This window comes from Shewanella sp. 10N.261.52.F9 (genome assembly GCF_041471165.1).
Taxonomy (GTDB): domain Bacteria; phylum Pseudomonadota; class Gammaproteobacteria; order Enterobacterales; family Shewanellaceae; genus Shewanella; species Shewanella marinintestina.
Genome location: NZ_JBFRNX010000028.1, coordinates 115,343 through 230,685 on the forward strand (window position 1 = coordinate 115,343; position 115,343 = coordinate 230,685).

Sequence of the window (115,343 nt, forward strand, 5' to 3'; positions counted from 1 at the left end):
TGTTCAATATCGCTACAATAGTCGTGTCACAGCTCATGATATGTATAAGCATGTAGAGTTAAACGACATTCGAATTGATTTGAAAAATGAGCAAATTAACTTCTGGAGCGGTCATCAAATAGCCACACCAGACGGTATAAGCGTAAACCGAATTCAAGGTACCAGCGACTCTTATATCGAAACCGGTGGCATACAAGGCTTTATCAGTCGCACAGACAGAAAGTTTCAACAGCAAAGAGACACTGAATACGTGTTAACTCACACCTCAGAATTCAGTTACAAAAACCAAGATCTAAAAAAAGCCATTGAAGCAATAAAACATTACCAAAAAATGGTTAGCGACAATGACTATGTTGCAGCCTACAAAGAAGATCAGGCTATTGAGCCTGTAGAAATTATGCAAGGCGCTAGCTTTACGTTTCCCATGAGCGAGCCACTGAGACAGCGACTTGAAGATGTAATACAACAAAGCGCAAAATAACCCTACCAGCTATAGAAAAGAAGCTTCCTTCAGAAGGATAATTGTAACCATAAAATAAAAAAGGAACCCTAAGGTTCCTTTTAAAAGTCATTCGACTATTTCAAACAACAAAAGAATTAATCTTTGTTCTTATCGCGAATATGACCAACCATACGCTTACGGCGGCGCTCTTGGCTCACAGTAAGTTTCTTGCTGTTCATGCCTTCAAACGGGTTACCGCCCTCTTGGAAGCGCAACTGAATTGGCGTACCAATCACTTTTAATGAACGACGGAAGTAGTTCATCATATAACGCTTGTAAGAGTCTGGAAGCTTCTTAACCTGGTTACCGTGTACAACCACGATTGGTGGGTTGTAACCACCGGCGTGAGCGTACTTAAGCTTAACACGACGACCATTAACCAATGGTGGCTGGTGATCGTCTTGTGACATCTGCATGATACGCGTCAGCATAGAAGTACTTACGCGGCGCGTCGCACTGTCATACGCTTCTTCGATAGACTCAAACAAGTGACCCACACCAGTACCGTGAAGTGCTGAAATAAAGTGGATACGGGCGAAATCGATAAAGCCTAAACGACGGTCAAGCTCGCTCTTAACGCGATCTTTAACGTTTTGGTCAATACCATCCCACTTGTTTACTGCAATCACTAATGCACGGCCAGCGTTAAGCACAAAGCCTAATAGGCCTAAGTCTTGCTCAGCAATACCTTCACGGGCGTCAATAACGAGCAACACTACGTTACTATCTTCAACCGCTTTCAACGTCTTAATTACTGAGAATTTCTCAACAGTTTCATGCACCTTACTACGACGACGCACACCTGCAGTGTCAATCAGTACATATTCACGGCCTTGACGCTCCATTGGAATATAAATACTGTCGCGAGTGGTGCCTGGCTCGTCATAAACAACAACGCGTTCTTCACCTAAAATACGGTTAGTTAGCGTTGATTTACCGACGTTTGGCTTACCGATAATCGCAAGCTTAATTGGCAAGTCTTGTAGACGTTTTTGCTCAGCTTCTGCTTGTTCTTCGGTGTATTCACGCTCTTCTTCGTCATCATCACCGTCTTCTTCTTTAGTTATGCCCATTGCTTCTGCATATGGCGCTAAAGAATATTCGATCATGTTCGTCACACCGCGACCTTGCGCAGCAGCCATTTGGTAAACCTCACCTAGGCCTAGTGACCAGAACTCAGCACAAGCAGAGTCTGCATCGATACCGTCAACTTTGTTAGCAACAACGAAAGTTGTTTTTTCGCGGCTACGTAAATGTTGAGCAATCGCAAGATCGGCAGCAGTTAGACCAGCGCGCGCGTCAGTCATAAACAGCACTACATCTGCTTCTTCAATCGCAGCAAGAGATTGCTCGGCCATGCGAGTTTCAATCCCTTCTTCAGTGCCGTCAATACCGCCAGTATCGACTACGATGAACTCATAACCTGCAAGATGTGCTCGGCCGTATTTACGATCCCGAGTTAGCCCAGGAAAGTCAGCGACAAGCGCATCTCTGGTACGGGTAAGTCGGTTAAAAAGGGTCGACTTACCAACGTTTGGTCGCCCAACTAGGGCCACAACAGGAATCATTTAATTGCCTCTATTACTCATTTTCTAATAACTAAAAAGCCCCCAGATACACATCCAGGGGCCTTATCATCTCTTACGACTTGGCTTACGGAAGTGTTACTCGAACCACTTTTCCACCACGAGTCTGCACATATAAATTGTCATTAACAACTAATGGCTGACTATATAAACCAGAGCTATCCACTTCTACGCGTCCAACGATTTGACCGTCTGACTTGTTTAAAAAGTGAAGGTAGCCTTCAAAATCACCCACTACCACGTAATCTTTAAAAGATACTGGTGCAGTCAAACTACGATTAGCTAACTCTGCATTATTCCATAACTCTAGACCATTACGTCTATCAACCGCATAAACACGGCTGTGATCATCAACCACAAATAGGTTTAGACCTGAGTATGCTAGCTCGTTAAAGCTAGAATAACTGCGTGTCCATACGATACGACCAGTGCGCATCTCCATCGACACTAAATTACCATTATAGCTAACTGCATATAGGTTTTCGCCTACTAGCAATGGCTTCATATCCACATCAGCCATACGTGAGAACTCATTGCCTCCAGTAGGGGTGTAGATTGCTTGTTCCCAAGCTGCCTGCCCATTGTTTTTAATCACCACTGCAATTTTACCATCTGCAGTGCCAACAAAGAATCCACCTGCTTCATATGAAGCGGCACCTGTACCACGAAGGGTTAAGGTAGGCAGTTGGTTTTCATAAACCCATTGTAGGCTGCCGTCATCAACATCGAACGCCTCTAACGTACCAGCGCCGGTATTAACAACAACAACATCTTCACCCACAGTTGGTGCAGATAATAACTCGCCACCGGCAACCACATGCCAAATAGCTTCGCCTGTTGCTTCATCAAATGCTGCTAACAGTCCGCTTTCACCGCCCACAAAAATCTTGTTACGCGCAGCAGTTACACCACCAGCTAAACGTGCACCTTTGTTTTTAGCTAACGCATTATCTCTAAATGCTGAGCTAAAGTCATTTTCCCAAACGCGTTCGCCAGTGACTTCGTCAAATGCTTCAACCTTACCGTAACGATCTGCTACAAACAGTTTGTCGTAGCGTGCAGCAGGACGTAAACGTGAATAGTAGTCACCTACACCATCACCAACATTTGCGCTCCAACTTACTTCTGGAAACACACTTGCTTCGATTTCGCTAAGTGGCGTTATCGGTTCTTCTTCTACATCGCTAGATGAACATGCTGACAACATACCTAAACTCATGCCACATACGAGCAGTGTTTTGCACCAAGACTTCATGGGCAGATTCCTTATGCCTTGTTCAGATTATCAAGCTTCATTTGTAATGTTGGACTAGTCATAGTGCCACCATTGTCTACTGCTGTTTGATAGGCAATCTTTGCCTTCTCTGTTTCGCCTTGGCGTACTAAGAAATCACCTTTTAGCTCATCTCTTTGAGCTGCAGAAGCAACATCCGTTACTTGGTCTAGCGTTGCAATCGCAGTAGCAAATTGGCCTTGTTCTGCTTGTACACGTGCTAGACGCATAGTAGCAATAAGAACAATGCTGCTATCTGCATTAGTCGCAATAATAGTTTTAAGCGTTGCTTCAGCTTTAGCAAGGTCGCCAGTTTCAACCGCTGATTTGGCCACTAGTAGCTCAAGTAGCGATTGATAACCTTTTTGGCCGTGCTCTTTAGCAAAGCTTTCTGCTGCACTTAACATTGCAGCATCAGCAGTGTTTTGACTGCTCAAAGCTTGGAATGACTCAGAAGCAGCTTCTGCTTGAGCTACTTGGTAGTCAGAGTAATAGTTCCAACCGAATAATCCACCTAAACCGACAACAGCACCAATTACTACTGATGTGCCGTAATCTTTCCAGAACTGTTTGATAGCATCTACTTGTTGCTCTTCTGTGCTATAGATTTCCACTTAAGTCTTCCCCTTTTAAATCAGTTCTGCAATATAAGCCGCCAATGCATCACGGGCAACCAATTCTTGTGCTTTATCTTCGCGAAGGTGTTTCACTGCTACTTGGTTGTTGGCCACTTCATCTTCACCAATAACTAATGCAACAGTGGCACCACTCTTATCGGCTCGCTTCATCTGCTTCTTAAAGTTACCGCCACCACAATGGCTCATCACTTTTGCTGCAGGCAAGCTTGCTCTTAGTTCTTGGGCGATTTTAAATGCCTCAATCCGACAGCTTTCGCCCATCGCTGTAACGTATACGTCAACAGCTGGACCAATGTCCTTATCTAGCTCAAGAGTTTGCAGTAGTAATACAATGCGCTCAATACCCATTGCGAAGCCTACAGCAGGTGTTGGCTTACCACCAAGTTGCCCCACAAGACCATCATATCGTCCACCAGCTAAAACTGTGCCCTGTGAACCTAAGCTTGAAGTCACCCACTCAAAAACTGTGCGATTATAATAATCTAAACCACGCACTAGGCGAGGATTGATTGTGTATTGGATGCCGACAGCCTCTAAGAGTTCACATAAATGTGAAAAATGTGAACGTGTATCTTCACCGAAGTAATCCATTAAGACAGGTGCATCAGCCAAAAGCGCCTGTACATCAGCATTTTTAGAATCCAGAACGCGCAGCGGGTTACTGTACATGCGGCGTTGACTATCTTCATCTAATACATCTTTATGTTGCTCTAAGAAAGCAATTAATGCATCGCGGTATGCCGCACGCTCTTCTGTATCACCTAAAGTATTTAGCTCTAGTGTTACATGTTCAGAAATACCAAGCTTTTCCCACAACTTTGCAGATAACATCAATACTTCAGCATCGATATCAGCGCTTGGAATTCCGTAAACTTCAACGCCAAACTGGTGGAATTGACGGTAACGACCTTTTTGTGGACGCTCATGACGGAACATTGGACCCATATACCACAAGCGTTGCTCTTGGTTATATAGCAAACCATGTTCGTTACCCGCACGTACTGTAGAGGCCGTGCCTTCAGGACGCAGCGTTAAACTGTCACCGTTTCTATCTTCAAAGGTATACATCTCTTTTTCAACGATATCAGTCACTTCACCGATAGAGCGCTTAAAGAGATCTGTACTTTCAACGATAGGAGTACGAATTTCGCTGTAACCATATGACCCAACGGTGTCACGTAATACGGTTTCAAGTTTTTGCCATAAAGGACTTTGGGTAGGCAGAATGTCGTTCATTCCGCGAATCGCTTGGATCTGTTTTGCCACTATTCGACTCGTCAAATTTGCTATATAAAAATTAAAAAACGCCTCGCATTATAGGCGTTTCGGGACTAAACGTACAACAGCTGGATTCAGCCATAAAAAATCACAAGCCTGCAGAGCAGGCTTGTGATGGCATTGTACTTACTTATTTAAATCTTGAGCCGGAATTCGGCCTGCTACGATTGCTGCTTTCGCGCGGATCTTAGCTTCTAACGAATCAACAATATTGTTATTGTCAAAACGTTCTTTCTGGCGCACACCGTCATCGTAATAACCACTCATACGGTTACCACCGGTAAGACCGATATCAGAGACTAGTGCTTCACCTGGGCCATTAACGACGCAACCAATAATTGATACGTCCATTGGCGTGACGATATCTTCAAGGCGCTGTTCAAGCTCGTTAACCGTTGAAATCACATCAAACTCTTGGCGTGAACATGACGGGCAAGCAATAAAGTTAATACCGCGAGAACGAATACGTAGCGATTTTAAGATGTCAAAACCGACTTTAATTTCTTCTACCGGATCAGCTGCAAGCGAAATACGTAACGTATCACCAATGCCGTCAGCTAGTAGCATCCCTAAACCCACTGCAGACTTAACTGAACCGGCACGTGCACCGCCAGCCTCGGTAATACCTAAGTGTAGCGGTTGTATGATTTGCTTCGCTAACAAACGGTATGACTCAACCGCTAAGAATACATCTGACGCTTTAACACTTACTTTAAACTGGTCGAAGTTCAAACGATCAAGAATATCCACGTGACGCATCGCTGACTCAAGCAAGGCTTCTGGTGTCGGCTCTTTGTATTTATCCATTAGATCTTTTTCTAATGAACCGCCGTTAACCCCGATACGAATAGGAATATTTTTGTCGCGCGCGCACTCAACTACGCTACGAATACGCTCTTCGTTACCGATATTACCAGGATTAATGCGTAAACAATCCACACCGTACTCAGCTACTTTAAGCGCGATACGGTAATCAAAATGAATATCCGCAACCAAAGGCACTGTGGTTTGCTGCTTGATCAGTTTAAAGGCTTCAGCCGCGTCCATTGTAGGTACTGAAACTCGCACAATGTCAGCACCGACATTTTCTAACGCTCTAATTTGAGCAACAGTCGCTTCGACATCTGTAGTACGTGTATTGGTCATCGACTGCACCGCTATTGGTGCACCATCACCAATAGCGACATTACCAACATAAATACGGCTCGATTTGCGTCTAATAATAGGAGATTCGTTATACATCGTCTTTGTGCTCTGTGATCTGTTATTGTCCAGCGAATGGTAGAGTCATTCTTGCCACTTTACCGCTAGGATACTGCTCCAAACTAATCGCTTGGCCATTAAGTTTAATATTGACTACTTGCGGGGCGCCCAAAGTGACCGCAAACGGCTCTGGCCCAACAAGATTGATTTGGTTACCTGACTTTTTAAGATCGCTCACTAATACTTTACCAGCGCCATCGGTCACTTTAATCCAGCAGTCACCTGTTAAGTTTAGCGTTAATGTCGAGCCATTGATGGCATTCAATGTCGATTGAGTGTCAGAAGGTGTTTCTGCAGCAACATTTTCACTGCTCTGCTGTCCTGCTGTGTTAGCGGCATCAATGCTTGCTTCGGTAGCAAGCTCTGCATTATCGATAACAATAGCAGCTGGCGCATCATTTAAAGCGCTTTCTGCCGACAAGTCATCAGCTTCTGCAGCAGGCTCAATTCCTGAGTCGCTATTATCGAACAACACTTCAACAGGGCTTGGTAAGCCAACTTCAACCGATGCGGCAACTTCTTCAACGGTTGGCTGTGAATAATCAACTGCCGTTTCCATTGATGACTTTTGAAACCACCACAACACCATCAGTGCTAACAGTACAAATACGATAACGTAAGTAAGTACCATTAAGCGACCATCGCGAGCTTGATGGGTCGTCTTACGAGAAAAGCTTTGCATTGACGGTTTTTCGTCATCTTCAAGCTGCTTATCTAAGCACTCTTGCACAGTAAAAGGGTCTGCTTGAACTGCCCGAGCATAGTTTTTTACATAACCGCGCACATAAGTTGCTGCGCCGACTTCTTGTAAATTATCGGCTTCGATTTCTTCAATGATTGCTGGACGCAAATGCAGTTGTGAAGCAACAGCTTCAATAGACAGCCCTTTACTTTCTCTGGCTGTTTTTAGCAAAACGCCCAGTGTGAGCGTAGGCTCATCCACTAGGCTTTCATTATCTACATTGGGCGCTTGATTCTGTTCATTTTTCATTAATGCATACTAGCCCGATATTCTTTGGCTTGAACTGACTGTGGAAACTTTGCCAGTAGTAAGATACCAAATCGTCTTACTGCGTCATCGTCACTCAAACCTTGTTCAATTTTAATCCCAAGTGCCAGACTGGTGGCTGACTCTGCCGCAACTCGGTGGTAACGAGATAGCTGTTCTTGTGCTTCAGCATATCTCCCCTCTTCGTAATCGATTTCTGTTAACTCAATTAACGAGGTGCGTCTTCTAGGATCGTACTTTAGCGCCATAGCAAAATACTTCTGCGCTTGACTAATTTGACCAGCTTTACGGCTACATATACCTAAGTTTTCATAGGTTGATGCCGAACGGGTATACAGGGGCTGGTCAACAGCTTTAAGAAACATTTTCTCAGACTCTGCATACTTACCTTGTTGGCATAAAAACGCGCCAAAGTTATTGTATGAATCGCCTGTTGCGTCACTTGCGTTAATCGCTTGTCTATAGGCTTGTTCTGTTTTTTCTATTTCACCCACTGACTGGTAGTAATAGGCAAAAGCAATATGAACCTCTTCTAAATTAGGGGCAAAGGCCAATGCTCGATCAAGGTTGGCTTTTGCCTGTTCACTATTACCTTTTTGTAGATAGGTCAAACCAAGCTGCACACGTTGACGTGCAGCAGCCTCTTTATTAACTTTTCGCTCAGAGACTGGGGTATCAGTACCTGTATAGGTATCCTGAGTTACACAACCGGATGCCATGACAGATGACAATATCATTACCAGCGGCAACACCAGCTTTCTCTGATTCATTCTTAAGCCCATCTACCAGTAGATACAAAGAGTTAGTTCATTGTGACTGAAATTTGGTTCTCTTGCATTTGTTTTTTCGCTAAACGTTTGGTTCTATCGCGAATGTCACCGGCTAACTGACCACAAGCAGCATCAATATCATCACCACGCGTCTTACGCACAATAACGGTAAGCCCATACTCCATCAATACTTTAGAGAATCTATCGATACGCGAGTTTGATGAACGACCATATGGCGAACCTGGGTAGGGATTAAATGGAATTAGATTCACCTTACAAGGTGTATCTTTCATCAGTTTAGCTAATTCGTGCGCTTGATCTGTGCTGTCATTGATATGATCAAGCATCACATATTCAACGGTAACACGGCCACGGTTAGCATTTGATTTAGCAATATAACGACGAATACCCGCTAAGAACTCTTCTAATGGATACTTTTTGTTAACTGGCACTAATACATCGCGTAGCTCATCGTTTGGCGCGTGAATACTCACAGCCAAAGCAACATCTAATGCATCGCCTAGTTTATCTAGTGCAGGTACCACACCTGATGTAGATAATGTCACGCGGCGCTTTGATAAGCTAAAACCAAAATCATCTAACATGATATCCATTGCTGGGATGACGTTCTTTAGGTTTAGCAATGGTTCGCCCATGCCCATCATCACTACGTTAGTGATTGGACGCTCACCAGTATCTTTTACGAAACCGATAAAATCAGCAACGCGCCAAATTTGGCCAACAATCTCAGCAACTGTTAGGTTACGGTTAAAGCCCTGCTGTGCTGTTGAGCAGAACGTGCACTCTAATGCACAGCCCACTTGAGACGATACACAAAGCGTTGCGCGGTCATCTTCTGGGATATATACGGTTTCAACCTCTTGACCGTCACCCACGTTAATCGCGAACTTAATCGTGCCGTCGGCTGACTTTTGGTAGCTTGAAATCGCAGGAGCAAGAATTTCACATTTGGCTGCCAATTTAGCGCGTAATGCTTTGTTAATGTTAGTCATTTCTTCGAAGTCACTAACGCCAAAATGATAAATCCATTTCATCAATTGATCAGCACGGAATGGCTTTTCACCCATCTCGGTAAATAGCGCTCTTAATGCTTTACGATCAAGATCCAATAAATTGATCTTCTTTTCACTCATTTTGTCTAACCTCAAAAAAACCTAAAACCTGCTCGCGGGCGGCGAATTATACAGATCTTAACAAATATTAGCCAGCAGGCTATCACCAAAGATCTAAACCTGTGCTAGAATCCGCGCAGACTAATTTTGGTCTGCCATGTGGAGGTGTAATTTCACCTTTATGATAACTCTTATCATTATAATATTTGTCGCGATTACTGTCTCTTTTCTTTGTAGTGTATTTGAAGCGGTATTGCTTTCAGTTACGCCAAGTTACATTGCCTCGTTGTCGAGCACAAACCCAGGTGCAGCTAACCGACTACGTAAGCAAAAAGAGAACGTGGAATCTCCTCTCGTTTCGATCCTGACCTTAAATACCATCGCACACACCGTCGGTGCTGCTGTTGCTGGTGCTCAAGCGGCCAAGGTATTCGGCGATGAGATGCTAGGCGTATTTTCTGGTGTTCTTACCTTCTTAATTCTCTTCTTCTCAGAGATCATTCCTAAAACCTTAGGTGCAAACTATTGGCGCTCTTTAGCTCCTGCTGTTTCTATCGCCTTGGTTTGGATGGAACGTAGCACTTTACCTCTCATTTGGATGTCCAAGCAGGTTACTCAGCTAATGGGTAAGGGCGACGAAGGTCAATATATTCGTCAAGAGATGAGTGCAATGGCAGAAATTGGTCGTGCATCGGGTGAACTTGATGAGCAAGAGTCAAAGATTTTGACTCAGATGCTATCGGTTAAAGAGATGCCTGTTACCGCGATCATGACACCAAGAACTGTAATGTTCAGATTGCCAACTGATTTGACGCAAGATCAATTTACGCGTCAATACATGGCAAAACCATTTACTCGAATTCCTGTCTATGACGAAGAGCCAGATAATATTATTGGTTACGTTAATAGAAACGATATTTTGCTAGCAGAACGTAGAACGCCAAAAGAGTCTATTGCAGTACTTAAAAAGAACTTATTAGTGATCCCTGAGACTGCTAAAATTCTGCCTCTTTTTGAGCTTATGATTAAGCGAAATACCAAAATAGCCATGATCGTAGATGAATACGGCTCTAACGAAGGTATTGTTACCTTAGAAGATATCGTAGAATCACTGCTCGGTCTTGAAATTGTCGATTCAAACGACCCTGTAACTGACATGCAGCAATTTGCCCGTAAGTTGTGGAGCCGTCGTATGAAAGACAAGGGCATTGTATTGTCTGATGACGGTGATTTCGAAAAAGAAAAAACTGAATAAGTAGTCATACAAATAAAAAGGGAGCTTAGCTCCCTTTTTTAATCGCTAAAGCCTGCCGATTAGCTCAACCTAACCTCGATTAAATTCCACTTGTTATTTATTGACCTCTGCGTGTTATACTCCTCGTTTGGTCCCGAGGAATAAGATGACAACAGCACACCCTACACTTGCGCAATATAAATTAAAACTTGCCCACATTAACGATACCCACTCTCACTTCGATGCAAATCGTATTCAGTTTACGATTACAGCGCCTCAAAAAGAATTAACGCTTTATAGCCATACAGGCGGTTATGCTCGTATTGCTTATCAGCTTAAGCAAGCAAGAGACCTAGCTAAATCAGCTCAGCAAGAATTCTTATTCCTGCACGGTGGCGACAGTTTCCAAGGCACGCTTTACTTTAACGAGTTTAAGGGTAAGGCCAATTCAGACTTGCTTAACATGCTTAAACCTGACGCTATGGTGCTGGGGAATCATGAAATAGATGCAGGCAACGAGCCAGTACTCGACTTCCTTAATGATATTCAGTTTCCCTTGATGGCTGGTAACATGGATCTTAGCCATGAATGCCCAGATAAAAGTGCACGCCTAGCAAATCATCGAAACTTACTGGATTTTTGTTCTGATACCCAAACCGCAAAAGTGTTATTAAAGCCACTAGCAGACAAACAAGTCGCTATATTTGGTATAACACTCGATCAAATGAGCGAAATTGCAGGGCCCGATGAAGACACACATTTTGTAAATGCTATTGCGACAACAAAGCGCACGGTAACACAATTAAACGATGCTGGGATTGAACACATCATCGTATTAAGTCATTTAGGTGTCGATCAAGATAGAGTGTTAGCGGCTGAAGTTGATGGCATTAGTCTTATTGTTGGTGGGCACTCACATACACTGCAAGGTGATTTCAGCACTCTAGGCTTATCGAATATGCCCTATGGTGAGCGCATTAATCACACCGCAATTTTACACGCGGGAAAATACGCTGAAACCTTAGGTATTGCCGATGTCATCTTTGACGCTAAAGGCAAAGTCATCAACTTGTCTGGTGGCAATTACTTTATGCTCGACCAGCAATTTATCTTGCAAGCATCTGATGATGTCAGCCCACAAGATTATATCAATGTTCGTGAGCAGCTACTCACTAACCCACTTATTCTTTGGGACGAAGAAGATAGCCAAGTTCAAACGCGAATTTTACAAAAATATCGTCCAAGCCTAGATGCGCTCAGCAATAAAATACTGGCCTTTGTACCCAAAAATTTAGTCCATACTCGCCTACCTAGCAAAGCACTCCCGCACGGAAGTGAAATTGCGCCTTGGGTGAGTCGCAGTATGTATCAAGAAACCCGAGAGCTAGGTATTGATGTCGACTTTGCGCTACATAATGCGGGCGGTGTGCGCCAGTCTCTTGATAAAGGTGATGTGAGTTTAGCTGAAGTTCTGGGACGTATACTGCCCTTTGATATTCCGTTAGTAGCATATGAGATCCAAGGGATCTATCTATTTCAAATGCTTGAATCTGCAATCAATGCAGCAACTAACAATAGTGTGATTGGTACCGGAGCAGGAAGCTTTCCTTACACTTATGGATTAAAATATTTCTATGATGGTAAGCAACCACTCGGTGAGCGGATCATCAAACTTGAAATACTCACCAAGATTGCTGGCAGCGAACGCTGGCTCGCAGTCAATCCCGAGATATTTTATAAAGGTGTATCCTCGTCCTATACAGCATCAGGTAAAGAGGGCTACTACCCCATTTTACAAGCTAAATGGCAACAAGATATTGAAGGGTTGAGCCTACCACAAGCTTTTACTCGCTTTATTAGTAAAGCAGAAACCTTAGATGAAATGATTGAACCTCAAGTACATTATACTAGTCATCATCCACTGTTTTAGATCAGATTTACGGCGCTTTATTACATTCCACTTCTAAGTCAGGCGTATAATAAGTTTAAGTGATAGAGGATCTAAAGAGGCTTAAGTTAAAGCAAATGCCATGAAAACTAGCAGCGCGTTGCAAAACGGTTATAGTAGCGATTTTACCATACTGAAATTGACCAGCATCTGCCCTTCTCGTTGGTGTTGATTTTGACGTGTGCAGTCAAAGCCTACTCGTTCGAAAAATAACTTTGCTAAGTACGATGCTTCAACTGTTAATTGAGTAAAGTTGAGGCAACGAGCTTTAGCTTCAAGCTCGGTGTACAGAGCACTCGCAACCCCCTGGCCAACAAAATCAGGGTGGGTAAACAAACAATCAATTTCAGCCGTAAGTAAAAAGTCTGTGAACTGTTTCTGAGCCTGCTCTCCCCCCTTTAAATTAATAAAGCCGACTATTTGCTGTTCACACACAGCGACCCAAGTAAACGTGCCACGTAAACGGTCTAACCAAATATCATCACTGCGTAATCTCGGAGACCAAACCGCTCGTTGCTGCTCATTGTAATACTCGGAAGCACCGAGAGTAATGCTCAAGTGAAATACTTGCGCTAGCTGAGACACATCTTTAGCTAAGAAAGGTCTTATTGTAAAAGTCTGTTTTGTTATCATTAAAAACCTATAAATACTTTGCAGCAGCTCTTCAAAACAAGTGGTTATATCCTTAATACCGTTAAGCTAATGCCTTCTCCATATAATACCCCATGACCACGACTCCGCGTTTTTCTTGGTAACTACGGTGCCTAAGCTTAAAGCCTACAGATTCAAATAAAGGTTTCGATAACACAGAAGCATCAACCGATAATATTTGATAGCCTTGTTCTTTTGCCCAGCACGCTAAAGCCTTATATAAACGTCCTGCAATTCCTTGCCCTTGATAGTCAGGATGCACATATAAGCTATCAATATAGCCGCGGCTAGCATAGCCCGTTTCAAGATTAATAAAGCCACAACAACTCGTCGTAGCAGAGTCTGATCCGACATAAATCATTAGCCAAGTTTGCGATTGCGTTAAACGTTTATGCCAGTGATAACGAGATCTTGGAGCAAAAGACCATGCAGACTTTTCCTCTGCACTATAAACATCACAGTCAATGCGGCTAATAGCTTGGTGAACCAATACCGCGATATCTTCGGCGAAGCACTTTTGATAAGGAATTAATTTAAGCATCTACAACGCTCATTTAAATAAGGGGTTATCACTTAGGAGTTATATCTATCGATTTAAACTGGTTAAGGTACAAATATAGCACTGACTTAAATCTATAATTCTAGGTGGAGAATGAGTTTCAATTTCGCGTTAAGTTAACATAAAAAAATGGCGTAGACAGAGTCTACGCCATTAAACTTAACTATAGAAATACTTGTTTCTCTAACGACAAAGCGTTAAAGAGCGCAATTATTTCTTATCGATGCGACCGACAAACAATAGTTTGTCAAAAGTACGGTTTAACGTTTTGCTGCTAAAATCGCTCATCCACATTTGTTCTTGAACGACAACAGTGTCGCCTTTTTTAACTTCAATTTGTGGACCAGCAGCCCAAAATGTTTTGTCTGCTTCTTGGATCTGTACGTAGGTATAACCGCCGCCATTCATGGTATCCATGACAGTACCTTCATGCATAACACCTTGTGCCCATGCGCTTGAGATACCGAGTGCTAGAGTTGCTGCTGCAGCCAATTTCACTAATTTAGCTATCATCGGAAATTTCCTTTAAAAAGTTATCAATTCGTCAATATTAAAGCATGCCAAAGAGGATAAATCTCTATTTAGTCACTGGTATATTAGGTCAATACTCAACTATTAGATCCAACTCTCATAACCAACTATTTTATGCCCTATCATGGAACTTTATAGATTACAGCATATTTATCATTCAATTAGCACAAGTGTATATACACTAACTAGCATAGTTCTATTAGGCAACATTAATTAATATGTTTAGCGAATTCAGCTTTTCATCAATAAATTATCCCAACTTATGACCGCTTAGCTTCATCAAGAATGGGTTGTAACATTCCCTCTAAGCCATTGAGCTTAACTTCATACATCAGCGCCAATTGTTGGCCTAATTTACCTTCAGGAAATCCTTTAGAGTGAAACCAAACCAGATAAGGCTCAGGTAACTCAAGTAAATACCTGCCAGCATATTTACCAAAAGGCATTTTTTGAGTTACGGCCTCAAAAAGGAGTTTTTCATCCATGGTGATTCAACCTCAATATGTAACGATTTGGCTATTTAAAAGCTCGCATTGTACCAGCCTTAATCCTCTACCGGTTTACAAATATCGATTTCACTGACAACCAAGCGCCTATAAAATCGCAAAAGACATATACCTTTTGCGCATAAAAACAAACATAACTATAAAAAATCGACCAACAGCCATTAACAAGTCAACGTAAACACTTGCTAATGACTCGCTTCCTCTTTAATAAGAAGTAAATCTCTCTGAGTAATTTAGCTGTAAACACCTAATTAATTTAGTAAATTATAAAATACTTACCTACCCACCACTGCGCGTCAAAAAACCATCAAAATGGCATTTAGCGTCAAAAAAAAAACACTGGTCAATTCTGATAAAAGTGTCAAAAATCATACTGTTGACGTATTGAGCATAGCGACCTAGATTAAATTAACTGTAACAGTTATATGAAATCGAATTAGTTTCTGTTTTTGCTCACCGACTAATTAAGTTCACAACTGCTACTTACCTTGTTCCTAATTATAAAAGCAATAAATTAACCGCGTACAAGAGGAAAACAATATGATCATACTCGTTGGTGGCGAAAAAGGCGGAAGCGGTAAAAGCTGCCTAGCCCAAAACATCGCTGTATTTTTAACTGCAGAGTGCCAAGCGTCAGTTATCATGGTCGATTGCGATCCACAGCGGACGACATCAGATTGGATCCACGCCCGTAACAATAACACCGAACTTCCTAGTATTAATTGCGTTCAGCTCTATGGAAAAATTAGAAACGATTTACTCAGCTTAGAGCAACATTATGACTATGTACTTGTAGATTGTGGTGGCCAAGATAACCTCGCGTTACGTGCAACAATGTCGGTCGCGTCGCATGTTCTTATGCCTCTTCGTCCTAAGCGTCGTGATTTAAAAACTGTCAGTCATATGGATGATATCGTCGCCACATGCATGATGATAAATCCAAAAATGCGAGCTACTTTTGTCATCACTCAATGCCCAAGCTTACCAAACCAAGCAAGCCGTATTTTTGAAGCTAAAGAAGTCTGTAAAACATACGATATCAATGTATTAGACGCTATTACTTATAGCCGTAATATTTATGATGATAGTGAAGAATCTGGTTTGTCTGTCCTTGAAATAGAGCCTAAAGGTAAAGCCGCTAACGAAATCAGAGGCATTGCTTGTGAAATGCTACAAGTCACAAGTGCAACGGAGATCCGCAACCGTCTAGCTGAAAAACAGATTAATAAGATGAGAGGTGATTATGGGTCTGGCAGATCTCAAGAAAAACTCTACGCCGTCTAGGACATCCCATAACGATAACCAAACTCGTCAATTAGCACTGGACTCGCTTCTTGATGACTTTATTAATGATGCTAATCGCTATGCTTTAGGCCAAAAACTGGTTACTACAGAGCAATCAAGCATCGCTAACTTAGACTATAAACCAGCTAATGTGCAGACAGAAAAAAACGGTTTAATAAGCAACAAACAAAAGGCACAAACAGAACCTATTCCAAGGGTAAAAAGAGGTTGTACCCCGGTAAGAAGAGCTACCTTTACCCTTACCGAATCTGCAATTTCGCATTTAGCCCTTTTGGCAGATGACTGTGACGTAGCAAAATCTAAGTTAATCCGCTTCTTAATAGAGCATCACTTTAATTTGAGCCCTGAGCAAAGAAAGCAAAAGGAAAAAAGTATCATCGTTGAATAATCTTTATCTATATCCCTCCCTCGCCTTGGCTGACAGTAGTTGGACGACTTTTTGAAGTAATGCTCTGTCAGCATTTTTTTGCCTTTTTTCAAGCTCTCATTCCATAAGTAACAATCAACTTTGAGCAATACATAATCGGTAACGGTTGAATTTTACACATAAGGTCCGCATATCAAAGTTAACCCACTACTAAAATAAAAAGGCGTACTATGTTAGCAATCATTCTTATTCTGGTAGTTAGCTGTATTGCTATTACTTGGATAGCAAGCGCCTCATGGCGTACTAAACAACATCGCCTAAATATTACGCAACAACCGTTTCCCCATGAATGGCGAGAAATCTTAAAGCGTCGTATCCCGTTTTTTCGAATGCTACCAGCAGATTTGCAATTACAGTTAAAAAAACATATTCAAGTTTTTATTAACGAAAAGCGTTTCGTTGGCTGTGATGGCTTACAAATTAATGATGAAATTCGAGTTACCGTAGCCGCGCAAGCTTGCTTGTTATTACTTAATAGAAAAACAGACTTTTACCCTAATCTAAAAGAAATATTAATTTACCCATCTGCATTCATTGTTGAAAATCAACAGCAACATGGTGCTGGCGTAGTATCGGATCAGCGCCGAGTATTAGCTGGTGAATCATGGCAAGATGGCCGTGTAATACTGTCTTGGCAAACAACAAAACATGACGCAGCAATCCCTGATGATGGCAGCAATGTTGTGATCCATGAGTTTGCCCACCAACTAGATCAAGAAGGCGGCAATGCCAATGGCGCGCCAATTTTAAAAAATATAGCAGACTACCAATCATGGTCAGAAACACTAATGCTGGAATATCAGCATTTGGTAACAGCATCAAGAACAGGTGAGCAGTCATTGTTTAGCTACTATGGAGCAACAAATCCTGCTGAATTTTTTGCGGTAATAAGTGAAGTATTTTTCGAGCAACCCTTGCCGTTTTATGAACTTTATCCTGCGTTATATAAAGAGCTCAGTTCATTCTATCAACTCGACCCTATTAATTGGCGCTGACTTCCCTATAATCAAGAACTGCCAATATAAAAATTAGCCCCAACATATAAAGGATAAGAATAAACATGTTGAAATTGATATCGCTAAAAAACCTTTGCAGTGTGTTTTTTCTATTAGGGGCATTTTCAACTCAAGCGCTGGCAGAACAAGGCGCAACTCATGACAAGCAACAAGCTGCAAAAGTGTTAGATGCATTAAATCAGTACTCATCAGCAGCAGATTGGGATAATTACTTTGCGCTTTATGATGAACAAGGCATTTTTATTGGCACTGATGCTAATGAACATTGGGACAAGGCTACATTTGAGCAGTACGCTCGCCCAACTAAAGGCTGGCGTTATGATTTATCGAGCAGAAAAATGACTCAACATGGCGATGTGATATGGTTTGACGAGCTACTCATGAGCCCTTCTTACGGAGTAAGCCGAGGAACTGGAACCTTAATCAAAACTAACAAAGGATGGAAAATTGCCCAATACCACTTAAGCTTCCCTATCCCAAATAGCATAGCGAAATCGATAACGAAACAAATAATATCGGCCAGTAGCAATGATGAATAATCATAAAAAAAGCGACTCCGAAGAGTCGCCAATCACAACCAGCACACTTAAAAAATCAACTAAAAATAAAAACCCGCACAGCACGTAGGATTACCGTGCGGGGGACACAAGCTACAAAGTGTAGCCAAACTTTTTAATCTTTCGCTAAAAGCATCGAATACCCAGGTAAAGTTAAGAAATCCACTAATTCATCTGCAAGAGTAATTTGTTCTAACAGCACTGCAGCTTGGGTATATTGTCCGTGGGTAAACCTGTCTACTCCCACCTGTTCTTTCACTTCAGCTAACGCTTCAAACAACATCTTCTTAAACAGTGATCTAGTCACTATCACACCAGATGTCAGCTTTTGCTTATGCTTTATCCATTGCCAGATAGACGCGCGACAAATCTCAGCTGTTGCTGCATCCTCCATAAGACCATATATCGGTACGCACGCATTACCGCTGAGCCAAGATTCAATGTATTGCAGTGCAATACTGACATTAAGCCTCATTCCCGTCTCAGTCCTTTCACCACGACTTGGTACAAGTAATTCACCGGCATGTATCGGCGCATCTACGTCGCGAGTAATATGCAGCTGATTAACATGATCTTCTCCAATGTACTCATTAAAAATAGCCATTGCGGTGTCGGCAAGTCCCGGATGGGCAATCCAAGTGCCATCATGGCCATTGCGCGCTTCAAGCTGTTTGTCTTTTTTAACCTTATCCAAAATCTTTTTATTTGTTTCAGCATCATGAGATGGGATCAATGCAGACATGCCTCCCATAGCCAAAGCACCACGCTTATGGCAGGTTTTCACTAACAATCTAGAATAAGCACTCAAAAAAGGTTTATCCATTGTCACTGACTGTCTATCGGGCAACACGCGATCACTATATGTATTTAACGTCTTAATATAACTAAATATGTAATCCCAACGACCACAGTTTAATGCGACAATATTCGAGCGCAATTCATATAAAATCTCGTCCATTTCAAACACTGCAGGGAGTGTTTCAATTAGACAAGTACATTTAATCGTGCCAGGTTGTAGACAAAAGCGTTGCTCGACAAAAGCAAAGACCTTAGCCCACCATCTCGCTTCTAAATGGTTTTCAAGCTTGGGGATATAAAAGTAAGGGCCACTGCCTTTCAGCAACAACTTGCGATAGTTATTATAAAAATAAACACAAAAATCAAATAGTGCCGCGGGGATAGCCTGGCCATCGAATAGAACATGCTGCTCAAGCATGTGTAGACCACGTACGCGACAAATAAGTACTGCTGGATCGTCATCTAGCTTATAGTGTTTGCCTGTTTCTGGATGGGTATAGCTGATATCACCATTTACAGCATCTCGGAGGTTAATCTGTCCTTGAATGACCTTGTTCCATGTTGGTGCAAGCGAGTCCTCGAAATCGGCCATAAATACTTTAGCATTGGCATTCAACCCGTTAATAACCATCTTACGATCTACTGGACCGGTGATCTCTACTCGTCTATCTTGCAGATCTTTAGGGATCCCACGGATCTGCCAATCACCTGTTCGTATCGATTTTGTTTGTTGTAAGAAATCTGGTAATTCGCCCCTATCAATACTTTGTTGCTTGTGCTTTCTGTTAGCAAGTAGTTGTGGGACCTCAGCGGCAAATCTTCCACATAACGCTTTAAGTAAAGACTTCACTCCATCAGATAACAGTGCTTGTTGTCCATCGACTTCGCTATCTAGGATAAGCAGTTCAGATTCTAAACTCATATTACGAGTAACATGACTAGTGCCTTGCGCTACTTGTGGCTTCTCACCAATGAGTTCTTGTTGCAAAAGCGATTCTTTGTTTACTTCGGCGGCGTTAGTCAATGTTTCTATCATTTGTCGTTCCTCGCTTTATAGCTATATACAACTAGGACTTACATACTCATTTAACTGCTTATGGTTTTCTTTAAGGTTCGGTCGGATAAACCCAAGCGAATTTTAATAATCTGACTCTCACTAAAAAGTTCCAAGCAATTAAAAGGCAATCGAGAACTGGTTAAGCATCTGTTGATTTACAACAAAACTACTGACTACAAACTTAAGTTGCAAGTAAACACCCAGGCCTGAAAGAGGCTAAGACAGACTCTAAAACAGCAAGATACACACTAAAAACAGACCACTAAATAGCTAGTAAACACCTGTAAAATAACAACTAAAATAAAAACCCATAGATATGAAAAATAAGTAATTAATAAAACGTAAGACAAATTGACCAAAGCCAACAGCTATAAGTTAACTTCGTTATTAAATTTCACACTGTAAATTTTATGTTACAAAAATAATAATTAGATCCGTCGCTATCAATTTACATAGCTGTTTTTCTTTAACTTACAGGTAAAGCATATTAGTACTTTAAAAACAATAATATGGGTCAACTTTTTCAAACCAGAAGTTTAAACGAGCGTTTGATTCTTACGTTTACGTAAAAGTAATTAGATGAATACCTAATTCATTTAATTCAATAGCTGATAATTGATGACCAACATTCTAAAAAATATTGGTTCACTCGAAAATTTTCTGCAAAAAAGTTTACTTTTATAATAAAAACATCCAATTAACCGTCGATGAACGCTCATTAAAGTAAAAGATGACAAACTAGCTCTTAAGTAAAAGCCTATACAGATGAATTAGTATTAAATTGTCAGCCCCCTCACTTAAACCATAAAAACGTAAGTATTCAGACTTAGTTAAGTGAGCCGACTATATACAAGTCAATTTAAGGGATTGTTCAAGCAGCAATTGTTTAATGATCCGAAGGCAAGCGACTAAATGCCATCGATAACGGGTATTGCATAACTCCTAATGACCGCGCAAGTGTGACTCTAGGTTCGAGCATTTTGCTCTGACATCTGCTATATCGATAATCATCGGGCATTAATGACATTCATCACTTTTACCGATATACAGAGATATCTTATCTATCTCTGTATATCAGTCACATACGAAACCACATGGCTTACAGCTAGTGAAGAGCTTAATCGAACTCAGGATCAGCTAGAAAGGACTTCAGCGGTATTATGTTAAAGCTTTGGCTTAGCTTGTCATATATAAAAGTCCGATATGACTTGTTATTCTGAAGTATTTTTATTTATTTGCTTCTACTTTGGATCTTGAATTGCTTGATCGGAAAATCACCACTGTTTCAGCTAAGATTTTGGGATTATTTGGCAGATATGTCATTGGTAGAGCAATATCATTAAATTGGCGACTAGCAGACAATATGAAAAGTGTTTGATAAACCAATAAAAGCATAGCGAATTACTATACCTATTGGCTAAATAACAATGGCTTTTGAGTGACCTCATCTCCCTGTTGAATCTCAAGTTCGACGGTATATAAAGTCGCGCAATTACGGCCTGAGTGTTTAGATGAATATAAAGCTATATCTGCGCGTTTTAATAAAGGATCTAAGCTGAGATCATCAAAGGTATTACTGGCCACCCCGAAACTCGCACTCACATCAAATACATGTCCTGAATATTTAGTATCAATATTAGAGATTGCCATTCTACAACGTTCAGCAATTTCTAAGGCCACATCGGCCTCTGAATAAGGCAAAAATATGGCAAACTCTTCTCCTCCCATCCGAGCAAAAATATCACTATCTCTAATTAACGGCTGCACGACTGAAACCACACGCTTTAATACCCAATCACCAGTTCCATGCCCAAACGTATCATTAATATTTTTAAAGCAATCTAGATCAAAAACTACAACTGAAAAATGAGCTTCTCGAATGCAAATTTGGACAAACTCATTTTCAGCAAAATCTTGACCCGCACCACGATTATAAACACCGGTTAATCTATCAGTGAGCGCAAGTTTTCTATAACGTATCTTCTGTCTATGACTAGAAAGTAAAAACAGTGATAAGAAAAATATACTACCAATCAGCATAGTAACGAGCATTAAGCTATTAGTCTTATCTGACTGATCCAGCTCTTTCTGAGTTTGCATCAATTGACGCTCTTGATTCAATAACTGTATTTCACGAGCCTGCTCTTGGTGCTTAAATTTAGCCATCTGATAGGCGTTTGCCTTAGCTTTAGTATCATCTAAAATCAGCTCAGAATAATGTTGATGAGATTCTAGATAATCATAGGCAAGCTTGTATTGCTGTGACTCAATATAAAGCTGCGACAATACTTTAGCTGCTTTGGCTTTATCACCAATATTAATGACCGAGTCATCGAGCGCCATCACCTTTGATGCGAAATCATTTGCTAAAGATAAATGCCCCAACCTCAGATAGGTTTGACTCAATAATGCTGTAACATTATTAATTTGGCTTTCAAAATTAAATTCTTGATAGCCTAAAAGTGCTTCCTCTAGCAAGCGTTTCGCATTTGTAAAATCTTCATTGTGCATTGCTACTTCAGCAAGACCTGCTAGTGACATTGAGCCAATCAGTGGAAAACCATTATTCCTACAATACTGAAGGCTATAATCAAAACCATCCTCTGCGTTTTTAAAGTTAAGCTTTTTTAAATCCGCTACTGCAATATAGAGTAATGCAAAACAATGCTGACGAGCATTGTTATTCTCACTAAGCCTAGCTGCAGTTAATGCGTATTCATATAACTCTTGATAAGCACCAATCTCATACGCCAAATTAGCCAAGCGCACATAGGCTCCAGCTTTTGTTTCAATATCATCAATTTGTTCAATTTTACTTAAATTTGTTACCATAAATTCGATAGCTTCAGGGTACTGTTTAAGTAATATAAAATTAGCCGCAAAATGTTGATAAATGTTATTCAACGTTTCTTTATCGGGCTGCAACTTTTCGGCTTGGCCTAGCAATATTAACGACGACTGATAATCGCCTTTATAAGTTTGAACGACAGCACGATAAAAAGTCAATTTAGCCTTTTGCTCAGCAGTCAATTCATCCCAACTTTCTAACAGTTTTTTTAATTTATCTTCAGAGTTTTGTGGCGAAGAGGTAAGCGAATCCGCAATATTTACCAAAGCAGAGTTATAGTCCACAGCTTCAGCATTTACCGGCCTAGCTAGACTAAAAAGCAAAAAAATAATGAAGATCCGCACCATGATTCTATCTATTACTCGTAAAAACTACTGTATATGAGCCCATAGGTTTAGCGCCTGCAATAGATTCTATCTTATTTTTATCACCAGAAAGCACCACTTGAATTTCCTCCTCACTCAAACCATGCGCCTGCATAACAGCTTGAGGGTCTTGTTTGTATTGCTCTAGTAATTTTGCATCAGAACCTAACTTCTCGAAAAACACATTAAACTTTGACATTATTATTCCCTTAAATAGATGAACATTTTGGTTGGTTTTAATTAGCCACGTGGTAGCGAAGATATATAGTGTTAAAATTAGCGTTGAATTAACCTAACTCTTCAGCTGTAATCCCAAGCTTAGCCAATACCTGATGGTTAAACTCAAGCTCACGCGATGGTGGTATTAGTAAAGTGGTGATAGATGAAAGGCGCGCAAATGGCAAATTCTTGAGCACGATTCTATCGATCCTTGGAGACTGAGTAGGTAGGTTTGGAGCCTCGTAAAGCACGATTTCATGTTCTAGCGGATACCACTCGTTAAGCTGCTCCACTAACACTTGCAACCTATCTGATGAAGTATGAAACTCGGTTAAAGTATGTTCACCGGCAATACCAATCTGCCACAGCAATAGATGTGTTGTCGGGTCGGGAGTATGCTTATAGAACATAAACTGGCTAGCTTCGAAGCTTTGATGTCCTGAAGCCCCTGGATCTATGCCAATATCAGCCCATAAACAAGCTTCAGCAGAAATCCCCGGCTCCATTTGGGCTGTATATCCCTCGTCTCTAGCTTGTGCAATAGCAAAATGCGACACACAAGCAAATACGCCTGGGTGCCCATATAGTGCGCAAACAACTTTTTTACCTAGACGAACTTGCTCAATAATCGCTTCAACCATCTGCTTGTATGTATCACGACGATTTTTGACTTCGCCCTCTTGTGCATAATAAGGCTGAAGACTACGCACATCTTGGTTAAGCGACTCAAGCCAATTCTGAGTAAAGCTGTCAGACACTAAAGAGAAGACCACGTCAGCATGTTCGAGATAACTTTTACTCAAAACGCTTATCTGTCCGGCCAAGTTGAGTCCTGTACCGACACAAATTAAAGTCCCTTTTTTATCTGCTTCCATTTATTTAGCTGCCTGTTAATTCATTTATCATTATTATTGGTGATTTAGCGCTCAATCTTAGCGATTAAAAATCGCCAAACACCATTAAACTAACATAACCATTACACAACTAAAACACAAACTAACAAGTTGTTTTTACAAGTAGTAATCTTAAAAGCAGCAGTCGCCTAGATAAGCCCCCAAGCATTAGCACAAACTGAATTAAACGCTATAAAATACGCTCTGTACTACCACAATAAAACATGTCATCTAATATAGGTAAGGGTAAAAAACGCTGAAATAAGCCAACAAGCAATCTCTATTCGGAACTAAATGTTATTTTTCGACTCAATATATTTATCCTGCAGAGATTAATATTAAAATCTGCAATTTGTGTATAGAATCATGCACCAAGCACACCCATTAGCAATTACCCTTGTCATAAGGGGGAAGCCTTGGGTATTATGACCGACAGATTTTGATGAAGTAGCGCATTCAATGACAATTAAAAAGAAAAGTCTTACCCTTTTGGGCGCTGCTGCGCTCTCGTTATCACTTAGTTCATGCGGTGTTTTTGACTGGTTGATCTATAAGCCTGATATCCCTCAGGGTAACTATATGGAAAAACAACAGGTCGAAAAACTTAGAATCGACATGACTAAAGAACAAGTAGAGTATGTACTTGGTCGTCCAGTGTTACGGGATAGTTTTTCTGATGATACTTGGTACTATGTCTACCACTACAAAAGTGGTCGTGATGCTAGTATTACTCATAAAGAGCTTATTCTTAACTTCAACGGTAATCAGTTAGTTGAAGTGAAAGGTGACTATGAATTAAGCGCCGACTTTAATACTCCGCTAGAGGATAGCCGACTACCTGAAGTGAATATTCCTGAAGATGATCCGTTGATTCCGGAGCAACGTCCGCAAGCTGAACCATTGGTCGAAGAAAAAGAAACTCAACCTGAGTCACTATCTGAAAAGTTTGAATAATAACAGCTGATTAAATGAAAAATGGCGAGAACCTAATTGGTTACTCGCCATTTTTTATTGTTTCAATTTGCTAAGAACTAACTGCGCAATGAAATTATATTTTACTGCCGGTGATCTTATTAATACGACCATCCTCTTTAGCTTTTTCCGCGCGTTTACGGCGCACATCTTTAGGGTCAGCAATTAAAGGACGGTAAATCTCAACTCGTTGTCCAGGTTGTAACACTTCATCGTGTTTAACTAAACGGCTAAAAATACCCAACTTGACGGTTTCTAGATCGATCTCAGGAAAGTAACTCTGCATACCACTAAGCTTTACCGCCTCGATGCAAGTCGTTCCCACAGGGACATTAACCTTTATCAACTTTTGCTGCTTAGCTAAAGCGTATATCACTTCAACAATAAATGGCGCTTGCTCTGTACTCATTTGTATATCACCTTTGCACGGCTTGTAAACGCCGTCACCATAGAGCCCATCAATTCTTTAAAAACCTTACCAAAAGCCATATCAACAATGGAGCTTGAAAACTCAAAACTCAACTCAAAGTCTACTTTACAAGCATCCTCTGTTAGCTCTGTGAACGTCCATTGACCAACTAATTCCTTAAATGGGCCATTTTCCAATTGCAATTGAATGCTTTTACCAGGTACAACCTGATTACGCGTAGTAAAGGTTTTACTGATCCCAGCTTTTGACACATCCACTGATGCAACCATGGTCTTGCCGTCGAATTCAATAACCTTGCCACCCACGCAACCAGGTAAAAACTCTTTATAAGACTCAACATCATTAACTAAGTCATACATCTGCATCGCACTAAAGCGAACTAAAACACTGCGTGAAATTTGCGGCATTGACGATAGATACTCGGTAATTAAATTCGAAAGGTCGATTTTAGCATGAACACAAGAAAACGCATCTATGATACAGTACAGCTGCTTTAAGCGATTAAAAAGCAAACAAACTCGCTACGTTACAACAGAAATCATCGAATAATTCGATGTCGCTAATTCCATATTTGTTTTGCCTGAGTATAATGACTTCCCTATGGCTAAGAAAAATGCAAAAAACTCAAAGAACAGTTCAGCTTCCATCGCACGTAACAAACGCGCGACCTTCGATTATAAGTTCGAAGAGAAGCTAGAAGCGGGCCTATCCCTCATGGGATGGGAAGTGAAGTCTATTCGTATGGGCAAGGTAAACTTGTCTGAAAGCTACGTATTCTTAAGGGAAGGCGAAGCTTACCTTTTTGGCTGCACAATCGCCCCGCTTAATACAGCATCTTCACATGTAGTATGTGATCCATTGCGCTCACGTAAATTACTACTTAAACGTAAAGAGCTGGATAAGCTAGAAGGCTTAGTGGAACGTAAAGGTTACTCAATCGTACCTATTTCAATGTATTGGCAAAAAGGTGCTTGGGTAAAAATAGAGATCGGCTTAGGTAAAGGTAAGAAAGATCACGATAAACGTGAGGATACCAAAGACCGTGAATGGCAGATTGAAAAGTCTCGAACCATGAAAAAGGCTGTTCAACAGTAATAGATACAAGAATATGACCAATAACGGTCGTATAACGAACAATCGATTAGTAATGTGGTTTTTATCCTTGTTAAAACAAGATATGACGCGTTACAATCAAATTGTACTGGGGGCGATTCTGGATTCGACAAGATTCTCGAAACCCTGGGAGCATGCCGAGGGGCGGTTGGCCTCGTAAAAAGCCGCACAGTTATAGTTGCAAACGACGATAACTACGCTCTAGCAGCTTAGGCTAGCTAGCCATCTTGCTCACGTTTCTCAAATGGGCAGAGTAATAAGATGGTCACCTTTACATTTGATAGCGAGGGAACCACGTTCAGGGGTGAACCGCGAAATAGTACTGAACTCGCCAATTGCAATCCTGTCTTTCGGAGTGTACTTGGTTAACCAAAAGAGAGACTAAGCATGTAGCGCCTTGGATGTAGGCTTTTTGGACGCGGGTTCGAGCCCCGCCGCCTCCACCAATACTAGGTTAGCAATAACCTTCAAAGGCCGCTAAATCCCTACCAGACGGATTTAGCGGCTTTTTTGTATCTGCTGTTTGTGGTTATACTGCCTCTTATCCATCCTTTATCTTGCTGACCAAGATTTATCTTTACAGCCCTTCCCAAAATTCAAAACCTTTAATTTTCTGCCGCTAAAGATTGCACCAAATCAAAGAATTGTTATATTACTCAATAAATCAATAAGTTGTTATGGATGACAATACCCACCTTATATAGAGTAACACCTCTGAGGATATTCTAGCCTCATACTCAGTCGTATCGATATTAAGCATCTAACCAGATACGAAGGTAATTGCAGATAACACATCATGCATAATAATTAAAGGGATTGGTTATGAACGCATTTGAGATTTGTTTTACGGGTTTTAACGCTGTTGAACGAAATAAGTTAGAAACACAAGCTGAATTGGTAGGTCTATCGGTCAAAAAAAACGTAACTAAGAGCCTCCATATTCTGTGTATTGGTGAGAACGCTGGTTCCAGTAAAATAGATAAAGCTCGCGAAGGCGGTTTGGTAATTATCGACAAATCTCAGTTTGTACATTTCGCTGAAACTGGTGAACTTCCACAAGCTACAGTAGAACAAATACTAACTCTAGTTGAATCCAGAACCCCCATTAAAGCAAAGCAACAAAAGCCTAATGATGTCTTTTTGAACAAGGATGCCCAACCATACGGCCGCTATAATCAGGCTGCTAATATCGAAAAAGCGATTGCTTCACTACATGGCATTCTTTTGGGGATTACTGCAGATGACAAACTTAAGCCAGCCGAACATGCCTTCCTCGATTTGTGGTTAAGAACTCATGGCGAAGTTTCAGATGATCCTGATATGGTTGATATCGTCGATGTGCTAAATGACGTATTAGAGGATGGAATTATTGATGAAGATGAACATGATGATTTATTCTGCTTAATAAATGATGTGAATAATGTACGCGGATTCAATGAACCTGGTAGCCATAACCAGGTAAACCAACTACTTGGTCTACTTCAGGGAATTTCAGCTGATAACGAAATCAACGAAAAAGAAATTGATGCGCTAGCTGTTTGGCTAGATGAAAATCATCAAATCCTAGATAAGTGGCCTGCTAGTGTTGTTGCATCAAAACTATATGAAATTTTTGAAGATAGCATCATCACCGAAGATGAAAAGAAAGACTTATTGCTAACAGTGCAGAAAGTCACTGGTAATCGTTTCTGTGAAACAGGTGATGTAACAGACACCACTACCGAATGCTTTGATGATATAAGCGAGATCCCGCACGATAACATTGGTTTTTGTTTCACTGGAAAGTTTAAATCTGGTAGCCGTAAAACTGTAGAGTCTAAAGCACAAAGTCTTGGTGCTATTACAAGTAAAGGTGTGTTGCTGTCTACTCAGTTTGTAGTCATTGGTACTCTTGCGAGCCGAGATTGGAAATACCTAAGCCATGGCCGAAAAATTGAAAAGGCTATGTCACTTAAAGAGAAAGGGCATGAGATTTATGTCATATCTGAAGATCAGTGGTTAACAGCTATCTAAATAGTAAAAAAGTGAAGTAGGGATAAAGTATGTCAGCAGAAATATCTGTTGCAACTATTGGCGCAATAGCTGCAATAACAGCTGCGATAATTGGTTTATTTGTGGCTATTGCAACAGCAAAAATAGCCAAAGAGCAGAAAGTTTCTGAGTTTAGACAAATTTGGATAAACGACTTAAGAAGCGATATGGCATTGGCACTGAAAAATGCTTACAAATGTTGCTATATGAGACAGGAACACCGTAACGTACCTTTTGAAAAGCAAGATGAATTTATTAATTCGATGAATGAATACTATACAGAATTCGAACTCCGAATAATGTTAACTAAATTAAAGCTGAACCCTACCAAGGATAAAGAGTTCATAGAATTAGCTGAACAATCTTTAGTAAAAGTCCATCAAATAAATGTGTACTCCACTCCTGAGGTATTAAAACAGCAATACAATGCAGCAAATGAAGTATTAAAGTCGCTTGAGTCTGGGACGCATCTAATACTAAAAAATGAATGGGAACGAGTTAAACGCGGGGAAACTCGTTTTTTGATCTACCTAACAACTAGCGAAGCATTAGGGGGATTATTCATAATTGCTTTCTACGTACTACTCGCATTAGTTAAATTCCCAAACTATTTCCCTGGTATAGAAAACCTCGCAGCTACTGCTGAATCGTTGAGAAGCATTATATAAGGTGTCTATTCGTAATCTAAAAGACAACAGCGACAAACCTTGACTATGCGAATGCTGCCCCAATGGCCGCGAAGGCAAGCCCATACGTAAAAAGTTTGCCACTCGCGGTGAGGCGACCGCATTTGAATTGTTCACCATGAAAAAGGTCGATGACAATCCTTGGTTGGGTGAAAAGGTCGATAACCGCCGTCTGTCTGAGTTAATCAAACGCTGGCATGATCTGCACGGCCAGCAACTGACTAAGCCAGAGCTGCGGTTACGAAAACTTGATTTGCAACGGCATGGGCGATCCCATTGCCAGCAAGATCACCGTTAATGACTTTGCTAATTATCAACAGAGGACCCATTTTTTACGCCACACATTTTCCAGCAGCTTTGTGATGTACAGCGGCAATATTCTTCTTTTCGATAAAGTGAAGAACAGATACTCGCTCTCTCCAATATCAAAGACACCATGCGCTACGCCCACTTCGCACCCGCTCACCTGGACGACGCAATAACCAAAAAACAATAGCTAGTTTATTAAAAGAGTGAAAATAATGCCTTCTGAAAGCAATTCATCAACTGAACTTCTCAAATACTCTTCGTGGATAGAATCTCATACATTTGAAAATTGTAAGCTAAACAGGAAAAGCTATGGTGAGTTCCTATTCAATTACTTAATAGGTGAGAAAGATGGTTTTGTGCTTAATATCGACTCTAACTGGGGCTCTGGAAAAACAGAGTTTCTAAAGCGTCTTTACACCATAAGTCATAAAGCTAATCATCCTGTCATCTATATTGACTCTTGGGAGAGTGACTTTTCTAAAGATCCGTTATCAGTCATTGCATTTGAATTACTGGCTCAGATTGAAAAGTATATGGAACCTGAAAGCGATAGTAGCTTGGCAGATAGAGTCACTGAACTAAAAGGAAAGCTATCACAATTCAAACAAAAGATAGCTCTATTTGCAGGTATTGGAACCGCGGCCGCAGGCTTAGGTGACTCCGTAGGTGCAGGCATAACCAATGTTGTACTCGATGAACCTGCAACTAAAAATGAAAAGTTAGTAGAAAATCTATCTAAAAACTACCAATCACAAATTAGTGCCATCAAGGATATTAAAAACCAGTTGTCACTTATTACTGAATTACTAGAAGTAATCTATGAGATGAAGTCACCGCTCATCATTTTGGTTGATGAACTTGATAGATGCAGACCAACCTATGCAATAGAAATGCTTGAAGTTGTGAAGCACTTCTTTAACACCGAAAAAGTGGTATTCGTAATCGCAACCGATACCAAACAACTTTGCCACGCAATAAAAGCCGTGTACGGTAACACCTTCGAATCAGAAACATATTTGCGCAGGTTTTTTGACAGAACGGCTCAGCTTCCACCACCTGAATTTGAAGCATACCTATCTTATCAAGACTTAGATTTCAGTAAATATAGTGATATTTCTCTTCACCCTACTGGTTCACATGACCTTTCACTTAAAAGTATAATCGCCATACTTTTCAAAAGTTATGAACTTGAAGTAAGAGATTTAGACCAACTACTCGCACAGCTACATGCATGTCTACGGGCTATTAATAACATTCATCAAGGTTCTATAATCAACTTAATAGTTTTATTCACAGCTATTATTGAAAATAACAAGAACTTACCCGTATTCTATAGTAGAGAAGATATTGATTGCTCACACAGAGCCAATCCACCCAAGATATTCAACATTGAAGATGGCTTTTCTTCATCAGATATAATCAATCAAAGTCTTGACTCAATTAAACATATTACCGAGTTACATGACGACTATGGAGAACAACGTAGAATCATTACAATTCAACGCCCACACTTCCTAAACCGAAATTTAAGAGAAAACGCTGGAAGTAAACAACTTAACTTTATCGAGAAAATAAGCACAATGCTTCGTAGTGCTGAGGGACGTCGAGACTCATTATGGAAATGGAGCCAGTACAAACAATGTGTCGAGCTTGCAGGTCACATTAACTAAGTGGCGACAAAGTGGCGGCAACCATTTAGAAAGGCTAACACTCTCTAACAGACGCTTAAACGTAACTAACTGAAAGTATAGATATCACGCCGTATGACGGACTATTAGATAGAATGTAGGCTTTTTGGACGCGGGTTCGAGCCCCGTCGGCACAAGATCCCACCAATACTAGGTTAGCAATAACCTTCAAAGGCCGCTAAATCCCTACCAGACGGATTTAGCGGCTTTTTTGTATCTGTTGTTTACCGAACTCTATATAAAATTCAAACCAACTCTACTATTGCAATACATGTAGCCACATAGAGGTATTCATTCCACATGGCTAAAGATAGAGAATGTATTCATTACACTTAGGTTTACCTACTGTAGCTCCTTGTACCGAGTTTAATCCCACATAGGTATTCAGATACAAAAAAACCTGCACTAGGCAGGTTTCTTTATATCAGCTTATGTTTCAAAGCAGCTTTTATTTCATAGCCAGCTGATTAGTTTTGCTTTCTAACAAACTTAGACTTAAGCATCATCTGGCCGTGGCCATCAACTTTACAGTCAATATCGTGGTCAGCATCAACAAAACGCTTAATAACCGCTTTAGTACCTACTTTCAGGATAAGCGATGAACCTTTAACTTTAAGGTCTTTAATTAGCGTGACTTTGTCTTCTTCTGCTAGTAGGTTGCCTACAGCATCTTTTAAGATGATTGCATCTGGATCAACGATAACTTCGTTCGGGTTCCATTCATGAGCACATTCAGGGCAAACTAGGTTTGAGCCATCTTCGTATACGTAGATTGACTCACATTTTGGGCATGGTGGGATAGCGCTCATGGCATTTTCTCTTTAATGAATAAATTGTTGGATCAGGCTTAATGCACCATTGATAAAATGGCCACTAAAGGATCCACCTTTTAAAGACACATTATAATAAAATTTTCGATTATCAGCTAGGTTCAAAAAGTCGTCTTGTGAGCGCGCAATATTTTGTGAAATTCAACATTTGATCTAGGTAACAGAATAAGGCCTATTCAGTATAAATTATCTGCATTTCACATACTCAACAGCTTTATCAAACTAGCTGGCTATCCAATACAAGGATATTGATCACAAGGTGATCTCAGACATTGATGCAACTCTCGCTAATATTCTAAACTTAAATCAGTGGTAAAAGACGTTAGTAAATACAGCTTAATCCTGACTAATATATTACCGTAAAATCAAAGTGCTCAACATAAATCCGCGGTTGAGTTTATAGCGCGCATAAAAGAGGCTTACTCAATAGTAAGCCTTGGGTATAGATGATAAGTAGATGAGTGAAAAGCGCGTCGCGGGAAGCGAGTCATATAGCGATAACCGGGCTATGCTTCATCCCTCGTTGACCACGATTTAAGCCCCAAATAACGTGGTTGCTGCTCTTAGAGCTGTGACGATTACCTACAAACAAGCTAACTTTCACATTGCTCAAACACACAAGCTACAATGCTCAACTAACTTTACTTCCTACTTTACTTACGACTTTCCTACCGACTTACGTCACTTTCTAAAATACGCTTTTCATGATTAATTATAGCCTGTATTCCATGCGCCACAGGCTTTTAAGCCAAAAACTCCATTCAATATTTCTCTATTAAAAGCAGATATATTTAGCCCTTTGATTTAACAACTATTCAGCAAGCAATTGTTTGTTGGTACTGCTTTAAAGAGACCCCAAATTGAGCTTTAAAGCGCTGACTAAATCGACTTTCTGATTGATAGCCGCATCGAAATGCAAGCTCCAGCTGGCTCAAAGGTTGCTCTTTACGGAAATTGACCGACTGCATAATACTGATAGCATTAAGCATTCGTACTTCAGCTAGAATTTCTCTAAATGACGCATTTTCTTTACTTAAATGACGCATAAATGTCGCTGGGCTCATCGCAAACTGCGCTGAGGTGCTTTCTATGCTGTGATGGTTCGCAGGATCAGTAGATAGATAACGACTCACTTTTTGCCGTAAAGAAAATAGCTCATCTGCAAACAGTTGCGATAAGGCTCCTACTTCATGAAGCTGCTGATAAAAACCATCTAAATAATACTGCTGAGCAGCCGTACTTAATGGTAAATCTGCCATGGCTATTAACTGTGACCATGCAAACTTAAGATTATCATTCACCTCAATGCTAGGCGGTTGTAACAGTTCTTTATCAGCAGTCGATATTTGCTTAAGCAATGCTGATGATGGCAAAGATTTAAATGATATTTGAACAGATTGAAATTTATCTTGTGCAGGTTCATTAATAAAAGTCAGCGGCTGATTTTCAGCGGCTAATAACCAATTGAGCCGGTTAAAGCGCAGCGATTGTCCCTGCCATTGCAGATGCTTTACACCTGCAGTAACGGCAATAATACTTGGCGTAAATACAGGAACATTGCGTAACGGTTGTGGCTTGTGACTGTAATATCGATCAATTTTAACTAGTGAACTCAACTCTATTCCTTTCCCTGCAACCAACACCCATGTAATGCTAAGCTTAGCTAAGATAACATTAGATCTAAGCCAGAAATTTTCTAACTAAGCTTTCTGCCTAGCACAGGCTAGGCAGTCGATTTTAACTAGGCAAGGCTATAAAAACTAACGCACATAGGTTGCTGTTAATACGGCTTTATCTATTGCCATTTTATTCAATGTAAAGCCGACTACTGCCGGAGATATGTCGCTAGGCAAATCGATTTTAGCTTCTGGTAATGCCCAAATCGTAAATTGATAACGGTGCATTCCATCGCCTTCTGGCGGGCAAACTCCACCGTAACCCGGCTTACCATAATCAGTTCTTGTTTCAAGACCGATATTGACTTTACCTGATGCGCCTTGTGCTACTGATGCCGTGTCTGCAGGAATGTTGAGTACCGTCCAATGCCACCAGCCACTACCTGTTGGCGCATCAGGGTCAAAAGCCGTTATCGCAAAGCTTTTTGTGCCTTTAGGTGCGTTTTTCCAAGACAATTGCGGTGATAAATTTAGCCCTTTACAGCCCATGCCATTGTATTCAAATTTCGATGACATCAACTGTCCTTCTTTGATATCTGTACTCGTAAGCTCTAATGCATAACTGTGAGCAGAAAAAGCCAATAACGCGATAATTAAACCTATGTGCTTCATAATCGATCCTAGACGCCTTAATTGAATGTACATCTAGTTTAGTTAATAACAACAAGATTAATGAACGCAAACTATCATTTAATACTATATCGACACAAATTTTGAAAGTTTTCGTTAAAGTAATAAGAAATTTAAATGATCAACCTAAATAAGCTCATAGATAAAAAATGTCATCTAATAACTCATCATTGAGCCCACAACCAAAGCTAATACTCGATAAGTTTCTTTAGCGTTAAGATTATCGAGTACTAAGTCCCTGACTTTCCAAAAATGCTTGCATAAACGGTCGCGACTCTTTGTCTAAGGTAGCACTAACCTGCTCAGACCAAGAGATTTGCCTGTTGTTACTGCTCCGCGCTGCGTAATAGTCTCTAATATGTTGGTCGTATTGTGCTAATTCACTGCGATCTATTACTTGATAACATTCCTGATGCACAACAATGCTCAAAGGTAAGCGCGGCTTCTTTTCGGGGACTTTCGCTGGGTAACCAATGCACATTCCAAATAACGGCACTACATACTGGGGTAAATCCAATAGTTGCGTTACTTTATAGGGATCATTACGGATCCCGCCAATGTATACACCACCAAGACCCATAGATTCAGCCGCTAACAGTGCATTTTGCCCCATTAAACCGGTATCAATAGCGCCAATTAAGGTTTGCTCAGTAAAACCTAATTGCGCATTAGGGCTCACCTGTAGATGACGATTAAAATCAGCACAAAAGACTAAAAACTCCGCTGCAGTTTCGACATAACTTTGCCCACCTGCTAATTCGGCAATTTTAGAACGCTTATCTTGATTAGTAATTCTTATCACACTGGTACATTGGATAAAACTGGAGCTCGAAGCGGCATTGGCACATTGTAGGATCAAGTCTAACTTGTCAGCTTCAATAGCCTGCTCAGTAAAATGCCTAATAGAACGATGCTGTAAAATGGTCTCTATAGTTTGGTTCATTATTATTTAACCTATACATTTTTTAATGCCAGCCTACTCATCTTATATTTTTACTGCAACTACCAAGAGAAAAAGCTATTTATTCAATAATAAAGCCGTTAAGTCATCGTCATAACAACTACGCAGAAAAAATCACCGAGCAAAAAACAACCTATAGTTAACAACTAAGACAAAAAAGTAACTAAAATTAATTGTGATTCATCTTTATTGACCAATCCCTACTACAGGAATAGGTTAATAAACATATGGAACAGAGATCACATTTTGCCATCTCCGTCAGCCATAAATATTCATGGAGCATACTGATGAGAAACCTAGAATTATTTAGCACAGCCTCAATTGACCATTTAATGTGGTCACAAAAAGAATACTCAGCCAATCTCGACTCACCTGCCCTCTCAATTTTCACTGATTTTGACCATTCTCAGCCTATGGTTATAGATTCTTCAGCAAGCGCTGTAGATACCGCTGAGATCATGGTTAAGACCCATGCTTTTATGCGTCTAGTTGTTGACACAACCAATCGGTTTCTTGGGATCATTACTCAATATGAATTGTCACACAGCAAGATGATGAAATTAGCGACCAAAAACTCAATGCATATTAACGACCTTCAAGTTACCGATATGATGGTTGCAAGAGAAGGCTTAATGGCGCTGGACTATCATCAAGTCGCCACGGCAAAAGTTAGTGATGTCGTTAGAGCTTTAGAGGAAAACGGGCTACATCACATGTTAGTTATTGACCACGAGTTACACCATATACGTGGCCTTATTGCAGCGAACGACGTCGCCAGAAAGTTAAACATTCCAATTGATATTCATCAGCCACCATCATTTTCACAAATCTTTAAGGCAACAAGATAGTAAATATGTGACTTTTGTTCGCCACTTTGGCTACATGTCACGACCATATATTGCTAGCGCAACAAAAAAGCCCTATTACATATTCGTTGCAATAGGGCCTTTTTAAGTTAGATACTGACTAAATAACTCTTTATTTAGTCAGTAAGCATCAAATCTGTTGCTGTTAAGGCTTTTGAATAAAGCCAACCTTGATGCAAGTGTACGCCGAGTGAGCTCAAGATATCGGCCTGAGTTTGAGTCTCGACCCCTTCTGCAATTACATCAATATCAAGTTCTTCGGCTATCGCTATATAAGACAATATTAAAGACAGTTTGCTACCAGCACAGCCTAAACGACTAACAAATTGCTGGTCTATTTTAAGGTAATCGAATTCCAAGTTTTGTAGCCATAAATTACCACCATAGCCCGTACCTACGTCGTCTAGCTCAATTTTACAACCTAGCTCCTGACAAACAGCAATAAACTCTCTCAGCTTATTCCAGTCTGAAATTGGGATCCGTTCGGTCAATTCAAAGCTTAAATACTCTACCGGATACCCTTCAGCTGCAAGATCTTGTAAAAATGCCCCCATTTGTCCTAACTCAATTTCTTTAGCGCTTATATTAATACTGCACCAAGCTAAGCCTTTGCCATCAAGTTTGCTATGCAACTCTGTTAGCGCGGTAGTAACGACCCATCGAGTCACTTTAGGCATTAATGGTGACAGCTCTAATTCACCGATAAAGCTAGCGGTATTCTTAGTTGTTCCATCTTGGCTACGCCACCTTAAAAGTGCTTCAACTCCTAATGTTGAACTGGTTGCAGCATCAACTATTGGTTGATAAACGAGGTAAAACTCATTTCTTTTTAATCCTTGAGCGAAGTTTCGATACAACAAAACTTGGGTTAATATCCCTCTTAGTAAAAATCCACTCAGTAGAATCATTGCTAGTGCAATGATAGACACAAAAAAGTAATGTAATCTTAATAGCTGTTTATATTGGTTATTCAGGCCAAATTGATAACGCAGATCCGTAGTGCCTGACTTAAACTCAACAAGCTCACTATCAAACTTATCGACATTAAATCTTAGTAACTCTTTACCGTTTGCTAAATGTACAATCAAACCACTACAGAGTTTACTGCCCGCTAAAATATCAAGTTGATCTTGAATTGTCTCAGTACTAACAAACAGTCTGTATTGATCTGCACGCTTTCCTAGATAAATCGGTTCAACCGCATTTGAGGAGTTAGCTTTAACTGGCTGATACAAATCAAGGCCTAACTCATTCGATTGATAAATATGGTTATAATGAGGACCAAAGGCGCGAGTCACCCCCAGCGCCGAACATATAAGCGGCTCGTCAGTAAACTTTAACCAAACAATATCTTGCTCTTGTGACGTTAAAATATAGTTTCTTAGCGTATCAACTAGCTCAGCGGAACAGCCTGCTGTCGTCAGGTTTTTTAACTTACCTTGCAAGTCAGTTAAATGCTTATTCGCTGCAGTAAGCCCAGCCAAATATGAGTTATCAAGCCTTACCACTTTAGCTGAAAATGTTTTATATAAACGGTAATGCACCATGTAATACGAAATCACATTACAGAGCAGAACCATAGCAATAAAGAGCCACGGAAGGTTTACCTTCATAGCTTTATTGATAATCGTAGGCATTAATGTACGGCCAATTTAAATAGATAACAGGAACGTAAAATCCAACGTCGAACGTATCAGGTACATTCGACACCCAGCATTAGCAATACACAAAGATTAAGAACCTAAAACCAAAAGCCTAATGTAATGCGCTAAATTGCAGTGACTAAAAAGCCACCATTTTTAGAGGGCGCGAATCTACGCCTGTTCAAAAACAAGGTCAACTACAATTTGTTTAAAAACAGAGCGGATTCACAGTCATGAAATTTAATGTACACGTAAGGCTTTTTATCGACAAACACATCAATGACAGCCGCAGCCAACCAATAAATAAAGGTAAGATTGTCAAGTAGTTAACCAAGAACACGTTGATTTACCCACTCTTTAATAGTTACAAAATCAAAGTTAATCAGCAGCATAAAAATCCTAATGATTTAAAAATAGCTCCAAAACAATCCAATAAACAACGTAAAACCAAAAATAACAGAATAAAAAACTAATAGGTAAATACTGAACTTAATAAACATCAAACAAATCAACTAAATCAACTAAATCAACTAAATCAACTAAATCAACTAAATCAACTAAATAAGCCAACACTAATATTTAATTGTATCAGTCCAAAACTGTAAACAAATTTATTTGCACAATAAAACCCTTTAACGCTATGCTGGGCGGGTTAGTCTGAATGTAGAGTTTTGCCTGAAATCATGCATCCCTAACCTTTGAGGAGTCATACCTTGACCTTCTTATTGAATCCCCAAACGTTCGGCAGATTAAGCTTAGCGAGTCTACTTATCTGTATCCCTTTTTCCTCCTATGCTGACCAATGGCATTTAAGTTTTGATAACGATGTGGTTATTGGCCAGGATGGCGATTATTCCAATGGTTTCGTTTTTGGTTGGCAAGCTCTTCCTCAAGCTGATTTTACCCAAGCTCCTTGGCCATTTAGCTGGCAACAGAAATTACAATTCTCAAGCCAGAGTAAGACGGTGCAATGGGGAGCTAAGATCTATCAAAGGATGTGGACTCCGAGTGAAATTGAATATGATTACGCTCAACCAAATGATCGCCCCTATGCCGGCCTACTCGAATTAGAAAGCTTTACTGGCAGTTATAGTGAAACTTTCGCACAAAAAAACTGGTTTAGCATTGGCGTTATTGGCCCTGCATCTGGTGCGCAAACCATGCAGGAGTGGGTTCATAGGATCACTCCCTCGACTCTTCCCCAAGGTTGGCAATATCAAGTGGAGAATCAACTGACTCTACAACTCGCTTACGAAGCAGATTTACTGGCATTTCGTCGAGATGCGACAGATGATAGCCAATGGGAACTCAGTGGCTATAGCCATAGCATGCTGGGTAATTTCCGCTCTGAGGCAAACCTAGGTTTTACATTGCGCTGGGGAGATGACTTGACCGAGTCATTTGGTCAACTCAGTAGTCATGCTGGTCATTATGGTCAATACAGTGCTACAGCACGCACTGACGGGAGTTGGACTATATATGCTCGGGCACAGGCTGGGTATCGATTTAATGATCTCACCATCCGCGGTGATGTGCCCTACGACTCTTATGTGCAGATCAAGCACCAACAAGTCAAAGCCAGTACAGGAGTGATCTGGGCGTTTCCCACTTGGTCTGTCAGTTGGAGTTTTGAGATTTACACCCCAGAGTATGAGTCAGATCCAGACAAATGGCACGGTTATGGTGTGCTTAGCTACAGCTTTGTTCTGTAGCTAAGCGCGATGTGATTGATAGTTAAAAAGTGAAGGCCCAGCCAATTTGTGGGCCTTTCTCGATAAAGTTCATTTCATAATTAACGCCATCAACCTCACTATCGTTACCAATTTGCAGATAGCGATAGCCAATCCATACGTTATGCAGCTCTCCGAAACGATATAAGGCTGAGGCGTTAAAGCCATAGTCTCTGTCATTATCACCGTAGATCTTGGTATCGGCGCCCACAGAAACGCCCCAATCCTCCGATAGCCAGTAGCGGTAGGTCACGCCAACGAGCCAATCGAAAAGGTGCTCATCAGCAATAGGAACATTAGCATCAATATGAATGAGTCCCTCATCACTTAATGGTTTGACGTTAAGATCGATTTTGCTAAACACATGACGTACGCCAGTAAATAAGCGTAACCCCGGCATCACTTCATAACCTGCGAGTAAGTCATTGACGGCTAAATGCATGTCGGTTTCGATATTATGCCCTGGAGAAATAATACCACCTGTAATAGGCCCTTTAAGGCCCTCTGTTTGGTTATCACTTTTCACTCTTAAATAGTTAATCCTAAAGCTGTAAAGCCAATCACCTTTTTGAGCGTAAAGCTCACCAATCACACCAAAATTGAGGTTGTCTATTATATTTTTAAACGGTACATCTATATCGAGCCTATCGGCATCAGCCGCAATAGAACCTGAAATATTCGGCGCCCATACCATGGGAAAAGCGATTAAATAATTCCATCCATCTTTACTCTCATCATAAGAGTCGGGGCCAATCTCATACTCATCGCTCGCAGAAGCCATTGAGCTGGCAACCACCATGAGTAATACCGCAGTCAGCTTTTTCACCAACTATACTCCTTATCATTTATGACTAATTAATTATGGTTTTATTCAACCCAATGTAATACATCTTTAATCACCGACCAACGAGGCTCTTGTGGCTTAGCATTCTTTCCTAAAATCCAATAGCCATAGAGTTTGTCTACATAGCCCGATGACTTTTGAAGTTGCAACCAACTATTTAAAAACGTTTGTAACGAAGCGTTGTCACGAGCCACGGCATAAGATGCTGGAAACGATTTAATCTCTTCTCGATTATAAAGTGTGGCGTACTCTGGATATAAGATGGTCCAGGTTTTACCCGCTTCAAGACTTATCATAAGCCCATCCCAGGTCTTACCATCATCTTCAAAAAATAATCGGTCCGATTGTATGGTCACAAACTCAATATTGGGGAACTTTTCCTCTAAGTGAGGGATAATAGAATAACGTCCCACTGTGGCTATGCGGATCTGCTCGGCATCACGGATCAGTTTGTCGGTCTTAAATTCATCAACACGATGATCTTTCACCACAAATGCGTAGTGTAGGTCGAGTACTGGAGTGGTAAAGCCCACCAGCTCGATACGCTTGGTTGTCATCTGTAAACCCGATATTGCAATATCGAACTGTCCTTGATTTATCCCTTCTAATACATTGCTAAAGGTATAAGGTACAAATGCAATTTTAAGATCCAATTCTAAGGCTAACTTTTTCATTAGCTCAACATCAAATCCCACTAGCTGTTGCTCTGCATTATAAAAAGAGAAAGGAACCTGAGTCGGGTTATAACCCACTCTGATCACACCACTCTCTCTAATCTGCTGCATGCTGCGTGGCCCGTCTGCTTGGGCTAAGTCAGCCCAGTTATAGGCGGTGACTTGATCTGGTACTTTCTCTGCTGCACTCATCTGTGCTACCACTTCATCCATCTCATATTCAGTATTGACGATAGAGCTTAGTAACCAACTCGTTGCCAGTAAACTCACACCGAAAACTACGGGAGTAAGTAGGCTTACCATCGCTAATCGTTTCATACTCACTTTAGCTATCCCCACCAGCATCGCCGTGCCGCCGATAGCGAGTATGAAGATATTCATCGCAGCAAGTAGAGAAGTAAAGCGACTGGTGAACAAACTCGACACCATATACAACTGAAAGAGATCAGAAGACAGCTCGAGCGAATCAAGTAGCATAGGTATAGTTAAGTAAACACTGCCAAACAAGCTCACTAAACCATTTAATGACATGGGGAGGTAAGTTAAAAAATCCAGTTCGTCACCGGAGAACCAAGCGGCAAATAGCACAAAGACGATAGTGAGTAATTTACCAAGATTAGGGAAGCTAAATACCACCGGAATAATAATATTGGCATAGTCATCACTCTGTTGACTGCCGATATTGTATTTATGAAATAACTCTTTAGTGCGCTCAATTAGAATCGGAATGACGATAAAAATATTGCCTGCGGCAAAGGCTGTGATCATCGCATCTTTTGCTATTCCCGTGATATCTCTATAAGAAAAAGGGGTGATAACCACTAATATAGCCGGTAAGATCCAGTAGGTTAAAATAATGGTCATCACCACATGCGCAACAAAATAGACCTGGAGCTTTTGAAACTCATCAAAGTCCATTGTCCCGGCTGTCGCTGCCGTCATCGCAAAGATCCCAATTGGCATTAATTTAACGATGCTTTGGGTCACTTTATTAAACGACTCACCAAGCAATTGCATCGGCTTCATCAATGAGTCTTTATTATCGATAGAGATAAGCGCAATACCCGTGGCAACACAAAACAGTACAATCGCAGGAATATAACTGTTCGATAGAGAAAAGAACGGGTTGGAAGGAATATAGATATCTAGCAGGTTGACTGAATTAGGATCTTCCAGTGCTGTTAAACTAAAGAACTCCCCTGCTTGCCAATCAGGAAAGGTGTATTTAATGAAATACATACTCAGCAAACCTAACGCCCAGATCACCAGCATTAATTTACCGACCTTCACCCCTAAAGATTTGGCTTGTTCCATCGTTAAGCTACCAAGACTCGAGACCAGTGAAACGATGATATAAGGAATGATAGTCATCTGTAGCAGTTTAATAAATGCATCACCAATGACAGACATCCACGCCAACATTTCACCAAAAAACAGCCCAGCGATGATCCCTACCGCAAACGACAACAAAACCAGAGTCGACATACTCATCTTTTGCTTTGGTTTTTGTTGCTCTGACGGATTAGCTTCTGGCTCTATCGTTTCCGTTTTACTACTCATTACTGTCTCCGTGTAATGTCTGCGCCGATGAAGAGTGGCCTTGGCAATCATTTATTGCTTCATGGTAACAGGCTAGGTATTGCTCAATTTTTCCCTCAGGATTAAAGAGTTTAGCTGCCCGCTGTCTGCCTGCATGCCCCATCTGCTTTTGCCTACCCGGTTCAAGCAAGATCTGCTCCATGCCTTTAGCCATTGAAATTGCATCATCGGGATCAAACATAAATCCGGTTTGCCCATCGTCCACAACCTCTGGGATCCCATCGATATTACTGCTCACTGTCGGTACCCCACAGGCCATAGCTTCAAGCAGCACCATGCTAAAAGATTCACGGTAGCTAGGTTGGATCATGCAATCTGCATTTGGTAGGTAGTGCTCAACATGAGCAACATCTCCCATAAAGGTGACATACTTTAAAATACCCAACTTTTCACATTGCTGCTTAATACTATCAATATCGGGGCCGCTACCGAGCAAAACGAGCCGCGCTTTGACCTTTCGGCGCAGCATATGAAAGGAGCGGATCACCGTATCGCTATTTTTTAACGGTCTAAAGTTTGATACATGCATGACGATTTTTTCATCATCTTTAGCCATCTTACGACGAACTTCGATATCGGCTAGATCAGGTGAGAAGACGCTTAAATCAATGAAATTATGAATCACATCTATCGACTTTGTTTTATCGAAATGGCTATAGATGTAGTTACGTTGAAAATCCGATACCGTTGTCACTCTGGTACTTTTATGAATACTGAACCGATTAAGAGGATAAAGCGGCTTATCTTGTCCCACTATGGTGACATCTGTGCCATGAATAGTCGTTACTGTTGGGAATTTATGCGTGGTAATTTCGCCAGCGAGATAGGCGCATAGAGAGTGAGGGATCGAGTAGTGTGCGTGTACAACATCAAGCTTAAACTGCTCTACCACTTCAACGATTTTAGCCGTTAATGCAAAAGTGTATAACGGATCTGAAAATAGCGGATAATTAATCGCTTCTACCGAGTGAAAGAACAAACGGTCCGAGTCTTCAATTAATTTAAAAGGGCGTACGCTCGATATAAAGTGCACTTCATGGCCGAGGTTAGCCAGCCCAAGTCCCAATTCTGTTGCCACTAACCCTGAACCACCAATACTGGGGTGGCACACTATCCCTATGCGCATCTTCGACATAAATTCCTACCATCACAAAACAGTTAGAAGAATGTTACAACAAAGAAAACTTAACACTGTTAATCACTTAATCCAAGCGAATCCTTAAATGAGAGTACACAGTTAGCCACTAATAGAGCCAACTCTGTTAACTAATGGCATAAATCAACCGACATTCACTTAACCTTGTGGTTTATTGTGATTTGCAAAATGCGAAAACCAATCTTCACTCTACAGCATGAAATACATTAAAGCGTTGAATAAATTAGATAAATATTAATGGCACAGATTATGCTCATTCCAGTTACATAGATAAACTGACTGTGAGAGATGCATTATGAAAATAACCAAGACAACTCCATTAATCTGCTCCCCGTTAATTCTCAGTGTACTGATTTCTGCCAACGTCAGTGCATCAAATCCCTTTAGTGCATGCCCTACAGAGGCCTTTGTTATCCAGAAGCAATCCAATACACCGAAGAGCTATGGCGTTAACTTAGCAACGGGTAGTTATGTGGTGCTCTCTGATGATATGGGGACTGGCAACGGCTACAATGGTGTGGGTTTTAACTACCACGACAACTACCTCTACGGTTGGGATTACGCCTCAGGATCATTAGGTCGTACAGGTGATGACTATCAAATTGTAGCTCTCACCATTAACAAAGACGCATCAGCCGCCTCTGCTGGCGACTTTTATGTTGGTGATGTCGCCATTAGCGAGAACGTTTGGTACGGCTACCGCAAGGGTAAAGGGTTATTCAAAATCCCTCTTGATAATCCCGCCAGCTATAACATGACAATAGTACCGGGCAGTAAAGATAATGCCACTTACAACATTACCGATTTAGCCTTTCACCCGACCGACGGCTACATGTACAGCATTAGCAATGGCTCTACCGGTAAGCTACTGCGTATTGACCCGACCACAGCGGAGTCCACAAACTTAGGTACGGTTATCACTTCAACCTCGGGCAACTTTATCTTTGGCGCACAGTTCTTTGATCCTGACGGCAATCTTTACGTCAGTAATAACGGCAACGGTAATATCTACAAAGTCAATGTTGACTCTCCTTCACCAAGCGCGGTGTTATTTGCTTACGGTCCATCTTCTTCAGCCAACGATGGTGCACGCTGTGCGTTAGCCGAGGTTGTTGTTGGTGACACTGTAGATTTCGGTGATGCTCCTGACTCTTACGGCACCTTGCTAGCCTCTAACGGTGCTCGCCATACCATAAGTAATAACTTGTATCTTGGTAGTAGCGTCGATAACGAGTCAGATGGTTACGCCTCTCCACTTTCAGATGATGCTAGCGATAATTCAGACGATGAAGACGGGATCTCAATGCCAACAGGTTTTGAGCTAGGAGAAAGTGCTATTTTACTGGTTGATGCAACCGGTGGTGATGGTTTCCTTAACGCTTGGTTTGACTGGGATCAAAGCGGCACATTCGATTTAGAAGAACAGGTCATTCTTGGTGAACGTATTGATGATGGCCAAAACACACTCAGTATTGAGGTTCCAAGCTGGGCAAAAGCGGGACCAACCTGGGCACGTTTTCGTTTAAGTACTCAACGAGATATTACCCCAACTGGCGGTGTAGGTGACGGTGAAGTCGAAGATTATGCGGTAACCCTCACCGAAACAGGCGTCACCATCAACTACTACCCTTCTTCTTCAACCTTTACTACGCTGGCTTATGAGGATCTTTATCCTGACCAAGGTGACTTTGATATGAATGATGTCGTCGTACAATTACGCATCATTGAGTATGTTAAAAATAACAAGGTAAGACGCATTGGTTTTGAAGCGCAGCTAGCCGCAATGGGCGCAGCGTATCACAATGGTTTCGCGGTTCATTTACCAGGAGTTAGCCGTGGAAAAATCAAAGAGTCTCTTATTAGTTGGTCGATTGATAATATCGAGCAAACAGAGTCACCTTTAGAAACTGGGCAAACCAATGCGGTATTTGTGTTTACTCAAGATCTATCTGACTACGTCACCCTTGAGCAGGGCTGTGAATACCTAAGAACAGAAACTGGATGTGAAACCGCATTTAGAACTACTTGGTCATTAGATATTCCGTTTGATACACCTGTCGACGAAAGTATTGTGCCGGCTTTCCCTTATGACCCATTCATTTTCGCAACGCCAAATACTGACCATGGTCTAGCGGCAAAAAATGTTGTTGGAGCTAACCCGGGTCGTCAATTAGAGATCCACTTAAAAAACCAAGCACCTACAGATAAGTTCTCAACTAACTACTTTGGCGCTCGAGATGATGCTTCAAATCCTGGAGCCTCACAATACTTCCAAGATGAGAACGGCATGGCATGGGCAATTGAGATCCCTGTGGACTGGAAGCACCCTAAAGAGAAAGAGCGTTTAGACAATGCCTACACTGAGTTTGTTGACTTTGCAGCTGATAGTACAGGTAACACCAACCCGACTTGGTATGAAAATGCCGATGACTCACTAATTTTCAACAACTAAATTGGAGCATGCCATGAATATTCAAATCAACACTCTGTTTAATCGTCCTGTTAGCTTAATGGTATGTTGCGCGTTTCTTTTAACTGCATGTGGTGGAGGCGGAGATGATGACGGTGGAGCCCCTTCGACTCCAGCACCAGTAACCACAACTACGCCACCAACAACTACACCGGCTCCAGATCCTGCTCCAGATCCAACGTCACTAGATGATTTGATTGTAGACGCTGATAACAAGTTGCAATCGGCGTACACCTTACAAATCGATGTAGATAAAGGAAATACTAATCGCGGTTATTTTTCACTTTGCGATGATTATCAAGCTAATGGCACTGGTTACAAGGTTAACTTCAACTCTTGTTTATTTAGAGGACCACTCACTGACGGCAAACTGGCAAAACAAGTCAAAGTAGCCAATCACGCAAGTCAGTTAATTGCTGTTATTTGGTTCTACGATGGTCAAGCGCCTCAATTTGTAGAATGGCGTTATTTACAAGATGCGGACTCACAAGTACTTACTATGAATTAGTCCTATCGTCACCCGCAATAGCTTAATATCAAGTTTTGCTGCGATTCATTCTCCACTGGATCGCAGCTTTTTTGAATAAATCTGTCCCCCTCGAAAAAATGATCTTACCGCCAGAACTTAATCCATGCATTAAACAAAAAAACTGCGCGACTTTTAAAGCCTATCCTAGCTCGATGAATGCATACTTGTATTAAATTTAAGCTCAGCTTGAGTGTTAGCAAATTGCTGACTGCAGCCAAAAATTAAAATAAATAGCACCACTAAAATAATCGTAGCAGCTAAGTGTTTCATCATCGCTAAATACCTCTTACGCAAAAAAGCGCCCTTGGGCGCTTTCATACAATCATTTGGATTAGAAGCGGTAACCAACAGTAAACATCCAAGTGCCGAAATCTTTATTTTGCATATGGTTTTTACCTTTACCTATCGGAGTTGAACCACTGTTGCCATCAATATAACCACTAGCACTATAGTTAAGGTCGCGCGCACCAGTCTGGAAGGTATAGTGCAAGTTAAAGTTAACACCGTTATCTAAGTAATAACCCACACCAACCATTGGGCGCACTTCGGTATTACTCTTGCCTTTAATATTCATCCCTGCTTTATGAGCAACACCACCAGGGACGACTTCCTGAGCAGAAAAGCCTAGCGAGCCATCATATTTTGAAAAATCGGCGCCGGCCTTAACCGCTAAATGACCGCTTCCCAACTGAAATTGATAACCAAGATATAAAGTATGCGCCTTATATTTTTCTTTCTGATAAACAGATGCGTCTATTGTATGGAAATCCGCTCCACCGGGAAAAGCCTCGTCAATATTAAAGCTTGTTGATTGACTGTCTTTTTCTGTTTCGCCAGTGTAGGTATAACCTAAGATAAAGTCCTTATAACCGGCTTCAAGACCCGTTGCTACATTCGTGCCCATTGCCTTATTTTTAGATGCGCCAACCATAGGGTTAATTGTAAAGTCGCTTGCGGCAGCAATAGGTGAAACCGCAATAGCAGAAACAGCCACAACAGAAGATAATACGCAAGTAAGTAATGCTTTTTTCATGATTCATTCTCTCTATATAAATAAACAAAGGCATCATGCCTGTGTTACCACTCCATCCTTTGAACGTGGTGATTGGTATTTATGAGGATTTGCCCCCAGCCTCAACGAATCGGTCATAACCGCTTAGGTCATCAAGGTCGCCGTTAAGATGAGCACATGGTAAAGAGAGCCGTTTCACCAAACATCATTAAGAAAATTGGTAAACAGTAGAAATCATTAAATCCAGAAATGTAATGCCGCTATACATAAAGCAGGCTTCAACCCTAGGTGCACTAAAACATGATTAAAATAGTCAACAGAGGTGTTGAACTCGAACATATTACAGGCAAACCTAAAATAGCCTAATCACATGGCTACACGGCATTGATTTACGGCAACAAAGAAACGAAATCTAAACTTAAAAAGTGAGGGGCTAAAGAAATAAAGCAGCGAAGAAATGAAATGACACTCAATCCCAATTCACTCTGTCCAGTCGCCGTAGCGATGCATAAACAGATTGGGGGCCATCCTTGGCTAGAGAGTCCATGAAGCTTTAGAAAGTCATTAATCATTCAATTAACGCAGTCTGCCTGCTTAACAATTACTAAAAAACTCACGGGCTCTTAGTATTGGTTAGTAATATTTGGAAATGAATAAAAACAAGGTAATATGAAACTACAGGTATGCCAACATGGAGTCCTAATGGCAACAACTCTTTCGTCTAAAGCACAAGCTGAACTCGGTAGCTTAATGGTTAATACGCCAGAGCTTATTCACCTCCTTTCTCTGCTACCAAAAGAGAACTTAAGCGAATACCCGCTACTGCAAAAAGAGCTAACGAGTAAGCATCCTAATAGTAAAAGCTACAACAAAGCGCTAAAAGATAAAGTTTTCACTAAAGAGGAGTTTAGAGACCGTATCTTTGCCAGGCTGGATGTTTTTGCCTATGAAATGGCAATTAACCTCAATACTGATTATTTAATTGAACGCGTAAGCTTGATCGTAGGTAACGATATCGCTCGCATTGATGAACTGGAGATCAATGAGATCGGCGCCGATGTACTACAACGAATTTTGACTGATTTGAGTACTGACGTTTGTAAGCAGATCCAGCCTAAAGGCGACCATCCATTTCTTGCTGAACGTGGACGCATTGACCATAATTTTTGGCGTCATGCAGACAAAGCCTATAACGCATACATTGATGGATATAATACCCAAGCCTCTTTAGATGCTTGGTGCCAACTCAACCTCCATACTCGGTGCCCTCAAAGCTTTATCCGTTGGCTTAAAGCCTACGGTAACCCTGCTGAAATAGCAGAATGGATGAGCTATGTAAGCTAAATTGACGTTCAAAAATAGCCACACCTCAGTGTGGCTTTTTTATTTTGGCGTAGCACTATAAACCTTTTGTGCATTTGTTTCGTAATCAATATCAAACCAAGATTTTAGCAAGGTAAAAACATGCAACCGATAGTGAAGCCGTTGCCAAAGATGTATAGTGATTTGGCACAAAAACAACATCATAATAAAAAATCTATTTACTCAATTTTGGTCATGGCGGTACTTTTGATTATGACAACCCATTATCCAAGCAATGCTCAAGCACAAGAGTTTGCGTTAGCACTCAATCAAGCATCTCAATGGCGAATGATTAACGACACAGTAATGGGTGGCATATCCGCAAGTAGACTTACTATCGATAAGGGCACTGCCACTTTTTCGGGCACTTTATCGTTAGAACAAAATGGCGGTTTTGCTTCCACTCGCACATCATTATCAACACCGGTTACCAGTGACATAAACATGATCCGCTTGCAGGTCAAAGGCGATGGTAGAGATTATCAATTAAGACTTAGAATCGATAATCAATGGGATTCTTTTGCTTACTCGAGCCCTTTTCACACCCAAAAAAACAGTTGGATAACCCTGCTGCTCAGCCCTAGTGACTTTACCGCCGTGTATCGAGGACGCAGCGTTGATGCGCCCGCACTTAACTTCAACAATATTAAACAACTGGGCTTTTTAGTCGCCGACAAGCAAGCTGGTGAGTTCGAGCTATCGTTTAAAGAAATTAATTTCATCTGCGCAGATTAAGGATAATTCTGATTGAGCATAACCATCAATAGCCATGTCGATTTTAATCAAATCAAAGGAGTGATCTTTGATTTAGATGGCACCTTGGCAAACTCAAACCCAAATTTTGAAGGATTAAGAGCTGAGCTCGGTATCAAGCCCGGAACCGATATATTAAGCTACGTAAATTCAATCACAGAGCCAACTCTGGCAGAGCAAACACATGCCATAATCAAGCACTATGAGCTTGAAAGCTCACACGACGCTACCTGGATCGCTGGTGCGCAACAACTGATGGCATTTTTAACCAGCCTACATATACCGCAAGCGATTCTAACCCGCAATATGCCAGAAGCCGCCCACATCACACTAGCCAACCTCGACTTAACAGTCGGCACTGATTTTGACCCATTGTTAACTCGTTTTGATGCCAAAGCGAAACCCCACCCAGAGGGCGTTGAACGGATCTGTGCAAAATGGCAAATCAAGCCTGCAAATATTTTATTTGTTGGCGATTATCTGTTTGATCTTCAAACCGCCAATAACGCTGGCACAAGAAGTGTTCTCTATACACCAAGCCTGATCCCAGACTACGCCAACCAAGCTGATATTGTTTGCAGCAGCTACCTAACACTCATTGACTATTTTCACTCTCAACTGCAAACATAATTTAAACAAAAACCGTAGGCTAAGGTTTAATACGTCTAGCACTCTATAACGGCCGTTATCCCCAAGAAAAATGTGAGAACGAGCACAAGTTAAGTAACATTAATGATGCAAATCTCGCCTTGCAACTAAGGAGTTGCTAAATTACCTGCAAATCTTGTGTTGTTGCGTTTTACACAGCAAGCGAGCCTATTAACGATAGCTTTATAAATTGGAGAATTTGATGATTGTAGTAAACCCAACTGGGCAGCTGCAGCACTTTAAGTACCCTCTCTTGTTAACAACAAGAGTCAGTATTAGGCATGTTTATCATGCAAGTCACGTGAGCGAGTTTGTATGATATTTATCATGCTTACCTATTCTGCTGACTTTTTAAAAGCGCTTTGCCCGGTACCGCACAACAATACCGGGAACTTATCTATTTAAAGTCCCCCAGAATCAATATTCAGGCGCTTTGCGCTGGGGTTTACATGACCAAATCAAATCGTTTTAACCACTTAAAATCAAACACTCTAACTAAAACAACTGCAGCTAGCAGTGCTCCTGTACAGGCTAAACCAACAGCGCTATTAAGAAGCTTAAAGCAAATGGGCTGGAACGGATTTTTTCAGCAGCAGCTTATTACAGAGTCACTAAATTATGCCTATGTTGCACGAGTAAGTGCCCACCACCGTAGTCAGTATCAACTGCTAACAGAGAGCGGCGAAACAAGCCTAGCTATCCATCAAGCTATGCCAGAAATGACGGTAGGCGACTGGGTACTTTTAGATGAACAACATAACTTTGTATCATTACTTGAGCGCAGTGCACTTTTTAGTCGAAAGGCTGCAGGCTCAAAAGTAGAGCAGCAGCTTATCGCCGCCAACCTTGACTGGGTATTTATCGTATCATCATTAAATGATGACTTTAATGTTAACCGTATCGAGCGTTATTTAGCCCTAGTGAATGAAGCAAAAGTCACGCCAGTTATTGTGCTAACTAAAGTTGATTTATGCGATGACTTAAGCCCATTTATTGAATCGCTGCGCGAGCTAGATGCAAACTTACTGATTGAAACCGTTAACGGTTTAGATAGTGAAAGCGCAAAGGCTTTAAGCAACTATTGCAGCGAAGGCAAAACAGTTGCCTTTATAGGCTCATCAGGCGTAGGTAAGTCGACCCTAGTTAACGCCATGCTTGGCGACACAAGCCAGTTAACTTCGGCTATTCGCCAAGATGACAGCAAAGGCCGCCATACTACCACCAGCCGTTCATTGCACATCACCGCCAACGGTGGTTTGTTGTTAGATACGCCGGGAATGCGTGAATTACAACTTGCTGATTGTGAAGGAGGCTTGCACGAAACCTTCGCCGACTTAGTCCAATATGCGCAGCAATGTAAGTTTATCGACTGCCAACATGAACAAGAGCCAGGTTGCGCAGTGCAAACTGCTATTGAAGCAGGCTTGTTAACCGAGCGCCGCCTACAAAGCTTTCAAAAGTTGATGCGTGAACAAGCGCTCAATGGCGCAAGCATTGCTGAGAAGCGGGCTAAAGGTAAAAGCTTAAGTAAAATGTATAAACGAGTTCAAGGGAATTCGCGAGCCAATAAGCGCGGCTGAGTTATCGAGCCGTGCTATCAAGTAGTGTTAACCACTAGAGGTAACAAGTTTTAAAACCGATAAAAAGGGCTATGAATTAGCCCTTTTTTAATACCTATTAGCCTTATATGGTGGATCTTTCCAAGTATGTAGTAAGCTTAATCAATACTTTTGAGTAGCACTAAGATAAGGAATTCAAATGCTAACATCTTGCAATCCTCTACCTACTTTAGCCAGATTCACCAGTATCAGTATGTTAACGCTATCTTTAGCCAGTGCGTTATTCGCTCATGATGCTATGGCTGAAACACCAAAGCTCATTTTACAAATTACGGTCGATCAACTGCGCGGTGACATGCTAAACCGCTATCAAGACAGATTTGGTGAAGGTGGCTTTAATTACCTACTCAATAAAGGCATTGTTTATCAAAATGCCCAACATGCTCACGCCAATACCGAAACCATAGTAGGCCACACAACCTTGTCTACTGGCGCCTACCCTGCTAATCACGGGATGGTCGGCAACGTGTGGTATGACCGCAGCCTAGGCCACTCTGTTTACAATATTGAAGATCCTCGTTATCCGCTACTGTCTGCCGACGGTGATGTAAATAAAAAGACAGAAATAGACCCCACTCAAAAAACCGCTAGTACCTCAGGTCGTTCACCAATGAACATTTTAGTATCGACTTTCAGTGATGAGCTAGCACTTAAAACCAATGGTAAGGCCAAAGTGTTTGGCGTATCAGTGAAAGATCGAGGCGCTGTAGCCATGGCTGGTCATGCAGGTAAAGCTTTCTGGTTTTCTAAAAAATCGGGAGAATTTGTCAGCTCAAAGTTTTATTATCAAGACTATCCAAACTGGGTAAAACAGCATAACGCCACGAAGCCAGCGCAACACTATGCCAATAAAACTTGGCAGTTAGCTAAACCGCAAAACAGCTATTTATTTGCCAACAACGATGATCAAGATTGGGAAGTTGCTTTTCCTGGTTTTGGGCGAACCTTTCCCCATCAATATGGCGCAGGCGACGGTAAGTACTTCACTACCTTTTTAACCTTAAGCCCCGCCGGTGATCAGCTCACCGCAAACTTTGCCAAATTACTCATAGAGAATGAAGCCATTGGCCAAGACGAGATCACCGACTATCTTTCGGTAAGCTTTTCATCTACCGACTATGTTGGTCATATTTTTGGTCCATCGAGCTTAGAAGCCGAAGATAATCTGCTTCACCTTGATAAGACCTTGGCCGACCTACTCAATTATATCGATAAAAAAGTCGGCTTAGATAATACCGTGATCGTACTTTCAGCCGATCACGGCAGTCCTGAGTCGCCAGAATACCTACAAAATATGGGCATAGATGCGCAATACGTAGACCCAAATAAATGGGAAACAGAAACAGCGATTAAAGCTGTTAAACAGCAATTTAAAATTGCCTCAAGCGATAAACTTATCAATAAGTTTCAAACGCCCTACTTATATCTAAATCACGTTACGCTAGCCAAATATCAGCTCAACCCCGAGCAAGTTCAACGTGCGGTGGCCAATGAAATTACTAAGTTACACGGTGTTGCCTTTAGCGCCACCAGCAGCGATATAAACAACAATCATTTACCTGATACCCGCGTAGCAAAGTTAGTTTCAAACAACCACCACCCTCAACGTTCAGGTGATATTTATATCGTGTTCAAACCCCATTATTTCATTAACGAATTTGATGGGCTAAGCGTGGCATCAAGCCATGGTTCACCTTGGCGATACGATACGTTTGTACCGCTTATTTTTGCTGGAAAAAACATTGACCAGCAGACGGTATCACGTACGGTAGAAACCGTTGATATTGCCATAACCCTTGCCACGATTGCAGATACAAAACAGCCCTCAGGCAGCGATGGTAATGTACTCATTGAAGTTATCGATCAAGATTAAATTCAAGTGAATTTTTAATAACGAGGTAAATACAAACTTGCCTCGTTATTATTACCCTCCGCTTCATAATTGAATTAATAATAACGAAATTAATAGTATCGAAATTAATACTGCCGTAATTGCCCCTCACACCCGCAGCGCCTATTAATGCCGCACAAGCAAAACTTCTAGACTGATTTCAACGCGATTTTGTTTGACTTAAATCTGGCTGTTCTCAACATAGTTAGGTAGCTGTTTCAGGCAATTTAAAATTCTAAAACTCAATCTTATTATCAGAGTTCTAACGCCACATTGTTAACTCATTAGCTATCATTTGGGGGGCGACTTTTGCTTAAATCTAACAAGCCTGTTTGATAACAGCATATGCAATTTCTACTATATCGATATATTTATGCAGTCTTTTTCACTAACAAAATCAATTTACTAAAAAATAAATTCATTTAAGCGTACACTCGTAAGCCTATGAAATTTTTAACCTAAAAGCACAAAACCAAACGCAAACCAAAACAAAATCCAAACAAGTGTTTAAATTTATCGTTTGAAAATTTGATCTGCGACTCATTTTGTGACGTAATGTGAGATATTACTTCTGGTCGGACGAGCATTTAATATGAGCATTAGAACTAAACTAAAAAAAGTACTGCCAAGCATTTCTACTACAGAGCAAGAGGCACTCGATGCCGGTGATGTGTGGTTAGAAGGTTCGATTTACCAAGGTGTACCAGACTTTGCAGCCCTGCGTGATATTCCTGTTGCAACGCTATCAAGCGATGAGCAAGCATTCCTAGACGGCCCAGTTGCTACCTTGCTTGAAATGGTCGATGATTTTGAGATCCAGCGCAGCAAGCATCTACCCGAAAACATTCTTACCTTTTTAAAAGAGAACAAGTTTTTCTCGCTTATCATTCCAAAGTCGTTTGGTGGTCTTGAGTTTAGCCCTTACGCCAACTCAACGATTGTGGCAACAATTGCAGCAAAGAGCTCAGCCGTTGCTGTAACGGTAATGGTACCAAACTCACTCGGCCCGGGTGAGCTACTCATGCATTACGGTACGTCAGAGCAGCAAAATTACTGGTTACCGCGTTTAGCCAATGGTCAAGAGATCCCATGTTTTGCACTAACCAGCCCAGAGGCAGGTTCAGATGCTGGTGGCATTCCAGATATTGGTACCGTTACTATGGGTGAATACCAAGGTGAACAGGTACTTGGCTTAAGCGTGACCTGGGACAAGCGTTACATTACCCTTGCGCCTATTGCCAGCGTATTAGGTTTAGCTTTTAAGGTAGAAGATCCAAATGGCTTATTAGGCGGTAAAGAACAGCTTGGTATTACCTGTGCGCTTATTCCGAAATCTCACCCTGGTGTGCAGCTCGGTAATCGCCACGATCCTATGGGGATTCGTTTTTATAACGGTACTACCCGCGGCGAAAACGTATTTATCCCAATGGAATTTATCATTGGTGGCCAAAAGAACATCGGTCGCGGCTGGGCAATGCTAGTGGCTTGTCTAGGCGCTGGTCGCGGTATTTCACTGCCAGCACTGGGCGTATCAGTCAGCCAAGCATCATTTAAGTCCTCTGCTGAATACGCAGCCGTACGTGAGCAATTTGGCTTATCAATTGGTAAGTTTGAAGGTATTCAAGAAAAGCTTGCCGATATTGCCGGTAAAACTTATTTACAAGAAGCGATGCGCGTACTGACAACCGAAGGGCTTGGTCTTGGGCTAAAGCCATCTGTTGTTACTGCAATAGCTAAATACCACATGACAGAGCTGGGCCGTGATGTACTCGATTCTGCGATGGACATTCAAGCCGGTAAAGCAATTCAATGTGGTCCGCAAAACACCTTAGCCTCTGGCTATGTGGCGCAGCCTATTGCGATTACCGTAGAAGGCGCAAACATTCTTACTCGTAACCTAATGATTTTCGGTCAAGGCGTGATGCGTTGTCACCCATACTTGCAATCTATGGTTGAGTCTATTCACTCAAACGAGAAAAGTGCCGACAAAGTCTTTAATGGCATCTTACGTAAAACGGTTAGCTACAGTGTGGGCAACAGCTTACGCGCCTTTAAGCTGGGTCTATTACCTTTTACCGCTTCAGCAGCATCAACTCTTGCCGAAGTGAAGCCTTACGAGCAATCAGTGCATAAGCTTGCATCGAAGCTTGCTGTCTATGCAGACTTCTCATTGTTGGTACTTGGCGGCAAACTGAAACAAGCCGAGATGCTGTCAGCCCGCCTTGGTGATGTAATGAGCTACTTGTACGCTGCGATGGCGTCAATTCGTTACTACGAGCAAAAGCTAACCGCTGCCGAGCGAAAAGAAGCCGCGGCTTACTTCCATTACGCGACTCGCTGGTCACTGTGCCAAGCTGAAAAAGCGTTACTAGACTTCTTAGATAACTTCCCTTCATCAGCGACACGTAAGTTTATGCGTTTAATCACCGTGACTTACTCAGCTAAGATGCCAAAAATCAACGACGACCTAGTGCGAGAGTTAGCCGAGCAAGCGCAGTTAAATACTGAGTTTAAAAAGCATCTGACTCACCTCGTTAAGCCAATTGCCGGTGATGGCAACGACATTAACGAGCAAGCTTACCTTGCTAAAATGGAATGTTTACCGCTACTGGCTAAGGTTAAAAAAGCGATTCGCGCCAAGACATTTAAGCCTGGTGTTCGCTTTGCACTCACCTTAGATGCCGCACTTGAGGCAAAAGTGATTAGCGATACTGAGCATAAATTGCTACAAGATTATAATCTTAAGCGTGAACGTGCCATCCGCGTCGATGAGTTTGATTTTGACTTAAACCTGATTAGCGACCGAGCAGAGCTTAAAATCGCTAACTAGTTGCTAGCTATTCGATAAGAGTTAGATAGTCTTTTATAAAAAGGCTCAGTAAGCAACTATAAACAGCCACTAAAAAACCACCGCAAGGTGGTTTTTTTAGCTTCGAAATAAGCTAATTGGATTTTTGTTTGGAATGGTGTTACCAAATAGCGTGTTCGAACTTGTAGCTTCATAGCTATCAATCGCCTGCAGCGGGCGTATGTGCAGACACTGCCGAAGCCCGCCGCTAGTACGTCCGTGTAGGCTCAACGAAAACATCCATGTTTTCGACGGCTTCAGCCGTATCTACACTTGGTTAGACAAGCATTAATCTGCTGATTCGGAGTAATGGCTAAAAGGCTAGTTCATTATCCGTATCTGGCGCTAATTCGCTCCGACCCCTTTATGTATGTTCAAAACCTGCCTCGGAATTATCATTTAGGCCTGAGCCTAGTGATTGTTCTTCCTGTGTGAACATTGCACTTTATGCAATATAGGAGCTTCTTTGTTTCACTCAGATAAAGAAACAAGGAATCAGTTCTTCTCAAGCTGTAACTCATTGTTAATAAGCTTATTTACTGTTAGCCTTGAGTGCTTAAAGTATTGGCGACCAGTTCTTATTAAGATCGTTATTATTCGGAATTCAGCCTAATATACTGTTAAATGGCAAAGGTAACTCATGTGCTAACTAGAAATGAATTTGAGAAATTTCAATGTGACGAGTATTTAGCGGAGGAGTACAGAGCTGGCTTTTATCACGAAGAGTCGTATTTACAATTAATACTTGCGGTTGAAAATGCGTACGTTGGTGAAAATGGCTCTTATTTAGTAATTGGCCATGCAGGTGTAGATGGTATCGAGTTCTGTTATCAACTTTGCCACAAAGGAATATGGGCTTATTACCCAATAGATAAAGAATTTGTATTTATGGCGAGCACAATCAAAAACTTAATTTTAGGTTGGCGTAATGGTGATATCAAGGTATAGCCATTTAACAAGGCGTTCAAACGGAACTAAAACAGTTGGCTCAGTTTCGCTTCGCTCCACATTTTAGCCAACAATTTTAGTCCGCTTAACGCGGCGTTAAGTGGCTCGGAGGCTCAGAGTATTGTTCACATTTATTAGAAGCATTCTCTCAAATGACTTACTTATCGAATTAAGTGAAAATAAAGTTTCAATAAAAGCTTTCACCTCTGATATTTCATTCGAAGATGAACCTTATATAGCTTTAGAAAACACAAAAAAAGGGGAAATAGTAAAAGCAATCGGAAAAGAAGCTAAGTCCCTAGCTTCTTCGAATATCCGAGTGCTTAATCCTTTCAAACACAGTCGCTCTTTTGTTTCAGATTTTATGTGCGCAGAAAAAATATTGCAGCATGCTATATACACAATGAGCACTTCGAAAATTAGACCTTCACCACGAGTTATCATCCACCAGTTAGAAAAAACGGATGGTGGCTTAACTGATATAGAAGAAAGAGTTTTACGTGAACTAGCATTAGGCGCTGGTGCTCGCGAAGTAGTTATTTATTTGGGTTGTAAAATTAATACTCAGGTTGAAAAATTTGATACAGTAAAGGCAAGGGTATCAGCCACTTAACAAGTTGCTTAAACGTACACAAAACAGTTGGCTGTGCTCGTTCCTCGCAAATTTTAGCCAACGTTTTTTAGCCGCTTAGCAAAGCGTCAGCTCCCAAGGAGTAAAATGCAACCAATTTGGATTAACAAGATAGAAGTTGCTAGACGACAGATTACTGAAGCAGTGACTCTGTTTTTTGAGTCACGTGATTTGGTAGTGATTCATACTGTTATTGCATCTGCTCATCAAGTGTTAATTGATGTGGGCAAAGAGCAAGGAATAGTAAGTGTAGTCAAGAACCCAAAAAGCATGACGAGAGAGGAATTCAGGAAGCATGTAAAAACTGTCAATGAACCTTATAACTTTTTCAAACATGCAGATAAAGATCCTGAAGGAAAGATAAATATCGCTCCAATTGAGAGATTTACATCTGATTTCATGCTCGATGCAATACTAATGCTTCAAAATATTTCGGGTGAAATTCCTCTCGAAGCAAAGGTTTTCTGGAGTTGGTTCGTCAGTACATACCCAGATGAGTTTAGCGATTGTCCTGAAGATGGAGCCCTTAAACACCTGATGTCACTAGGGCTAAATGAGTGGGATTTTCCTACAATCAGGCAGTTTCTAACATTTGGTGAAATCATGCAGGAAGCTAACAAGTAAATCCAGGGACGCCTACGGCGCACCTGATTTAGGCGTTACCTTAAGTCCACTTTCCATACTTTCCCTTATAAGAGTCTTAACTTTAAGAGCTTTGACTCTAACCAATTTCTGTCCAAAAACTAGTTAGGGCTCTAATCATTAGAACAAAGGGGGCGGGGCGAATTAGCTCGTTAACCATAACGCTAAATGCAAAGGTTACGCTTTTCTAACTTGGTGTAGACACGGCCATGACCGTCCATGACATGGACGTCATGGCCGAGCTTACAGGGATGTATTTATAGCGTGTCACGGCAGTGTCTGCACATGCGCTGGCCGCAGGCCATTGGAACCACTTTTCTTAGATACAACTCTTAGCCAAAGATATATCGAATCTGTATGGTCTTTGCTATCAAACGAAGTTTGATAAATTAGGTCGATGGCTAACTGCAAACCCACTGTTAGCCTCAATAACAAGGGCGCCTACTATGACGCCCAATCATCATAGCTCTGACTATTATGTGACAAACTAAGGTGTCACAATATTAAACACCCCCTTAGGCTTATCGAGAGAGGAGAAGAAACTCACCAGATCCAACTTACTGCCCTCGATTTCAAGCTCATCTGAAAACAGCACCTCTTTTACTCCTGCTTTGCCAATAATCAAATCGACAAATAGCTCATGGCTAATGTTTAACGTCGCGTTGGCCATCGCAGACTTTGGCGCGAGCTTATGGTGTAGTACTGAGTTTTTAAGTTCTAGCACATAGTTTTTATCAAGGTCGGTAAAATTGATATTAAGGATAAACTCTTCACCGAACACTTCAGGCCCAATCACTCTTGATGCCATCGACTGCATAAAGTTCTCGACTGGTGATTGCAGCAAAATCTGCTTCATTGAGGCTAAATCAATTCCCACCTCTGGGCTACCATGCCTTAGCTCATACGCAGCAGTTAAATACACATCACGCCACGGCGCTGATTCAGCCTGATAACCCAGCTGATCATAAATACTGGCAAGCAAAATTTTAGCTTCATTAAGGTTTGGCTCGGCTACCACAAGATGATTTACCAGCTCTGCCGCCCAGCGATACTCCCCGGCAGCAACCGCCTTGTTAGCTGCCGCTATTACCTTGTCAGCGCCGCCCATTAACTCCACATACTTAATCGCTGATGCAGTTGCTGGTAATGGGTCTAAATTAACGGGATTGGCGTCGTACCAGCCTAAATAAGCTTGGTATACCGCTTTGGCATTGTGCTTAACTGTGCCGTAATAACCGCGGCTAGCAAAGGTATTGGATAATGATGGCGGCATTTGAATTTTCTCGGCAATTTCAGCAGGAGTCAGTCCAGCATTGAGCATGCGCACCGACTGATCATGAATATACTTATAAGTATCACGCTGCTTTTGTAAAAACTCATTCACCTCAGCTTGACCCCAGATAGGCCAATGGTGGCTACCAAAATACACTTTGGTGTCTCGCTGAGCGTTAAGCGCATCATCGATTGCTCGGCTCCATACTAAGGCATCACGAACTTTAGCGCCGCGCAGGGTGTACAGGTTATGCATGTTTTTAGAGACTAGCTCGGCGCCGCAATAAGCCTGCTGCTCAGGTAGGTAAAAGGTAAACTCGGCGGGGGCTTCTGAGCCTGATACGATTTGAAACTCAAACGGAACGCCATCGATTTCCATGGCAGAGTCTTGCTCAACCACGATATTAGGGCTGAGAATACCGAACTCACCGAAAGCAGGCTCTTTACCTAAGCCAGAATCGATATGGCCGCGGCTAGAGCGCGGTAGTTGCTTGCCATACATGTACATGGCGCGGCGGCTCATTGCGGTGCCCGCCATCACGTTTTCGCTGGTAGCTTCATGCATAAATCCAGCTGGCGCAATGATATCAATGGTGTCATCAGGCGCTTGCTCAAATAAGCCTAAAGCCCCACCAAAATGGTCCATATGACTGTGGGTAAATACAATCGCCGATACAGGTCGTTCACCTAAGGTTTGATTTAAAAATTTAAGTGCGGTTTTGGCGGTTTCAGCCGTGGTTAATGGATCAACAATAATCCAACCGCTATCACCTGCAATCACCGTCATATTGGCTAAATCAAAACCACGCAGTTGGTAAACACCTTTGGTGACTTCAAATAAGCCATCGATGTTATTTAGGCTTGCTTGACGCCAAAGACTTGGATTGACGCTATTAGGCGCCTCCCCTTGAATAAAGTCATAAGCAGTTCTGTCCCAAATTACCTTGCCAGTATCATCAACCACTTTAAGCTGTGGCATTCTGGCGATAAAGCCACGTTTCGCATCTTCAAAGTCTTGTATATTATCGAAAGGCAGCGCACCTAGAACCGCTTTATTAGCGGCAACAGTATGTGAGCTTGCTGGCGTAAACCCAGCTGGATCAGCGCCTTGTAACTCACTGTCAGCCCCTACAGCATTCACGCTGGGATCTGGCTGACAGCCCAAGACTAATACCGAAGCCAGCACCGACGTCAATATACTGATAAAGCAAGGTTTAACAGCAGGAAGAATGCAAAGTTTTTTGCTAATGCTAGCGCGGGATCTAGCGAAAACTTTAGCTTGAGTGCTAGCAAGAGCTAGCCGCTTTTGTTGGAGAACAATCAGAGACGATGACATACTAAACCGCTTTATTAGTTAACAAGATAAACCCAACCTATTACATTAAGGTAACACAAGGTTTATCATTTCTCGCCAACCTGAATTGCACAGCAGTTACTCGTCTGCTTTTAGTTCGTTACTCTGTAATTGACTTTGTCGGAGAAACGCTTTGCTAAAAGCTTATTGTTGACGATACACTTTGTGCCGGTATTGCGATGGGCTCACTCCTATCCAAGTCGTAAATGAACGAGTAAAATTACTGACACTGGTATAGCCTAAGGTGTCTGAAAGCTCACTTATTGTCATATCGGTATTAGTTAAATAATGTAAAGCGAGCTCTTGTCTTTTCAGCTTTAGTAACTCTCTAAACCCTGTGCCTTCCGCCTTCAAATAACGACTTAAACTGCGCTCACTAATGTTATACATCTGCGCAATCATCAATGCTGTCGGCTCTTGGTTAAGTAAAACAGCATGGATCCCTTGGCTGGCTTTCTGTCGCCAACTTAATGCCTGCATTTGATGCAAATACTGCCGTACTACGGCTTCAGTTTGCTTAGCTTGCTGTGGGTTTTTAGTCATCGCAGTTTGCTCTAAGATCCCCCTATCCATCCACATACAATTGTCAGTCGCATTCATTGTCACTTCACAGTTAAAGTACTCATGCCATGCATCGGCATTTTTAGGCGTACTGCGGATCAACTCAACCTTTCTAATAAAATGTCGATGGCCAACCATCTGCTTTCCGTGCTGCATCAAACTACTAAAAAAAGCATCAATTGCCAGCTCGCTAATGGTAACGCCATTAAGCGGTGTAATAGTAAAACCTAACCACTGTGGTGTACGTTGCAAACGGATCCGAGCGCCATTGCTGACCAAAGCTGAGTAGTCGGGTAGCGCTTCAAAAGCTTGTGCAAGCGAATCGCTACTTAGCATCAGTGCGCCTAAAGAATGAAAATGAATAGGGTAAGCATATTGACCTACTGTTAAGCCAAAATCACTCGACTCCGTTTTTGTTTCCGCTAATTGCCAAAGCCGAGTCATTTTATCTATATCGACACGTTGCTCGGGTTTTGCTTCAAGTTCATCTAAACAAAGGCCAGCTTGTTCAAACAAGCTGTTCGGCTCTATACCTGTAACGCTTAATGCTCTAGCAATCGCAAGTGACCAAGCTGCAATGGTGCTGTATCGAGTTGCACCTTTGACTTCGGTCATGATGGGGGGATTACGGTTCATGACGACGAATGTGACTAATCAAGCCATTCTTATCAAACTCAAGTGTAAGCACACTCACTTTATCCATAGGAATGACGTCTCCCTGTCCGACGGGTTTAATCTGTCCTAGCTGTTTGAGCTTCAAAACCACAACATTAGGACCTACCATCATCTGTTGCATCGTCACTTTACTGTCCGAGATCTCGCTGTTCATTTTTTCAATCAAACGGGCGCGTAATTTATTTTTATCTGCAGCAAATGTGACTTGATAGTGTACATATTCGTCAATAAAATTATCTGATAAAAGACTAATGTAGTGCTCAATATCGGCAACTGTGGTGTCCGGTTGCAATCTAGCCTCGGTAGCTTGTACAAATGCCATTCCTTTTTGCTTAAGTGTTGCCTCACTTAAGCTATCGAATGCAAAACTTGATGTGACAAAAAGCAAACTCGAAAAACCGATAATTACGTTTTTAGTTAAGCTTTTTATTAGGTGCCGCATATCCTATAACCTCAGCTTTTTAGCTAAATAAGTTGATCTAGTATTGTGGTATTTCACACAATAAAAAATCTTCATCCATGAATAACATACCAATTAAAACTGGTTATTTTTAAAACACTAACAATAGATTACCAGCTTTAGACTCATCTTGTCACTGCACTAATTATACATATCACATTGATATGTAGCCGCTAAATTAGAAAGCATTAAACCTTAATGATAGCCTTCCCTTATTAGCGATAATACTGAGGAGAAAAATATAAAAAAGGCTCAAAGGTAAACCTTTGAGCCTAAGAGAATCACTATTTAACGAGTATTAATATTTATTCAGAAATGATACTGATTAATAACCATAATGAGTCACTTCAGACCACTCTTTATCGACTTCTTGCTTAATAAACTGCTTTTTTTGCTCAGTCAGTTTATCGAGCTCAATACCAACGGCTTTGTGCGCAGACTCTTTAGTGGTTATATCTGGGTAAGCAACTTTACTTACTTCGAATTTTTTCAAGATCTCAGCCAATGACTCACGCGCATAATTAACCTGCTTAATCGCCATATCTAGCAGTGCATGGCCTTCTTCAGGGTTATGAGCATAAAGGCCGTGCGAAGCCATAGCAAAATCCCAGCGCCATTGTGAGTGACGAATAGCCATAATTGCGTCATTCATCAATGGCCACGTGGCGCCTGCATCCCATGCTGCTTTCGCTTCGTAGTGCGCTTTAACTAATAGGCCTTCAACTTCACGGGCTTTTGCGTTAATTTCAGCCTTGCTGTTTTCAAGCGATTTAACAATAGTCTTTTCACTCTTATGACAACCTTGGCAAACCGTATCAAAGTGATCCAATGCTTTACTGACTTTATGGCTAGTAAAAGTGTTGCCTTTAGCATCGGTTTCTTCAGGCATATGGCAAGTAATACAAGTGACCCCCGCCTGCGCATGTTTACTGCGGCTCCAATGTTCAAACTCTGGATGGCGCGCCTTTAATATCGGCGTTTGCGATATTGGATGGATCCACTCATAAAAACGGCGAGTATCGTAGTACTTTTCAATGTCATCAACGGTGTTACCGAAGATCCAAGGAATATTCACTTTGTCGCTGCGCTCTGGCTGGAAATAATAGGTCACATGGCATTGACCACAAGTTTGTGCGCCTTGCATATTGGCGTCTTGTTTATCAAATGGAATATGTACTTTCGCCATCGCATCCTGTGCATGCGGACGCGGCATCGCTAGCTCAGCTTTGCCGTCAACATGGCAATCAGTGCAATAGACGACACTATTAATTTCAGTACCAACATCGGTAAAGTTTTTAGCTGAAAACCCTTCAACGCCTAACTCTTTCATCAAACGCGTGGCATCAGGGGTTTTACAGGTCCAGCAGCTCGCTGATAGTCCCTTTTCACCGTCTTTTGGCGGCACGCCTGTGCGCAGAGTATGGGTAACATCGGCAACAGCAAAGTGATGCCCGCGTGGGCTATTATATTCTTTAGCAAAAGATGAGCCCGCCCATAAAATCACTGCCGCGGGGTAGCTTGCCAGCATATCTTCACGTTCAGTTTGCTCAGAGGTTTGCTGCCAGCTTTGATATTGCACAGGAAACTTATCACGTAATCCTTTATCCCTTTTTTGCTGCTCCACAGCAGCCTTACTTAGGCTTTTTTTGTCATGCTCTACTGCCGACTCAGCGAATGCGTCTCCCATTGGCCACAACAAGCCTACGGTAAATACACTCGCTAATTTAACACTCTTATGTACCATCATTTTTTACTATCAACCTTTATTGTTATAACTACTCTTTTCAACCATTATCGTCATTTACGATAAAACATGATTCACTAAACTAATTGCATACTCAGCGTTATCCTGGACGTCCATCAATACGCGGCTTAGATAAAATCGCCGCGTAATTAACAACAAACATGCCAAATGCCAATGACCACAAGCCACCCGCTAACCACAACCAAATTTGATACTGCGCCGGCCAAACAATCGGCATCACAGCGCGGATAACCGCGGCTATTGGTAAGCAAGCAAAAGCCACCAGCATATTTGGTCCCTCATAAATATTGCGACTGGTGTGCCCAAGCGATACCCGTGAAATCATCGATAAACAGATCCCAGCTAAAGTGCCTATCGCAAACAGATGCAATAGATGCCTGTATGCCATTGAGTCTGCAATATTCCAAGCTAATAGGAATAATGTGATGGGAAGGAATAAATAGGCTATTTGCAATGACCATAACATTGGTTCTTTTAATGTCTTATGAGGGAACCAACGTGACCACCTAACAAAGTGTAATGCTGCAGCAGTAAACAATAAAACTTGCTCCAGCCCTTTAGGCATCGCTTGGCTAATCGCTTGCACCACTAGCAACACCATAATCGTAATTAGGCTTTTATCCAGTACAGGGATGGGATTAGGTTTAGTTTGTTTAATACGAATAGCGGTGAAAAACGGAATAACACGCCCACCCACTATAGTGATTAACAAGCCTAACCACCACAGCATAGATTGCCAAATTTGTTGGCTCAAAGAAAAGTCTCTTTGGCTTAATGCGTAATAACTCAATAAGTTAATACTCATAGCAACAAATAGCATTATGGGGAAACCAATATTATGCCATTGCTTTACTTTATAAATGCAGCGCCAAAGCTTAATGGCAGTGAAGCTTAAAAACAGCGAATCAAATAACGCTGGCAGCCACAACGGAATCGATACAGGCAGTAGTAGTGTTAACCTAGCCAGTAACCAACAACTGAACGTGAGTGCTAGCGCCCAACCTTTCATGCCTGGCTGATTGGTCCAAGTTTGCACTGAGGTTAATAAAAAGCCACACACTATGGCTAACGCAAACCCAAACAGCATTTCATGTGGATGCCACCATAAAGGCACGACCTTCACCCAAAAGTCTGTTTGGAATAGACTATATTGTGGATAAAACCAAGTTAACAACCATAAAGGCACAAACAACATAGCCACCGCTGCGCCGCCCAAGAAGAAAGGCCTGAAGCCTAAGCGAAATATGGCAGGGATTTTTTCTGTCTGTTTAGGATCATCAATATTGAGCATAGTTTAAACCTTACATAAAACTTGCATTTAAAATACCGCTTTAGTGTATCTAGGTCATTTTTCGATAACAATGGAAATTAAAAACGATTATGACTTCTGTGAGCTGGGTTGCTATCTCTCTGTTTTTGTTTATAACTTTAGAGGTAGTCATCGCTTAAAACGTTATCTTGTTACTATTTTAGCCCAAGTTCAACAGTTGGCTTTCTCTTAATGTTAGCTGCTTTTACCACCATCAGCGCCTTTAGTCTGCAAGAACTGAGAGTAATAGCCCAATTCGTTTTAAAAGCTGTAACCTGATGGCTATTAATTATTTCTACGCCAACAGCTTATCGGCAAAAATATTTAGCTCAGCCGATTGTCTATGCTAGATTTAATTACAATCTTTTAAGCAAAGTGACTGGACAACCATGACTACCGCGGCAAAAAAAATCCTCGTCTTATATGCTCATCCCTCTCAAGAGCGTTCTGAAATCAATAAACCACTCTTTCATGCCACGGGTCTACAACCTAACGTCACTGCAGTTGATCTTTATGCTGAATATCCCACATTTAGGATTAACATCGATAAGGAACAACAAAGGCTCGTCGAGCACGATGTCATTGTGTTTATGTTCCCATTATATTGGTATTCCACTCCTGCGATTTTAAAGGAGTGGCAAGACTTGGTTTTAGAATACAATTTTGCCTACGGCGCTAATGGAAAAGCGCTCGAGGGCAAAACCTTTTTATGTGTATTAAGTGCTGGCGGCAGTGAAGCTGCGTATAAGGAAGATGGCTTTAACCACTTTACTCTCAGAGAATTGCTTCGTCCTCTAGAACAAACCGCCAATTTAACTGGGATGCAATTTATCGCTCCGTTTGCACTTTTTTGTGCCCGCAGTGCATTTGAAGAAAACAGAGTGCAAAACCATATCGATAAATGGATTACAACATTAAAAGCACTAAGTGAAGACCGTATCGATATTGCGCTAGCGCAAAAAGTCGAAAAACTGAATGACCATCTCGACCAAGTGATCCGGGAGCACTAATGACAGCCTATTTTATTCAAGCTTTTATTTATCTATGCGCAGCAGTTATTGCTGTGCCCATTGCCAAACGCTTAGGCCTTGGTTCAGTTCTTGGCTACCTTATCGCCGGTGTTGTTATTGGCCCTATCATTGGTTTAGTTGGCACCGAAACCAACACCTTGCAGCATTTTGCCGAATTTGGCGTGGTGATGATGTTGTTCTTAGTTGGTTTAGAGCTTGAGCCCAGAATGCTGTGGGACATGCGCAATAAGTTAATTGGCTTAGGTGGATTACAAGTGGGCCTATCCACATTAGTGGTTATGGGGATAGCCATGAGCTTTGGCTATGGCTGGACCATCGCGCTAACAGTCGGCATGATATTTTCATTATCTTCTACCGCTATTGTGCTGCAAACCTTTAACGAAAAAAGTTTGTCAAAAACAGAAGGCGGTAAAAACGCCTTTTCGGTATTGTTGTTTCAAGATATTGCCGTGATCCCCATGTTAGCGTTTATTCCGTTGCTAGCATTACCAGAGCTAGTCGAGAAAGCACAATCTTTGGCACAAACAGCAGCTGAGCATCATGAAGAAATGTCACTAGTTGCTGGCCTTCCAGGATGGGCCTATGCCATCGTAGTTTTACTAGCCATAGCCAGCGTGGTGGTTGGCGGTCACTTTTTAAGTCGGCCGTTATTTCGCTATGTAGCAAGCTCTGGACTACGTGAAATATTTACCGCCACAGCACTCATGTTAGTCATTGGTATTGCCGCACTGATGAGCCTTGTTGGTTTGTCCCCTGCCTTAGGAACATTCCTTGCCGGCGTAGTGCTAGCCAACAGCGAATTTAGGCATGAGCTAGAGTCAAATATCGAACCCTTTAAAGGGCTATTGCTCGGGTTATTTTTTATTACTGTAGGTGCAGGTATTAACTTTGAGGTGTTGTTTGCCAACATTGCGCCAGTCTTAGCAATGACTTTTGCAGTGATGCTCATTAAAGCGCTAGTGTTATTAGTTTTGGCATTTATCTTTAAGATCAGGGGCAGCGATCGCTGGCTGTTTGCACTGAGCTTGGCCCAAGCCGGTGAGTTTGGTTTCGTACTACTGAGCTACACAGTACAAAACCATGTTATTCCAACTGAGTTAGCCCAGCTATTATCTTTAGTTGTCGCTCTTTCTATGTTCTTAACTCCAGGCCTATTTATCCTGTTTGATAAAGTCATCTTGCCGCGCTATGAAAAAACAGAGAATACCCGTGAGCCTGATGATATTAATGAAAAAGGCACTGTCATTATTGCCGGAGTTGGCCGTTTTGGTCAGATCGTTAACCGACTATTAGTGACTAACGGCGTAAAAACCGTGGTACTCGATCATGAGGTGCAGCAGGTAGAGAACTTAAGAAAAATTAATACCAAGAGCTTCTATGGTGATGCAACTCAACCCGACTTACTGCATACCGCCGGCATAGATAAAGCTAAAATGTTGGTCATTGCCATTGACGATCCTGAGCGCGCGGTTGGACTTGTTGAATATATAAAGCATACCCATCCGCATGTGATTGTGATGGCGCGTGCATTTGACCGTCGTCATCTATACCGTCTGCGTAATGCTGGCGCAGACTTTATGGTCAGTGAAACTTTCCATTCAGCGTTAAACCTAGGTAAGCACGCGTTAATTCGACTTGGGGTACACCCGTTTAAAGCTGAACAACAGCGGGCAACATTTTATGAAACCGAGGTGACGCACAAAGACACCCTTTATGATGCGTGGAAACAAGTTACAGAAGATGACAAATACTTAGTGCACTACCGAGATATGTTTATTCAATTAGAAGAAACCTTAAGTGCTGCGATGAAAGATGAACGTTATCGTAGCTTTTCTAAAATGGAACGTGGTTGGACGCCGCCACCAAAGAATAACCACACTGAATTTTCTCAATCAGAAAACGACGAAGCGTAAATAAAAAGCCCCGAAAACGTTTAACGTTATCGGGGCTTTAATCTATCAACCGTTAAACTATTCGTTTAACAAAGGCTGGCTAATTACTTTATACCAAATTCATCTCTTGCACTTTCTCATGTGCAATTTCTGGTGTCGTCACAACTGGCTTAGAATGCAAATCAGCCTTCAGTTGTCCTTTACGATGCTTTAGTGCCGCATCGAGTTTTTTAGCTGCGCTGGTAATGGCTGGGTACATAACAGAGTCATTACCAGAAGCGGAAATACTGCTTCCCTCATAATTCGTTCTAATTTCAACCTGGAAGTCGCCGTGCTCTTTAGCAATGATAATATCAAGTGCGATCAGGGTTGGAAAATGGCTCTCTATCTTCGAAAACTTCTCTTGGACATGCTGTCTTACTACGTCTGTTACATCAACGTGGTGACCAGAAAGATTTATTTTCATAGGTTTTCCTTTTTACAATGATTTCACCTATTACATTTGGGTTTTTAGCTTTAAATTACAAGCTTTTGTTAAAAATAATTTATCTAAAGCTTGTTGGTAAAATAGTCAACTCGTTGCTGTAGCCCAGTGTGTATCGGGTAAAAACAGTTTTTGTTATTTAATAATTTTATTCAAGCAACCATCTTGGTGTGGTTAAAACACCAGCAGAACGGCGCTCCTTCATTAGTGTAGTTGATTAGCATACGGTTATATAAGGCCTAATCAGCCCTCTACTAATTTAGACAAAAAAAACCGCTTTAGCTTGATTTTTATTACGCTTTACCTAAAAAATATAAACAAACTCCAACGTTCGTCACACATCAGACACTTACTGATTAAATATTTTACAGCGAATGCGTAAAAAACTGAAAAAAACCGCCTAAATTCAAGTGAACTCCAGCAACACTAAGCCGCATTCAATTGAGATCTAACTCCCAAGTCTAGTACATTTACCATTAAATACGAATGAAAACAGTTATCAGTTAAATAAATTAATGTAGAATACCGTCAATCATATTTTCTTTCCAAATGCTGATCTCTTAGGTGCTTATCGAAGTGCAAACAACAAAAACAAAAATACTCCTCTCACTCAATACCGATAAGTGCGACGTTGCAATAAGAGCACTGTCAGCCATCTTTGCAGGGTATCTAGTTGCAGCAACTTTATCTGCCTTGTTGGCAATGGTATTGCCTCTCTCGCCCGTTGATAGCACATTGACGGCAATGATGCTGTCATTTTCAGCTTATGCCGGTGCCGGAATTTGGGCGTTTAGCGTAAAAAACCAATGGCGTGCACTCACCGACCTGCTCTGCCTCAGTGGTTTGTTCTACCTACTCATTTTGATCATAGGTTAAATAATGAAAGACTCTTTTTTTCGCAGCATGACTTGGCTGCATACGTGGGTAGGTTTACTTGTTTGTTGGGTACTATTATTAGTGTTTTTTGCTGGTACATTAAGTTATTACCGCTATGAAATGACGCTTTGGAGCAAGCCTGAACTGCACAAAAATGTTATTCAGCAGTATGAAAACATTAATGTCGCTAGTGAATTAACTCGGGCTCAAAACTACTTATCTGCACAAGCTCCAGACGCTCGTGATTGGCGAATTAACTTTCCTACTGACCGCAAACCTTATATGAGCTACGGCTGGCAAACACAGCCAGAAGAAGGGCAACGCCGCGGTAAGTTTGAAGAACATATCGCTCCAATTGAAGGCGATACATTAATAACCAATGTGCGGGAGTCAAAAGGTGGCCACTTTTTCTACCGTCTGCATTTTGATCTGCACTACATGCCGGCCAAAATAGCACGCTGGATAGTTGGTTTTTGTACCATGTTTATGTTGGTCGCACTGATCAGTGGCATTGTTATTCACAAAAGAATCTTTAAAGACTTCTTTAGCTTTCGTCGCAACAAAGGCAGCCGTTCGTGGTTAGACGCCCATAACGTCAGCTCGGTGCTAGCATTACCTTACCATTTGATGATCACCTATACAGGATTGATTACATTAATGATGATGTATATGCCTTGGGGAGTTATGACTGCCTATGACGGCGACTTTAAATCCTTTAGAAAGGAGTTAAGTCCAAGTCGAGTACAAGTTCAACCAGTAGGCATTGAAGCTCAAACAGTGGCACTAAGTCTGTTACTTCCTGACGTTGAACGTATATTTAAAGATTCGACGATTAAGCAAGTCGTGATTAACAATCCAAGTGATAAAAATAGCCAAGTTAACTTTTATCGAGATACTGGCGAAACGGTAACCGATAGAAGAATTGCTGTAGTATTTAACGGCACTACCGGCGAGCTAACTAACCATGGAATTGAACCTGACTCTGGTGCACAAGATACTTACGATACATTAATTGCGCTGCATACTGGCCGTTTTGCAGAGCCTTTGCTACGTGCATTGTTCTTTATCAGCGGTTTTTTAGGCTGCGCAATGATCACGACAGGGACATTACTTTGGGCTGTTAAAATTCGCCAAAAGCAGCAAAAACAAATTCAACAAGGCGCGAAAGCAAGCTTTGGCTTACGTTTAGTCGAAGGTTTAAACCTAACCTTCATTGTCGGTCTTCCTTTCGCTACAGCAGCATTTTTCTATGCTAATAGACTACTTCCTACTGAGATGCTTAACCGTGCTCAATGGGAGGTCAATTGCTTCTTCATCGCCTTAGCAGCCATGGGATTACTCGCTTGTATTAATCGTTCTCGCAATGCTTGGAGAATCGCACTAGCAGTTACAGGAAGCTTATTAATCGCTATCCCAGTATTAAATGCGTTCACATCAAACAGCCACCTATTCGGTAACATAGCCATGCAACAATGGCCATTAGTTGGCTTTGACTTAATGGCTGTGATAATGGGGTTTGCATTGTTTTTTGCCCGAGTGAAACTAGTTAGTAAAAGCACTGTCATAACCAAGAATGTGACACCTAAACGCAGAGCTCATAATGAAACTGCAGTAAAAGAGGGAGTATAAACCGTGATATTAAGTCTTTTGGGGTTTAGCTATCTCGCATTTGGACTGCTCGCGTTAGCGATGTTTTCTCATTATCGAGATGCATTTGGCAAAGCACCGAGTCCTTTACAAGCTAGGTTACTTTACATTGCTGGCTGGGTTGGCATTAGCACTACTTACTGGGGATGCATTACAGACCAAGGCTTTGCCTACGGCAGTATTTTGTTCTTTGGTTTATTGTCTTTTGCGGGTCTGTTAGTCATTTTAATGCTCAGCTATAGAGCCAAATTTTTGCCTCACTCAATGGCTGCAAGTACAGTTTTTAGCTCAGTATTAATCGCTATTAACTAACTGCAGAACTGTTAGCTGGTTAATATTCACTATGCACTAAGCCTTTTGCAGTCATGCAAAAGGCTTTTTGTATCATGAGACTTTGCAGGCTAAAAATAATAGGCCCGTACACAAACCTATTACTACTCTCAATTTTAGTGAGAAAAAACCCAACAAGGCCAAGTTCTTATCTTAGTTCAGCTTAGGTACAGTTTAGAGGTTTTAGTATTGACGCTACCAAGAATAACTTACCATACTGAGATCCCATGCTTACAGCCTCCCCTAGCGCTTCAGTTAATCATACTCCCACTCAAAATAATGATAGCTCAGCGAATACCAATAAAGCTCCTGCCAGAAATATGCTTACACAAAGTGGCGCATCTGCAACAATTCAGACTATCGATTCAACTAAACACTCAAGCTCAAGTCGGCAGACTCAGCCTGCAATAAACAATCAAGACACCGTGAGCTTAAGCGAAGAATCAATAAAACTATCTGCAACTAACAAAAATGATGCTCAAGTCCTCGCTAACAGACCTAACCTGCCAAATGAAGGCGAAAAAGCAGAGGTCTACATCGAATATAAAAAGGCTAAGATGCAATACCAAATCTATGCTGATATGGCTAATGTCGTCACAGGTAATAATTCAGGAGTATCGCCAATGACCGCCCATTACTTGGTTAATAATGATGACGCCCGCGCAGCAACTGTGAACGCTAAAGCTCAGCAACAACAAATTGCTACCATGCAAACCTACGCCAGCACCAGCCAGAACTTGAATGAACAAAGCTAACTCTTGTCTCCAGCAACGCTGAAAAAGCAAGGTTGTTTTATAGAACGTATTAAGCTAATTCTCTAATTTAGTAAAATAATAACTCACTAAATTGACTGGTAAAGCAACTCTGAATCGATTAAAAATGAACAGTAATGTTGTACTAATTGTGATTACCTAATAATAAGAGTTAGCAAAATATGAGCTTTAATATCAACCTCAGTTGGTCCCCTACTGATAAACCAGTAACAGAACTACAAAACTTTTGCCGAGATCATCAAATTACTTTCGGCAGCGGCCAACAAATTCAGGGTTCATCTGCGCCTGAATACAAGGGTTCAGATGATAAAGTTAACCCAGAAGAAAGTTTACTCGCTGCATTAGCAAGCTGCCACATGCTGACTTTTCTCACTATCGCCCATCTTAAACGACTCCCCATATTAAGTTACCAAGATAATGCTTATGCTGAACTAGGCAAAAACTCTAAGGGACAAATATTTATCAGTAAAATTGTATTAAAACCCCATGTTGAGTTTGCGACTGTAGTTAATGAAGATGTGCTCAAGAAAATGCATGAAAAGTCTCATAACAACTGCTTTATCGCTAATAGTTTAAGTAACGAAACAGCTTTTGAAATCAAATATTAACTTTGAAATAGCCCAATAAAAAAGCTAGGCCTTATGCCTAGCTTTTTTATTAATTTGAGCGTTTAAAATTTACTCTGCATCATTTTCGATAAAGTCATCTGTAAAGTCAGTTTCCCAATACTTATAACCTTGTACCGTGGCTTGCGCAGCAGCGCCCATTAAGTTTACTTGGTAAGTTTTCACGCCAGATACATCTACCGACTGGTTCGCGGACGCTTGCTCACCACTGCCCTCATACTCGGCGCTTGCTTCTGCCTGCGCTTGTCCTTCATAGCCAGACTCTTTAAATCGCGTCAGCGCTGCACGTTCACTAAACGCTTGTACAAAAGCTACTTGCTTCCAACCAATACCTGCACCGACACCACCAGTAGCAAAACGATAATAAGAACGACTCCCTCCTTCGTGTAACACACATACTCCACCACCGGTAGATAAGGCAAACAGGTAACTGTTACTGCCTGTACAGACGACATAGCCAACTGAGTTAGCTACAGCCGATTTGGCCCCGGAGTGTTCACTATAAATCTCTTGCAACGCAGATTGAGTTTCTTCCCGGGCATGCATTTTTTTGGCTTCAGGTGTATCACCGGTTGCACAACCCACGAGAAATACAGGAATAGCAATTGCCGCAAGTTTAAGAGAGTTCAGTTGAAACATGGATTAATCCTTAACAAAAATAATGAGGAGCATTGGCACTCAAGATGTAGCTAGTTGAACTATTTAACGTATAGCACAAGAATCAAGCTATTGATTCAGTTATATATCACCTCAAAGCTTAACGGCTGCTTGATACAAGCTTTATCACTATCACTTTTGTTCGAATGTGTTTATTGCATCACAAGAGCAACTCAATACGAGCGCTTAAAGTCTGCAGCTAAAGGCTATTTCTTTTCTTTAAAAACTTCCAATCACGAGATTCTAAATAGAAGGATGCGAAAATCATATAAACCCCAACCAAAAACAGCTGTAAGATCCTTAAATAGAAATTCACTGCAACATCTTTATCGGTCGAAGATGCCGTTGAGCCAACCACAACCAGTAATGCTGATAAAATACCAGCGTAAAGCGGCGCTTTTTCTGGATTGGCATATATTTTTTGCCCAAACAACAAGGCTGCGAGCATTGACATACCAATATAAAAAGGCAGTTCGGGTACTATGGTAAGCATGTTGTAAAACACAATCGCTAATGCACCGCCAATACCATTGGTGATCAATAAAAACAGACTGACCTTAATGCTTTTTGCGCCCGCAGCCTGCAACGACAAAATGGCAATAAAAATCATGGTTAGCAGCGCGCCAGATATTTCCAGGAAGTAAAAGAAGCAAATAACTGGGAATGCAATAATCAACGCCCTAAACGCTTCATGAGTTCGCTCATCATGACTTTGCGCAGCACTCGCTAGTTGCTCTCTATTGGGCGATAAATCCGGTAGCAATGCATGCAGCAAGGCAAAAATAGACACCGCAACCACACCCGAAAAACTTAACCCTACTCCAACTAATATCGCAGCTCCCGGCTGCAATAAACTCATATAAGGTAAAAGTAAGGTTGCGACAATGAATATGGTCGCAAAGAAGTTCCACCTAGGATCGCTAAATAGGTAATAACCCCAAAGCATCATCATCGCGATTAGTGGCAATAACACCATAGGGTATTGGGTTGGTCCGAAACTCACTATCCACGCCAGACCTATAGTACAAATCATCGAGATAAGCAGCTCGTACACGGTTTGCACGGTTGGCTCTTGCCTATCAACTAAAAACTTAGCCACAAAAACCGGCACGATAAACGCCAGTGGCCACGCCCAAATAGCTGATATCGCAACCGCTAAACCAATACCTAAAGTAAAACGTAGAACGCGTCTGGTATAGATGGCCTCTTCAGAGGCCATCCTTGTATTTATTGAAGCACTGCGACTATCTGACATAAGAGAACCAGCTCACAAGGCGGATCCAAAACTTACCAAATAGATTAATGATGCTACTGTCGCTGGTATAAACAATCACATCGGCTTGGCCACCAACACGTCTTAGCCCCACAGCTTCATCTGCAGGCAACACGATAGTGACAGGAAAACGCTGAGATTGGCGCAGCCAGCCTGTTTGACCAGATACCTGTGCAAGCTTACCTGTTTGCTCGCTTTGCCCCCAGTCGATACCGTAATCAATGCTACCAACCGTCGCTTGAAAGACCTCTCCGGGCGCGTAATCAAGTGCAAACTCAACTTTATCGCCAGGCTGCATATTGCCTAAGCTATTTTCTCTAAAGTAAGCTTCAATCCATACATCTTCCGATGAGATAAACGTCATCACCGGCTGACCCGCACTGGCGTAAATCCCCTCTTTTAATCTGAAGTTTGACGCAACGCCATCAGTCGGCGCTGTAATCGAGGTCCGTGCTAAATCTAACTGGGCTTTTTCAAGGCTCAATAATGCTGATTTAACGTTAGTATTATTTTCACCTTCTGCACCAAGGCGCTCCTCTGCTTTCGCCAGATCGGCTTTAGCCGCAGCAACGCCAGCTTCAGCCTTCGTTAACTCAGCCCTAGCATTATCCGCATCGGCCTGCGACATCACCGCTCTATCAACCATGGCAAAGATACGTTTAGACTGTACTTGGGCATTCTTAAGATTGGCTTGCGCGTTAGTCACCTTTGCTTGCGCCGCAGCTACGTTAGCGGTTTGCGCGCCCACGTTTTGGCCTGCTTTTTTAAGGGACTGTTCGGCTTGATTCAGAGCAATTTCATAATCTTGTGGATTAATTTTTGCCAGCACATCACCTTGTCTAATCAAGGTGTTTGGCTCAACTAAAATATCGACAATCTCACCTGAGACTTGCGGGCTAATAGGCACTACATAGCCACGAATTCGACCTAAATCGGTAGAGGGAATAAAGCGGTCGGCAATAAGGTGGAATACAAATAAAAAACTTACGACGATTAAAATAATATTGGTCGCTTTACGTATTTTGTTATTTTTACTTGGGCTCTCTTGCGGCGCGTTATCGCTAGTACTCACTTCATCATTTGCGATCGCTGTTTTTTCTTCAGTCATACTCATCCCTTTGGTAACCGACTGGCAAGCTGCAATAAAAGCTCTGCGTGAATGGCGTATTAAATAATTAAGCAATAAATTCTTTAGATTAGTATGAATTAACGCTTGATTACTCACATTATTTTTTATCCAGTTTAGTGTCTATAACTATAAATATTCAATATTTTTGTAAAATAAATTCAACAAAATCGCGTAAGCAAGATCCCACATGTAGTCGATCGAGATTGAGCACTGCGCTTGCTAAAGGAATAAAGAAGGTTACTAAGCAAAGGAGGGATAAAGATAGACGTTATAGGCCATTATCCAAGGCTCATAACGCCATCTTACACAGTTAACTAACTAGCGGTTTATCAGAATGCCTTATGCACATCTTCGGCCATGCCTTTTACTGGCATAGGTTTAGGTACTAGCTTAGTGGCAGGTTGCTGTTTAAGCGCCTCTTTTAGATAACTAACTGCTTTATCTAATTGCGCATCTGTGCCGCTAAATGTTGCGTATGGTAGGTTGTCGACCTCAATATCAGGGCTAACACCGCGGCCTTCAATAATCCAGCTACCGTCCATTGCATATTGTGGATACTCAGCTACACGTGCCATGCCTTTATCTGTTAATGAGTTACGCCCAGATAACCACACACCTGCGCCTGCTGTTTGCTTACCAATCAATGGCGCAATACCCAACGCCTTAACGCCTGCAGAGAAGGTTTCGCCGTCAGAGTAGGTTAGCTGATCGGTCAGAACAACTAACTGACCGTTAAAGGTTTGCTGCATATTGCCTGATGGTGTGCCATGGGTTGGCGCCCAAAATGCCCAAGTCCTGCGCAGTAACTTTTCAATGATCCAGCTATCAATATTACCGCCACGGTTACGGCGCACATCGATAACTAACCCGTCTTTATTGACGTTAGCGTAAAACTCTCGCGCAAAGCTTGAGATATCACCGCTACCCATGGCATATAAGTGCAAGTAGCCAAACTTACCATTGCTGTCTTTGGACACTTTGGCGCTGTTATGTTGCACCCAGTCTGTGTATCTCAACTTGGCATTTTTAGATGGGCTTACTGGCTCTACAATTGTTTGATGAGTTTTACTGCCGCGCTTAAGAGTAAGTAATACTTGCTTGCCCGCTTGGTTACGCAGCAGCTTAGTCACATCGGCCATATTATTGAGCGGCTTAGCGTTAATCGAGACAATCACATCACCGACTTTGGCATTAACGCCCATTTGCGCCAGTGGCGCAGCTTGTGCTGGTAACTCAGGATCGCCTTGATAAATATGCTCAATGACCACCCCCGTCTTAGTCTGCTCGAGACGCGCACCAAGACTGGCTGATTTTGCTTTATCGGCATCTTTTGGTGCATCACCACCGCGCACCTGCGAATGCAAAGAATCTAGCTCACCCATCATCTGTGTAAACAGATCATTCAATTCATGACGGTCGGTTAGTCTGTCGACTAACGGTTGGTATTTAGCTTTGGTTGCCTGCCAATCAAGTCCACGCATACTCTTGTCATAAAAAGAATCGCGGTGCATTAACCAAGCGTCTTCAAACATCTGTTGCCACTCGCTCGCAGGCTCAATCGCCAGTTGCCATAGATTGGTTTTTACATTGGCGTTAGTCAGCTCTTTTGGCAGTTTATCGCCTGCATCAACAATCAGCATTTCACTGCCTTGCTTAGACTGCTTACGAATAAATAACTTGCTTGAGTCTTGAGACAATTGATACTCGCCAACATCTTTAGCAAAGGTGTCAACTTTAGGGCTTAACGGATCAAACTTAACCACTTTCAAGCTAGATTTACCGCTAGTTGTTGTATCAAGTAGATAAAATTTATCGTCTGCCATTTGCAGTGAGCTGTAGTTACCTGCAGCCACTGGCACTTGCCATAAACGATTGGCTAAACCTTTCCAATCGACTTCGGTTTCAATCTCGTCATCATCCGCTTTTGCAGGTTTTGATAGCAACTCATTTGGCTTTTGAAAGGCAAAACGCGCGTCTTCATTCAAGGCTATCGCAAACACTTGGGTGCGCTTATCAAACATTGGCCCTAGGTTTCTGTCTCCCCAAGGTGAAGTCGGCGTAGACACAAACTGACGATTTGATAAGAAATACAGCCAGTCGCCATCGGCGCTAAAGCTTGGCGAAAATGACTCGTATTTATCGCTAGTCAGTGATTCAGCGCGATTATCGTCTAATGAATACAACACGATTTGCGGGCGCGCTTTACCCATTTCCGCTTTGGTTAATGCAATAAATTGACTGTCACCAGACCAAACGATATCGGCATATGGACCCAGCCCCTCGCCTTGAGTAATAATTTTTTTATTACTGCCTTTCTTTAAATCTAACAACCATACATTGCCGTCATAATCGTCATGGGCAAGGTAGCGTCCATCAGGTGACAAGTGCAGATCGAGTCTTAGAGTTTTGCCATCTTTAGTTAGCTGCTTGGCGTTATCGCTGCCATCTGCCGCAAAACGCCACACTTCTTGCTCGCCCGTTGCATCACTAATGCCGTATACCCAAGTGCCATCTTGGCTCATCACTGCGTTACGTACGCGGTTTTGACCCGGCAAAGATATTTCCACTAAACGTTGACCATCGGTGCCAGCAATTGCCACATGGCTGCGGGCGGTGATCACCACTTTGTCAGCCTGAGGCGATAAGTTAGTGGCTGTTGCGTATTTCATTGGTGCTTTCACCCAGTGCTCACGCTTTTGGGCAAAGTCTGATGTTAAATCAATCTCAACGGTTTGGTCTTGGTTAGTTGCTATATCAAACAACTTAATATCGGCGCCCTGCTGAAACACGATGCGACCTTGGTCGAGTCGTGCATTACGCACTTGCCATTCGTTATATTGAGTATGCTGCTTAAGATCGCTGCCGTCGGTCGCCATTGACCAAATGTTGTCATTGCCATCGCTATCGCTAACAAAATAAAGGCGAGAGTCCCATAACATAGGTTGTCTGACAGAGCCTTGATGAGCAGCCGTTAACAACGTCGCTTCTTGTTTGCTGCCAAGCTTAAATTTCCACAGCTCACCTTTAGCGCCACCACGATATACTTTAGCGTTATCGCCTGTTGTTTGGAGGCCAAAGCGGGTGAAGTAAACATATTCACCTTTATCATCAATAGCCCCTTCAATGGCATCGGCCAAAGGCAAGTCTTCTGTGAGCAAGGTTTGTGGATCGACGGTTCTTAATACCCAGTAGTTCGCCGGACCAAATGCATTATCTGTGGCATATAAAACTTTTCCATCAGCCGTCCAGCCTTGTACTCGCACGCGGCTGTTTTCAAAACTTACGCGCTTAGCTTGCCCGCCATTAATTGGAATAACGTAAACTTCTGACGAGCCTTCATAATTGGCAACGTATGCCACAAACTGACCGTCTTTTGAGATGGTTGCGCCAAGCTCTTCTGCCGGTAAACTGGTTAAGCGCCTAGCTTGAGAGTCTGACAAAGATTGTGTCCAAAGGTCGCCCTCTGCAGTAAAAACCAATGTTTGTTGATTCAGCGCAGGAGCTCGAAAATAACCCGATTTCACCGTTGATTCAGACGCAAAAGAAGGCGGAAGGGTTAACGTACCTAGGGCAAGCATGCAGCATGCGAGTGAGTGACGAATTTTCATCTAAGCTAGTAATCCTATTGTTATTATTCGGACGAATTCTTTCAGCCCAACAAGGTAGCAAACTTTTACCCATGCATCAGCAAAATATCTGCAAATATGTATTAGCAAATGTGTTGTCACAATAACAATAAGTCACAAGTTAACTAACGCTGCCACAAGTTCGAATCTATGCCAAACTTGCTGCAATTTTTCATCGATGAGCTTAGTTAAAATTAACCATTATCACTTAGTTTACTTTTTAACCCTCGTAGATTGAGCTTCAAACTTTAGCAACCTCCCATATAAAAGTATTAAATACTTAAACAAGCAGCGCTATTGATAAAATCTCAACTAAGCTAACTATAAATATATGCAAATACTTGTTTACGCATAACAAAGAATGCTTGCTAACAAAAATAAGCGTTCAAAACCTAAACTCATTTTGGCGTAAAGTAATAAACAGAACCCTTTTTTATTTGAACTAAGTGGCTGTTCGAGGTACCTATGCAAACAGACTACCCACGCCCCTCATTAAGGGATGACACCCGAGTCAATAACGCCTTGGGTAATATGCCAAAACATTGTGCAAACAGTTTTTCTGAGCCACAGCTGGTATACATGCGCTTAGCGCTCATTAACAATAAATGGCAACGACACTTTATCGATAATCGAGGCAGCTTTTATATTCCATTTATTGGTTGGCGGTTTTTCTATGTTGTGCTTATTGGCCGCAATAAGCGTGCATATAGCCGTAAAGAAAAACAGCTGACTTTAGCCTTGTTTACCCTATGCGTTGTTGGGTTTGTACTAATCTCCTTACTGCTGGGACTTTTGTTACTTTACTTACTCAAATCAGCTTTGGGGATCGACCTTTTTGAAGATTCATCTTTGGGAATTTGGGACTGGTTTAAATCACTTTAAGGTTACCGTCTCTTAAATAAAAAGCCTGCAAATGCAGGCTTTTACTTTCATTATTCTATATTTTTAGCACAATTCTTATCTTCAATGGTCAGCCATAATCGCTTTCTGCAAACGATGGTAACGAGCATTAAGTGGATGATTGTCTTCAAGTACTGACGGCCACTGCTTAGGAACCTGCTGTAATAGCTCATCAGCTTGGCTAAGCTGCTTGGATTTTAATAATTGCGTTACTGCATCAAGCTGATTAGCAATAGCTTGATTAACAGAGCCTTGCTGGTCAATTTTACTATCGTTAATTGATTTAGATGCATCAACCGCCTTGGCTGCAGGTGCGCTATCTTGCATCGAACGCATCATCTGCGGCTCTGGTGTCGCCACTTGTGGAGCCGACATCATCATTGGCTCGCCTTGTGGTGAATCAGCGCTATTTTGTATCGCTGGGTTAATCATAAATAACGTGACGACAACCAATACCGAAGCAGCCGATGACAATGGCCATCGATATTGGCGCCAGAAAGATTGGCTAGTTTGACCACTATTTGAATGCGAGACATGCGCGCGAGCCTGAGCGATGATATCGCTATCTAGAGTTGAAGATGGTTGCTCTGTGGCACTTTTTCGATACATAGACTGGATCTCAGCTTCTATTGTAGCTTGCTCTTTATCAGTCATGATTCGCTCCTTGCCACTTTAAATCCACGCACTCTTTTAATCCTTTATAAGCATAACGAATGCGGCTTTTAGTTGCCTCTAATGTTGCTCCAGCAATATCGGCAATAATCGCCGCAGTAAAGCCCATTTCAACATTGAGTAAAAATGCCTCTTTTTGTACCTGAGGTAGATTGGCTACACAGCCTTTTAATAAATGAGCTTTTTGGCTATCGAGCATTTGTGCCTCAAGATTAGCGTCATCACAACCTAATTGCGCCTCATGATCTTGTTCGGGTTCAAACACTTCGGTGAAGTTATTGACAGGCTTTAGTGCGCGGACATGGTCAATCACTAAGTTATGGGCTATTCGGTAGAGCCAAGTGGTAAACTTTGCACTGGTTTCATACTGACTCGCAGCCTTAATTACTCGGCTCCAAGTTTCTTGATACAAATCTTCCGCTAACTGCAGATCGTTAATTTGTCTGACAAAATAGCGATATAATGGGCCTTTATGCTTTACATAAAGCAGCTCAAATGCTCGAGCATTTCCCGCTGCATATTGCAACATTAACGCTTGGTCTGAGTCCACTTCACTCGAGGGGTTATCTAATGACAAAGATTGCTCCACCGCATCTTCCTTAGCTAAAAATAATAACCGCTTAAGTCTGCATGGGTGCTTGAGATTTGTCTAGCGTGGAAAGACGTTAGAGAAAATAGCCAATAACTGATATCGGGCAAAGCTGAATATAAAAAATGCCGCTAGAGCGTTACTCTTAGCGGCATTTCATTGTTAACAGGCGAATTTAGATATTGACCTGAAAACTTAAGCTAATTTAGCTTGTAGTGCAGCGTCTTTAGCTTGAACAGCTTCAGCTGACTTAGCACGCTCTTCTTTAACTGCTACAGCTAGAGCATCATCACCTACAGCAAGCATTTGAGCTGCTAGATAACCTGCGTTTTTAGCACCAGCGCTGCCGATAGCAACGGTTGCAACAGGAACGCCACCTGGCATCATCACTGTAGATAGCAATGCATCATGGCCTTGTAGTGGACCACAATCAACTGGAACACCGATAACTGGACGAGTTGTAATACCCGCAACAGCACCAGCTAAGTGCGCAGCAAGACCTGCAGCACAAATAAAGACTTTACAACCACGCGCTTCAGCATCAGTTACGTATGCATGCGTAGCTGCAGGCGTACGGTGCGCTGAAGTTACTTTTGCTTCAAAGTTGATTTCGAAAGTTTTAAGCACATCGAGGGTGGCTTGCATTGTAGGCAGATCTGAATCAGATCCCATTAATACTGCAACAAATGGTTTGCTCATTTTAAGTCCTTGAGTAGGGCGGTACATTATTATATTTGCGCGCATTATAATGAAATTTAGCGCACTTAGTAAACAGGCTTCCCCCAAGCCTGCCGCGCAATTATCCCTAAGGTTTGAAATAACTGCAAATAACTTATTCATACATATGTATAACAAAGCTGCAAAATAGTTGATAAATATCTTTACTGGTTAATTTTGCTATATTTATTGTGTGAAGGTTTGCTTTTTCAGCAGTAAATAATGCTCTCATTTAGGTGGTAGTAATGTTTACTCAGCCAAAATGGCGACGATGGCGGGCTTAAAGCTCAATCACCTTTGTCAGTCATGATTTTTTTACATATGATGAGAAACATAAGCAATAAATACAGGAGTCGCTATGACGAACACTCTTTCAATCAGCAAACACTTTATATCACGGTAGTTTTACGAATAAGGATATTCATGGCACCTATTAAAGATAGCTTGAAGAAAAAGAAAATTGATTCTGTTGATTTAAAAACCCACCTAGCCCTCTTAGGTACCCCCATGCTGCTTTTACTTATTGGTTGGGGTATTTTCATTGGCATTACCCATAGCGCAAACTCTATTGCCAACCTAATTTTAGTCGCCGTCATTTATTTACTAGGTTATAGCTTGAGTTATTACTTTCACCAAGGTCGGCTAAATCGCCTTTGGGAGCACCTACAACAGGTTATTCATGTAAACGATACAACCTTTGAACTGGTCAACATTGCTAATCAATATCATGATGAGCGCGCCTTTCTCAACGCTCTATTAAAAAAAGCGGTTAGTAGTATCGATGGTGCAGAAATGGGTTCAATTATTAAGGTTGACCCTAACGATGGCGCGTTACAGTTTGAGTCAACTATAGGCATTGATATCAACAAACTTCGCAGCGTGCAGTTTAATCTAAGCCAATCTTTTGAGTACAAACTGACAAAAGGTAAATGCGATAGAGTGGTGGTGATCGATGATATGGCAAATATCAATGCCCACAGTACTTTATCTGCTGAAGAACAAAATGTATTACTCACCGCACCGCAAGCGCCTATTCGGTCAACTCTTTCTAGCCCGATACATATTGATGGCAACTTATATGGCATGCTCAACCTAGATAGTGCTAGGCCAAAAGCCTTTAACCACTACGATAGAAACCTCGTCGCGATTTTGACTCATGAAGCAGCAAATGCCATTGCCCTATATCAAAAGACCCGCCAGATTAACTTATTAGCTAATTTTGATAGCTTAACTCAACTGTACAACCGACAACGCTTTGAACAAGGTGTAAAAGACTGGAAAATTAAGCAGCACTTTGGCAGCTATTTAGTGATTCTAGATCTCGATAACCTCAAAATGATTAATGATACAGGTGGCCACCTTGCAGGAGATAAAGCACTACAACATTTTGCCAATATACTAAAGCAGCATTGGCATAAACAGTATCTGGTTGCGCGCTATGGTGGAGATGAGTTTATCGTGCTTTGTCACGGCCCTTTGGAAAAAGTTGAAGCTGACTTAACGTTAATGCAACAAGCATTAACCGAGCAGCAATCTGGTCTCTCTCCCCATACTAGTGGTAACCTTAGCCAAAGCATAAGCTTTAGTTATGGTATTGCTAAGTTCCAAGGCAATTTAGCAGCAAGTTTTAAAACAGCCGATGACATTATGTATCGCAACAAGCGGCTCAAGCAATCATCAACCTAAGCTAAAAGATTACACGCAAATACCTCTAAGAGCTTTATCGAGCATTATAGAAGTATGTTTTTGTTGTTGAGCTTGCTGTGAAGTACTTTTTAGCTGGCGTGCATTTCGTGGCTTAACCGTTCAATTTCGCCCACTTTATCTATTATGGTAGAGGTCGCGTGTTTTTGTCGTTCAATACTGAAACGGATCTCCCCAGCAAGCCTATCCAATTAGTTTAACACTGCGTCGATTTGAATAAATGCAGCAGTGATGCTTTCGCATTGTAATAAACTTTTTTGGCTTGCTGTAATAGTCGCTATTTTACTGCTGGTTTTATCTTGATAACTCATCAACAATACTTTGGCTCTCAACAGTCGACTCTTGAGTTCAAAAAGCCATTCCCGGTAAGCACTTGCTCACCGACACGAGCCGCCTCAATAGCCGTATTTAATGCTAATAAGTTAGTTTGCTTAGCAATCCCTTTTATCACTTCAAGTACATTACCAATCTCATCACTATCTTGCTGGAGGAGATCTAAATAAAAAAGCCTCTGCACTGCAGAGGCTCATTAATAACTGAGTGACAACTTATTCGCTTAACCGAAAAATAAACGCCATAACCATGATGAATCAAGATCTTCTTGGCATTGCCTATATTGCGCAGCATACCGTTTAGAGCGAGCATCGACCCTAGCAGCAACTTTAATCAACCAAGCTTTTTGATTATAGGTCTTACGCTTATATCCGCCCCAGCCTTCGTGATAATTTAAATATTGGTTACGAGCATCCCATTTCGACACACCGTTTATTTTATGGGTCTTGTAAATAAACCAGCCCATAAAGTCCATCGCATCGTCAAAGTTACTGCGGCTAGACCAAGAGTTACCGGTTTCTTTTACGTAATCATCCCATGTCATTGTTTTTGCTTGCGCATAACCATAGGCATCGCTGGCTCGACCAATAGGGATAAAACCTAAAAAATATTCCATTGGCGGGGCTGCATTATGTTTAAAGGAGCTTTCTTGGTACATCATTGCCAACGGCACATGCACAGGTACGCCCCACTTTTCACGAGTGTTTTTAGCGGCGCTATACCAAGATCTGTTTTCAGTATATATCGAACAAAGATTCTCAGGATCTTTCGGAGGAGGAGTGGCACACCCTGTTAACAGGGTTGCTAAAACAACAGTCGCAAATAATGCAGGCCATTTCATAAAATAAGGATACCAACAGACAGTAAAAGCAAAGTCGTAGTGTCACATTGATAAGCAAAACATGCAATTGAGGTTTGAGTAAATTGTGTTACAAATCAAGAAGGGGAAATCGATACCAGTCGTAGATTAAAGCGGTGCAGGAAACTCACACTCATAGGACTCTTGTAGCCAAACTTCTGGTTGCCAAAAACCACTATCATCACCACGATAGACCTTATCTACGTTAAACTTAGCACCAATATGATAGCGCTCATTATGTTCAACAGAGATGGTCAACTCTTTTGGTGTTCGTGCTGACAGCTTAACTTTCAGGCTAGGCGCGTCAATTAGCTCGGCGAGAATAAACGTATGCTTACCTGGGTTGAGGCGATAATTAGGCTGAGAAATAACAGGTTTACCATCTAGGTGAGTTACCACCGCTCGATAAATATTAGCTTCAGGATCTGGCTCCATATACGTCGCAACTATGCCGCATTGATTACTGGTATCTGGTTGTGATGCACAACCAGATACCAGTACTGCCAATACAGACAAGCTTAGTGCTGATATAGCGCTTTTAATCACGCTATTACGCCTTGAAGTAATCAGCTAAGAATTCATCGAAACTGACACTAGGTTCTGCTTCAATAGCCGCTTGTTTGGCGAGTGATGCTTTGGCATCTTGCTCGTAGCGAGCAGTCATGGCATCTGATAGCGGATACGCTTTTAGCTGTTGATGATAATCTTCAGCAAGTTGTAACACCCAGTCACTGTGGTCCATTTGATCTTCTTTCAAACCTTTTATGATTTGGCCTGATAGGGTTGCATCTGGATTATCCACGGCTTTATGCCACTTAGCTAAAGCAACTTGATAATCATCTTGCTCGTCATCAAGGAGTTTTGCGATATCTTTTAAATTGTCAAATAACGACTCTAACCAACTACTTAGGCTAATATCTTCACCTGAACGCGTTAGCATTAATCCCGGCTTACGCCCTTCTAATACTACCGAGTTTAGGTTGGCAGAAATCTCAGCTTCTTCTGCTGCATCAGTCGCTTTAGACGGCTGTAATAAACAGTTAAGTAGGAACAAATCTAAGAAACGAATTTGTGACTTTTCAATACCCACAGAGCTGTAAGGGTTAACGTCTAATGCGCGTACTTCGATATATTCAACACCAGCTCGAGCTAAAGACTCTGACGGTTTCTCATTGCCTTTAGCAACACGTTTTGCACGGATTGGCGAATAAAACTCGTTTTCGATTTGCAAAATATTGGCGTTAAGCTGACGATATTCGCCATCAACTTTGACACCGATTTTAGCAAAGTTAGCTGACGGCATATTAATCGCTGACTTCATGCCCTCTAAGTAACAAGGCAAGCCATTGTAGCTAATGTTTAAATTATCTTGCTCTTGGTTGGTGTAACCTAAGTCACTCATGCGTAAAGAGGTTGCATAAGGTAAATAAAGAGTACCATTACCAATAACCTCAAACGGGAAGTTATTAGTTTTAGGATCTTGAATGAAGGTGCTACACAGTGCTGGGGATGCACCAAACAAATAAGGTAATACCCACACTAAGCGGCGATAATTTCGGATAAGGCCAAAGTAAGACTCTGAAATAAAGTCTTCTAAGGTTAACGACGTATCTGAAAGCTCATAAAGTCGGTCCCATAACTGATCTGAAACTGAAAAGTTAAAGTGAACTCCAGAGATAATTTGCATCTGCGCGCCATATCGGTAAGTTAGGCCTTTTCGATATAGTCGCTTCATTTGTCCAGTATTAGAACTGCCATAATCAGCGATTGGAATATCGCCGGCGTCACCTAAATAACAAGGCATACTCACAGGCCATAAACGCTGACCATTTAAGTGGCGCACGCTGTAGGCATGGGTCAAAGTCAGATCTTCGACTAGCTCATCAATATCTTCAAAAACTGGCGTAATAAACTCTAGTAATGACTCACTATAATCAGTGGTGATCCGCGAGTGCGTTAATGCCGAGCCCAGCGCCTGTGGATGTTTATCCAAGGCTAAATGACCTGACTTTTCAATTCTTAACGCTTCACGCTCAATGCCACGTTGCATTGATTTTAGCGCCTGACGACTTGCCGGATCCGACAGTTTGCCTACTAATTCATTGAAAGATTTCAATATATTACTCTCTAGTACGTGACTCTAACTTTAATAGCATGTCAGTCAGACCCGCCATAGCCAACTTAAATTTCAAGTCGTACCAAATTAGCGTTTATTTAACTGCCAACATAATAAACGGTGAGATGATGCCACAGAATCGACACCATCTCCCGGATATATGGTCTAGATCAAGCTTTTACAACTGTAAAACTTGAATTGGATAACCAAGTGTTGATAATTCAGACTCTATTTTGGCGCGGTCACCCACAATCAAAATAACCATATCGTCTAAATCCAACTGCTCTTTAGCCAATTGGTTCAACTCATTACGGCTAATTTCATTGGTAATCTCAGTCTGCTGTTCACTGTAATTATTATCCAAATTATAGCGTTGAATATTACGCATTAACCCTGCTTTTTGATACGGCGTTTCATAATCAAGTGCTTTTGACTGTGAAATAGAGCTCTTCATAAAGTCGAGTTCTTTCTGTGTCATGCCGTCTTTTTGGAAGGCGCTAATCTCTTTAATAAACTCAACTAACGCTTCTTTAGTTACATCGCTACGCACACTTGCCGTTGCTTGATAGAAACCTTCTTCAGGGCCACCAGTAAAGTAACTTCTTGCACCATAGGTGTAACCTTTATCTTCACGCAGATTGAGGTTGATGCGACTGTTAAACGCACCGCCTAGGGGATAGTTCATCAAGTATGACTTAAAGAACTCACCAGTTGCGTCGTACTTTAGACCACGCTTACCAATCTTAATCACTGACTGCGCCGCTTCTGGTTTATCAACAATGTAGATTTTACCACCATCCACTTTAGGCAGCTCAGCAAGCTCAGGGCGTGGCGTTGCAGCGCCTTTCCAAGTAGAAAGCGTAGCAAGCTTTGACAGCATTTGCGCTTCATTTAAATTACCCACGGCAACGATTTGTGCGTTACCCGCTGTGTACTGCTTCTTATAGAAAGCTTTGACATCATCAAGCGTCATTGCAGACACTGTTTCAAGGGTACCACCACTGCTTACGCCAAATGGGCTGTCTTTGCCATAAAGCAACTCACTAAACGCCGTTGAGGCTAAATAATTCGGCTCGGTAAGCTCACGCTGTAAATGCTGTAACTTTTGCTGTTTAACACGCTCAAAGTCTGCCACTTTAAAGCCTGGCTCAAAAAGCTTTTCTTGCACAATCGCCATGGTTTTATCTAAATTTGCCGTTAGCGATGAAATCTTAACTTGGCTTTGGTAACCGCTAGCACTAAAGCTTACATTACTGCCGAGCATTTCTAGCGCTTGAGTTAACTCTTCTGCACTGCGCTTTTGGCTAGACTCGTTCATCATCGCCGCCGTCATGCCAGCAAGACCAGCCTGTTCTACGCCGAGTAGTCTGTGACCACCATTAAGGTAGATAACAATCTCAACCGTTGGTGTTTCACTGGTTTCAGTACCAATCACTTCAATCTTATTAGCAAGCTCACCTTGCCAAAGTGCTGGCATAGTCAGTACAGGAGCTGGACCTTCTGCAGGGATAACACTGCGATCAAACGATGACACGATTTGCGGTTTAACATCGAGATCTTCAACCGCAACAGCGGCAACCTTTTCAGCGGCTGGTGTAAAGGTATCTGCTTTAGCGATCAATTGTGATTGACCTTGCGGTACCACACTCATAACTACCATTGGCTTGTCTTTAATGTACTTATTAAACACCCGCATCACGTCTTCTTTGGTGACATTGGCGTAGCGCTTTAAATCAAAACCTATCATGTCTGGATTGTTAGAAAAGGTTTCATTGAAGGCTAAGCTAGACACTTTACCTTGTACGCTTTGCAGGCCAAAAATAGTGCCCGCTTCAAAGTTAACCTTAACCTTTTCAAGGTCGTCATCGGTTACACCTCGCTGTTCAAACTCCTTTATCGAATCTTGCATGGCTTGCTCGATTTCAGCTAAGTTGCCACCGCGAGCAGGGTTCGCTAACGCATACATAGAAAACTGACAGGCAAGCTCCTGACATGGATGACTAACGCCAGCTTGCACTGCTAGGCCATCTTTAACTAGGTTTTTGTAAAACAGAGATGTTTTGCCGCCACCAAGAATATTTGATAGTAAATCAAGTGCCGCTTCATCTTCATGGCGGGCATAAACTGTTGGCATACCAATACGAAGCAGTGGCAGGTGAACTCTGTCTTCCATAGATAGGTAACGAGTTTCATCTAAAGTGACCAGCTCTTTGACTGGCGCGTCGACTTTAGGGCCTGCTGGGATCTCGCCAAAATACTTATTTACCCAAGCGAGAGTTTGCATTTCGTCAAAATCACCGCCTATGGTTAAAGTGGCATTGTTAGGGCCATACCAACGTTGGAAGAAATGTTTCACGTCTTCAACATCAGCGCGATTTAAATCTTCTGGCCAGCCAATGACAGGCCAAGAATAGGGGTGACCTTGAGGATAAAATGCTTGGTTAAAGCGTTCTCCCATTCGTCCGTAAGGACGATTATCGATACGTTGGGCGCGCTCGTTTTTGACCGTTTCTCTCTGAACTTCAAATTTTTCTTCTGTTAGCGCCGGTAAGAAAAAGCCCATGCGATCAGATTCAAGCCAAAGCATTTTCTCTAGCTGGTTATTAGGCACAGTCTCGAAATAATTGGTTCTGTCGGTATTAGTGGTGCCATTTAATGTTCCACCGGCTTCAGTGATAATTTTAAAATGTTGCTCGTCGCCGACATTTTGCGAACCTTGAAACATCATATGTTCAAATAGATGAGCAAAGCCACTGCGCCCTTCTAGTTCACGGCCAGAGCCCACATGGTAGGTAACATCAACGTGGACTAAAGGGTCTGAGTGATCTTCATGCAAAATAACCGTTAAGCCATTCGCTAATTGATATTTACGATATGGGATGCCAACTTGCTCCCCTGTAAAGCTCACCGTCTCAAGCAGCTTTACACCTTCTGGTAAATTTACTGCGCTTTGTTGTCCCGCACAGCCCATTAATGCAGCGCTCACTGCCGCCGCTAATATCCATTTTTTCAATGACGTTCTCCTTGTTCACAACTGGCTATAATGTCTAATTCTTACAATGCAGTTCAATATTGCGTCTAGTATTACCCACAACAAGAAAAACAACCAGCGATGAAATTTGAATTTACGGAGTAAAAAAATATCCGTTTTAATAACAAGTTCTAAGCAAAATACTTGGTTATATCGACAATCCACAAATTAAAAAATTCGCTTATCTAGTGAATTAACTTAATTTTTTACACAATTGATGACAAAACACTTACCATGTTGCAACAGGGTTAAAATTTAAAGTTATTAAAACAAACTCTTATATTACGATAAGTTATAACCAAATCGGTTTGTGATGCAAGCAACACTATCTATAGAATGACTCCAATTGGGTAACTAAATGTAAATCTCGATAGAGTTTACGCGTTAATGTCTGCAAACTAGTGGATGCTATAGACAAAGGTTACTCCCCTGATAAGTTGTTTAATAAAAATAAAACACTGGAATTTTGATAATGTGGCAAACAATTAAAAATATCCCATTTTGGCAGAAAGTATTAGCCGCCTTTATTTTAGGTGCTGGCGTCGGTGTCATTTTTGGTGAATCAGCAACTGTACTCAAACCGTTAGGTGATCTCTTTATTAGCGCGATTAAGATGCTAGTTGCGCCACTCATTTTTTGTGCAATTGTTGTCAGCATTACCTCACTCGGGTCAGAAGTTAGTCTTAAGAGGCTTAGCTTCAAAACCTTAGCCATGTTTATGTTTACCGGTACGATTGCGTCACTAATCGGTTTAACAATTGGTTCAGTGATTGATATGGGTGGCTCAATGGAGCTTGTCGCTACAGAAGTGCGAGAGCGAAATGTGCCAGGCTTTGCCCAAGTCTTGTTAGATATGATCCCGGTCAATCCATTTGCCTCACTGGCTGAAGGTAAAGTTTTACAGATCATTATCTTCGCAGCACTTATTGGTATCGCAATTAATAAAGTTGGTGAAAAAGCCGAGCCATTAAAGCGCACTATTGAAGCAGGTGCAGAAGTGATGTTCCAGCTGACTCGTATGGTTTTACAACTCACTCCTATTGGTGTGTTTGGTTTAATGGCTTGGGTTGTAGGCGAATATGGTTTATCGACTTTACTGCCACTAGGTAAGTTTATTGGCGCTATTTACTTAGCTGCACTCATACACATTATCTTTGTTTATGGCGGCCTAGTTAAATTTGCAGCAAAACTAAGCCCGATTCAATTTTTCCGTAAAGCAATACCGGCACAAATTGTTGCATTTACCACTGCATCAAGTTTTGGCACCCTGCCAGCTAGTACGCGCTGTACTGAATCAATGGGTGTATCTAAACGTTATGGTTCATTTGTATTGCCCTTAGGCGCGACCATGAATATGGACGGTTGTGGCGGCATTTACCCTGCTATTGCGGCAATCTTTATTGCACAAATCTATGGCATTCCACTTGATATGACCGATTACATGCTGATTGCTGTTACAGCGACTGTGGCCTCAGTCGGCACTGCAGGCGTTCCAGGAAGTGCAATGGTGATGCTAACTGTGACTTTAGGTGTTGTTGGTTTACCGCTTGAAGGTATCGCCTTTATCGCTGCTGTTGATCGCATTATCGACATGATCCGCACAGCAACCAATGTTACAGGCGACATGATGACAGCGGTAGTGATAGGTAAGTCTGAAGGTCAGCTTGATGAGCAGCAGTTTTACGCCCAAGAAAATACCGAAATAGAGCAAGTTCGTAGCTAACATTCACTTTAGCTTTAATAAAAAAGGCCGCAATTGCGGCCTTTTTACTTTATACTTTTCAATATTCTACTAAATATAAATACCCTATTGGAGCGCTTAGATATGACTAAACTTTTCATTCTGCCAATATTACTTTCTCTGGCTTGGGCGCTTTTTCTTAACTATAACGGCGTACCGTTAAAACAAGGTAAAACAGGATTTCTCTATATCATAGGGATCAGCCTGACCATCATCTTTGCCCTCGCCTTTTTACTTTGGCTCACCGCAGGGCAAAATGTGATGGCAACCTAACGTGCTAACCTAATGCTTCATCATTGAGCGAGATATCAGATAAGTCTATATCGCTCCATATGACCACATCTCCTTCGTCACTGGAGAAAATAAAGCCTTGTAAGGTGTCGATGTCGACTCCTTCTGCTTCATATTTTTCACGCAGCTCAGCATCCATATCTTGCCTAGTTAACATGGTTTCAGATTGACTCCAATTACCACCCGATAAATCTAGATTCTCGCTACCGACGACTAAGAAATTATTTTCAAATGGGTCGTCAGCATCGTTAGATGCAATACCGTCTCCATCACTTTGTTGATAGATTTTATCGAGCGACAACATCAACTGAATATCAGTTACGCCGTCTTCAACAATAAAGGCCTCCATGTTTTGAATGCCTGCGCCTGTCATATCAATAATTTCATTATTGCTACTTGATACCTGCAGCACATCAAACCCGTCGCCACCATCGTAACTAAAGCTATCACTGTTCATGCTGCCATCAGCGTTGCTACCAAAGTCCTCTCGGTCAAATACTATGGTGTCGTCACCGCCACCGCCAAACATTAAGTCAGCACCAGTTCCACCGTCTAAGGTATCGCTACCCGCCTCACCGAATAAACTATCGTTACCACTGCCACCGGCTAACTTATCATCACCGCTGCCTGCATATAATTCATCATCATTATTACCGCCATCTAAGCTATCGTTGCCTTCTCCGGCAAATAATAAATCGTTACCGCTACCACCACTTAATTGGTCATGGCCTGCATCACCATGCAGTTGGTCATTACCTCCGCCACCAATTAGCTTGTCATCACCTTCACCACCAAACAACTGATCATGGCCGCCACCACCGGTTAACTTATCGTTTCCAGCTTCACCATAAAGCATGTCATCGCCTGAGCCGCCACTTAGGGTGTCGTTACCTGCACCACCAAAGAGTTGATCGTTACCGCTACCCGAAGATAGAGAGTCATTACCGTCACCACCGTCTAACAAATCAGCACCTGAGCCACTGACTAATTTGTCGTCTCCAGCGCCACCCGAAAGCTCATTATTACCATCACCAGCATTAAGGTTATCACTGCCCTCGCCGCCACTAAGCACATCATTCCCGCCACCAGCGACCAGAGTATCATTGCCAGCATCACCGCTTAGTACATTATTGCCAGCACCAGCATCAATGACGTCATTGCCATCGCCGCCTGAAATATTGTCGTTACCAGAACCCGCGATTACTGAATCAATACCAAGCCCTGCAGTAATAGTGTTATGACCATCACCAGCGCGAATTGTGTCATCACCGGCTCCACCAGCAATAATGTCGCTGCCCGCACCTGCGACAATGGTATCGTTGCCATCATCACCGCTTATTTGGTTATCGCCATTACCTGCATTGATGGTGTCATTGCCCTCTCCGCCAGAAATTATATCGTTGCCGCTACCCGCTACAATGCTGTCATTTCCGCTGCCACCACTAATTTGGTTATTACCTTCGCCAGCGTGAATAGTATCGTGGCCTTCGTCACCAGTTATAACGTCATTGCCACTGCCGGCAACAATATTGTCATCACCAGCACCACCGCTTATGATGTTATGACCATTACCTGCTTCGATACTATCGTTTTCGGCGCCGCCTGCGATTTGATCGTTGCCGCTGCCAGTAATAATGGTATCTTCACCTGCGCCACCATCAACGATATTATGGCCTTGGTGCGATTCAATATAATCTTTACCAGCACCACCAATTAAAGTGTCGTTATTCGCGCCGCCATACAATACGTCGTCACCTTCGCCACCATCTAAGGTGTTATCACCAAACTCAGCGTGCAGCTCATCATTACCTGCACCACCTAATAGGTGATCATTTCCACTGCCAGCAAATAACTTATCAGCTCCTGCTCCACCTGCAATGGTGTCATCACCGTCGCCGCCTAAAAGAATATCGTCGCCTTCTCCGCCATCAATATCATCACTACCACTGCCACCATCAATAAAGTCAGCCCCTAAACCGCCGACGATAGTATCGCTGCCGTCATCACCAAAGAGTTGATCATCTCCGCCACCACCATCTAGCTTGTCTTTACCAGAACCACCAAATAGCAGATCGGCACCCACACCACCCGCTAATGTATCGTTACCGCCCTCACCATAAAGTTGGTCGTCTCCTTCACCACCACTGAGGTTATCGTTGCCCTCACCGCCGAACAGCAAGTCGTTGCCCTCATCACCACTAATGGTATCACTGCCATCACCACCAAATAATGTGTCGACACCAAGGCCACCGCTAATAGCATCATCACCTGTACCGCCATCGACAAAGTCATCTCCGTCTTCTGCATGCAGATTATCGTTACCGTCACCGCCATAGATTACATCATCACCCCCGCCCGCAAATACTGTGTCAGCACCTATTCCGCCGTAGATCTCGTCTTTACCCGCCCCAGTATTAATAGTGTTGCTGCCGTCTTCACCAAAAACTTTATCATCGCCGTCACCGGTATCTATGATGTCGTCACCACCGCCAGCAAAAACAGTATCATTGCCAACACCCGTATCGACATTATCGTTACCTTCGCCGGCGAAAACTAAATCATTACCCTCGGCAGAAGTAATAGTATCGTTACCCGCATCACCATAAAGCTGATCGTCTGCTGTACCGCCTATTAAGCGATCATCACCTGCACCACCCGCCAGCAGACCCGCTTCGTTTTCCGCATAGAGAGTATCGTTACCCGCACCGCCATAAAGCTCATCATAACCAGCACCGCCTCTTAGCTCGTCGTTACCATCGCCACCAAATAGCTTATCGTTACCATCACCGCCCTCAAGGATATCAGCGCCTGAACCTGCATAGATGGTGTCATCGCCCGCCTCACCCAATAACACGTCATCACCGCCGTCACCGACTAAAATATCGTCGCCAACTCCACCTGATAATTTGTCATCATCTGCGCCACCAATTAAAGTGTCGTTGCCCTCTCCCCCTTGAAGAATGTCAGCTCCAGCGCCGCCATCAAGCATGTCATTACCCAATCCGCCAACAAGCGTATCGACACCGTCATCGCCATAAAGAGCATCATCGCCTTCTCCACCATCAAGGTGATCATTACCAACACCACCGTGAAGTAAGTCGTTACCTAATCCACCAACAACAGTATCGTCACCACCTTGGGCATAAACAGTATCGTTACCCTCTCCGGCGTCAATGTTATCGTTACCAGAGCCGGCATCCACGATATCGTTACCTGCCCCAGCAATTATGCTATCAACACCATCACCACCAATGAGCACATCATCGCCTTCTTCGGCAATAATATTGTCATCACCTTGGCCGCCATCAACAAAGTTATTACCAGAGCCTGATAGCAAAATATCATCCCCACCACCACCGCTAAGACTGTCATCTCCGCTGCCACCTTCAAGCCTGTCGCGCCCAGAACCACCATACAAGGTATCGTTACCCGCACCGCCGCTAATAAGATCATCACCATCTTCGCCGTAGATAGTGTCATCGCCCTCACCACCCGCTAATACATCATCACCAGCGCCAGCATATATGGTGTCGCTGCCAGCTCCAGCAATCACGGTATCATTGCCACCGCCAGCAAATACCACATCATCACCACTACCAGCATCAATATTGTCTTCACCAATACCTGCATAAACAGTATCGTTTCCCTCGCCAGCATCAATACTATTTTTGCCATCTCCAGAATAAATGGTATCGTCACCGCTGCCACCTGTTAAGCTGTCATCGCCATCTCCTGCAAAAATTGTGTCGTGGCCTTCTCCACCATCTATAATGTTATTGCCTTCACCACCATATAGAGCGTCATTACCTAGCCCGCCGTCAATCTTGTCGTCACCTGATTCCGCATATACAAGATCATCGCCTTCACCACCTACTATAGTATCGCTATCACTACCGCCATAAATGGTGTCGTTACCTGTACCGCCATCAAGTAAATTGGCACCGGAGTAGCCGAAGAGCACATCGTCACCAGAACCACCAGTTAATAAATCATCACCGCTACCAGCATGTAATTCATCGCTGCCATCGCCGCCGCTTAGGGTGTCATTTCCTTGCTCACCAAATAGTTTGTCATTGCCGTCTCCGCCTGCAAGGGCATCATTGCCTGTACCTGCAAGTAAAAGGTCATCGCCTTCATCCCCTTGCAATACATCATCACCGCTACCTGCAACTATTGTGTCATTCCCTTTGCCACCAGATAACACGTCATGACCTTCATCGCCTTGCAGATAGTCATTACCCTCACCACCAGTTAATTCATCAGCGCCTTTACCGCCTAATAGCTGATCATGTCCTGCTCCGCCAAATAAAGCATCTTGACCATCATCACCTATTAGTAAGTCATCACCTTCTTCACCATATAAGGTGTCATCACCCAGCTCTCCCATTAACGTGTCGTTGCCACTACCACCATGCAGCGTATCGGCATCATCACCACCCATTAGCGTATCAGATCCCTCACCGCCGCTAAGTAAGTCATCGCCTTGTCCGCCCATCAACAAGTCATCACCCGCCTCCCCATGAAGCTTGTCATTATTAATACCACCATCGAGCAGATCGTCTCCTTCACCGCCATATAAGGTATCTTCACCTTGCTGACCCATTAAATGGTCATCTCCAACACCACCATCAAGGATGTCGTCATAAGTGTTTAATGCGACGAGTTCTACCGAATCGATAACCACTTCTTCATTCGGTTCTAATCCACTCGTAAGGTACTGCAACTGAATATCACCACTAGAATCTAATTGTTCAGGAATCAGCTCAAAATTAATTTGAATCGTGCCGTCAGGAAGTTGCGTCACGGTTCCGGTGGTTGCAATAACCATTTCCCCGTTGGCATCTGGAATAAGAATATTTACGGTCAGTTCTGTACCAGCATCCAACAAAGGGCTACCTGCAGGCACAGATACATTCAAGTTAAAGTTATTACCAGCACTACCAACATGACCACCAATATTAATAATTTGCGTAGCAGGAGAATTGTCAGTGATAGGGCTTAGAGTATTACCGGCAGTAAATACCGTCTGCGCTACGCCCCACGCCGTTGTCTCTGCGGTTTCAACCACTGGCGTTGTTGATTGCTGATCTAGCCCTTGATCCCCTAGAATAAAATCTTGCCCTTCTTGGCCCGAAATATTGTCATCGCCCGCACCTCCGACTAGGTAGTCATCACCAGCTCGGCCATCAATAATGTCATTACCTTCCAGTCCTTCTAAGTGATCATCTGTTTCAGTTCCTACTAACAAATCATTTTGATTGCTACCGTCCATGACAAGAATCCTCTTAAATTAAGTATTGTTTTCAATTAACTTTCTCGAAATGCCAACTCGAAGGAGTGACCTAGTGGGGAGAGTAAGTATTGCAATAGTGAACGGGGCTGAAGCACGATAAATACATCAGCAGACATCCCCGGGTGGAGTTTGATATTAGGTTGCGGACTGTCAGCTAAATTAAGCCGGACCTTAACTAAATAACCTTCAGGCTGCCCGGCTGATGCCGCAAAAAAACGGTCGGCGGAAACATGAATAACTTCGCCTTGCATCGGGATTGCATCTCGGCTGTCGTAAGCGGTTAGCCTCACTTGAGTTGATAGGCCGACATACACCACATCAATATCTTCAGGGCGAACATACGCTTCCACTATCATTTCGTCTGACTCTGGCACAAGCTCCATTAACACCTGACCAGGTGATATCACAGCGCCAATGGAATGTATGCTCATAGCAACTACTGTTCCGCTATGCTCTGCGGTAATGTTGATATTTTGCTTCTTATCACTCTGAGCCGATAATGCATGCAAGCCTTCATCTCTAAGCTGACGCTGCTCTTGCAGTTGCTGGGCCCATTTTTGTTGACGCTGCGATCGGCTGGTTGCATGAGTTTGGGTTAATTCACCAAGTTGAGCAGTAATCACCTCTGCCTCTGATGTCAGCTGGGCAAGCAATCCCTCAACACCAGATTCACTGCGTTGAATGGCTAAATGTCTTGATTTCGATACAAAGCCATCATCAAGCAGACTGGCATTCATCTTTACCTCTTCCTTGATTAAGCTGAGCTGCTTTTCGGTAGCTTTAATTCTTAACTCAGTTCCTTTCAAACTATGCTCTAACTGGTTTTTCTGGAATTGGTATTGCTGGTTAAGCAGTTGGTAGTCTGACTTTTGTCGATCGAAGATCAGTTGCTGCATCACAATAAGTTGACTAATTTCAGGCTTTTCTTGATGCGCGCTAATTAAAGGAGAAAAAACTAGCTGTGTTTGATTGATGATATCGGCTTCATTTAGCAAGGGGGTTAGTCTATCGATTTGAGCTTGCGCTCTAAGAGTCTTTAATAAAATACGTTGGTAATCGGCCTCAACTTGTATATCACTGAGCTCAATCAGTGTCTGACCTTTTTCAACTTGCTGCCCATCAAACGCGAGAATTTGCTTTACCTGTCCACCGTGCAAGTGCTGCACTTTTTTGCGCTGCGACTCGACTACCAATTTACCGGGTGCGATAGCAGCGGCATCAATTTGCATTAACCCTGCCCAAAGAGCGAAACCACCCACAGCAAACACAATAATTGCGATGCCAGAGGTAATGACTTTACGGGTATTAAAGTCGGTAATATCGTCCATGATTCACCTCTTAATGATTAGCGACAGATTTGTCGATAGATTGCACCGCGTTTTCAGTACGCTCGCTGATCTCATGAATGTCAGAAATAAACTTTTCTTTCGGTCCGGCTTTTTCAATGCAGCCATCACGTAAACATACGACCCAATCCATTTGCCTTAAAAAACCGGGTCTATGACTTATCATGATCACTGTGATCCCTTGCTCTTTGCAGTGTTGCAACACAATTGCGAGGGCAACTTCTCCTTCGGGATCGAGATTAGAATTGGGCTCATCGAGGATTAACACTTTAGGTTTGCTAAATATTGCTCTTGCCAGAGCAAGCCGCTGCTTTTGACCGCCACTAATTTGGTTAGCGGCCTCCCCTAGTTGGGTTTCATAACCATTAGGCAAAGCAATAATCAGTTCATGGACACACGCAAGACGCGCTGCATCAACAATATCTTTTGGGTCGGCATCGCTAAAGCGGCAAATATTTTGTGCAACTGTGCCTGAAAGTAGCTCAACATCTTGAGACACAAAGCCGATATAACGTCCCAATTCATCAGCATTCCATTGACTTAAACAGGCACCATCGAGCTTAACAATGCCACTTGTCGGTGCGACTATTCCCATCAACAACTTAGCTAACGTCGACTTCCCTGAACCGCTTGGGCCGATAATTGCCAAAGACAATCCTGCTTGTAGCCTAAAGTTAATGTTAGCAAGCACCGGTTTATTATGGCGATTGATGACAAAGTTAACTCGCTCTAATAAAAACTCACCACGGGGAGCTGGTAACGTAGTTTTTGGCTTATTGGTTTTGGGTTTTAGTGCAAGTTTTAATCTTTGGTAGGCTTGATAGCTAGACTCCCAGTTCTTCCAACAACCTACAGCTTGTTCGATAGGAGCCAAGGCTCGGCCAAGAATAATAGAAGCGGCAATAATTTCGCCAGTGCCTAACTGTTGAGTCAAAACAAGGCCAACACCGATACCAATAACGGCCACTTGCAGTAAAGTTCGAGTTAAACGGGTGAGCACCAACATCATGCTGACTTTGTCGGCAACGCTCCACTGTAGTCCAAGTAATTGCTTATGCCCCTGCTGCCAATGTTTGGCAACATCAGTCGCCATTCCCATCGCTTGCAATGAACTGGCATGACGTAAAATGTCATTAATCTGCATACTGCTTTCAATCACAGCTTTAGAGGCTGCATCTTGTGGCAGCTTAGCAGCAGCTTTAACACCAAAAGCCAGTAATGACAAAATCACTGCACCAACAGTAGCTGTAACACCAAGTAGCGGATGCAAGCCAAATAGCACAATCAAAAACACTATTACCCAAGGCGCATCGAAAATAGCGCTGGTAGATGGGGTTAATAACAGCGTTCTCACTTCACGAACATCAAGCAAGCTTTGTTTGCTTATTCCACCTTGACGGGCTGACTCCTGAATAGCCTCATTAACCAATAATGAGCTTGAGCGCATCTCAAGTTTCAAACCACTTTGCTGTAATAACTTATTACGCACGAAGTCTAAAGAAGCTTGAATAAGCAGAAGAAAAATAACGATTAGAGTTAAATTAATTAGGGTGTGATAACTAGAGCTGGCAATTACACGTCCAAACAATTGCAAGCTGTAGATGGGCAATGCCAACATCAATAAATTGACAAAAAAACTGAATATCGCCACATACTTCAATTCCGTTTGTAGTGAGCGAATAATACTGTTGAAGTTATCATTCATAACAATCGCACTCCATTGCGAATGGGTTCCGCTAGATGCCCGCTACACAGGCAAGTCTTTATACTGATTACTTTTATTAAGCCTTAGTATAGTCAACAGCGCATATTATTTTGCTTACAGCAAAAAAAAATCCTGTACTTGGCAGTACAGGATTGATTTCAAAAACAAATAACTTAAAATAGGTTTAGATAAGTTTAGTTAATGAGGTTTACCCCAACACAGCAAGTAGCACACCAGCCGCTACCGCACTACCTAGTACACCCGCAACGTTTGGTCCCATTGCATGCATCAATAAGAAGTTTTGGTTATTCGACTCTAAGCCTACTTTATTAACAACTCGCGCTGCCATTGGTACTGCCGATACACCTGCGGCACCAAGTAGAGGGTTAATTTTACCACCGGATAGTTTGCTCATCACTTTCGCCATTAATACGCCTGAAGCCGTACCGATAGAGAATGCAACAGCACCAAGTACTAAAATACCTAAAGTTTCCATCTGTAAGAATTGCTCTGCAGATAACTTAGAACCAACAGCTAGACCAAGGAAAATAGTCACGATATTGATTAGCTCATTTTGCGCTGTGCTTGATAATCTATCAACAACGCCAGATTCGCGCATTAAGTTACCTAAGCAGAACATACCCACTAGTGGAGTTGCAGCTGGTAGGAACAAAATCGTTAGTCCAAGCACCATCAACGGGAAGATAATCTTCTCTTTCTTGCTCACTTCACGCAGCTGCTCCATCTTAATCTGACGTTCAGCTTCAGTCGTTAGCAAGCGCATGATTGGCGGCTGAATTAACGGTACTAATGCCATATAAGAATATGCAGCAACGGCAATAGCGCCAAGTAATTCAGGGGCTAGTTTGGAGGCCAAGAAAATCGCTGTAGGCCCATCTGCACCTCCAATAATGGCGATGGCTGCAGCATCTGTCATTGAGAAATCAAAACCTGGGATCCAGTTAAGCGCTATCGCTCCAAGCAAAGTTGCAAAAATACCAAACTGCGCCGCAGCACCTAGCAATAACATTTTAGGGTTCGCAATAAGCGCACCAAAATCTGTTAATGCTCCCACTCCCATAAAGATCAGTAGCGGGAAAATGCCGGTTTCAATACCGACGTAATAGGCGAAATACAGTAAGCCGCCTTCGTCAGTAAATCCACCGTTAGGAATGTTGGCCAATATGGCACCAAAACCAATAGGCAGTAGCAGTAATGGCTCAAACTTTTTCGCAATTGCTAGATACAGCAATATGCAGCCTACGCCCATCATGAGCAACTGGCCGCCGTCAAAGTTAGCAATGCCAGATTCAGCCCAAAATGCAATTAATCCGTCCATGATGACTCCTAAGCTAATGCCAACAATTGGCTACCAACAGCTACTGCGTCACCTTCTTTCACCCAAACCTTGGAGATCACTCCATCAGCTTCGGCGCGGACCTCGGTTTCCATCTTCATTGCTTCAAGGATAATCACCACGTCACCTTCTTTTACAGTGTCACCAGGCGATACGTGAACTTTGAAAATGTTGCCTGACAATGGTGCACTTTGCTCATGCTTAACAGCCGATAGATCTACTACAGGTGCCGCTGCTGATGCCGAAGGTGCTGTAAATGGCACAACATTTTCTGTCGGGGTGATTTGGCTGATATCTCCGCCTTCAGCAACCTCAACAACAAAACTTTGACCTTGAACCGTTACCGTGTAAGTTTCAGGGCCTTGCTGACTTGCCGCTTTTACTTCTGCTTTTTTCGCTTCTTCTAATGCCTTAGCAGCGACTTCTGGCTTTGGCTCAAATGCGTCAGGGTTATTACGGTTAGTAAGGAACTTAAGGCCGATTTGTGGAAATAATGCATAAGTTAATACGTCATCATCAAGTTCATCAGCAAGCTTGATATCCTCAGCTTCAGCTTTCTCTTTTAGCTCAATGCGCAGCTTACCAAGTTCTGATTCAAGTAGATCTGCTGGGCGACAAGTAATCGCTTCTTTACCCGCTAATACACGCTGCTGCAGCTCCGCATTAACTGGTGCAGGAGTCGCGCCGTACTCGCCTTTTAATACGCCTTCAGTCTCTTTCGTCATTGACTTATAGCGCTCGCCAGTTAGAACGTTGATTACTGACTGAGTACCTACAATTTGAGACGTTGGGGTAACTAATGGTAAGAAACCTAAATCTTCACGTACACGTGGGATCTCTTCTAAAACTAAATCAAGCTTATCGCCAGCACCTTGCTCTTTTAACTGGCTTTCCATGTTTGTTAGCATGCCGCCTGGTACTTGTGCCCGTAAAATACGTGAGTCGATGCCTTTTAGCTCGCCTTCAAATGCAGCGTATTTTTTACGTACAACTCTAAAGTAAGCCGCGATCTCTTCAAGCAGATCCATATCATAGCCGGTTGCACGGTCAGTGCCTTCTACCATAGCGACCAAGGTTTCAGTTGCACTATGACCATAAGTTTGGCTCATTGACGAAATTGCAGTATCGAGCACATCAATGCCCGCTTCTATCGCTTTTTGGTATGTGGCAGTGCTTAAACCGGTTGTTGCATGGCAATGCAGTGATACTACAAGATCTGTTTGCGACTTAATTTGGCTGATTAAGTCAAAAGCTTCAAACGGCTTGAGCAGGCCAGCCATATCTTTAATACATAAAGAATGACAGCCCATATCTTCGATACGCTTAGCCATATCAACCCAAGTGTTTAGGTTATGCACAGGGCTAGTTGTATAAGACAGCGTACCTTGTGCATGACCGCCAACCTCAATTACTGATTTAACTGCGGTTTCTAGGTTACGCACATCGTTCATTGCATCAAACACACGGAATACATCAACGCCGTTAGTATGAGCACGCTCTACAAAACGGTGTACCAAGTCATCAGCGTAATGGCGATAACCTAGTAGGTTTTGTCCACGTAGTAGCATTTGCTGTGGCGTATTAGGCATGACTTTTTTCAGTTCACGAATGCGCTCCCATGGATCTTCTCCTAAATAACGGATACAAGAATCAAAGGTCGCGCCGCCCCATGATTCAATTGACCAAAGGCCAACTTTATCCAGTAACGGTGCAATGGGTAACATATCTTCGGTACGCAAACGAGTAGCGAGAATAGATTGGTGCGCGTCCCTTAAGACCACATCAGTTAAAGCCAATGGCTTGCTCATACAAATACTCCCTACTTTTTATTATGCTTTTTTACGGTGCTGATGAATTGCTGCAGTTATTACCGCAGTCATTAATGGGCTTACAGCTGTTGTACTCGTCTGAGGCTGAACCGCTGGTGATGTATTATCTACTTGTGGCACAGGTCCAAATTTTCTAGCGACTAAATTCATCGCCAAGATAAGAAAGCTCAAAAATAAAAATACTAGTGCCATACCTAGTACCATGATCCCTAATGCGTCATATAGCTGCTCAGATATTGAAGCCATCTCTTCCTCTCGTTGGTATTAAATTGTGAATAAAACAGGGGCGTGCCAATAAATATTCACCTACCATTCACATATTATGCATTTCATTCCATTCATTTGAGATACATCTTTACGACCAAATGATGAACAAGGATAAAAAACAATAACCAATCTATAACAAAATAGCGACCACCTTGTAAATTGGTCATACCACAAAATCATTAATTAACGAGCATCACCTAACAAATCAATATTAAAATAACGTTTTAAATGAACAATCTTCAATATACTTGTTTTTATGACAAACTCTTTATAATTTAACTATGGTTTTAGTGGAAAATGAATTCAGAAATTAGAACAAATTAGACTACTTTTCCGACTTTGCAATTTTATGCAGCACAGCTTTAAAGGTAGGAGCCTACTTTTAATTGCTAACAGCTTATTTTTAGAAGGGGAGTGAATAAAGTAATTTTAGAATAGAATAATCTTGGAATGGCTCTTCACACTAGAGAAATTGATCAAAAAAACTTATTAAAGCATTGCTTTAATAAATGCTTCATATCTAACACACTAAGGTATTGCGAACGCGCTTTTAGTGCATCTTCTGCTACTTGTCTGTGATCAGTTGACTCTGATGAACTATCTTCAATACGCTTGCTGTACAAGTATGCAAACAGCCGAGTAGTAATTCCATTTGTCTTCTCAGCTTCTACCATAGTTGAAGCAAACTCAGCGTTTAACCACAACCCTTTGGCATTTTTTATAGATGTTTGAGCTTGATTGCGCATCAATTGCTTAGAAGAGGTGTCTAATTGGGTTTCCTGTTTTAGCCTTGAAATAGCCTTTACTGAGTCCCTTTGTTGATAGAGGTAACTAACAAACAAAGGCCAATCTTTAGTAACTAACGCGTGTCGTGCTTTCCAATACAAGGTATTTTTTTGATAACGAAAAACAATCCTACCCAACAAAATGATAGCAGCACAGCTAAGTATAAGCACTAGCTGATACCAATTGCCCTGACTCCAGCCCACAACATCTATTTTAAATGTGGTAAAAAAATGCTGTTCAACGCCACTTCCTAACTTCCACCAGCTTATAGTTTCTCCCCCCAAACTATAGTCACCACTTGTTTCAATAAGATAACTAAACTCTTGAGTAAGACGACCAAGACTTTCGCCGCGTCGACTAATATCTTCAAGTTGCGGCTCTCTAGCTATAATGCTGCCACCATCGAATTGCTTCGCCTTAAAAGGGGGAATATGGCTCGCAGGAAGGTTAGTGGCTACAATAACGACACTTCGTGTAATCACATCTCCCTGCTGATACGAGTCCTTCAATGTCGACCAATTATCTTCAATTGTAACAGCCTCTGCGACTAAGTAAGGGGCTATGATATCGAGTTCTGGCGGAACATATGCATAAAGTAAGGCGGGCTTAGCGAGCAAGATAGTCGATTTTGACGAGTTAGAGCTGGCATCTTGGTAACTAATAGCAAAACTAATACTTGGCACTTGGATTAGTCCTTGCTGTTCTGGGTAGAGATACACTTCCCAGATCTGCGATGTCAAATTACGCCCCTCAAGTCGCTTGCTACCATTAATCGCAAAGGAGGAAGCTTTAGCTAGACTGGCGCTAGAGATTGATGGCAACTCAAATTGAGTACCACCATTAAAGAAACCGTCGACCAAAAGTTCATATCGTAATACAACTTTTTGGCCAACTACAGGGTGAGATTCAGAGCGGCTAACACTAACTCGGGGAGTAAAATTTACATCTAAATTATCCCCCTGTATCGTACTATTTAGGCTCATTACAGCATCGTTTAGGTTTGCTGCGTTAACACCTAAAGGCAATGTACTTAATATCAAAATAGCTATCGTTCGGCTCGCTCGACTAACTCCAATCAACAATAAGCCCGCTATGGCCTTTCTAAGCAAGGACCGCAGTAAAACGTTATTAATACTCAAACGTAAGCCATTAATCATCAACACCTTCCTTTGACGATGACGGCTGCTTACCCATATCAGTATTAGTGCTATCAAAGGATTTATTAAATTCAGCTTGGAATTTCGACGCCAAAAACTGTTGGGGATCTTTACTAATATCTCGCAGCCATTGCTGCTTTTTACTATCACTTTTTAGTAGTTCACTAACTGATAGACGTTGCAGTTTAACTTCAACCTTACCGACGGTTTGTTTATCGGCACCTAAGTTACTGTCAATCATCTCATCAGCGTCAATTGATTCTGGTGGGCTTTCCTCTTGCTGACTTTCACCTAATTGTTTTATGTCTCGAATGAGCTGTTTAACAATACGTAGGTTATTTTGTGCAGCTTGATTATCTGGCTCAATTTCCAATAGCAGTTCATACAACTGCTGCGCCTTGGTGTAATTACGCCCCCGAGTGTAAGTCATTGCTAGATTGAACAAACTTTGAAGTGTGGCTTGACTGCGGTATATTTTCGCAGCTTTACGGTACTCTTTCGCCTTATAGTAAGATAAAGCTTTCCAGTCTAGATCATTAAATCTAATTGCTGCTTCTTGATAATCTCCACGATCAAAATAATATTGCCCTTGTTGATCAGCACTGACAAACCAATCAAGCCAATTAGCTTGTGCAGGAACAGGCACTAAACTAACACTTAGCAATACAGCAGGCGTCCAATAAAGATTAAAACCACGACGAAAAAACAATAACAATAGCAAAGCTGCCGGATAAAGTAGCCAATAACCTTGGTTAACTAAGATACTAGACTTAGCAATCGCATCAGCTGCCAATTTAGCGACTAGCTCAGCCACCTGCTGCGTGCTTTTATCTATTTCACTGCTTGTAATCAACTCCAAATTAAGTTGATTTGCGAGCTCTTCAGCATTAGAGCTTAACGCTGCAACAATTCCATGTGCTTTGTGGCTAGCTAAATAACCTGCAAGCTCGCGGGATGGTCCATCAACGCCATCAGTGACGATTAAAATATCAAAGCCAAACTCCTGTGCTGCTGGCGTTGCATTCAGTACACTTATAATAGAGTCGAGATTATTGCCTTCTAACGGCATAACCTCCGGTGCCATATAGCCTAAGTACAAAGTTAATAGTTCAAATTGCTCTGAAGGTGGCAGAACTTGATGACTACTGCCAGCAAAAGCAACCAAAGATATAGGTCTGTTTGCAGCCTGTTTTAGCACAGCCGTGACCAGTAACTTTGCGTATTCAAGCCGAGTAATTTCACCACGCCTACCTATCATCGACGGAGATAAATCCAGCGCAATAATTAACGGGCTTTTTATTTTATCATCCCCAGCTCTCAGCCAGCTTGGCCCGGCCAACGCCACTATAATGATGCTAGCAATAACTAATGTCATAAGTATCGGCAGCTTACTTGCACGCTGACTATTTTGTACCGAAAACACATTTGCTAAATGCTCTGCAATAATGCCCTGTCCAGCTTGTTGGTCGCTAACTCGTTGTCGCCATATCGTATACATAAGCCCAATGATAGGAATAAATAACCAAAGCCAATGTGCTGAGGCAAATTGAAAGTCAGTTAACATTATTGCGCTCCTTGGCTTCTTGCTTATAGCGATTAAACCATGGCGTTGCTGCACTGTTGTGCCACCTGGACATTAACCAAAGTATGAGCCAAATAACAATATAGAAAATCATCATCGGCCCTATCAAATATGGAAATAGATCGGTTTTTCTTTGAAAGATCTGCTGTTCAAATGTTGCAGGTGCAATGCTATTCACTTGCTTTAAAACTTGCGAAATTGCATCACTATTATTGCCCTCAAATGCTTGTCCTTTACTGATGAGCGCTATTTTATTTAACGTATTAAAGTCGACCTTATCTTCACCAACCGTAGTAACAGAGCCCATTCCCAGAGTATAAATCTGTATACCATCAGCAGCAGCGATACGAGCAGCATCAACAGGATCTAACCGTGAACTTGTATCACTACCATCCGTAACAAGTAACAATACACGTTGCTCTGTTGTTGAGCTGTCAAATGCGCGAATACTCAAACCTATTGCATCACCTATCGCAGTTGCAGGACCAGCCATCTGTGTATCCATTTGCTGTAAAAGCGTTTGCCAAAGCCCTATATCTTGAGTAAACGGAACCTGTAGATAGGCTCCAGAACCAAACACTATCAGGCCTAAGCGATCACCAGTACGTTGAGCGGCAAACTCTGTGAGTAGGGCTTTTAACGCTACAACCCTAGAGACATTGGTATCATTACCTAACTGATAGTCTTGTTGCTCCATTGATTGCGAAAGATCGATTGCAACCATTAAGTCACGACCCGCTTTTTCAACGACTACTGGCTCACCAATTAATACAGGTCGAGCTAGGCTGACAACAATCGCAATCCAGCTTAAACATAAAGCCAGCATTTGAATGAACCTACGTTGCTTGATATGACTTCCAGAAGTAGGCTTTTGCCCTGTAGCGCGAATTAAACGAGCAAAGAAAGGTAAATAAATAGAAGCTGCAGGTTGCAAATACGCAGGCGAAAATCTAAAAATAAAAAGTGGTAAAATAACTAATAATAATAACCATGGGTATTCAAGAGACATGTTCAAACTGATGCTCCCTCACCCACCTTTCGCATAGGTTCTTTAACCGCTCAAACTCTGCCTGAGTCATCTCATCCTGTTTACTCATGTTCCTATTCTGGTAATTCAGCTTTTCTAGCAAATAAACTTGTTCGGCCGTAAACAACTCTCTAGGGCTTGTCTTATTTACCAGCGCAAACCATTCTTTTCCAGTTTGACTTAATAATGCTGATTGTGATGTCTTAGGATTGCACTCCTGTGCTGTAGAAATTTGCGATAACCCATTCAATGCTGCTTGGCGTAACACTTGATTTAATCTAACAGCATCTACCACGCTTATTCTACTAAGCTCATTAAGGGCTTCACGCCGATATCGATTAGCTAACCATTGCCTGCGTTTAAGAGCGCAACCATAAAGCCCACATAAGCCCAAAATAGCGAAAATAGCGTACCATGCAGGAGCTAGCGGCCACCAAGGAATGGCATTGGGAGCTGTAATATCAACTAGCTGTGCTATTGAGTTCATTGCCACTCTCCCGTGAGTAAGTGCCGCAGTTGTAATGACACAGAGTCTTCAGTATTAATAACACCAACAGGCATGGCGCTGACTAACAAGCTGCGCTCAAGCGTGGTTAAACGTTGTTGATAAAGTTGGTCATATTTAAATTGGCTGTCGGTATCTGATTGAATATTTACTTGCTGCTTACCATGAGAGACACTTAAACCATGAGCGCGAGAGAGATCATCTTCTAGTGGGTCTTGGACTATAAAAAGTAACACATTAGATTTTTGTGAGATCACCTCTAATTCAGCTATCTCAGATGTCTCTATACCCTCAATATCGGTAATAAAAATAATCACACTTTGGCTAGTTAATGTGGAAATAAGCGGCCTTGCCTGAGATAGTAAAGACAAAGAAGATTTGTCCTTTACCTTAGCCAAACTTAACTGATTATTAGCACTAACAATCGCCTCTAACAGCCGAATAACATTTTCTTGCGAACGCTTTACTGGTATTTGAATATTTTGCTGACAGCCTAAAACCAAGCCACCAACTCGATCACCACTGTCAAAAGCTTGCCAAGCCAGCATCGAAGCAAGCTGAGCTGCAGAAACTGATTTAGTATAATTTTGGCTGCCAAAAAACATAGGTAAGCGCTGATCAATAATCAAATGCACCGGGCGATCTGTTTCTTCTGAATAAACTCTTACATAAGGCTTACCCAACCTTGCCGAAACTCGAGAATCGATTTGACGAATATTATCGCCAGCTTGATATTGTCTTAATTCTTCAAAATTAAGACCACGCCCCTTTACTGTCGAAGCGTGACGGCCCGATAACATACCTGCTGGGCGATATTTTGGTGACAATGAAAACTGTCGACTATCTTGCCTAAACGCCAATAAAGCATCTAAATTGGTGTAAATACGAGGATCTTTTTTGCTCATACGAACCTATTCATGCGTTTTCTTTCAAAGAACTGGCGTCACCCTAACTATCTCGTCAACAATATCTTGAGCACTTTTTCCATCGGCAACAGCAGAATAAGACAATGCAATTCGATGACTCAAAACTTGCGACACAACGGCACGCACATCGTCAGGATCAACGTAATCCCTCCCCTCTAAAACTGCATGAGCTCTAGAGGCTTTATCGAGTGCGATAGATGCTCTTGGGCTTGCACCAATCTTGATATATTTTTGAAGGTTGCTATCGGGATAACGCTGCGGTTTTCTTGTTGTCATTACTAGGGAAACAATATATTTTTCAATGCTCTCAGACGTAAAAACATCATGTACTTTTTCTCTAGCTGCTTTAATTAAAGCTTCCGCATCATCAATAGCAATATTATCTTGTGCGTTAGTCGCTTCTTGACCTCTCGTTAAACGAATAATCTCAAGTTCAATATCATCATCAGGATAATCAATCACTATCTTAAATAGAAATCTATCCATTTGCGCTTCAGGCAACGGATAGGTCCCCTCTTGCTCAACAGGGTTTTGGGTTGCTAAAACGAGAAACACTTCTTCCATCGTGTGGGTAGTATTGCCAACCGTTACCTGCCGTTCCTCCATCGACTCTAAAAGTGCAGACTGTACTTTAGGAGGAGCACGATTTATCTCGTCAGCCAATAAGATATGGTTAAATACAGGACCAGGATTAAAGTCAATTTGCTTGTCATTAGTAGTTGAAAGTGCTTCATAACCAATCACATCAGAGGGAAGCAGGTCTGGGGTAAACTGCACCCGACCTTGGGATAAATGTAATAAATCAGCTAATGTTTTTACCGAGCGTGTCTTCGCTGTTCCAGGCAAGCCCTCTAACAAAACATGGCCGTTGGCAAGTAAAGCTAAAATGAGGCCTTTCACCACGTGCTGTTGCCCCAATACTTGTTGTGCTAATGCCGATTGTAAGTCTGTCAGTTGCCGATGAATTATTTGGTTATCCACACCATCCCCTTCCGTAGAAATACATTCCTTGATTAACTTTCTATTTTTAAAGCAAACGTATACATTTGCTTTAAAAATAGAAAAAGGGCGCAAGCGCCCTCTTAACTAATATCATTACTTGCTTGGTGGAGTCTGTAACTTCTCCATCACCTGATCTAAGCTAAAACTCGCTGCTTTTTGACTAGGCGGATACTCTTTAAAGGTTTCTAAGAACTTACCTACATAAGCTTGAGCTGGAACTAACATAAAGGCGCGATCTAACATCCAATCCCAATAGGTATTAGAAGTAATGTCCGCATTTTCATAAGGGTCCATACGCAAATTATAAATTTTAGGTAAACGCAGTACGGTAAATGGATTAGCCCATAGCAACAGGGTTCCCTCAACACGCTGCTCCATAAACACTAACTTCCAATCTTTAAAGCGTAGTGCCGCAAGATCACCATCATCAGTAAAGTAAAAGATCTCTTCCCTTGGAGGAGTCATATCTTTACCTGTTAAATAAGGCAGGAAGTTATAACCATCTAAGTGATTCTTAAATGTTTTCCCATCTGCTTTATGGCCTTTAAGTAGCTTATCTTTAACCTTGCTATCACCGGCTGCGGCCGCAAATGTTGGCAACCAGTCCATATGATGCATGATGTCATTAGAGACACTACCTTCTGCGATCTTTCCTGGCCAGCGAACCATTGCAGGGACACGGTACGCACCTTCCCAGTTAGTATTTTTCTCACCTCTAAATGGCGTTGTACCCGCATCAGGCCATGTGTTCATATGCGGACCATTATCAGTTGAGTAAAATACAATCGTGTTATCTTTAATGCCCATTTTATCTACTGCAGCTAATAACTGACCAACATGATTATCATGCTCAATCATACCGTCTGCATAGTTGCTTAACCCGCTTGAACCTTGTAATTCTGGTTTAACGTGCGTTCTAAAGTGCATACGAGTACCACTCCACCACACAAAGAAAGGCTTTTCAGCTTTGACTTTGCGCTCCATAAAGTCGATGGCAGCGGCGACAGTCTCATCATCTACGGTTTCCATACGCTTTTTGGTCAATGGTCCCGTATCTTCAATTTTGCCGTCAGCAGATGACTTAATCACTCCACGGGGGCCAAATTTTTTACGAAACTCAGGATCTTTCGGGTAGTCGATATTTTCCGGCTCTTCTTCCGCATTTAAGTGGTACAAATTACCAAAAAACTCATCAAACCCGTGATTTGTTGGTAAGAATTTATCCTGTTCGCCAAGATGGTTTTTACCAAATTGGCCTGTGGCATAACCCATTGGCTTTAAAATTTCGGCAATTGTGGCATCAGTAGCTTGTAAACCAATATCAGCACCGGGCATACCCACTTTAGATAGACCGGTTCTAAATACACTTTGACCGGTAATAAAGGTCGAACGACCTGCGGTACAAGATTGCTCACCATAGTAATCGGTAAACATCATGCCTTCATTGGCAATACTGTCAATATTTGGGGTTTTATAACCCATCATGCCAAAGGTATAAGCACTGATATTTGATTGACCGATGTCATCACCCCAGATCACCAAAATATTAGGCTTATCTGCGGCAATAGCGGAACAAGAAAGAAAACTAGCAGCAAGGGATATTGCTGTTAACTTCTTTTTAAGATGGTTTTGCAAAAACGCCATATAAGATCTCCATTCTTTAAAACAAATTTGTTGAAAACAAACCTGTGTTCACCCTGCGCAAAAGCGACTTCCAGAGTAATTACGACACAACATAAAAAATATTGGTTACACCAACCTACACGAGTACAAATAGTAATCAACCTAAATTACAATTGAATTAAGTGATTGAAAAATAGTCTTAACTAGAACCAGTATAGAAAAAAAATTTAAAATAGGAGAAATTTACGAGGTTATTAAATTGAATTTTTATATGAAGTGAATAAACAAAAGCAGGAACTATTGAATTCGATACGCTAAACAACAGATACAAAAAAACCGCAACTAAGTGCGGTTTTTTTGTATGTAATGATGGCGGAGAAGGAGGGATTCGAACCCTCGATGGGAGTTAAAGCCCATACTCCCTTAGCAGGGGAGCGCCTTCGGCCACTCGGCCACCTCTCCGTCAATTCATGGTGCGCGTGGGAGGATTCGAACCTCCGACCGCCTGGTTCGTAGCCAGGTACTCTATCCAGCTGAGCTACACGCGCAAAATCGGTACTACTTAAATCAATTGTTTTATATGGTGCGGATGGGAGGATTCGAACCTCCGACCGCCTGGTTCGTAGCCAGGTACTCTATCCAGCTGAGCTACATCCGCTCATATAAAACTTAAAACATCATAATCATT

At 42.0% G+C, this 115,343-nt stretch carries 95 protein-coding genes, 3 tRNA genes, 1 other RNA gene and 1 pseudogene (1 of these 100 cut by a window edge); 38 read left to right on the forward strand and 62 right to left on the reverse strand.

What is annotated here, in order from left to right; translation table 11 throughout:
- Positions 1-481 carry the 3' portion of a hypothetical protein gene (locus tag AB4298_RS18130; RefSeq protein WP_248997941.1) on the forward strand. Its footprint begins 227 nt before the window's first position, so 481 of the gene's 708 nt are visible here — the last part of the coding sequence; the start codon falls outside the window, past its left edge; the stop codon is at positions 479-481.
- A gap of 116 nt (positions 482-597) precedes the next feature.
- Here AB4298_RS18130 and der read toward each other — a convergent pair whose 3' ends face one another.
- From der to rlmN, 8 genes are all read right to left on the reverse strand, one after another.
- Complete coding sequence (der, locus tag AB4298_RS18135; RefSeq protein WP_248997942.1) at positions 598-2,070, reverse strand: ribosome biogenesis GTPase Der; 1,473 nt, start codon at positions 2,068-2,070, stop codon at positions 598-600.
- 85 nt (positions 2,071-2,155) lie between these two features.
- Positions 2,156-3,343 carry an outer membrane protein assembly factor BamB gene (bamB, locus tag AB4298_RS18140; protein WP_248997943.1) on the reverse strand — a complete coding sequence of 396 codons (1,188 nt, stop codon included), beginning with the start codon at positions 3,341-3,343 and terminating at the stop codon, positions 2,156-2,158.
- Positions 3,344-3,354: 11 nt separating this feature from the next.
- Entirely contained in the window at positions 3,355-3,975 is a 621-nt protein-coding gene (locus tag AB4298_RS18145; RefSeq protein WP_248997944.1) for a YfgM family protein, read from the reverse strand.
- A gap of 15 nt (positions 3,976-3,990) precedes the next feature.
- On the reverse strand, positions 3,991-5,265 hold the full coding sequence (gene hisS, locus AB4298_RS18150; RefSeq protein ID WP_248997945.1) for a histidine--tRNA ligase: 1,275 nt from the start codon (positions 5,263-5,265) through the stop codon (positions 3,991-3,993).
- Between the two features lie 138 nt (positions 5,266-5,403).
- Positions 5,404-6,519 (reverse strand): flavodoxin-dependent (E)-4-hydroxy-3-methylbut-2-enyl-diphosphate synthase, encoded by a 1,116-nt coding sequence (gene ispG, locus AB4298_RS18155; RefSeq protein WP_371987799.1) that lies wholly within the window; start codon positions 6,517-6,519, stop codon positions 5,404-5,406.
- Positions 6,520-6,541: 22 nt separating this feature from the next.
- The gene (locus tag AB4298_RS18160) at positions 6,542-7,531 is read right to left on the reverse strand and encodes a RodZ domain-containing protein (protein ID WP_248997947.1); all 990 of its coding nucleotides are present in this window, start codon (positions 7,529-7,531) and stop codon (positions 6,542-6,544) included.
- Positions 7,531-8,319: a type IV pilus biogenesis/stability protein PilW gene (gene pilW, locus AB4298_RS18165; RefSeq protein ID WP_371987800.1), complete on the reverse strand. Its 789-nt coding sequence runs from the start codon at positions 8,317-8,319 to the stop codon at positions 7,531-7,533. Before pilW ends, AB4298_RS18160 begins: the two co-directional genes overlap by 1 nt.
- 32 nt (positions 8,320-8,351) lie before the next feature.
- A complete protein-coding gene (gene rlmN / locus AB4298_RS18170; RefSeq protein WP_248997949.1) occupies positions 8,352-9,473 on the reverse strand; it encodes a dual-specificity RNA methyltransferase RlmN in 1,122 nt (373 codons plus the stop codon).
- 160 nt (positions 9,474-9,633) lie between these two features.
- Here rlmN and AB4298_RS18175 point away from each other — a divergent pair, with 160 nt between their 5' ends.
- Both AB4298_RS18175 and AB4298_RS18180 read left to right on the forward strand, forming a co-directional pair.
- Positions 9,634-10,707: a CNNM domain-containing protein gene (locus AB4298_RS18175; protein ID WP_248997950.1), complete on the forward strand. Its 1,074-nt coding sequence runs from the start codon at positions 9,634-9,636 to the stop codon at positions 10,705-10,707.
- Between the two features lie 145 nt (positions 10,708-10,852).
- The gene (locus tag AB4298_RS18180; protein ID WP_248997951.1) at positions 10,853-12,616 is read left to right on the forward strand and encodes a bifunctional metallophosphatase/5'-nucleotidase; all 1,764 of its coding nucleotides are present in this window, start codon (positions 10,853-10,855) and stop codon (positions 12,614-12,616) included.
- Positions 12,617-12,745: 129 nt separating this feature from the next.
- Here the strand turns inward: AB4298_RS18180 and AB4298_RS18185 are convergent, their stop codons facing one another.
- From AB4298_RS18185 to AB4298_RS18200, 4 genes are all read right to left on the reverse strand, one after another.
- A complete protein-coding gene (locus tag AB4298_RS18185; protein WP_371987802.1) occupies positions 12,746-13,267 on the reverse strand; it encodes a GNAT family N-acetyltransferase in 522 nt (173 codons plus the stop codon).
- A gap of 61 nt (positions 13,268-13,328) precedes the next feature.
- Entirely contained in the window at positions 13,329-13,826 is a 498-nt protein-coding gene (locus AB4298_RS18190) for a GNAT family N-acetyltransferase (protein ID WP_371987803.1), read from the reverse strand.
- Between the two features lie 228 nt (positions 13,827-14,054).
- Positions 14,055-14,357 carry an NrfJ gene (locus AB4298_RS18195; RefSeq protein WP_248997954.1) on the reverse strand — a complete coding sequence of 101 codons (303 nt, stop codon included), beginning with the start codon at positions 14,355-14,357 and terminating at the stop codon, positions 14,055-14,057.
- Between the two features lie 278 nt (positions 14,358-14,635).
- Positions 14,636-14,860, reverse strand: a complete 225-nt coding sequence (locus AB4298_RS18200) for a DUF3820 family protein (protein ID WP_012154549.1) — start codon at positions 14,858-14,860, stop codon at positions 14,636-14,638.
- 561 nt (positions 14,861-15,421) lie between these two features.
- Between AB4298_RS18200 and AB4298_RS18205 the strand changes: the two genes are divergently transcribed.
- The 4 genes from AB4298_RS18205 (at position 15,422) to AB4298_RS18220 (ending at position 18,168) form a co-directional block, all read left to right on the forward strand.
- Positions 15,422-16,165, forward strand: a complete 744-nt coding sequence (locus AB4298_RS18205) for an AAA family ATPase (RefSeq protein WP_371987804.1) — start codon at positions 15,422-15,424, stop codon at positions 16,163-16,165.
- Positions 16,125-16,574, forward strand: coding sequence for a CopG family transcriptional regulator (locus AB4298_RS18210; RefSeq protein ID WP_371987806.1), 450 nt, complete (start codon positions 16,125-16,127; stop codon positions 16,572-16,574). The genes AB4298_RS18205 and AB4298_RS18210 overlap by 41 nt, the downstream gene beginning before the upstream one ends.
- A 209-nt stretch (positions 16,575-16,783) precedes the next feature.
- Complete coding sequence (locus tag AB4298_RS18215; RefSeq protein WP_371987807.1) at positions 16,784-17,608, forward strand: M90 family metallopeptidase; 825 nt, start codon at positions 16,784-16,786, stop codon at positions 17,606-17,608.
- 65 nt (positions 17,609-17,673) lie between these two features.
- A complete protein-coding gene (locus AB4298_RS18220; RefSeq protein WP_371987808.1) occupies positions 17,674-18,168 on the forward strand; it encodes a nuclear transport factor 2 family protein in 495 nt (164 codons plus the stop codon).
- A gap of 133 nt (positions 18,169-18,301) precedes the next feature.
- Here the strand turns inward: AB4298_RS18220 and aceB are convergent, their stop codons facing one another.
- The 4 genes from aceB to AB4298_RS18240 form a co-directional block, all read right to left on the reverse strand.
- Positions 18,302-19,906 carry a malate synthase A gene (gene aceB, locus AB4298_RS18225; protein WP_371987869.1) on the reverse strand — a complete coding sequence of 535 codons (1,605 nt, stop codon included), beginning with the start codon at positions 19,904-19,906 and terminating at the stop codon, positions 18,302-18,304.
- A 1,545-nt stretch (positions 19,907-21,451) separates the two neighbouring features.
- Entirely contained in the window at positions 21,452-23,236 is a 1,785-nt protein-coding gene (locus tag AB4298_RS18230) for a tetratricopeptide repeat-containing diguanylate cyclase (RefSeq protein ID WP_371987809.1), read from the reverse strand.
- Positions 23,237-23,240: 4 nt separating this feature from the next.
- Positions 23,241-23,453, reverse strand: a complete 213-nt coding sequence (locus AB4298_RS18235; protein WP_248997960.1) for a hypothetical protein — start codon at positions 23,451-23,453, stop codon at positions 23,241-23,243.
- Positions 23,454-23,541: 88 nt separating this feature from the next.
- On the reverse strand, positions 23,542-24,348 hold the full coding sequence (locus tag AB4298_RS18240; protein ID WP_371987810.1) for an SAM-dependent methyltransferase: 807 nt from the start codon (positions 24,346-24,348) through the stop codon (positions 23,542-23,544).
- A gap of 477 nt (positions 24,349-24,825) precedes the next feature.
- Between AB4298_RS18240 and AB4298_RS18245 the strand changes: the two genes are divergently transcribed.
- Positions 24,826-25,320, forward strand: coding sequence for an outer membrane protein assembly factor BamE (locus AB4298_RS18245; protein WP_248997962.1), 495 nt, complete (start codon positions 24,826-24,828; stop codon positions 25,318-25,320).
- Positions 25,321-25,414: 94 nt separating this feature from the next.
- Here the strand turns inward: AB4298_RS18245 and AB4298_RS18250 are convergent, their stop codons facing one another.
- Together AB4298_RS18250 and AB4298_RS18255 are read right to left on the reverse strand one after the other, a co-directional pair.
- Positions 25,415-25,747 (reverse strand): RnfH family protein, encoded by a 333-nt coding sequence (locus tag AB4298_RS18250; RefSeq protein ID WP_248997963.1) that lies wholly within the window; start codon positions 25,745-25,747, stop codon positions 25,415-25,417.
- The gene (locus tag AB4298_RS18255; protein WP_248998072.1) at positions 25,744-26,175 is read right to left on the reverse strand and encodes an SRPBCC family protein; all 432 of its coding nucleotides are present in this window, start codon (positions 26,173-26,175) and stop codon (positions 25,744-25,746) included. The genes AB4298_RS18250 and AB4298_RS18255 overlap by 4 nt, the downstream gene beginning before the upstream one ends.
- A gap of 193 nt (positions 26,176-26,368) precedes the next feature.
- On the opposite strand from AB4298_RS18255, the gene smpB reads away from it, so the two are divergent.
- From smpB to AB4298_RS18285, 6 genes are all read left to right on the forward strand, one after another.
- Entirely contained in the window at positions 26,369-26,863 is a 495-nt protein-coding gene (smpB, locus tag AB4298_RS18260; RefSeq protein ID WP_220760005.1) for an SsrA-binding protein SmpB, read from the forward strand.
- Between the two features lie 108 nt (positions 26,864-26,971).
- Positions 26,972-27,327: a transfer-messenger RNA gene (gene ssrA, locus AB4298_RS18265) on the forward strand.
- A 376-nt stretch (positions 27,328-27,703) separates the two neighbouring features.
- Positions 27,704-28,894 carry a BRCT domain-containing protein gene (locus AB4298_RS18270; RefSeq protein WP_371987811.1) on the forward strand — a complete coding sequence of 397 codons (1,191 nt, stop codon included), beginning with the start codon at positions 27,704-27,706 and terminating at the stop codon, positions 28,892-28,894.
- A 29-nt stretch (positions 28,895-28,923) separates the two neighbouring features.
- On the forward strand, positions 28,924-29,580 hold the full coding sequence (locus AB4298_RS18275) for a hypothetical protein (protein WP_371987812.1): 657 nt from the start codon (positions 28,924-28,926) through the stop codon (positions 29,578-29,580).
- A gap of 136 nt (positions 29,581-29,716) precedes the next feature.
- Positions 29,717-29,896: a phage integrase gene (locus AB4298_RS18280; RefSeq protein WP_371987813.1), complete on the forward strand. Its 180-nt coding sequence runs from the start codon at positions 29,717-29,719 to the stop codon at positions 29,894-29,896.
- A 223-nt stretch (positions 29,897-30,119) separates the two neighbouring features.
- The gene (locus AB4298_RS18285; RefSeq protein ID WP_371987814.1) at positions 30,120-31,577 is read left to right on the forward strand and encodes a KAP family P-loop NTPase fold protein; all 1,458 of its coding nucleotides are present in this window, start codon (positions 30,120-30,122) and stop codon (positions 31,575-31,577) included.
- 485 nt (positions 31,578-32,062) lie between these two features.
- On the opposite strand, the gene AB4298_RS18290 is transcribed toward AB4298_RS18285, so the two are convergent.
- The 4 genes from AB4298_RS18290 to nfsA form a co-directional block, all read right to left on the reverse strand.
- On the reverse strand, positions 32,063-32,404 hold the full coding sequence (locus AB4298_RS18290) for a zinc ribbon domain-containing protein YjdM (protein ID WP_248998007.1): 342 nt from the start codon (positions 32,402-32,404) through the stop codon (positions 32,063-32,065).
- Positions 32,405-33,240: 836 nt separating this feature from the next.
- Positions 33,241-34,041 (reverse strand): helix-turn-helix transcriptional regulator, encoded by an 801-nt coding sequence (locus tag AB4298_RS18295; RefSeq protein WP_371987815.1) that lies wholly within the window; start codon positions 34,039-34,041, stop codon positions 33,241-33,243.
- A gap of 144 nt (positions 34,042-34,185) precedes the next feature.
- A complete protein-coding gene (locus tag AB4298_RS18300; protein WP_248998009.1) occupies positions 34,186-34,713 on the reverse strand; it encodes a YbhB/YbcL family Raf kinase inhibitor-like protein in 528 nt (175 codons plus the stop codon).
- A gap of 238 nt (positions 34,714-34,951) precedes the next feature.
- Positions 34,952-35,674, reverse strand: coding sequence for an oxygen-insensitive NADPH nitroreductase (gene nfsA, locus AB4298_RS18305; RefSeq protein WP_371987817.1), 723 nt, complete (start codon positions 35,672-35,674; stop codon positions 34,952-34,954).
- A gap of 305 nt (positions 35,675-35,979) precedes the next feature.
- On the opposite strand from nfsA, the gene AB4298_RS18310 reads away from it, so the two are divergent.
- On the forward strand, positions 35,980-36,540 hold the full coding sequence (locus AB4298_RS18310; protein WP_248998011.1) for a CBS domain-containing protein: 561 nt from the start codon (positions 35,980-35,982) through the stop codon (positions 36,538-36,540).
- Between the two features lie 134 nt (positions 36,541-36,674).
- On the opposite strand, the gene AB4298_RS18315 is transcribed toward AB4298_RS18310, so the two are convergent.
- On the reverse strand, positions 36,675-38,195 hold the full coding sequence (locus AB4298_RS18315; RefSeq protein WP_371987818.1) for an EAL domain-containing protein: 1,521 nt from the start codon (positions 38,193-38,195) through the stop codon (positions 36,675-36,677).
- Positions 38,196-38,914: 719 nt separating this feature from the next.
- On the opposite strand from AB4298_RS18315, the gene AB4298_RS18320 reads away from it, so the two are divergent.
- Positions 38,915-39,913 (forward strand): lipid A deacylase LpxR family protein, encoded by a 999-nt coding sequence (locus AB4298_RS18320; RefSeq protein ID WP_371987819.1) that lies wholly within the window; start codon positions 38,915-38,917, stop codon positions 39,911-39,913.
- A gap of 22 nt (positions 39,914-39,935) precedes the next feature.
- Here the strand turns inward: AB4298_RS18320 and AB4298_RS18325 are convergent, their stop codons facing one another.
- The 3 genes from AB4298_RS18325 to bshA are packed head-to-tail and all read right to left on the reverse strand — an operon-like array spanning position 39,936 to position 44,174.
- Positions 39,936-40,757 (reverse strand): hypothetical protein, encoded by an 822-nt coding sequence (locus AB4298_RS18325; RefSeq protein ID WP_371987821.1) that lies wholly within the window; start codon positions 40,755-40,757, stop codon positions 39,936-39,938.
- A gap of 41 nt (positions 40,758-40,798) precedes the next feature.
- Entirely contained in the window at positions 40,799-43,009 is a 2,211-nt protein-coding gene (locus tag AB4298_RS18330) for a cation:dicarboxylate symporter family transporter (RefSeq protein ID WP_371987823.1), read from the reverse strand.
- On the reverse strand, positions 43,002-44,174 hold the full coding sequence (gene bshA, locus AB4298_RS18335; RefSeq protein ID WP_371987825.1) for an N-acetyl-alpha-D-glucosaminyl L-malate synthase BshA: 1,173 nt from the start codon (positions 44,172-44,174) through the stop codon (positions 43,002-43,004). The genes AB4298_RS18330 and bshA overlap by 8 nt, the downstream gene beginning before the upstream one ends.
- 325 nt (positions 44,175-44,499) lie before the next feature.
- Here bshA and AB4298_RS18340 point away from each other — a divergent pair, with 325 nt between their 5' ends.
- Positions 44,500-46,656, forward strand: a complete 2,157-nt coding sequence (locus AB4298_RS18340; RefSeq protein WP_371987826.1) for an LruC domain-containing protein — start codon at positions 44,500-44,502, stop codon at positions 46,654-46,656.
- A gap of 13 nt (positions 46,657-46,669) precedes the next feature.
- Complete coding sequence (locus AB4298_RS18345; protein ID WP_371987827.1) at positions 46,670-47,182, forward strand: hypothetical protein; 513 nt, start codon at positions 46,670-46,672, stop codon at positions 47,180-47,182.
- 165 nt (positions 47,183-47,347) lie between these two features.
- On the opposite strand, the gene AB4298_RS18350 is transcribed toward AB4298_RS18345, so the two are convergent.
- Positions 47,348-47,476 carry a hypothetical protein gene (locus tag AB4298_RS18350; protein WP_283107187.1) on the reverse strand — a complete coding sequence of 43 codons (129 nt, stop codon included), beginning with the start codon at positions 47,474-47,476 and terminating at the stop codon, positions 47,348-47,350.
- 58 nt (positions 47,477-47,534) lie between these two features.
- The gene (locus tag AB4298_RS18355) at positions 47,535-48,236 is read right to left on the reverse strand and encodes a hypothetical protein (protein WP_371987828.1); all 702 of its coding nucleotides are present in this window, start codon (positions 48,234-48,236) and stop codon (positions 47,535-47,537) included.
- A gap of 681 nt (positions 48,237-48,917) precedes the next feature.
- Between AB4298_RS18355 and AB4298_RS18360 the strand changes: the two genes are divergently transcribed.
- From AB4298_RS18360 to AB4298_RS18400, 9 genes are all read left to right on the forward strand, one after another.
- Positions 48,918-49,559: a hypothetical protein gene (locus tag AB4298_RS18360; RefSeq protein ID WP_248998018.1), complete on the forward strand. Its 642-nt coding sequence runs from the start codon at positions 48,918-48,920 to the stop codon at positions 49,557-49,559.
- A 120-nt stretch (positions 49,560-49,679) separates the two neighbouring features.
- A complete protein-coding gene (locus AB4298_RS18365) occupies positions 49,680-50,312 on the forward strand; it encodes a CIA30 family protein (protein ID WP_371987829.1) in 633 nt (210 codons plus the stop codon).
- Between the two features lie 12 nt (positions 50,313-50,324).
- The gene (locus AB4298_RS18370; protein ID WP_371987830.1) at positions 50,325-50,960 is read left to right on the forward strand and encodes an HAD family hydrolase; all 636 of its coding nucleotides are present in this window, start codon (positions 50,325-50,327) and stop codon (positions 50,958-50,960) included.
- 467 nt (positions 50,961-51,427) lie between these two features.
- Positions 51,428-52,558, forward strand: coding sequence for a ribosome small subunit-dependent GTPase A (gene rsgA, locus AB4298_RS18375; RefSeq protein ID WP_371987831.1), 1,131 nt, complete (start codon positions 51,428-51,430; stop codon positions 52,556-52,558).
- A 178-nt stretch (positions 52,559-52,736) separates the two neighbouring features.
- Positions 52,737-54,470 (forward strand): alkaline phosphatase family protein, encoded by a 1,734-nt coding sequence (locus tag AB4298_RS18380; protein WP_248998022.1) that lies wholly within the window; start codon positions 52,737-52,739, stop codon positions 54,468-54,470.
- Positions 54,471-55,080: 610 nt separating this feature from the next.
- Complete coding sequence (locus AB4298_RS18385; RefSeq protein WP_371987833.1) at positions 55,081-57,318, forward strand: acyl-CoA dehydrogenase; 2,238 nt, start codon at positions 55,081-55,083, stop codon at positions 57,316-57,318.
- 660 nt (positions 57,319-57,978) lie between these two features.
- The gene (locus AB4298_RS18390) at positions 57,979-58,284 is read left to right on the forward strand and encodes a hypothetical protein (protein WP_371987834.1); all 306 of its coding nucleotides are present in this window, start codon (positions 57,979-57,981) and stop codon (positions 58,282-58,284) included.
- Between the two features lie 121 nt (positions 58,285-58,405).
- A complete protein-coding gene (locus AB4298_RS18395) occupies positions 58,406-58,897 on the forward strand; it encodes a rod shape-determining protein (RefSeq protein WP_371987835.1) in 492 nt (163 codons plus the stop codon).
- A gap of 105 nt (positions 58,898-59,002) precedes the next feature.
- Positions 59,003-59,539, forward strand: a complete 537-nt coding sequence (locus AB4298_RS18400) for a hypothetical protein (RefSeq protein ID WP_371987837.1) — start codon at positions 59,003-59,005, stop codon at positions 59,537-59,539.
- Positions 59,540-60,044: 505 nt separating this feature from the next.
- On the opposite strand, the gene AB4298_RS18405 is transcribed toward AB4298_RS18400, so the two are convergent.
- From AB4298_RS18405 to AB4298_RS18425, 5 genes are all read right to left on the reverse strand, one after another.
- Complete coding sequence (locus tag AB4298_RS18405; protein WP_371987838.1) at positions 60,045-62,165, reverse strand: alkyl/aryl-sulfatase; 2,121 nt, start codon at positions 62,163-62,165, stop codon at positions 60,045-60,047.
- Between the two features lie 162 nt (positions 62,166-62,327).
- The gene (locus tag AB4298_RS18410; RefSeq protein ID WP_371987839.1) at positions 62,328-63,380 is read right to left on the reverse strand and encodes an AraC family transcriptional regulator; all 1,053 of its coding nucleotides are present in this window, start codon (positions 63,378-63,380) and stop codon (positions 62,328-62,330) included.
- Positions 63,370-63,861, reverse strand: a complete 492-nt coding sequence (locus tag AB4298_RS18415; RefSeq protein ID WP_248998027.1) for a hypothetical protein — start codon at positions 63,859-63,861, stop codon at positions 63,370-63,372. The genes AB4298_RS18410 and AB4298_RS18415 overlap by 11 nt, the downstream gene beginning before the upstream one ends.
- A 343-nt stretch (positions 63,862-64,204) precedes the next feature.
- Complete coding sequence (locus AB4298_RS18420) at positions 64,205-65,566, reverse strand: ammonia-forming cytochrome c nitrite reductase subunit c552 (protein ID WP_371987871.1); 1,362 nt, start codon at positions 65,564-65,566, stop codon at positions 64,205-64,207.
- A gap of 157 nt (positions 65,567-65,723) precedes the next feature.
- On the reverse strand, positions 65,724-66,935 hold the full coding sequence (locus AB4298_RS18425) for an NnrS family protein (protein ID WP_371987840.1): 1,212 nt from the start codon (positions 66,933-66,935) through the stop codon (positions 65,724-65,726).
- A gap of 407 nt (positions 66,936-67,342) precedes the next feature.
- On the opposite strand from AB4298_RS18425, the gene AB4298_RS18430 reads away from it, so the two are divergent.
- Together AB4298_RS18430 and AB4298_RS18435 are read left to right on the forward strand one after the other, a co-directional pair.
- The gene (locus AB4298_RS18430) at positions 67,343-67,963 is read left to right on the forward strand and encodes an NAD(P)H-dependent oxidoreductase (protein ID WP_248998030.1); all 621 of its coding nucleotides are present in this window, start codon (positions 67,343-67,345) and stop codon (positions 67,961-67,963) included.
- On the forward strand, positions 67,963-69,897 hold the full coding sequence (locus tag AB4298_RS18435) for a monovalent cation:proton antiporter-2 (CPA2) family protein (RefSeq protein ID WP_371987842.1): 1,935 nt from the start codon (positions 67,963-67,965) through the stop codon (positions 69,895-69,897). Before AB4298_RS18430 ends, AB4298_RS18435 begins: the two co-directional genes overlap by 1 nt.
- An 88-nt stretch (positions 69,898-69,985) precedes the next feature.
- On the opposite strand, the gene hpf is transcribed toward AB4298_RS18435, so the two are convergent.
- Entirely contained in the window at positions 69,986-70,342 is a 357-nt protein-coding gene (gene hpf / locus AB4298_RS18440; protein WP_248998032.1) for a ribosome hibernation-promoting factor, HPF/YfiA family, read from the reverse strand.
- Between the two features lie 594 nt (positions 70,343-70,936).
- On the opposite strand from hpf, the gene AB4298_RS18445 reads away from it, so the two are divergent.
- The 5 genes from AB4298_RS18445 to AB4298_RS18465 all read left to right on the forward strand — a co-directional run bounded on the left by AB4298_RS18445 (position 70,937) and on the right by AB4298_RS18465 (position 74,594).
- Positions 70,937-71,236 carry a hypothetical protein gene (locus AB4298_RS18445; protein ID WP_248998033.1) on the forward strand — a complete coding sequence of 100 codons (300 nt, stop codon included), beginning with the start codon at positions 70,937-70,939 and terminating at the stop codon, positions 71,234-71,236.
- Positions 71,237-71,239: 3 nt separating this feature from the next.
- On the forward strand, positions 71,240-72,865 hold the full coding sequence (locus AB4298_RS18450; protein ID WP_371987844.1) for a PepSY-associated TM helix domain-containing protein: 1,626 nt from the start codon (positions 71,240-71,242) through the stop codon (positions 72,863-72,865).
- A 3-nt stretch (positions 72,866-72,868) separates the two neighbouring features.
- Positions 72,869-73,195, forward strand: a complete 327-nt coding sequence (locus AB4298_RS18455; protein WP_248998035.1) for a DUF3325 domain-containing protein — start codon at positions 72,869-72,871, stop codon at positions 73,193-73,195.
- Positions 73,196-73,440: 245 nt separating this feature from the next.
- Complete coding sequence (locus AB4298_RS18460; RefSeq protein WP_371987846.1) at positions 73,441-73,968, forward strand: hypothetical protein; 528 nt, start codon at positions 73,441-73,443, stop codon at positions 73,966-73,968.
- A gap of 179 nt (positions 73,969-74,147) precedes the next feature.
- Positions 74,148-74,594: an OsmC family protein gene (locus AB4298_RS18465; RefSeq protein ID WP_371987848.1), complete on the forward strand. Its 447-nt coding sequence runs from the start codon at positions 74,148-74,150 to the stop codon at positions 74,592-74,594.
- A gap of 69 nt (positions 74,595-74,663) precedes the next feature.
- Here the strand turns inward: AB4298_RS18465 and AB4298_RS18470 are convergent, their stop codons facing one another.
- From AB4298_RS18470 to AB4298_RS18485, 4 genes are all read right to left on the reverse strand, one after another.
- Positions 74,664-75,251, reverse strand: coding sequence for a lipid-binding SYLF domain-containing protein (locus AB4298_RS18470; RefSeq protein ID WP_248998038.1), 588 nt, complete (start codon positions 75,249-75,251; stop codon positions 74,664-74,666).
- 217 nt (positions 75,252-75,468) lie between these two features.
- On the reverse strand, positions 75,469-76,524 hold the full coding sequence (locus AB4298_RS18475; RefSeq protein WP_371987849.1) for a DUF2955 domain-containing protein: 1,056 nt from the start codon (positions 76,522-76,524) through the stop codon (positions 75,469-75,471).
- On the reverse strand, positions 76,514-77,650 hold the full coding sequence (locus AB4298_RS18480) for an HlyD family secretion protein (RefSeq protein WP_371987850.1): 1,137 nt from the start codon (positions 77,648-77,650) through the stop codon (positions 76,514-76,516). Before AB4298_RS18480 ends, AB4298_RS18475 begins: the two co-directional genes overlap by 11 nt.
- Positions 77,651-78,000: 350 nt before the next feature.
- Positions 78,001-81,279 carry a S41 family peptidase gene (locus AB4298_RS18485; RefSeq protein ID WP_371987851.1) on the reverse strand — a complete coding sequence of 1,093 codons (3,279 nt, stop codon included), beginning with the start codon at positions 81,277-81,279 and terminating at the stop codon, positions 78,001-78,003.
- Positions 81,280-81,762: 483 nt separating this feature from the next.
- On the opposite strand from AB4298_RS18485, the gene AB4298_RS18490 reads away from it, so the two are divergent.
- On the forward strand, positions 81,763-82,179 hold the full coding sequence (locus tag AB4298_RS18490; protein ID WP_248998042.1) for a hypothetical protein: 417 nt from the start codon (positions 81,763-81,765) through the stop codon (positions 82,177-82,179).
- 81 nt (positions 82,180-82,260) lie between these two features.
- Here AB4298_RS18490 and AB4298_RS18495 read toward each other — a convergent pair whose 3' ends face one another.
- The 3 genes from AB4298_RS18495 to purE all read right to left on the reverse strand — a co-directional run bounded on the left by AB4298_RS18495 (position 82,261) and on the right by purE (position 84,157).
- Positions 82,261-82,851, reverse strand: a complete 591-nt coding sequence (locus AB4298_RS18495) for a hypothetical protein (RefSeq protein ID WP_371987852.1) — start codon at positions 82,849-82,851, stop codon at positions 82,261-82,263.
- The gene (locus AB4298_RS18500) at positions 82,844-83,398 is read right to left on the reverse strand and encodes a sigma-70 family RNA polymerase sigma factor (protein WP_248998073.1); all 555 of its coding nucleotides are present in this window, start codon (positions 83,396-83,398) and stop codon (positions 82,844-82,846) included. The genes AB4298_RS18495 and AB4298_RS18500 overlap by 8 nt, the downstream gene beginning before the upstream one ends.
- A gap of 255 nt (positions 83,399-83,653) precedes the next feature.
- On the reverse strand, positions 83,654-84,157 hold the full coding sequence (purE, locus tag AB4298_RS18505) for a 5-(carboxyamino)imidazole ribonucleotide mutase (protein WP_248998044.1): 504 nt from the start codon (positions 84,155-84,157) through the stop codon (positions 83,654-83,656).
- A 441-nt stretch (positions 84,158-84,598) separates the two neighbouring features.
- On the opposite strand from purE, the gene AB4298_RS18510 reads away from it, so the two are divergent.
- Positions 84,599-85,861, forward strand: coding sequence for a sensor domain-containing diguanylate cyclase (locus AB4298_RS18510; RefSeq protein ID WP_248998045.1), 1,263 nt, complete (start codon positions 84,599-84,601; stop codon positions 85,859-85,861).
- Positions 85,862-86,231: 370 nt separating this feature from the next.
- Here the strand turns inward: AB4298_RS18510 and AB4298_RS18515 are convergent.
- From AB4298_RS18515 to AB4298_RS18535, 5 genes and pseudogenes are all read right to left on the reverse strand, one after another.
- Positions 86,232-86,378 (reverse strand): annotated as a pseudogene (locus tag AB4298_RS18515) (methyl-accepting chemotaxis protein); the annotation flags it as partial.
- Positions 86,379-86,435: 57 nt separating this feature from the next.
- Positions 86,436-87,053, reverse strand: coding sequence for a transglycosylase SLT domain-containing protein (locus AB4298_RS18520; RefSeq protein ID WP_248998046.1), 618 nt, complete (start codon positions 87,051-87,053; stop codon positions 86,436-86,438).
- A 126-nt stretch (positions 87,054-87,179) separates the two neighbouring features.
- Positions 87,180-87,614, reverse strand: coding sequence for a hypothetical protein (locus AB4298_RS18525; RefSeq protein ID WP_371987873.1), 435 nt, complete (start codon positions 87,612-87,614; stop codon positions 87,180-87,182).
- Positions 87,615-87,621: 7 nt separating this feature from the next.
- Positions 87,622-89,187: a glutamate--cysteine ligase gene (gene gshA / locus AB4298_RS18530; RefSeq protein ID WP_371987853.1), complete on the reverse strand. Its 1,566-nt coding sequence runs from the start codon at positions 89,185-89,187 to the stop codon at positions 87,622-87,624.
- Between the two features lie 178 nt (positions 89,188-89,365).
- Positions 89,366-92,200: a M16 family metallopeptidase gene (locus AB4298_RS18535; RefSeq protein ID WP_371987854.1), complete on the reverse strand. Its 2,835-nt coding sequence runs from the start codon at positions 92,198-92,200 to the stop codon at positions 89,366-89,368.
- Positions 92,201-92,687: 487 nt separating this feature from the next.
- On the opposite strand from AB4298_RS18535, the gene AB4298_RS18540 reads away from it, so the two are divergent.
- Both AB4298_RS18540 and AB4298_RS18545 read left to right on the forward strand, forming a co-directional pair.
- Entirely contained in the window at positions 92,688-93,941 is a 1,254-nt protein-coding gene (locus tag AB4298_RS18540; protein WP_371987874.1) for a dicarboxylate/amino acid:cation symporter, read from the forward strand.
- 102 nt (positions 93,942-94,043) lie between these two features.
- Positions 94,044-94,232: a hypothetical protein gene (locus AB4298_RS18545; protein ID WP_248998050.1), complete on the forward strand. Its 189-nt coding sequence runs from the start codon at positions 94,044-94,046 to the stop codon at positions 94,230-94,232.
- 4 nt (positions 94,233-94,236) lie between these two features.
- Here AB4298_RS18545 and AB4298_RS18550 read toward each other — a convergent pair whose 3' ends face one another.
- The 16 genes from AB4298_RS18550 to AB4298_RS18625 form a co-directional block, all read right to left on the reverse strand.
- Positions 94,237-99,522: a hypothetical protein gene (locus tag AB4298_RS18550; RefSeq protein ID WP_371987856.1), complete on the reverse strand. Its 5,286-nt coding sequence runs from the start codon at positions 99,520-99,522 to the stop codon at positions 94,237-94,239.
- Between the two features lie 35 nt (positions 99,523-99,557).
- The gene (locus AB4298_RS18555; protein WP_371987857.1) at positions 99,558-100,871 is read right to left on the reverse strand and encodes an HlyD family type I secretion periplasmic adaptor subunit; all 1,314 of its coding nucleotides are present in this window, start codon (positions 100,869-100,871) and stop codon (positions 99,558-99,560) included.
- A gap of 10 nt (positions 100,872-100,881) precedes the next feature.
- Positions 100,882-102,594, reverse strand: a complete 1,713-nt coding sequence (locus AB4298_RS18560; protein WP_371987858.1) for a type I secretion system permease/ATPase — start codon at positions 102,592-102,594, stop codon at positions 100,882-100,884.
- Positions 102,595-102,802: 208 nt separating this feature from the next.
- Positions 102,803-103,933 (reverse strand): sodium ion-translocating decarboxylase subunit beta, encoded by a 1,131-nt coding sequence (locus AB4298_RS18565; protein ID WP_248951236.1) that lies wholly within the window; start codon positions 103,931-103,933, stop codon positions 102,803-102,805.
- A gap of 8 nt (positions 103,934-103,941) precedes the next feature.
- Positions 103,942-105,759, reverse strand: a complete 1,818-nt coding sequence (gene oadA / locus AB4298_RS18570) for a sodium-extruding oxaloacetate decarboxylase subunit alpha (protein WP_371987859.1) — start codon at positions 105,757-105,759, stop codon at positions 103,942-103,944.
- A gap of 21 nt (positions 105,760-105,780) precedes the next feature.
- On the reverse strand, positions 105,781-106,026 hold the full coding sequence (locus tag AB4298_RS18575; RefSeq protein WP_371987860.1) for an OadG family protein: 246 nt from the start codon (positions 106,024-106,026) through the stop codon (positions 105,781-105,783).
- Positions 106,027-106,523: 497 nt separating this feature from the next.
- Entirely contained in the window at positions 106,524-107,990 is a 1,467-nt protein-coding gene (locus AB4298_RS18580; protein ID WP_371987861.1) for a hypothetical protein, read from the reverse strand.
- Positions 107,983-109,554, reverse strand: a complete 1,572-nt coding sequence (locus AB4298_RS18585) for a hypothetical protein (protein ID WP_248998057.1) — start codon at positions 109,552-109,554, stop codon at positions 107,983-107,985. Before AB4298_RS18585 ends, AB4298_RS18580 begins: the two co-directional genes overlap by 8 nt.
- Positions 109,544-110,581 carry a VWA domain-containing protein gene (locus tag AB4298_RS18590; protein WP_371987875.1) on the reverse strand — a complete coding sequence of 346 codons (1,038 nt, stop codon included), beginning with the start codon at positions 110,579-110,581 and terminating at the stop codon, positions 109,544-109,546. Before AB4298_RS18590 ends, AB4298_RS18585 begins: the two co-directional genes overlap by 11 nt.
- Complete coding sequence (locus tag AB4298_RS18595; RefSeq protein WP_371987862.1) at positions 110,571-111,086, reverse strand: DUF4381 domain-containing protein; 516 nt, start codon at positions 111,084-111,086, stop codon at positions 110,571-110,573. Before AB4298_RS18595 ends, AB4298_RS18590 begins: the two co-directional genes overlap by 11 nt.
- A complete protein-coding gene (locus tag AB4298_RS18600; protein WP_248998059.1) occupies positions 111,083-112,009 on the reverse strand; it encodes a DUF58 domain-containing protein in 927 nt (308 codons plus the stop codon). The genes AB4298_RS18595 and AB4298_RS18600 overlap by 4 nt, the downstream gene beginning before the upstream one ends.
- A gap of 24 nt (positions 112,010-112,033) precedes the next feature.
- Positions 112,034-113,011 carry an AAA family ATPase gene (locus tag AB4298_RS18605; RefSeq protein ID WP_371987876.1) on the reverse strand — a complete coding sequence of 326 codons (978 nt, stop codon included), beginning with the start codon at positions 113,009-113,011 and terminating at the stop codon, positions 112,034-112,036.
- A gap of 114 nt (positions 113,012-113,125) precedes the next feature.
- A complete protein-coding gene (locus AB4298_RS18610) occupies positions 113,126-114,676 on the reverse strand; it encodes an arylsulfatase (RefSeq protein WP_371987863.1) in 1,551 nt (516 codons plus the stop codon).
- A 349-nt stretch (positions 114,677-115,025) separates the two neighbouring features.
- Positions 115,026-115,117 (reverse strand) — tRNA-Ser (locus AB4298_RS18615).
- 9 nt (positions 115,118-115,126) lie between these two features.
- Positions 115,127-115,203: transfer RNA gene (locus tag AB4298_RS18620), tRNA-Arg, on the reverse strand.
- Between the two features lie 33 nt (positions 115,204-115,236).
- Positions 115,237-115,313, reverse strand: a tRNA-Arg gene (locus tag AB4298_RS18625).
- Positions 115,314-115,343: the final 30 nt, after the last annotated feature.

Bases quoted from the DNA above. Each gene is read 5' to 3' on its own strand.
- der (WP_248997942.1), bottom strand. From the start codon at position 2,070: ATGATTCCTGTTGTGGCCCTAGTTGGGCGACCAAACGTTGGTAAGTCG.
- bamB (WP_248997943.1), bottom strand. From the start codon at position 3,343: ATGAAGTCTTGGTGCAAAACACTGCTCGTATGTGGCATGAGTTTAGGT.
- ispG (WP_371987799.1), bottom strand. From the start codon at position 6,519: ATGTATAACGAATCTCCTATTATTAGACGCAAATCGAGCCGTATTTAT.
- AB4298_RS18160 (WP_248997947.1), bottom strand. From the start codon at position 7,531: ATGAAAAATGAACAGAATCAAGCGCCCAATGTAGATAATGAAAGCCTA.
- pilW (WP_371987800.1), bottom strand. From the start codon at position 8,319: ATGAATCAGAGAAAGCTGGTGTTGCCGCTGGTAATGATATTGTCATCT.
- rlmN (WP_248997949.1), bottom strand. From the start codon at position 9,473: ATGAGTGAAAAGAAGATCAATTTATTGGATCTTGATCGTAAAGCATTA.
- AB4298_RS18175 (WP_248997950.1), top strand. From the start codon at position 9,634: ATGATAACTCTTATCATTATAATATTTGTCGCGATTACTGTCTCTTTT.
- AB4298_RS18180 (WP_248997951.1), top strand. From the start codon at position 10,853: ATGACAACAGCACACCCTACACTTGCGCAATATAAATTAAAACTTGCC.
- AB4298_RS18185 (WP_371987802.1), bottom strand. From the start codon at position 13,267: ATGATAACAAAACAGACTTTTACAATAAGACCTTTCTTAGCTAAAGAT.
- AB4298_RS18190 (WP_371987803.1), bottom strand. From the start codon at position 13,826: ATGCTTAAATTAATTCCTTATCAAAAGTGCTTCGCCGAAGATATCGCG.
- AB4298_RS18195 (WP_248997954.1), bottom strand. From the start codon at position 14,357: ATGATAGCTAAATTAGTGAAATTGGCTGCAGCAGCAACTCTAGCACTC.
- AB4298_RS18200 (WP_012154549.1), bottom strand. From the start codon at position 14,860: ATGGATGAAAAACTCCTTTTTGAGGCCGTAACTCAAAAAATGCCTTTT.
- AB4298_RS18205 (WP_371987804.1), top strand. From the start codon at position 15,422: ATGATCATACTCGTTGGTGGCGAAAAAGGCGGAAGCGGTAAAAGCTGC.
- AB4298_RS18210 (WP_371987806.1), top strand. From the start codon at position 16,125: ATGGGTCTGGCAGATCTCAAGAAAAACTCTACGCCGTCTAGGACATCC.
- AB4298_RS18215 (WP_371987807.1), top strand. From the start codon at position 16,784: ATGTTAGCAATCATTCTTATTCTGGTAGTTAGCTGTATTGCTATTACT.
- AB4298_RS18220 (WP_371987808.1), top strand. From the start codon at position 17,674: ATGTTGAAATTGATATCGCTAAAAAACCTTTGCAGTGTGTTTTTTCTA.
- aceB (WP_371987869.1), bottom strand. From the start codon at position 19,906: ATGAGTTTAGAATCTGAACTGCTTATCCTAGATAGCGAAGTCGATGGA.
- AB4298_RS18230 (WP_371987809.1), bottom strand. From the start codon at position 23,236: ATGGTGCGGATCTTCATTATTTTTTTGCTTTTTAGTCTAGCTAGGCCG.
- AB4298_RS18235 (WP_248997960.1), bottom strand. From the start codon at position 23,453: ATGTCAAAGTTTAATGTGTTTTTCGAGAAGTTAGGTTCTGATGCAAAA.
- AB4298_RS18240 (WP_371987810.1), bottom strand. From the start codon at position 24,348: ATGGAAGCAGATAAAAAAGGGACTTTAATTTGTGTCGGTACAGGACTC.
- AB4298_RS18245 (WP_248997962.1), top strand. From the start codon at position 24,826: ATGACAATTAAAAAGAAAAGTCTTACCCTTTTGGGCGCTGCTGCGCTC.
- AB4298_RS18250 (WP_248997963.1), bottom strand. From the start codon at position 25,747: ATGAGTACAGAGCAAGCGCCATTTATTGTTGAAGTGATATACGCTTTA.
- AB4298_RS18255 (WP_248998072.1), bottom strand. From the start codon at position 26,175: ATGCCGCAAATTTCACGCAGTGTTTTAGTTCGCTTTAGTGCGATGCAG.
- smpB (WP_220760005.1), top strand. From the start codon at position 26,369: ATGGCTAAGAAAAATGCAAAAAACTCAAAGAACAGTTCAGCTTCCATC.
- AB4298_RS18270 (WP_371987811.1), top strand. From the start codon at position 27,704: ATGAACGCATTTGAGATTTGTTTTACGGGTTTTAACGCTGTTGAACGA.
- AB4298_RS18275 (WP_371987812.1), top strand. From the start codon at position 28,924: ATGTCAGCAGAAATATCTGTTGCAACTATTGGCGCAATAGCTGCAATA.
- AB4298_RS18280 (WP_371987813.1), top strand. From the start codon at position 29,717: ATGAAAAAGGTCGATGACAATCCTTGGTTGGGTGAAAAGGTCGATAAC.
- AB4298_RS18285 (WP_371987814.1), top strand. From the start codon at position 30,120: ATGCCTTCTGAAAGCAATTCATCAACTGAACTTCTCAAATACTCTTCG.
- AB4298_RS18290 (WP_248998007.1), bottom strand. From the start codon at position 32,404: ATGAGCGCTATCCCACCATGCCCAAAATGTGAGTCAATCTACGTATAC.
- AB4298_RS18300 (WP_248998009.1), bottom strand. From the start codon at position 34,713: ATGAAGCACATAGGTTTAATTATCGCGTTATTGGCTTTTTCTGCTCAC.
- nfsA (WP_371987817.1), bottom strand. From the start codon at position 35,674: ATGAACCAAACTATAGAGACCATTTTACAGCATCGTTCTATTAGGCAT.
- AB4298_RS18310 (WP_248998011.1), top strand. From the start codon at position 35,980: ATGAGAAACCTAGAATTATTTAGCACAGCCTCAATTGACCATTTAATG.
- AB4298_RS18315 (WP_371987818.1), bottom strand. From the start codon at position 38,195: ATGCCTACGATTATCAATAAAGCTATGAAGGTAAACCTTCCGTGGCTC.
- AB4298_RS18330 (WP_371987823.1), bottom strand. From the start codon at position 43,009: ATGAGTAGTAAAACGGAAACGATAGAGCCAGAAGCTAATCCGTCAGAG.
- bshA (WP_371987825.1), bottom strand. From the start codon at position 44,174: ATGCGCATAGGGATAGTGTGCCACCCCAGTATTGGTGGTTCAGGGTTA.
- AB4298_RS18340 (WP_371987826.1), top strand. From the start codon at position 44,500: ATGAAAATAACCAAGACAACTCCATTAATCTGCTCCCCGTTAATTCTC.
- AB4298_RS18345 (WP_371987827.1), top strand. From the start codon at position 46,670: ATGAATATTCAAATCAACACTCTGTTTAATCGTCCTGTTAGCTTAATG.
- AB4298_RS18350 (WP_283107187.1), bottom strand. From the start codon at position 47,476: ATGATGAAACACTTAGCTGCTACGATTATTTTAGTGGTGCTATTTATT.
- AB4298_RS18355 (WP_371987828.1), bottom strand. From the start codon at position 48,236: ATGAAAAAAGCATTACTTACTTGCGTATTATCTTCTGTTGTGGCTGTT.
- AB4298_RS18360 (WP_248998018.1), top strand. From the start codon at position 48,918: ATGGCAACAACTCTTTCGTCTAAAGCACAAGCTGAACTCGGTAGCTTA.
- AB4298_RS18365 (WP_371987829.1), top strand. From the start codon at position 49,680: ATGCAACCGATAGTGAAGCCGTTGCCAAAGATGTATAGTGATTTGGCA.
- rsgA (WP_371987831.1), top strand. From the start codon at position 51,428: ATGACCAAATCAAATCGTTTTAACCACTTAAAATCAAACACTCTAACT.
- AB4298_RS18380 (WP_248998022.1), top strand. From the start codon at position 52,737: ATGCTAACATCTTGCAATCCTCTACCTACTTTAGCCAGATTCACCAGT.
- AB4298_RS18385 (WP_371987833.1), top strand. From the start codon at position 55,081: ATGAGCATTAGAACTAAACTAAAAAAAGTACTGCCAAGCATTTCTACT.
- AB4298_RS18400 (WP_371987837.1), top strand. From the start codon at position 59,003: ATGCAACCAATTTGGATTAACAAGATAGAAGTTGCTAGACGACAGATT.
- AB4298_RS18405 (WP_371987838.1), bottom strand. From the start codon at position 62,165: ATGTCATCGTCTCTGATTGTTCTCCAACAAAAGCGGCTAGCTCTTGCT.
- AB4298_RS18410 (WP_371987839.1), bottom strand. From the start codon at position 63,380: ATGAACCGTAATCCCCCCATCATGACCGAAGTCAAAGGTGCAACTCGA.
- AB4298_RS18415 (WP_248998027.1), bottom strand. From the start codon at position 63,861: ATGCGGCACCTAATAAAAAGCTTAACTAAAAACGTAATTATCGGTTTT.
- AB4298_RS18420 (WP_371987871.1), bottom strand. From the start codon at position 65,566: ATGGGAGACGCATTCGCTGAGTCGGCAGTAGAGCATGACAAAAAAAGC.
- AB4298_RS18425 (WP_371987840.1), bottom strand. From the start codon at position 66,935: ATGCTCAATATTGATGATCCTAAACAGACAGAAAAAATCCCTGCCATA.
- AB4298_RS18430 (WP_248998030.1), top strand. From the start codon at position 67,343: ATGACTACCGCGGCAAAAAAAATCCTCGTCTTATATGCTCATCCCTCT.
- AB4298_RS18435 (WP_371987842.1), top strand. From the start codon at position 67,963: ATGACAGCCTATTTTATTCAAGCTTTTATTTATCTATGCGCAGCAGTT.
- hpf (WP_248998032.1), bottom strand. From the start codon at position 70,342: ATGAAAATAAATCTTTCTGGTCACCACGTTGATGTAACAGACGTAGTA.
- AB4298_RS18450 (WP_371987844.1), top strand. From the start codon at position 71,240: ATGAAAGACTCTTTTTTTCGCAGCATGACTTGGCTGCATACGTGGGTA.
- AB4298_RS18460 (WP_371987846.1), top strand. From the start codon at position 73,441: ATGCTTACAGCCTCCCCTAGCGCTTCAGTTAATCATACTCCCACTCAA.
- AB4298_RS18465 (WP_371987848.1), top strand. From the start codon at position 74,148: ATGAGCTTTAATATCAACCTCAGTTGGTCCCCTACTGATAAACCAGTA.
- AB4298_RS18470 (WP_248998038.1), bottom strand. From the start codon at position 75,251: ATGTTTCAACTGAACTCTCTTAAACTTGCGGCAATTGCTATTCCTGTA.
- AB4298_RS18475 (WP_371987849.1), bottom strand. From the start codon at position 76,524: ATGTCAGATAGTCGCAGTGCTTCAATAAATACAAGGATGGCCTCTGAA.
- AB4298_RS18480 (WP_371987850.1), bottom strand. From the start codon at position 77,650: ATGACTGAAGAAAAAACAGCGATCGCAAATGATGAAGTGAGTACTAGC.
- AB4298_RS18485 (WP_371987851.1), bottom strand. From the start codon at position 81,279: ATGAAAATTCGTCACTCACTCGCATGCTGCATGCTTGCCCTAGGTACG.
- AB4298_RS18490 (WP_248998042.1), top strand. From the start codon at position 81,763: ATGCAAACAGACTACCCACGCCCCTCATTAAGGGATGACACCCGAGTC.
- AB4298_RS18495 (WP_371987852.1), bottom strand. From the start codon at position 82,851: ATGACTGATAAAGAGCAAGCTACAATAGAAGCTGAGATCCAGTCTATG.
- AB4298_RS18500 (WP_248998073.1), bottom strand. From the start codon at position 83,398: ATGTTGCAATATGCAGCGGGAAATGCTCGAGCATTTGAGCTGCTTTAT.
- purE (WP_248998044.1), bottom strand. From the start codon at position 84,157: ATGAGCAAACCATTTGTTGCAGTATTAATGGGATCTGATTCAGATCTG.
- AB4298_RS18510 (WP_248998045.1), top strand. From the start codon at position 84,599: ATGGCACCTATTAAAGATAGCTTGAAGAAAAAGAAAATTGATTCTGTT.
- AB4298_RS18520 (WP_248998046.1), bottom strand. From the start codon at position 87,053: ATGAAATGGCCTGCATTATTTGCGACTGTTGTTTTAGCAACCCTGTTA.
- AB4298_RS18545 (WP_248998050.1), top strand. From the start codon at position 94,044: ATGACTAAACTTTTCATTCTGCCAATATTACTTTCTCTGGCTTGGGCG.
- AB4298_RS18550 (WP_371987856.1), bottom strand. From the start codon at position 99,522: ATGGACGGTAGCAATCAAAATGATTTGTTAGTAGGAACTGAAACAGAT.
- AB4298_RS18555 (WP_371987857.1), bottom strand. From the start codon at position 100,871: ATGGACGATATTACCGACTTTAATACCCGTAAAGTCATTACCTCTGGC.
- AB4298_RS18560 (WP_371987858.1), bottom strand. From the start codon at position 102,594: ATGAATGATAACTTCAACAGTATTATTCGCTCACTACAAACGGAATTG.
- AB4298_RS18565 (WP_248951236.1), bottom strand. From the start codon at position 103,933: ATGGACGGATTAATTGCATTTTGGGCTGAATCTGGCATTGCTAACTTT.
- oadA (WP_371987859.1), bottom strand. From the start codon at position 105,759: ATGAGCAAGCCATTGGCTTTAACTGATGTGGTCTTAAGGGACGCGCAC.
- AB4298_RS18575 (WP_371987860.1), bottom strand. From the start codon at position 106,026: ATGGCTTCAATATCTGAGCAGCTATATGACGCATTAGGGATCATGGTA.
- AB4298_RS18580 (WP_371987861.1), bottom strand. From the start codon at position 107,990: ATGATTAATGGCTTACGTTTGAGTATTAATAACGTTTTACTGCGGTCC.
- AB4298_RS18585 (WP_248998057.1), bottom strand. From the start codon at position 109,554: ATGTTAACTGACTTTCAATTTGCCTCAGCACATTGGCTTTGGTTATTT.
- AB4298_RS18590 (WP_371987875.1), bottom strand. From the start codon at position 110,581: ATGTCTCTTGAATACCCATGGTTATTATTATTAGTTATTTTACCACTT.
- AB4298_RS18595 (WP_371987862.1), bottom strand. From the start codon at position 111,086: ATGAACTCAATAGCACAGCTAGTTGATATTACAGCTCCCAATGCCATT.
- AB4298_RS18600 (WP_248998059.1), bottom strand. From the start codon at position 112,009: ATGAGCAAAAAAGATCCTCGTATTTACACCAATTTAGATGCTTTATTG.
- AB4298_RS18610 (WP_371987863.1), bottom strand. From the start codon at position 114,676: ATGGCGTTTTTGCAAAACCATCTTAAAAAGAAGTTAACAGCAATATCC.